This is a genomic window from Pseudomonas sp. E1MeOHC2, assembly GCF_058745025.1.
Genome location: NZ_CP196675.1, coordinates 2,805,259 through 2,920,601, shown reverse-complemented (window position 1 = coordinate 2,920,601; position 115,343 = coordinate 2,805,259). Strand labels below are relative to the sequence as shown.

Below are 115,343 nucleotides of genomic sequence, written 5' to 3'. Positions count from 1 at the left end.
AAAACTGGTGGAGGGAGAAGGATTCGAACCTTCGAAGCTCTCGCAACGGATTTACAGTCCGTCCCCTTTGACCGCTCGGGAATCCCTCCAGATGTGGCCGGCATTCTATTTGTCTGCCGCCCTAGTGTCAAGCTTTTTTTCAAATTTTTTCAATCAAATCTGAAACTTAGCAGCGTTGACACCGCCTCCAGCTCTACCACCTAAGTGGTGTTCCCTGTGAAGCGGGCGCCATTCTATCAAGCTATTCGCCAGTTGCAATACCCTGGCAGAAAATAATTTTATGTTTTAAGTCTTTGAAATCGCTGGAAAGAGTGGCGAGCACCTCTGGGTCCAGCAAACGCTCGCTTTCCGGGGAAATCTTGAGCCAGAGACCCTCTGCACCCGGCAACTGGCCCAACACCGGCAGAGCATCGATATCCAAGCTCAGCAAGCGCTGGCGGAGTGCGTCGAGTTGCTCTCTACCCGCCAGACCACCTACGACCAGGCATTCATCACGACGACGGGCCGGCGCAGACACGCCCGTTTCACGCAACAGGCGGATCTCTTGTTGATTACCTTTGTACAGCGACAGCGGGGCGACATCCTTGACCTTGAGCGGGGCTTCCTGTTGATGCCAGACGTAATAGAAGACGTTCAGCACCAGCAACAGCAGAAACAACCAACGCATAAAGCACCTCAGTCCAGTGGACAGGCCATTGCCAGGCCAACGAAAACCAGGTCAGGGACTACGCGAGCCTGCGGCGCAGCTTCACGCACCAACGGCGCATCCCCTCCGGTAAGGAACACAGTAAAGTCCTCCCCCCACAACGCACGCGCTTGTTCGAGCTGAGTACGGGCAAAACCCTGCAGCATCAACACACAACCACGCTCCACAGCCTCGACGGTCGAGCGCCCTGGTGCAAGGCTTGTCAATGCACGCGCCGCCGAAGCATCGTCATAGCGGATACGCCGCGTATGGGTGCGCAACTGGCTACGCATCAGCGGCATGCCCGGGCAGATGTAACCACCCAGGTGCTCACCATCAGCGGCAATGAAGTCAGCTTTGGCGGCGGTCCCAAGGTCAATGACCAGACACGCCCCCTTGGCCAGGTGGAATGCCCCCAGCGCTGCGAGCCAACGGTCCATCCCCAGGCGCTGATAGTCTTCATAACCATTACGCACCCCAGCCATTTGCAGGGCAGGCTCTGCGACTCGTGCCGCCACGGAGAACGCCTGACCGATAAGCGCGCAAAGTGCCGCAGTTTCTTCTTCACTACGCACACTGACGATACGACAGCCCGACAAACGCAGCGACGCCAACGCACTGACCTCAGCTACCAGCGCTTGGTCCGTATCGACAATACCACCGCCCACGATCGTAGCGTCGGCGGCATGAATCACCCGCCATTTTATGAAGCTGTTTCCGCAATCGAGCTCAAGAATCATCACGCAACCTCAGGCTGAGCTCACCACCACTGAAGCTCTTTTCCACACCCTCGACCTCAAGGCGCAAGCCGCCCTGCCCGTCCACACCTAGCACCACCCCATCAATTCGGGTGCTGCCGGCTACCAGCGATACATTACGCCCTTGCCAAAGGTGCGCCTGCTCCCACTCCTCCTGGAACGCAGCAAAACCATAGCGGCGGTGACGTGCCAATTCATGTTGCAGCTGCTGACTGAGCATTGCCACCAGCCGATTTCGATCAATTGCGGTACCGACTTCGCGCCGCATCGATGTCCACTCCTGGTCGACCTGATCATTGGTCTGCATGTTCACATTGATGCCTATACCCAGGACAACGTGGCAGACATCTGCTGGATCACCGACCAACTCAAGCAAGATGCCAGTGATCTTCTTCCCACGCACAAGCACATCATTGGGCCACTTCAGCCCCACATCCTTTACACCGAAGCCCTGCAGCGTACGCATTACCGCCAACCCCACCACCAGGCTCAACCCTTCGAGCTGGCGCATCCCACCTTCGACGCGCAGGACGAGACTGTAATAGAGGTTTTCCGCGAAGGGGCTTACCCATTGGCGACCGCGGCGGCCACGCCCAGCGCTCTGGCGCTCGGCCAGGACCAGAAAAGGAGCAGCCTGCCCCTCGCCCGCAAGCCGCAACCCTTCAGCGTTGGTCGAATCGATGGTTTCGTGGATGAAGACGGGCCACTGCTCACCCTCGGCAAACTCGGCGATCGCCTTCGTTTCGAGCAGAGCAAGAGGAGCGGCTAGCTGGTAGCCACGCCCACGAACCTTGTGAATGGTGAGGTTCAGCTCACTCTCCAGGTGCTGCAGCTGCTTCCAAACGGCGCTGCGACTCACCCCGAGGGCTGCCCCCAAGGCTTCTCCGGAATGGAATCGGCCATCCTTGAGGAGATTCAACAACTTCAGCATGCCAGTCTCGACTTGGAATAAGGCTGGCATGATAGCTATGGGTAGTGGGCTTGCATAGGAAAAGGGCCGCCCAGAAACACTACAAACAGGGAGTTTTTCAGCCAAAAAGACAAAACCCCTACCTGCTTGCGCAGATAGGGGTTTTGCGAAATGAATCTTGACGATGACCTACTCTCACATGGGGAAACCCCACACTACCATCGGCGATGCATCGTTTCACTACTGAGTTCGGGATGGGATCAGGTGGTTCCAATGCTCTATGGTCGTCAAGAAATTCTGTAGCCAGAATGTCCAGATGGACAGCCCAGCGAATTCGGATATGCGATATTTGTGGTTACGAACTTTCGGTTATTTCGTCTTCACCACCACAATTCGGCGTCTTACGCTCAAATTGCTTGGGTGTTATATGGTCAAGCCTCACGGGCAATTAGTATTGGTTAGCTCAACGCCTCACAGCGCTTACACACCCAACCTATCAACGTCGTAGTCTTCGACGGCCCTTTAGGGGATTCAAGATCCCAGTGAGATCTCATCTTGAGGCAAGTTTCCCGCTTAGATGCTTTCAGCGGTTATCTCTTCCGAACATAGCTACCCGGCAATGCCACTGGCGTGACAACCGGAACACCAGAGGTTCGTCCACTCCGGTCCTCTCGTACTAGGAGCAGCCCCTCTCAAATCTCAAACGTCCACGGCAGATAGGGACCGAACTGTCTCACGACGTTCTAAACCCAGCTCGCGTACCACTTTAAATGGCGAACAGCCATACCCTTGGGACCGGCTTCAGCCCCAGGATGTGATGAGCCGACATCGAGGTGCCAAACACCGCCGTCGATATGAACTCTTGGGCGGTATCAGCCTGTTATCCCCGGAGTACCTTTTATCCGTTGAGCGATGGCCCTTCCATACAGAACCACCGGATCACTAAGACCTACTTTCGTACCTGCTCGACGTGTTTGTCTCGCAGTCAAGCGCGCTTTTGCCTTTATACTCTACGACCGATTTCCGACCGGTCTGAGCGCACCTTCGTACTCCTCCGTTACTCTTTGGGAGGAGACCGCCCCAGTCAAACTACCCACCATACACTGTCCTCGATCCGGATAACGGACCTGAGTTAGAACCTCAAAGTTGCCAGGGTGGTATTTCAAGGATGGCTCCATGAGAACTGGCGTCCCCACTTCAAAGCCTCCCACCTATCCTACACAAGCAAATTCAAAGTCCAGTGCAAAGCTATAGTAAAGGTTCACGGGGTCTTTCCGTCTAGCCGCGGATACACTGCATCTTCACAGCGATTTCAATTTCACTGAGTCTCGGGTGGAGACAGCGCCGCCATCGTTACGCCATTCGTGCAGGTCGGAACTTACCCGACAAGGAATTTCGCTACCTTAGGACCGTTATAGTTACGGCCGCCGTTTACCGGGGCTTCGATCAAGAGCTTCGCTTGCGCTAACCCCATCAATTAACCTTCCGGCACCGGGCAGGCGTCACACCCTATACGTCCACTTTCGTGTTTGCAGAGTGCTGTGTTTTTAATAAACAGTCGCAGCGGCCTGGTATCTTCGACCGGCATGGGCTTACGGAGCAAGTCCTTAACCCTCGCCGGCGCACCTTCTCCCGAAGTTACGGTGCCATTTTGCCTAGTTCCTTCACCCGAGTTCTCTCAAGCGCCTTGGTATTCTCTACCTAACCACCTGTGTCGGTTTGGGGTACGGTTCCCAGTTATCTGAAGCTTAGGAGCTTTTCTTGGAAGCATGGCATCAACCACTTCGTCGCCTAAAGGCAACTCGTCATCAGCTCTCGGCCTTGAGATCCCGGATTTGCCTAAGATCTCAGCCTACCACCTTAAACTTGGACAACCAACGCCAAGCTGGCCTAGCCTTCTCCGTCCCTCCATCGCAATAACTGGAAGTACAGGAATATTAACCTGTTTTCCATCGACTACGCTTTTCAGCCTCGCCTTAGGGACCGACTAACCCTGCGTCGATTAACGTTGCGCAGGAAACCTTGGTCTTTCGGCGTGGGAGTTTTTCACTCCCATTGTCGTTACTCATGTCAGCATTCGCACTTCTGATACCTCCAGCAAGCTTCTCAACTCACCTTCACAGGCTTACAGAACGCTCCTCTACCGCATCATCATAAGATGATACCCGTAGCTTCGGTGCATGGTTTGAGCCCCGTTACATCTTCCGCGCAGGCCGACTCGACTAGTGAGCTATTACGCTTTCTTTAAAGGGTGGCTGCTTCTAAGCCAACCTCCTAGCTGTCTAAGCCTTCCCACATCGTTTCCCACTTAACCATGACTTTGGGACCTTAGCTGACGGTCTGGGTTGTTTCCCTTTTCACGACGGACGTTAGCACCCGCCGTGTGTCTCCCATGCTCGGCACTTGTAGGTATTCGGAGTTTGCATCGGTTTGGTAAGTCGGGATGACCCCCTAGCCGAAACAGTGCTCTACCCCCTACAGTGATACATGAGGCGCTACCTAAATAGCTTTCGAGGAGAACCAGCTATCTCCGAGCTTGATTAGCCTTTCACTCCGATCCACAGGTCATCCGCTAACTTTTCAACGGTAGTCGGTTCGGTCCTCCAGTCAGTGTTACCTAACCTTCAACCTGCCCATGGATAGATCGCCCGGTTTCGGGTCTATACCCAGCGACTAAACGCCCTATTAAGACTCGCTTTCGCTACGCCTCCCCTATTCGGTTAAGCTCGCCACTGAATATAAGTCGCTGACCCATTATACAAAAGGTACGCAGTCACCTAACAAGTAGGCTCCCACTGCTTGTACGCATACGGTTTCAGGATCTATTTCACTCCCCTCTCCGGGGTTCTTTTCGCCTTTCCCTCACGGTACTAGTTCACTATCGGTCAGTCAGTAGTATTTAGCCTTGGAGGATGGTCCCCCCATATTCAGACAAAGTTTCTCGTGCTCCGTCCTACTCGATTTCATTGATAAGAGATTTTCGTGTACGGGGCTATCACCCACTATGGCCGCACTTTCCAGAGCGTTCCACTAATCTCAAACCAACTTAAGGGCTGGTCCCCGTTCGCTCGCCACTACTAAGGGAATCTCGGTTGATTTCTTTTCCTCAGGGTACTTAGATGTTTCAGTTCCCCTGGTTCGCCTCTTGCACCTATGTATTCAGTACAAGATACTCAGCTTATGCTGAGTGGGTTCCCCCATTCAGAGATCTCTGGATCACAGTCTGTTTGCCGACTCCCCAAAGCTTATCGCAGGCTACCACGTCTTTCATCGCCTCTGACTGCCAAGGCATCCACCGTATGCGCTTCTTCACTTGACCATATAACCCCAAGCAATCTGGTTATACTGTGAAGACGACATTCGCCGAAAATTCGTTTTGCTCTTTCGAGCCCACAAATTTTACCTTAGCCTGATCCACTACCAGTGAAAGTAGTGTTCAGTCTATTTCTATCACATATCCGAATTTTTAAAGAACGATCTGACAAAAGTCAGAAATCAACATTCATCACCGAATGTTCATTTCTAAGTTCTGACAAGCTACTGCATACTGCGGAAGTGGTGGAGCCAAGCGGGATCGAACCGCTGACCTCCTGCGTGCAAGGCAGGCGCTCTCCCAGCTGAGCTATGGCCCCGTAGTCTAGGCTGCACCATGTAATGGTAGGTCTGGGCAGATTTGAACTGCCGACCTCACCCTTATCAGGGGTGCGCTCTAACCAACTGAGCTACAGACCTATAACAGGGTCGCGTTACAGCATCGTCTTTATACAAGTGAATCAAGCAATTCGTGTGGGAGCTCATCAGCAGGCTGATGTCGTCGATTAAGGAGGTGATCCAGCCGCAGGTTCCCCTACGGCTACCTTGTTACGACTTCACCCCAGTCATGAATCACACCGTGGTAACCGTCCTCCCGAAGGTTAGACTAGCTACTTCTGGTGCAACCCACTCCCATGGTGTGACGGGCGGTGTGTACAAGGCCCGGGAACGTATTCACCGCGACATTCTGATTCGCGATTACTAGCGATTCCGACTTCACGCAGTCGAGTTGCAGACTGCGATCCGGACTACGATCGGTTTTGTGAGATTAGCTCCACCTCGCGGCTTGGCAACCCTCTGTACCGACCATTGTAGCACGTGTGTAGCCCAGGCCGTAAGGGCCATGATGACTTGACGTCATCCCCACCTTCCTCCGGTTTGTCACCGGCAGTCTCCTTAGAGTGCCCACCATAACGTGCTGGTAACTAAGGACAAGGGTTGCGCTCGTTACGGGACTTAACCCAACATCTCACGACACGAGCTGACGACAGCCATGCAGCACCTGTGTCAGAGTTCCCGAAGGCACCAATCTATCTCTAGAAAGTTCTCTGCATGTCAAGGCCTGGTAAGGTTCTTCGCGTTGCTTCGAATTAAACCACATGCTCCACCGCTTGTGCGGGCCCCCGTCAATTCATTTGAGTTTTAACCTTGCGGCCGTACTCCCCAGGCGGTCAACTTAATGCGTTAGCTGCGCCACTAAAATCTCAAGGATTCCAACGGCTAGTTGACATCGTTTACGGCGTGGACTACCAGGGTATCTAATCCTGTTTGCTCCCCACGCTTTCGCACCTCAGTGTCAGTATCAGTCCAGGTGGTCGCCTTCGCCACTGGTGTTCCTTCCTATATCTACGCATTTCACCGCTACACAGGAAATTCCACCACCCTCTACCGTACTCTAGCTTGCCAGTTTTGGATGCAGTTCCCAGGTTGAGCCCGGGGCTTTCACATTCAACTTAACAAACCACCTACGCGCGCTTTACGCCCAGTAATTCCGATTAACGCTTGCACCCTCTGTATTACCGCGGCTGCTGGCACAGAGTTAGCCGGTGCTTATTCTGTCGGTAACGTCAAAACAGCAAGGTATTCGCTTACTGCCCTTCCTCCCAACTTAAAGTGCTTTACAATCCGAAGACCTTCTTCACACACGCGGCATGGCTGGATCAGGCTTTCGCCCATTGTCCAATATTCCCCACTGCTGCCTCCCGTAGGAGTCTGGACCGTGTCTCAGTTCCAGTGTGACTGATCATCCTCTCAGACCAGTTACGGATCGTCGCCTTGGTGAGCCATTACCCCACCAACTAGCTAATCCGACCTAGGCTCATCTGATAGCGCAAGGCCCGAAGGTCCCCTGCTTTCTCCCGTAGGACGTATGCGGTATTAGCGTTCCTTTCGAAACGTTGTCCCCCACTACCAGGCAGATTCCTAGGCATTACTCACCCGTCCGCCGCTGAATCGAAGAGCAAGCTCTTCTCATCCGCTCGACTTGCATGTGTTAGGCCTGCCGCCAGCGTTCAATCTGAGCCATGATCAAACTCTTCAGTTCAATACTGCTTGGGTTTTTAAGAAACCCTAAACTTGGCTCAGCAATCTCAAATGACTATGTGATTTCTCGCATGGTCACTTGTGATGCTGATAATCTTTGTGACTATCAGTCCATACTCACAAGCACCCACACGAATTGCTTGATTCAATTTGTTAAAGAGCGTTTGGTTAAGAGCTTTTCGTCTCAACCGAGGCGCGCATTCTACGCTTTCCTCAGAGCCTGTCAAGCGTTTATTTTGAAGTTTTTCGCGAGAATCTCGTTTAGCTTCAAACACTTAACTCGCTGCGATCTCTCGTAGCGGGAGGCGAATTCTACAGCGTTTAGAAGCGCTGTCAACCACCATTTCAACCGCTGACGATCTTTCGATCGAAGCACTTCCATCATCACCTGAATCGATTAACTCTTTGATACTCAAGGAGTTTCTCGTTCCAACTACGCTGGAAGTGGGGCGCATTATAAGGGGATTCGAAACCCCGTCAACCTTTAATTTCAAGAAACCTTAATATCGCTGAAAACAAAGCGGGGAGGCCTTCCGACCTCCCCGCTTCTATATATAGCTACACCAGCAAGCGATCACTCAGCCTTGAGGGTGACCCGGGCAAACGCCTTCTTGCCCGCCTGGCACACATGGGTCGAGCCAAGCGCAAACATGAAGTCACGATCAACCACAGCACCGTCAACCTTGACCGCGCCACCATTGAGCAGGTCGCGCGCCATCGCCGAGTTCTTCACCAGGCCCGCACGGTTCAGCACGGCCGCAATCGGCAAGTCTTCAGCTGCGCCAACTTCGATCTCAGGCAGGTCTTCCGGCAACTCGCCCTCTTTCATACGGTTACCCGCCGCACGGTGAGCGTTGGCAGCCGCCTCCTCACCATGGAAGCGCGCAACGATCTCTTCCGCCAGCTTGATCTTGATGTCACGCGGGTTCGCGCCATTGGCAACATCGGCACGGAACTGCTCGATCTCTTCCATCGAACGGAAGCTCAGCAGCTCGAAGTAACGCCACATCAGCGTGTCCGGGATCGACACCAGCTTGCTGTACATCACCCCCGGTGCTTCCTGGATACCCACATAGTTACCCAGCGACTTGGACATCTTCTTCACGCCGTCGAGCCCTTCGAGCAGCGGCATGGTTACGATGTTCTGTGCTTCCTGGCCATAAGCGCGCTGCAGCTCGCGCCCCATGAGCAGGTTGAACTTCTGGTCGGTACCGCCCAGCTCCACGTCGGCCTTCAGCGCAACGGAGTCATAACCCTGCACCAGCGGGTAAAGGAACTCGTGAATGGCGATCGGCTGATTGGTGGTGTAACGCTTGTCGAAGTCATCGCGCTCAAGCATGCGCGCCACGGTGTACTGCGACGCCAGGCGGATAAAATCGGCCGGAGTCAGCGTGTCCATCCAAGTGGAGTTGAACGCGACCTCGGTCTTGGCCGGATCCAGGATCTTGAACACCTGCTGCTTATAGGTCTCGGCGTTATCCAGGACCTGCTCGCGGGTCAGTGGCGGACGCGTGGCGCTCTTGCCGCTCGGGTCACCAATCATGCCGGTGAAGTCACCGATCAGGAAGATGACCTGGTGACCCAGCTCTTGGAACTGACGCAGCTTGTTAATAAGCACGGTGTGCCCCAGGTGCAGGTCAGGCGCGGTCGGATCGAAACCTGCCTTGATGCGCAGAGGCTGGCCGCGCTTGAGCTTCTCCACCAGTTCCGACTCGACCAATACTTCTTCCGCACCGCGCTTGATAAGCGCCAGCTGCTCTTCAACCGACTTCATAGACAGACCCGCAAGGCTCAGATTCAAGGGGAGCCAACCATACAAGATCGGCCATCAAATACAAGTTTCGCAACGGAATGTGACCTGACCGCAGGCTTGCGGCGTCTACGCGCCCTTGCGTGAAAATGGATTTGGTTATATTTTATACAGTTATTTCATCTTCATCATGTCATTCATCTTTTCCATATTCACTTTTCTTCAAAAAGTCACCTTACCTATGACCAACGAACCGCCTAAAGCGCCCCCGCTTTATCCGAAAAGCCATCTGTTGGCCGCCAGCGGCATCGCCGCCCTGCTCAGCCTGGCCCTGCTGGTGTTTCCCTCCAGCGAAGTCGAAGCCAAGAAGACCACCCTCAACCTCGAACTGGAAAGCCCGGTCGAGCAACTGAAAGAAGAGTCCAAGGCTGCACCCCTGGTGCAGGCCGACGCTGAGCAAAGCTCGCCTTTCGCTCAGATCGAAGAGGCCGATACGGCCACCCAAAAGGCTGAGCAGCAAGCGCCTGCGGTAGCACCAGTAGCCGAAGCCGCCAAACAGCCCGGCCACCGTGAAGTCACCGTAGCGCGTGGCGACACCCTTTCAACCCTGTTCGCAAAGGTCGGCCTGCCTGCCACTGCGGTGCATGAGGTGCTGGCCAGCAACAAGCAGGCCAAGCAGTTCAGCCAGCTCAAGCACGGCCAGGTGCTGCAGTTCGAGCTCGACAAGGATGGCCAGCTGACCAACCTGCACAGCAAGGTCAGCAACCTCGAAACCATTCGCCTGACCAAGAACGCCAAGGGCTACAGCTTCAACCGCGAAATCAGCAAACCCGTGGTCCGCACGGCCTACGCCCATGGTGTGATCAAGAGCTCGCTCTCGGCCTCCGCCCAACGCGCCGGCCTGTCCCACAGCATGACCATGGACATGGCACGCGTGCTGGGCTACGACATCGACTTCGCCCAGGACATCCGCCCGGGAGACGAATTCGACGTGGTGTACGAGCAGAAAGTCATGGATGGCAAGGTGGTCGGGACCGGCAACATCCTGTCCGCACGCTTCACCAACCGCGGCAAAACCTACACCGCCGTGCGCTACACCAACAAACAAGGCAATACCAACTACTACACTGCCGATGGCAACAGCCTGCGCAAAGCGTTCATCCGCACCCCAGTCGACTTCGCGCGCATCAGCTCGCGCTTCTCTGCGGGCCGCAAACACCCGATTCTGAACAAGATCCGCGCCCACAAAGGTGTCGACTATGCCGCACCACGTGGCACGCCGATCAAGGCTGCAGGTGATGGTCGCATTGAACTGGCCGGGCGTCGTGGCGGCTACGGCAATACCGTGGTCATCCAGCACGGCAACCGCTACAAGACGCTTTACGGTCACATGCAGGGCTTTGCCAAAGGCATCAAGACCGGCGGCTCGGTCAAGCAAGGCCAGATCATCGGCTACATCGGCACTACCGGCCTTTCTACCGGCCCGCACCTGCATTACGAGTTCCAGGTCAACGGCGTTCACGTAGACCCGCTGAGCCAGAAAGTGCCGATGGCCGACCCGATTGCCAAGGCCGAACGCCAACGTTTCATGCAGCAGAGCCAGCCACTGATTGCCCGTATGGATCAGGAAAAGGCCACCATGCTCGCTGCGAACAAGCGCTGAGATATGGCGCTTTATCTGGGGGTCATGTCCGGTACCAGCCTCGATGGCCTGGACATCGCCCTGATCGAACAGCGCGAGCAGCCGCAACTGCTCGCCACTCACTATATCCCCATGCCTGCCGACCTTCGCCAGGACCTGCTGAGCCTTTGCGCCAGCGGGCCTGACGAGATTGCGCGCGCTGCATTGGCCGAAAACCGCTGGGCCAGCCTGGCGGCCGAAGGCATTGGCCATTTGCTCGTAAGCCAAGGGCTACCGGCAAGCGCCATTCGCGCCATCGGCAGCCATGGCCAGACAATCCGCCACGAGCCTGCCCGCGGCTTCACCGTGCAGATCGGCAACCCGGCATTGCTTGCCGAACTCACTCAGATCAGCGTGATCGGCGACTTCCGCCGCCGCGATGTGGCCGCTGGCGGGCAAGGGGCGCCGTTGGTCCCGGCCTTTCACGAAACGTTGTTCGGCCACCTGGGCAAACGGCTCGCCGTGCTTAATGTGGGGGGGTTCAGCAACCTCAGCCTGATCGCAAGCGACACGCCGGTGCATGGTTTCGACTGTGGGCCCGGCAACGTGTTGCTGGACGCCTGGATCGAGCACACGCGCGGCCAGCATTACGATGCTGACGGTGCCTGGGCGGCGAGTGGCGTGGTGATCGAGGACCTGCTTGCGGCGATGCTGCGCGACCCGTTTTTTGCCGGCGCCGGCCCCAAAAGCACAGGCCGCGAAGTGTTCAACCTGGCGTGGCTGCACAGCCACCTGAGCAACCAGCCGCCCTATCGTGCCGAGGATGTGCAGGCAACCCTGCTGGAGCTAACCGCTCGCAGCATCATCGACTCACTGTGCAACGCTCAGCAAGGCACCGAGGCACTTCTGGTATGCGGTGGCGGGGCCCGCAATGGCACGCTGATGCGCCGGCTTGCCCAGCTGCTGCCAGGTGCCCAGGTGGACAGCACCGCAGCCCATGGCGTCGACCCGGACTGGGTAGAGGCCATGGCTTTCGCCTGGCTTGCCCATTGCTGCCTGGAAGGCATCCCCGCCAACCGCCCCAGTGTGACGGCTGCCCGCGGGTTGCGCGTGCTTGGCGCCATCTACCCCGCGTAACGCCCTGGCAGAATGCAAAACGCCGCGCAAATGCGCGGCGTTTTCGTACAGCCCGTGATCAGATCGAGAACGAAGAACCACACCCGCAGGTGGTGGCGGCGTTCGGGTTCTTGATGACGAAGCGCGAGCCTTCCAGACCTTCCTGATAGTCCACTTCGGCACCTGCCAGATACTGGAAGCTCATCGGGTCGACCACCAGCGATACGCCTTCACGCTCGACGATGGTGTCATCCTCGGCCACATCTTCATCGAAGGTGAAACCGTACTGGAAGCCCGAGCAGCCACCGCCGGTCACGAACACTCGCAACTTCAGACGCTCATTGCCTTCTTCGTTGACCAGGGTCTTCACCTTTTGGGCTGCCCCTTGGGTGAATTCCAGACCGGTAGGGGTGAAGGTTTCGACGCTCATGCTGATTCTCCCGGCGCAGTTGCCGCCATAAAACTCGATGACGCGCATTATCCGCTTCTCCGAGAAAATCGGTCAACAATTGTGCGGCTTTAGTCGCTCCCACAAAAAGGCCCGCGCATGGCGGGCCTTTGGCTTGCTTACCCCGTTATGGGAGCAGGCCCGCGTGGGACAGGCCCATACGCTCATCCAGGCCAAACAGGATGTTGAGGTTTTGCACCGCCTGGCCCGAGGCCCCTTTGACCAGGTTGTCGATTACCGAGAGCACCACCACCAGATCACCACCTTGCGGGCGATGAACGGCAATACGGCAGACGTTGGCACCGCGCACGCTGCGGGTTTCCGGGTGGCTGCCGGCCGGCATCACATCGACGAACGGCTCATCGGCATAACGCTTTTCGAACAGCGCCTGCAGGTCGACCGACGTATCTGCCACGGTTGCGTACAGGGTGGCGTGGATACCACGGATCATTGGCGTCAGATGCGGCACGAAGGTCAGGCCGATGTCCTTGCCCGCCGCCAGGCGCAAGCCCTGGCTGATTTCCGGCAAGTGACGATGGCCCTTGACTGCATAGGCCTTCATGCTCTCGCCCGCTTCGCAGAACAGCGAACCTACCGCAGCGCCACGCCCAGCACCGCTAACACCCGACTTGCAGTCGGCAATCAGGCGCGACGGGTCGGCCAGGCCGGCCTCCAGCAGTGGCAGCAAGCCCAGCTGGGTTGCTGTCGGGTAGCAGCCTGGTACTGCAATCAGGCGTGCCTGGCGGATTTTTTCGCGATTGACCTCAGGCAGACCATAGACGGCATCCTTGAGCAGCTCTGGCGCGCCATGAGGCTGGCCATACCACTTGCCCCACTCGGTGGCGTCCTGCAGCCGGAAGTCGGCCGACAGGTCGATCACCTTGGTCCCGGCCGCCAGCAGTTCGCCCGCCAGGGCGTGGGCAACGCCATGCGGCGTTGCGAAAAACACCACGTCGCACGCCGCCAGGGCCTTGCTGTCCGGCACACTGAACGCCAGGCCGTCGTAGTGGCCACGCAGGTTCGGGTACATGTCAGCTACCGCCACACCCGCCTCGGAGCGCGAAGTGATGACCGCCACTTCGGCCTGTGGATGCTGCGCCAGCAGACGCAACAGTTCGACGCCGGTGTAACCCGTGCCGCCGACGATACCGACCTTGATCATAACGCTTGCCCCTTATCAACGAGCCCACTGGAAAGCGCACGATAATAGGGGCGCAAGCCGCCTGTAACAACTCTTCGGGTGACCCTTCGGGCGCTTGACCACTACTATCTGACGACCGTGAAAACCTGAAGGAACTCCCTCCATGCTTTACCTATGGATCAAAGCGCTGCACATCGTCAGCGTGGTCTGCTGGTTCGCCGGCCTGTTCTACCTGCCCAGGCTGTTCGTCTACCACGCCCAGAGCCAGGACAGCATCAGCCAAGAACGCTTCGTGACCATGGAACGCAAGCTGTTCCGCGGCATCATGAACCCGGCCATGATCGCCACCTATGTATTCGGCGCCTGGATGCTCTACCTGACCCCGGGCTGGCTGAGCCAGGGCTGGCTGCACGCCAAACTCACCCTGGTGATTCTGCTGACCGGCTACCATCACATGTGCGGCGCGCAGCGCAAACGCTTCGCCAGCGGCGCCAATACCCGCAGCCATGTCTACTATCGCTGGTTCAACGAAGTCCCGGTGCTGTTCCTGCTGGGTATCGTAATTCTCGTGGTGGTCAAACCGTTCTGACGGTAACCCCCATTCAGGAGCCTTGCCATGTCATTGCCCGCCTCGCTCGAACAACGCCTGCGCCTGCCCGTGGTCGCAGCACCGATGTTCCTGATTTCCAACCCCAGGCTGGTGCTGGCCTGCTGCGCCAGTGGCGTAGTCGGCAGCTTCCCGGCACTGAACCAGCGCGACAGTGCGGGGTTCAAGGCCTGGCTTGAAGAAATCGAGGCGGGGTTGGCGCAACTGCAGTCACCGGCACCCTATGCGGTGAACCTGATCGTGCACCCGACCAACCCACGCTTGCAGGCTGATCTGGCGCTGTGCGTGGCGCATAAGGTGCCGATCGTCATCACCAGCCTGGGGGCGGTCAAGGAAGTGGTCGACACCGTGCACAGCTACGGCGGGCTGGTGTTCCACGATGTCACCACCCGGCGCCATGCCGAGAAGGCTGCCGAGGCGGGTGTCGACGGCCTGATTGCAGTCGCAGCGGGCGCCGGTGGCCATGCCGGCACCTGGAGCCCGTTCGCCCTGGTGGCCGAGATCCGGCAGTTCTTCGACAAGACCCTGCTGCTGGCGGGCTGCCTTAACCACGGCCATGAAATTCTCGCGGCACAACTGCTGGGCGCGGACCTGGCGTACATGGGCACCCGCTTCATCGCCACCACGCAAAGCCAGGCCCAGGATGCCTACAAGCAGATGCTGCTCGATGCTCATGCCGCCGATATCGTCCACACCCCGGCAGTCTCCGGCGTGCCGGCCAGCTTCCTGCGCCCGAGCCTGGAGCAGGCGGGCTACGACATCAACGCGCTCAACAATGGCCACGCACCGGGCAAACTCAAGCCGATCGACGACGAAGCCAAGGCCTGGAAAACCGTATGGTCGGCCGGCCAGGGAGTAGGCGGCATTCATGATCTGCCCGACGCCCGCGTACTGATCGAACGCCTGCAAAGCGAGTACCGAGAGGCCCTGGAACGCTGCCAGGGTATTCGCACCCAGGCCTTGTAGCAAAAGGCAACACCTTGCCCGGCCAAGCTGTACACTAGGCGCCCTCTTCAGCCCCCAGGAGCCTTTGCATGACCCGTTACGCCATGATCACTGGTGCTTCCAGCGGCCTGGGCCTGGCCCTGGCGGAAGCCCTGGCACGGCGCGGGCGCAACCTGATCCTGGTGGCACGCCAGCGCGAGACGCTGGAACCGGTGGCCATCGAGCTGACCCAACGCTTCGGTGTCGAGGTGTTGTTCCGCGCGTGCGACCTCAGCCAGCCGCTTCGCCTGTCGGGCTTCGTGCTTGAGCTGGAAGAAGGTGAGCGGCGTATAGACCTGCTGGTCAACTGCGCGGGCCTGCGCACCTATGGGCCGTTCCTGGCCCACGAATGGGCCGACGAACAGGACCTGCTGGAGGTCAACATCCTCGCCATGAGCCGTCTCTGCCATGCCATCGGCAACCTGATGGCCGTGCAGGGTGGCGGGCAGATCCTCAATGTCGCCGGCCTGGCCGCTGTCGCACCGGGCCCCTGGATGGCGGCCTACGCGGCCAGCAAGGCCTATGTGATGAGCTTTACCCAAGCACTGCGCGAGGAGCTCAAGCGTACCGGTATCAAGGTCTCGGTGTTATGCCCTGGCCCGGTGCGCTCATCACGCCGGCGCATTCCCCGGCTCGAAGGCAGCACACGTTGCCTCAGCCCTGAGGAAGTGGCCCTGTACACCGTGCGCGCCCTGGACAAAAACCGCATGCTGATCACCCCCGGTCGGCGCAACCGTTGGCTGGCATTCGCGCCACGCCTGCTACCCCGCTGGCTGGTGCGCAAGCTCGCCGGGGTGATCCATCGCCGCTACTGCCCGGTCGGAATGGAATAGCCACTGGGCGAGCGGCGCTCGGCTGAGTACACTCGGCCCGGACCCTCACCATGGAGCAAGTGCTGTGGACGATCTATTCCTCAAAATCATCAACCGGGAAATCCCGGCAGAGATCATCTACGAAGATGACCAGATTCTGGCCTTCAAGGATATTGCCCCAGCGGCGCCGGTACATTTTCTGGTTATCCCCAAGAAACACATCCGCACCCTCAACGACTTGACCGAGGAAGACAAGGCCCTGGCCGGCCACATCCTGTTCACTGCCCAGCGTCTGGCTGTCGAGCAAGGCTGCGAAGAAGGTTTCCGTGTAGTCATGAACTGCAATCCGAAAGGTGGCCAGACCGTCTACCACATCCATATGCACGTGCTTGGCCAGCGCCAGATGCACTGGCCACCGGGCTGATCCAGGGCAAGCGACCCTTGCGCTATTGCGGTAAACTGTCGGGCACACTCTTGCGGAGGTGCCCGATGGCTACCGAACGTCACTACTCGCCGCTCGACCGCTTGTTGCTGCAGGCCGATACCGCCATGCGCACCTTGCTGCCCTTCAGCGGCCAACCGTCCCGCCCATCCCCGGCCATCGTCCAGCCGGATGCCGACCTGGACGACACCCAGAGCCGCCACATTGCTGGCCTGATGCGTATCAACCATACCGGCGAAGTCTGCGCCCAGGCGCTGTACCAGGGCCAGGCACTGACTGCCAAGCTGCCCCAGGTACGCAAGGCCATGGAGCACGCCGCCGAGGAAGAAATCGACCACCTGGCCTGGTGTGAACAGCGTATCCGTCAGCTGAACAGCCACCCGAGCGTACTCAACCCGCTGTTCTACGGCATGTCGTTCGGCATCGGCGCACTCGCTGGCCTGGTCAGCGACAAGGTCAGCCTGGGCTTCGTTGCAGCCACCGAGCAGCAGGTGTGCAAGCACCTGGACGAACACCTGGAGCAGATCCCGCACGAGGACGAAAAGTCCCGCGCCATCCTTGAGCAAATGCGCATCGATGAAGAGCAGCACGCCGAGTCTGCCCTCGAAGCGGGCGGCTATCGCTTCCCTGCCCCGGTGCGTTTCGGCATGAGCCTGCTGGCCAAGGTCATGACCAAAAGCACTTACCGCATCTGAAGGCACGCCCATGACGGAACGTTTCAGCGCCAAGGACCTGGCGCGCGCCGTGCACGCCGGTATCCTCCAACCGGGCCAGGACCAGGCCCTGTTGCAGTTTCTACGCCAGCAACCGGCAACGCGTGGCAGCTTCCAACTGGCGCACGTCGCCTTCTATTTCGGCGCCTTGCTCATCATGGGCGCCATGGGCTGGCTGCTTACCGAAGCGTGGATGCAGATCGGCGACTCGGCGCTGCTGGCCATCGCCACCTTGTACATCACCCTGCTGACCCTCTTCGCCCTCACTCTGCAACGGCGCGCCCAGCCGATTGCCGCCGGTGTACTGGCTGCGGTCGCAGTCAGCATCGTGCCGCTGGCAGTGTTCGCCATCGAGCGCCTGGTTGGCTGGTGGCCATTGGATGACAGGCAAAGCGCCTATCACCAGTACTACATCTATGTGCAGGGCGGCTGGCTGTTGATGGAGGCGGCAACGGTTGTCGCTGGGCTGCTGATGCTAAGGCTGATCCCCTTCCCGTTCATCGTGATGCCAATTGCCGTGGCACTGTGGTTCATGTCGATGGACCTCAGCGAATGGTTCTACGGCTCGCCGTTCAGCTGGGAGCAACGACGCGAGGTGTCACTTTGGTTCGGTCTGGGCATGCTGCTGGTATTTCTGCTGGTGGACGGCCGTACCCGTGAGGACTATGCCCACTGGGGCTATCTGGCTGGGCTCGCTGCGTTCTGGGGTGGGCTGACGCTGGTGGACAGCGGCAGCGAGCTGGGCAAAGCCCTCTACTGCCTGATCAATATCGGCTTGATGGGCATGGCCGTGCTGTTGCGCAGGCCGGTGTTCATGGTGTTCGGGGCATTGGGTGTGGCGGCGTACCTGGGGTATCTGTCATACGAGGTGTTTGCCGAGTCGCTGCTGTTCCCGGTGGTACTGACCTTGATCGGGCTGGGTGTGATCTGGCTGGGTCTGGTCTACCAGAAGCGGCGGGAGCGGTTGAGCCAGGCGTTCAGAAACGTAGTACCGCAATGGTTGCGGGTAGCCCTTCCGGCATTGCGCAACTGAAGAACGCCGGGGCCGCTTTGCGGCCCCAACAATCCAGAACTTAACCCAGCTCTACAATCTCGTAACCGTGGGTAATCTCGACACCCGCACGCTCGAGCATGATCGAAGCCGAGCAGTACTTCTCCGCCGACAGCTCCACCGCGCGCTTGACCTGGGCTTCTTTCAAGCCACGGCCCTTGACCACGAAGTTCATGTGAATCTTGGTGAACACCTTGGGGTCTTCGCTGGCGCGCTCAGCCTCCAGAAATGCCTCGCAGCTTTCCACTGCCTGGCGCGACTTTCTCAAGATGCTCACCACATCGAAGCTGCTGCAGCCACCCAGGCCAAGCAACAGCATTTCCATCGGGCGCACGCCCAGGTTTCGGCCACCGGCCTCAGGCGGGCCGTCCATCACGACGACATGCCCGCTCCCCGACTCACCGAGGAACATCGCGTCACCGGCCCACTGGATACGTGCCTTCATCTACCCGGACTCCTAATTTTCGGAAAAGGGTGTCAGCTTAGACCTTGTGTGGCTGTGGGAAAAGCTCGAGACGTGTCGGTTTAGTACCGAAACATCCCGTTCTGTCTGATAAGCTGGCGCCAAATGACTGGCGCTCGCCGTCAGACACTTCCTATAAGAAACCTATGCGTCGTATCGAACAGGATTTCGTGATGGTTGCCTCCGCCCTACCCGCCAAGATCAAGAACATCGACAAATTGCTGGTGCACTGCCAGCGCCGCCGCTACACCGCCAAGAGCAATATCATCTGCGCCGGCGACAAGGCCGAAACACTGTCGTTCATCATCAAGGGTTCGGTGACCATCCTCATCGAGGACGACGAGGGTCACGAAATGATCATTGCCTACCTCAACAACGGTGATTTCTTTGGCGAGCTTGGGCTTTTCGAACCCGTAGAAGGCGAACAGCAGCGCAGCGCCTGGGTACGCGCCAAGACTGAATGTGAAGTGGCAGAGATCAGTTACGACAAGTTTCGCGAACTCTCACGGCAGGACCCAGACATTCTTTACGCCCTGGGCGGCCAGATGGCCCAGCGCCTGCGTAACACCACGCGCAAGGTGGGTGACCTGGCCTTCTTCGACGTTACTGGGCGGGTCGCGCGCTGCCTGCTTGAGCTGTGCAAACAACCTGATGCGATGACCCACCCCGACGGCATGCAGATCAAGATCACCCGTCAGGAGATTGGCCGTATCGTCGGTTGTTCGCGGGAGATGGTCGGCCGCGTCCTCAAAGACCTCGAAGAACGCAGCCTGGTGCAGGTCAAGGGCAAGACCATGGTGGTCTACGGCACCCGTTAGTCCTTGGGCAGATCTGCCAGCACTTTGGCATAAGCCTGCGAGAGGCGCTCGAACCAGGGCGCTTCGGGCGCCACTTCGTGCAGGGCGATATGCGCATCGGCGCGGCAACGCTGCTCCAGCTCGCAGCATTCGTTGAAGCGGTTGACCGCCGCGACCATCGACTCACGCTCGTTATCCAGCAGCAATGCGCCATGCACCAGCACCACTGGGCGCTTGCCACCCAGCCCCTGGCGCCAGCGCTGGGCCGTGCCGACCAGCTTGCGGCCATTGAGATTGACGTTGTAGCGGCCATCGCAGAACGCCCCATCGATCTCGCCCACCGAAGCCACCCCGCCCCACTCCCGTAGTACCTCGCACAACGGCAGGCACAAGCGTTCGTAGGCATTTTCGATACGCCCATGGTCACCTTCGCTGCGCGGTGCCACATAGACCAGTGCCACATTGACCGTGGCATGCGATTGCGGCACCGGCTCACCGCCGGTCTCGCGCAACAGCACCGGCCAGCCGGCGATCGCCAGCTCAGCACAGGCGGCTTCGAAGTTGTCCAGGCGGCTCATGCGGCGCGGCATGACCAGGGCATGGTCGGTCGGGCGCCAGAACAGTACACCGTAATCGTGCTCGCCGCGGCAAACGGCGGCCAGCAGGTCTTGTTCGGCGTGCAGGCCTTGTTCAACGGTCAGGGCCAGGGGCTGATCGGTCATTGATCCACCTTTGATGTTGTTATTGGTTCACCTGCTCCGGGAAGAACAACCGCTGCAGTTCCAGCCCAGGCTGTTCAGCGCGCATGAACGCCTCCCCCACCAGGAACGAGTAAACCTCGTTGATTGCCATCAGCTCCACATCGGCCCGGTTGAGAATACCGCTCTCGGTAATCGCCAGGCGATCGCGCGGAATGCGCGGCAGCAGGTCAAGGGTGGTTTCCAGGCTGACTTCGAAGGTGTGCAGATTGCGGTTGTTCACCCCCACCAACGGTGTATCCAGGGTTTTCAGCGCACGCTCCAGCTCATCGCCATCATGCACCTCGACTAGCACATCCAAGCCGACGTCCTTGGCCGTGGCGGCCAGCTCGGCCATCTTCACGTCATCCAGCGCCGAGACGATCAGCAGCACGCAGTCAGCACCCAGTGCCCGGGCCTCGACGATCTGGTAAGGGTCGATCATGAAGTCCTTGCGGATCACCGGCAGCGACACCGCGGCGCGGGCCTGCTGCAGGTACACATCAGCGCCCTGGAAATAATCCACATCGGTCAGCACCGACAGGCAGGTCGCCCCACCCTTCTCGTAGCTGACGGCGATGTCCGCCGGCACGAAGTGCTCACGGATCACACCCTTGCTCGGCGACGCCTTCTTGATCTCGGCAATGACCGCTGGCTGCTTGCGCTGGGCTTGCTCGATCAGCGCATTGGCAAAGCCACGTGGGGCATCGGCGACCTTGGCCAGGCGCTCCAGCTCGGCCAGGCTGACCTGGGCACTACGCGCGGCCACTTCCTCGACTTTGCGGGCGAGAATCTTTTCCAGCACGGTCGGTACGCTCATGCTTCGTTCTCCAGCTTGAATACGGCGGTGAAGGCGCCCAGCTCCTGCAGTTTTTCCCAGGCAAGGCCAGTGTGCAGCACGTCATGGGCAAGTTCCACGCCCTGTGCCAGGGTCATGGCATGATCGGCGGCATACAGCGCGGCGCCAGCATTGAGCACGATCATTTCGGCGGCCTTCTGGCCGTTCTCGGTCTTGCGTCGGCCCAGCGCATCACGAATCAGCTCGTACGAAGCCTGCGGGCCATCGACTGCCAGGCCGTGCAGGCTCTGGCTCTTCATGCCGAGGTCTTCAGGCTCTACCCAATACTCAGTGATCTCGCCCTTTTTCAGCTCGGCAACAAAGGTCGGTGCCGCCAGGCTGAACTCGTCCAGGCCATCCTTGGAGTGCACCACCAGCACATGCTTGCTGCCCAACCGCTGCAGCACTTCGGCCAACGGGCGGCACAACGCTTGGTTGAACACGCCGACCACCTGGTGCTTCACACCGGCCGGATTCGTAAGCGGGCCCAGCATGTTGAACAGGGTGCGCAGGCCCAGGTCGCGACGCGGGCCAGCGGCGTACTTCATTGCCTTGTGATGGCTCTGGGCAAACATGAAACCGATACCCAGGCTCTCGATGCAACGGGCAACCTGCACCGGGGTCAGGCTCAAGTAGATGCCGGCAGCTTCCAGCAGGTCGGCGCTGCCGCTCTTGCCCGAAACGGCCCGGTTACCATGCTTGGCCACCGGGCAACCGGCTGCGGCCAGGACAAACGCAGAAGCGGTGGAAACGTTGAAGATGTTGGCGCCATCGCCGCCAGTGCCGACGATATCGACCACGCCATCGAGGCTCTTCAGCTCGACCTTGTCGGCCAGTTCACGCATCACCGAGACCGCACCGACGATCTCGTCGATGCTCTCGCTTTTCATGCGCATGCCCATCAGGAAGGCACCGATCTGCGTCTCGGTGCATTGGCCGGTCATGATCTGACGCATGACGTCGCTCATTTCTTCGGTGGACAGGTCCAGATGACCGACGATGCGGCTCAGCGCGCTTTTGATATCCATGTTCGATCCTTAGCGGCGGCCGCCGGTCTGCTTGAGGAAGTTGGCGAACAGCTCGTGGCCCTGCTCGGTGAGGATGGACTCGGGGTGGAATTGCACCCCTTCGATGTTCAGAGTCTTGTGGCGCAGGCCCATGATCTCGTCGACCGTACCGTCTGCATGCGCAGTCCAGGCGGTGACTTCCAGGCAATCGGGCAGGGTTTCACGCTTGACCACCAGCGAGTGGTAGCGGGTAACGGTAAGCGGGTTGTTGAGGCCGGCGAAGACCCCCAGGTCGCGGTGCAGCACCGGGCTGGTCTTGCCATGCATGACCTGACGGGCCCGCACGACGTCGCCGCCAAACGCCTGGCCGATGGACTGGTGGCCCAGGCAGACGCCCAGGATCGGCAGCTTGCCGGCAAAATGCAGGATCGCCTCGATCGACACACCCGCCTCGCTCGGCGTGCAGGGCCCTGGGGAGACAACGATGCGCTCCGGATTGAGGGCTTCGATTTCAGCGATAGTCATTTCGTCATTGCGAATGACCTTGACCTCGGCACCTAGCTCGCCCAGGTACTGAACAACGTTGTAAGTGAATGAGTCGTAGTTGTCGATCATCAGTAACATCGGGCTAAACCTCTTGAATCTACTGACTTCAGAATACGAACCTTCCTACACCGCCCGCAGCGCGGCATTGCCACTAAGGGCATTCGAAAACGGATAAGAAGGCAAACAGAAACGGGCCGGGCTGGCCGGCAGGAGATAAAGTCAGGCGCGCCAACGCCAACGGGCGTGGGCCTTGATTACGCGCATCAAGAGTTTGCTGACGATCAACACAGGATAGGTCTCGCTCATACGTCCCGGCACAGTAGCCTACCGGGGCGATGGGCGCAATATGCCTGTAAACACGGGGAAACGAATGGACTTGGGAGACAAGCCCCGCGATTTGCTATGGTCGATCGGGTAGTCCTCATAAAAACAATGAAAAGGATGTTCTCTGATGCGAAAAGCTCCATTGTTGCGCTTTACCCTCGCCACATTGGCCCTGGCCTGCAGCCAGGCGTTCGCTGCACCTTCCCCCTATTCGAGCTTGATCGTATTTGGCGACAGCCTGAGTGATGCCGGCCAATTTCCCGACCTGACCGGCGGTACGGCAGGCCAGCGCTTCACCAACCGTGATGCCGACGGCAACTTCGCGCCGGTTTCGCCGATGATTCTTGGCGGTCGGCTGGGCATCGTGCAGGACGAACTCAACCCGTCCACATCGGTCGGCATTCGGCCTGATGGCAACAACTGGGCAGTGGGCGGCTACACGACGCAGCAGATTCTCGATTCGATCACCGAATCGTCGAAAGTGATCGTCCCTCCCAATGGACCTGTACCAGGCTTTGTCTTCCGTGAACGCCCCGGCTACCTGGCCAATGGTCTGCGCGCCGACCCCAACGCCCTCTACTACCTTACCGGTGGCGGTAACGACTTCCTCCAGGGCCTGGTGAACAGCCCCGCCGACGCCGCCGCTGCCGGAGGCCGCCTGGCCGCCAGCGCCCAGGCCCTGCAACAAGGCGGCGCGCGCTACATCATGGTCTGGTTGCTGCCCGACCTGGGCCAGACGCCCAACTTCAGCGGCACCCCGCAACAAAACCCGCTGTCACTGCTGTCCGGCGCCTTCAACCAGTCACTGCTCAATCAGCTCGGGCAGATCGACGCCGAGATCATCCCGCTGAACATTCCGGTATTGCTGGGCGAGGCCTTGGCCAGCCCGACCCAATTCGGCCTGGCCAGCGGCCAGAACCTGGTCGGCACCTGCTACAGCGGTCAAGGCTGTGTCGCAAACCCGGTATACGGTATCAACGGCACCACACCCGACCCCACCAAGCTGCTGTTCAACGACTCGGTGCACCCGACCATTGCCGGCCAGCAACTGATTGCCGACTACGCCTACTCGATCATCTCCGCGCCGTGGGAGCTGTCCCTGTTGCCGGAAATGGCCCACGCCAGCCTACGCGCTCACCAGGACGAGTTGCGCAACCAGTGGCAAACACCCTGGCAAGCGGTTGGGCAATGGCAGGCCTTCGTCGCCACCGGCGCCCAGGACCTGGACTTTGACGGCCAACGCAGTGCGGCCAGCGGCGATGGTCGTGGCTACAACCTTACCCTGGGTGGCAGCTACCGATTGAACGATGCCTGGCGCATGGGCCTGGCGGGTGGTGTGTACCGGCAGAAACTGGAGGCCGGTGAACAGGACTCGGACTACAAGCTCGACAGTTACCTGGCCACGGCTTTCGCCCAGTACCGCCAGGACCGCTGGTGGGCGGATGCCGCACTGACGGCAGGCCATCTGGACTACAGCGACCTCAAGCGCACCTTCGCCCTCGGCGTGAATGACCGCAGCGAAAAAGGCGATACCGACGGCGAGGCGTGGGCGGTAACAGGCCGGCTGGGTTACAACCTGGCCGCCGAGAGCAGCCCATGGCAACTGGCGCCGTTCATCAGTGCCGACTACGCCCGGGTAAAAGTCGATGGTTATGACGAGAAGAGCGGGCGCTCGACCGCGCTGGGCTTCGATGACCAGGAACGTACCTCGCGGCGGCTGGGTATCGGGCTTTTAGGCAGTGTGCAGGTGGCGACAGGGACGCGGCTGTTTGCCGAGGTTGCCCAGGAGCACGAATTCGAGGATGACCAACAGGATGTGACCTTGCACCTGACGACGTTGGCCGCGCACGATTTCACTCTGACCGGGTATACGCCGCACAGCGACCTGACCCGGGCCAGCCTGGGTTTGAGCCACGAGTTGATGGCGGGGGTACATGTGCGGGGGAACTACAACTGGCGCAAGAGTGATGAGTTGACGCAGCAGGGGGTGAGCTTGGCGGTCAGCGTGGACTTCTGAACTGTTATGGGGCCCTGTGGGAGCGGCGGTGCGGCGCTCCCACAATGACCACTGTTCGCTGCCCTATTTGGCAGTCGTCTGCTCAGCCAACGCCACCGCACGGAACATCGCGCGGCGCTTGTTGATGGTTTCTTCCCACTCCAGCGCCGGCACCGAGTCGGCCACGATACCGCCGCCTGCCTGTACATGCAGCTCGCCGTCCTTGATCACCGCAGTACGAATGGCAATCGCGGTATCCATGTTGCCGTTCCAGGCAAAGTAACCCACAGCACCACCGTAAACGCCACGTTTGACTGGCTCCAGCTCGTCGATGATTTCCATGGCGCGGATCTTCGGCGCACCCGACAGGGTCCCGGCCGGCAGAATCGCGCGCAAGGCGTCCATGGCGGTCAGGCCTTCGCGCAGGTGCCCAGTGACGTTGGACACGATGTGCATCACGTTGGAGTAACGCTCGATCACCATCTTCTCGGTCAGGCGCACGCTACCCGTCGAGGACACCCGGCCCACGTCGTTGCGGCCCAGGTCGATCAGCATCAAGTGCTCGGCGATCTCTTTCTCGTCAGACAGCAGGTCGTCTTCCAGCGCACGGTCCGCTTCTTCCGTCGCACCACGCGGACGGGTGCCGGCAATCGGGCGCACAGTGACCAGGTTGTCCTCGACGCGCACCAGCACTTCAGGCGAACTGCCAACCACGTGGAAGTCGCCAAAATTGAAGAAGTACATGTACGGCGTCGGGTTGAAACAGCGCAAAGCACGGTACAGGTCGATGGGCGCAGACTTGAAGTCGATCGACATGCGCTGGGACGGCACCACCTGCATGCAGTCACCCGCCAGGATGTACTCCTTGATGCGGCCAACCGCGTTTTCGTAATCCTCGCGGGTATAGCTGGAGCGGAATTCCGGCTCGGCAGCCAGCGGGCCGCTCAGGTCCAGGCCACGGCGCGGGGTGATCGGCTGGCGCAGTGTTTCCAGCAGCCCTGCCAGGCGGGCCTTGCCTTGTTCGAAGGCGTGCTCCTGGGCCGGGTCGACCAGTACGATGGCGTGCATCTTGCCCGCCAGGTTGTCGAACACCACCACGGCGTCCGACACCATCAGCAGGATATCTGGCACGCCCAGCGGATCCGGGTTCGGGCTCGCGCCCAGACGCTTCTCCACATACCGCACGCAGTCATAGCCGAAGTAGCCGACCAAGCCGCCATTGAAACGTGGCAGGCCAGGAATATCGGCGACCTTGTAACGGTCCTTGAACGACTCGACGAAGGCCAGCGGGTCTTCGACGTCGTGGCTTTCAACCTCGACGCCATCCTGCAAGATACTCACGTGGTAGCCATGCACGCGCATCACCGTACGCGATGGCAGGCCGATCATCGAGTAACGCCCCCACTTCTCGCCGCCCTGTACCGACTCGAGCAGATAGGAGTTGGGCTGGTCGGCCAGTTTCAGGTAGATCGACAGTGGCGTGTCGAAGTCGGCCAGGGTTTCACAGGCCAGGGGGATGCGGTTGTAGCCGGCAGCGGCCAGGCGCAGGAATTCTTCGCGGGTCATGAGTAGCCTCGTGGCAAGCAGCAGTAAGGTCAGGCAAACGGACGGGCCGGCAGGTGCCGGCAAGCAGAAGTCAGGCGCGCCAACGCCAACGGGCCAGGGCCTTGATGACTTTCATCCAGAATTTGCCAGTAACCGCCACGGTGGACTCTCTGTCTTGTGAGGCTTGAAGGTCCGCCAACGTTATCCCAGTGGCCGGGTCTGCGCAACCGGGCAGCAGCGCACGCAGGTCGTCGATCACCAGGTTCGGCGATTCGTCGTTGATCGGCCGGCCGTGGTTGTAGCCATACGTCAGGCCCACGCACTGCACACCGGCGGCCTTGGCTGCCAGCACATCGCTGCGCGAATCACCGACGAACAGCGACTGCTGCGGCGTGACGCCGGCCATTTGCATGACGAATAGCAGCGCCGCTGGGTCAGGTTTCTTTTGAGGCAGGGTGTCTCCGCCGATGATCCAGCGGAAATAGCGGCCGATCTTCATCTGGTCCAGCAGCGGGGCAACGAAGCGCTCTGGCTTGTTGGTGATCAGCGCCATCTCCACGCCTTGCTTGCGCAGCCAGCGCAGGGTGTCTTGCACGCCGGGGTAGACCACGGTCAGTTCATGGCTTTCGGCATAGGCCTCCATGAACAGCGTAAGCGCCTGCTCGGCAAGCGCATCGTCCACCGAGGCGTGCTCGATACCCCCAGCCAGCGCCCGACGCACCAGCACCTGGGCACCGTTGCCAACCCAGTGGCGCACGGCGTCCAGGCCTGCTGGCGGGCGCCCAAGTTCGAGCAGCATGCGGTCCACGGCGGCGGCCAGGTCTGGCACGGAGTCGATCAGGGTACCGTCCAGATCGAACATCACCAGCTTGGGCAGCGTCCCCGGGAACAGCTGCTCGAAGCCGCTCATGGGCGGGCCTGGGCCAGCTCGGCGCGCATTTTGGCGATGACTTCCTGGTAGTCCGGCGCATTGAAGATGGCCGAACCGGCGACGAAGGTGTCGGCACCTGCGGCGGCGATCTCGCGGATATTGTTGACGTTGACGCCACCGTCGATTTCCAGGCGGATATCACGGCCGCTGGCATCGATCAGCGCGCGCGCCTCACGCAGCTTGTCGAGGGTGCCGGGGATGAACTTCTGCCCGCCAAAGCCTGGGTTGACGCTCATCAGCAGGACCATGTCGACCTTGTCCATCACGTACTTGAGGGCATCCAGGCTGGTCGCCGGGTTGAACACCAGGCCGGCCTTGCAACCACCGTCGCGGATCAGCTGCAACGAACGGTCAACGTGCTGGCTGGCCTCGGGGTGGAAGGTGATGTAGGTGGCGCCGGCCTCGATGAAGTCGCCGATGATACGGTCAACCGGGCTGACCATCAGGTGCACATCGATCGGGGCGGTCACGCCGTACTTGCGCAAGGCCGTGCAGACCATCGGGCCGATGGTCAGGTTGGGTACGTAGTGGTTGTCCATCACATCGAAGTGAACGATGTCGGCACCAGCGGCCAGCACCTTGTCGACGTCCTCGCCCAGGCGGGCGAAATCGGCGGAGAGAATGGAGGGGGCAATAGCGTAGGGCTGCATGGCGCACCTGTAGGGCAGAATCACGGTGGCGCGCATTGTAACTCAGGCGAACGGATAGAGGCTGATTGGTATCAATAGGTGTCGACCGGTGCCCCTGTATTGCCTGTGCCGGCCTCTTCGCGGGGCAAGCCCGCTCCCACTGGATCAGCACAGCATTCGAAACCTGCGCTGTACTTGTGGGAGCGGGCTTGCCCCGCGAAGAGGCCGGCACTGGCAACCTCAATCAAGCCGGTTGCTGAGTTCTCAGCTTCTCGCTACGCCCACGCAACCACTCCAGGGTCAGCAGCAGCACCACCGAAAATGCGATCAGCAAGGTCGCTGCCGCCGCAATCGTCGGGCTCAGGTTCTCGCGGATACCGCTGAACATCTGCCGAGGCAGCGTCGCCTGCTCAGGCCCGGCGAGGAACAGCGTTACGACCACTTCATCGAACGAGGTGGCAAAGGCAAACAGCGCCCCCGATATCACCCCCGGCGCGATCAACGGCAGGGTCACCCGGCGGAACGCCAGCAGTGGCGAGGCGCCCAGGCTGGCGGCCGCACGCACCAGGTTGTAATTGAAGCCCTGCAAAGTCGCCGACACGGTGATGATGACGAACGGCACACCCAGCACCGCATGCACCAGAATCAGCGAGGTGAAACTGTTGCCCAACCCTAGCGGCGCAAAGAACAGGTAACTGGCAACGCCAATGATTACCACCGGCACGACCATCGGCGAAATGACCAGCGCCATCACCAGCGACTTGCCCGGGAAATCGCCACGGGTCAGGCCAATCGCCGCCAACGTACCGAAGACCATGGCCAATACCGTGGCCGCCGGGGCGACGATGATGCTGTTCTTCAGTGCCCGCATCCACTCGGCAGAGCCGAAGAAGTCCTGGTACCACTGCAGCGAAAAGCCCTGCAGCGGATACACCAGGAAACTGCCGCTGTTGAAGGACAACGGCACGATGACCAACACCGGCAAGATCAAGAACAGCAGGATCAAGCCGCAAAGAATGCGCAGGCTGTAGAACCAGACCCGCTCCACGGGTGACATGTAAGGGCTCAGCATGACAAGGCTCCTCAGCTCAGGCGCAGGCGGCTGGCGCCGACCAGCCAGCTATAGATCAAGTACAACAGCACGGTCGCCAGCAGCAACAGCCCACCCAGCGCGGTCGCCATGCCCCAGTTGATGCTGGTGTTGGTATAGAAGGCCACGAAGTAACTGACCATCTGGTCGTTCGGGCTGCCCAGCAGTGCCGGGGTGATGTAGTAGCCGATGGCCAGGATGAACACCAGCAAGCACCCGGCGCCTACACCGGCATAGGTCTGCGGGAAGTACACCCGCCAGAAGCTGGCGAACGGATGGCAACCCAACGAAATCGCCGCACGCATGTAGCTGGGCGAAATGCCCTTCATCACGCTGTACAGCGGCAGGATCATGAACGGCAGCAAAATATGGACCATGGAGATGTACACACCGGTGCGGTTGAACACCAGCTCCAGCGGTTCATCGATGATGCCCATGGCCATCAACGCACTGTTGATCAGGCCACCCGACTGCAGCAGCACGATCCACGCCGCCACCCGCACCAGAATCGAGGTCCAGAACGGCAGCAACACCAGAATCATCAACAGGTTGCTCTGCCGCGCCGGCAGATTGGCCAACAGGTACGCCAGCGGGTAGGCCAGCACCAGGCAGATGGCGGTAATCACCACACCCATCCACAGGGTGCGGGCGAAAATATCCAGGTAAATGGCCTGGTCGGGCGTGGCCTTGGCCAGCTCGCCGAGGTCATCGATACGGTGGTCGAGCGACGCCAGCAGGTAGAACGAGGTGACTGTGCTGGTATTGCGGCGGATCGCCTGCCAGTAGGCGGGGTCGCCCCAACGCTCATCGAGGGTCTGCAATGCTTCTTTATAAGAGGCCGGTTCAGCCTTGAACGGCAGCGCCCGGGCGGTCTTGGTCAACAGGCTGCGGTAGCCCGCCAGTTCCATGTTCAGGCGCTTGGAGAGGTCGCCCAAGGTCTGGTTCTTGCGCGACTCGGCCAGGTCCTGGCTCAGTGCCTTGTACACCGCTTCGCCCGGTAAGCTTTTGCCGTCCCACTGGGACACCGCTTCGACGGTGCGCGGCAAGCCGGCGACCACTTCCGGGTTGCCGACGCTCTTGTACAACAGCGCGGCGATCGGCACCAGAAACACCAGCAGAAGGAAGAGCGCCAGCGGCGCGATCAACGCCTGCGCCTTCCAGCGGTTGACCCGCTCGGCGTGCTTGAGGCGCTGCTTGAGACTTGGACCTGCGCCTTCGTTGAGGGGCACTGCAATGGCCATGGCGAACTCCGCAAAACAGGAAAACGGGAAGCGCCAGTGCAAACCCTGACGCTCCGACGAGGCGCTTTACTTCTTCGCCGCCCAGGCGTTGAAGCGTTGCTCCAGCTGCTCGCTGTTGTCGGCCCAGAAGGCCACGTCGATCTGCACCTGGTTGGCGATGTTCTCAGGCGTGGTCGGCATGTCCTTTTTCACCTCGTCCGTCAGCAGGCTGACGGCCTTGGTGTTGGCCGGGCCGTAGGCGATGTTTTCGGAGTAGGTTTTCTGCTGCTCGGGCTTGACGCTGTAGGCGATGAATTTCTTCGCCTCTTCGGCGTTCTTGGCGCCTTTTGGAATCGCCCAGGCATCGAAGTCGTAGATGCCGCCGTTCCACACCACCTTGAGGTTGCTCTCTTTCTGCACGGCGGCGATCCGGCCGTTGTAGGCCGAGCTCATGACCACGTCCCCCGAGGCCAGGAACTGCGGCGGCTGTGCGCCGGCTTCCCACCACTGAATGCTGGGCTTGAGTTCGTCGAGTTTCTTGAAGGCGCGGTCCTGACCTTCTTTGGTGGCCAGCACCTTGTAGACGTCCTTGGGCGCGACGCCATCGGCCATCAAGGCGAATTCCAGGGTGTACTTGGCGCCTTTGCGCAGGCCACGCTTGCCAGGGAACTGCTTGGTATCCCAGAAGTCGGCCCAACTGGTAGGCGCCGTCTTGAGTTTGTCGGCGTTGTAGGCCATTACTGTGGACCAGACGAAGAAGCCCACGCCGCAGGGCTGAATGGCGCCGGGTACGTAGTCGGCTTCATCCCCGAACAACGCCGGGTCGAGCTCTTCGAACATGCCCTCGTCGCAACCACGAGACAGCTCGGGCGACTCGACTTCCACCAGGTTCCAGGACACGCTCTTGGTATCGACCATGGCTTTGACCTTGGCCATTTCACCGTTGTACTCACCGGCGACGATCTTGCCGTTACCTGCCTTTTCCCAGGGTTCGTAGAACGCCTTGGTCTGGGCAGCCTTGTTGGCGCCGCCAAAAGAGATCACGGTCAGGTCGGCCGCCAGGGCCTGGCCAGCGGCGAACAGCCCCAGGGCCAGGGCGGTCAGTTTCAACTGCTTGCGCATTATTATTCTCTCCACAGTACAGGGTTGGTGAAGCAATCCATCAATGGGCTTCGGCAATCGGATCGAGCGCGCGGGCGTGCTCCACCTCCCAGCCCAGCGGTACCACATCGCCCACGGCCAGGGCCGGGTCGAGCTCGGCGATCGGCTGCTTCACGAAGAAGTCGGCCTTGCCACACACTTCCAGGCGCACCCGTACGTGGTCGCCCAGGTAAATGAACTCGGCCACACGGCCGGAGAAGCGGTTGACGCAGCTTTCACTGTGGCCGTTGAGGCGTACACGCTCCGGGCGGATCGACAAGGTCACCGGCTCACCGGCCTGGCCGACATTCACGGCCAGTGCTTCGACCCGCTCGCCCCGCGCCAGCTGCACCTGGCAACGATGGCCATCACTGGCCAACAGGGTGCCGTTGATGCGGTTGTTCTCGCCGATGAAGTTGGCGACGAAGGTGTTGCACGGTTTCTCATAAAGGGTGCGGGGGTCGGCGATCTGCTGGATTTCGCCCTGGTGGAACACAGCCACCCGGTCGGACATGGTCAGCGCCTCGCCCTGATCGTGGGTCACGTAGACCACGGTCACGCCCAGGCGCTGGTGGATGTGCTTGATCTCCATCTGCATGTGTTCACGCAGTTGCTTGTCGAGCGCGCCCAACGGTTCGTCCATCAGCACCAGCTGCGGCTCGAACACCAAGGCACGCGCCAGGGCCACCCGCTGCTGCTGGCCGCCAGACAGCTGGCCGGGGTAGCGTTTGGCGAAGGCATTGAGCTGAACCATGTTGAGCACACGCTTTACCCGCTCGCTGATGTCGGTCTTGCTCAAATTGCGCACGCTCAGCGGGAAAGCGAGGTTTTCGGCCACGGTCATGTGCGGGAACAGCGCGTAGTTCTGGAACACCATGCCGATGTCGCGCTTGTGCGGCGGCACGTTGTTGATCGAGCGCCCGGCTAGTTGGATTTCACCTGCGGTGGGGGTTTCGAAACCGGCCAGCATCATCAGGCTGGTGGTCTTGCCCGAGCCGGACGGGCCAAGCAAGGTGAGGAACTCGCCCTTGCGGATGTCCAGGTTGAGGTCTTTGACGATCAGCGACTCGCCGTCGTAGCTCTTCTGCACACCGCGGAAGCTGACCAGCGTTTCGCTGGTTGCAGCGTTCGAATTCGCCTCGCTCATGCCTGCACCTTCTTGTTGGATGACTGCGTAGGCAAAGACTAGACAAGACGCAAGCGCCCGAAAATCGGGGGTGCTGAGAGAATGCCATCATCCAGATGGAAGATTCGTTGTAGGGATCGCCCTACAACAATGGCGGAATTGGAATAGACCCCAGGCACACCACTTCACCTTGTGGGAGCGGGCTTGCCCCGCGAATGCGCCACCCTAGGCAATGAGGTTGAGCTTGCCGGCCCTTTCGCGGGACAAGCCCGCTCCCACAGTACTCGCTCATTGCCAGCCGTCAGGCCATGTCGCAACCAGAACACTCAGACCAGCTTGTGCTCCATGGCGTACTTCACCAGCTCCGCCAGCGAGTTGACCTTGAGCTTCTGCATCAGCCGCGCTTTGTGGGTACTGATGGTCTTGCTGGACAGCGCCAGTTGCTGGGCGATGTCGTTGACGTTGGCGCCCTGGGCCAGGCGCTCGAACACCGAGAACTCACGCTCCGAGAGCAAGGTATGCAACGGCCGCGATTCGGTCAGGCCGACCTCGAAGACCATGCGGTCGGCCAGGGCCGGGTCGATGTAGCGCCCTCCCCCCGCAACCCGGCGAATGGCGGTCAACAGCAAGGCGGGGTCACTGTCCTTGGTGGCATAACCGGCGGCGCCCGCCTTCAGCGCCCGCGCCGCCATCTGCGCTTCGTCGTGCATCGACAGCATCAGGATCGCAGGCGCGTCGCTCAGGGCGCGGATCCGCGGGATCGCCTCCAGGCCGTTGACGCCTGGCATCGAGATATCCAGCAACACCACCTCACAGGGACTATGCCGCAAGGCGTCCAGCAACTGCTCGCCATTACCGGCCTCACCCACCACTTGCATGTCCTTGGCCAGGCCAATCAATTGCTTGATGCCTTCACGGACAATGGTGTGGTCTTCCGCCACCAGCACTCGAATCACGATCGCTCTCCTACTCTAACGGAATGGCCACGCTCAGGCTGGTGCCCTCGCCCGGTTCACTGTCCAGCATCATGCTGCCACCGAGCATCAGCACCCGTTCGCGCACACCTACCAGGCCGAACGACGTGGGCCTGGTCTGGTCGCGGCAAAAACCGGTGCCGTCGTCGCTGACGGTCATTCGAAGTTGCCCCTCTTCACGCACCAGCTCGATCTCCACGCTGTGCGCCTGGGCGTGGCGCATGACGTTGGTCAGCGCCTCCTGAAGGATACGAAACAGCCCGGTAGCCTTGGCATCACTCAATGCTGGCAGATTATCCGGTACCTGCACCAGGCAGGGGATCTGTGTACGCGCCTCGAAACGCCGCGCCTGCCATTCGATGGCCGAGGCGATGCCAGCGTCGAGAATGGGCGGGCGCAGTGCCGTGGCCACGTCACGCACTAGCTGGAACAGCTGCGCGATCAGGCGTTTCATGCTCGACAAGCGCTCGTTCAGCCCTGGGTCCAACTCGGCAAAGGCCAGCTCGCACATCGACAGTTCGAGCTTGAGCACGGTCAGCATCTGCCCCAGTTCGTCGTGCACCTCACGGGCGATGCGCGCCTTTTCTTCTTCGCGCACGCTCTCCAGGTGCGCCGACAACTCGCGCAGTTGCTCCTGGGAACGCGCCAGCGCCAGCTCTGCACGCTTGCCTTGGGTGATGTCCCAGACAATACCGTCCCACACCACCCGGCCATCGACCAGGCGCCGGGTACTGGCTTTGATGTCGGCCCAACGCTGTTCACCCTGGCGCGTGAGGATACGCCCTTGCCACGACCAGTCCTGGTTGCTGGCCAGGGCCAGGTCCTGCACCCGGTGATAGTCGCTGCGGTCCTCGGGGTGAACCAGATTGCGCAGGCCCATGTGCGGGTGCTGGATCTCGGCGGGTGCGTAGCCAACCAACGCCTCGCTGCCCTCGCTGATGTAAGGGAACTCCAGGTCGCCCTCGGCAGGGTCACGCTCCAGCCGGAACACCAGCCCCGGCACGTTGCCGGCGATCCCTTTGAGCCGTGCTTCACTTTCGCGCAGCGCTGCCAGCGCGCGGTGGCGCTCGGTGACATCGGCGATGTACACCACCAGGTACTCGGCGTCACGAAAGCGCAGAAAACTCAACGACAGCTCCACCGGCAACAAGCTGTGGTCGGCTCGCTGACAATGGGTTTCGAATTGCCCTACGCCGCCTTCCCCCGCCCGCGCGCCCCGCCACAACTCCAGCCAACGGTCCATGTTCAGGTTCGGCTCGAAGTCGATCAGCGGGCGCTCCAGCAACTCGCCTTCGCCATAGCCAAGCATGCGCTCTGCGGCATGGTTGGCATAACGCACATGGCTGTCCCAGTTGACCCACAAAATACCCACGGTGCTCTGGTCGATGGCGAACTGGCTCAGCCGCAGCGCCTCTTCACGCACCTGGCGTTCGGCCAGGCTCTCACGCGTTGCCAGCAGGCTACGTTCCAGCTGGCGCTGTTGCCGGCGTTGCCAAATCAGCGTGGCCAGCGCGCACAGCAACAACATGCCGAACAGCAAGGCGAGGTTCTGCCAGAAGCCGGCCGATTCGCTCAAGCGCGGATACTTGGGCTGCAGCCAGCGCTGGTGAAGCTGCTCCAGCACCTTGGCCGGCATGGCTTGCAAACCGCGTTCGAGCACGTCGGCCAGCAGCGGCCAGTCACGCCGCGAGCCCACCCGCAGCAACTGCGGCAGGCCGATATCGCCAACCACCGCCAGCTCGCCGAACTCGCTTTCACGCGACAGGCGGCTGAGCTGGGCTTCATCGAGCACCGCGTAGCTGGCCTGGCCACCCACAATCAATTGCAGCCCCTCACGCTCGTTGGGCACCCCCTGCACGTTGAGGTTGCCGTAATTGCTGCGCAGGTAATCCGCCAACGGGCTGGGCATGCGTACCGCGACGCGCTGATCAGGTTCGAGTTTTTCCAGCTCCACCGCCATCGCGCCCGTGCGTGGGCCAACCACCAGCTGCGGCACGCGCATGTACGGGTCGCTGAACAGCCATAGCCGCAGGCTCGTCGGGGTCTGGGTAAGGCCGGGGGCAAAATCGATTTCGCCTGCCTGCAACGCGTGTTCGAGGCTGGCCTGGTCGGCAAAGTTGCGCCAGGTCAGGTCCAGCCCCAGCGCCTGGGCCAGCCAGTTCACCAGCTCGACATTAGCCCCGTAGAGTTGCTGCAGACGCCGGTCGAACTGCGCATAGGGTGCCTGCAACACCACGCCAACCCGCAGGCTGCGGTGCGCCTCCAGCCACTGCTGCTGGGCGGGGTCAAGGGCCACGGTCGGCGCTACCTCAGGCCTTGCCAACGCGATCAAGGGCAGCCACAAGCAGCCGATAACCAACAGGCGACGCATTCGCTTCATCTACACGCTCGTCTTGGCAAGGGCGGCCATGCAGCATGGCCGTCACGGGCAAATACTATTAGGCTGCCGGTATTATTCTGGCCTTGGGTTGACGCATGTCCACACTTTATCGCACGACGCTGGCAATGTGCTGCCTAGCCTCGATCCTTCCGTTCGGCGCCCTGGCCGCCGACGCCGAAACACCACCCACCACCGCCGAAGCGCCACCCGTCGAGGCTACCCGGCCTCCCCTGCTGGAGCGCAGCCAGGAAGACGCCCAGGCCCTGGAACGCCTGGTGCCCAAGGCCGAGCAGCAAACCCTGCAGGCGGGTGCCGAAAGCTTCCTGGCACTGTGGAAACCGGCCAACAGCGACGACCCGCAAGGCGCGGTGATCATTGTTCCCGGTGCAGGTGAAACGGCCGACTGGCCGAACGCGGTCGGCCCGTTGCGGCGCAAGTTCCCCGACGTGGGCTGGCACAGCCTGAGCGTCAGCCTGCCCGACCTGCTTGCCGACAGCCCGCAGGCGCGGGTCGAAGCCAAGCCCACTGAGGCGCCCGCCAAAGACAAGGGCGAAAGTGCACCGGCCAAGGACACACCAGCCGATGCCAACGCCAACGTCGCCCAGGCGACCGCCGCCGACGCCGATGCCGCCGAAAGCACCGACGCCGAGCAGGCCAGCGAACAGAACGACCCGGCCGACGCCGAACGCATCTTTGCCCGCCTCGACGCTGCGCTCGCTTACGCGCAACAACAGGATTCGCGCAGCATCGTGCTGATCGGCCATGGCAGCGGCGCATACTGGGCGGCGCGCTACCTGAGCGAGAAACAACCCGCGCAGGTGCAAAAGCTGGTGATGGTCGCCGCGCAGACGCCGGCACGGGTGGAGCACGACCTGGAAAGCCTGGCGCCGACCCTCAAGGTGCCAACCGCCGACCTCTATTACGCCACCCGCACGGGCGACCGCCGTGCTGCAGAACTGCGCCTGCAGGCCAGCAAGCGGCAGAAGGACAGCCAGTATCGGCAGTTGTCGCTGATTGCCATGCCCGGTAACAAGGCGGCCGAGCAGGAACAATTGTTCCGCCGCGTGCGAGGCTGGATGAACCCGCAGCATTGATCTGAGGTCGCCGGGGCCGCATCGCGCCCCGTTTTTTCTACAACCCCCGGCGCTTGCGAATCAGCGCATACGCCTGATGCAGCTCACGGGTCCGCTCAGTTGCTTCGCGCACCTGAGCCTCCGTAGCAGCGCTGCCCGCCAGTTTGTCCGGGTGATGCCGGCTGACCAGGCGGCGATAGGCCTGCTTGACCTTATCGCCCTCGGTATCGGCCTCGACGGCCAACAGCCGCAAGGCCGCCGCATACGTCATGGTGCCACCGTCCAGCCCTGTCTTACGCGGCTCGTACTCCAGCGACAAGGCTTGCACCTGGCGCCTGCTCAAACCCAGCTTTTGCCCCCAGTCCAACAGCAATTCGCGCTCTTTGGCGCCGACCTTGCCGTCGGCCCAGACCATACGCCAACACGCGCGCAAGGTGCCTTCCGCAGCGTGCGGCTGCTGGCGGATCCGGCGCAGATGGCCGGCCAGCCGGTCCTTGCCGGCCTTGCCGCGGTTGAACGCTGCAATTGCTCGTAGCCGGGCCGCATCGGCCAGGTCCAGGCGTACCATCTCCTGGCGTGCCTGCTGGATATGCTGCTCGGCAACCCGCCCATCGCACTTGGCCAGCCTGCCGAGCAGCACGAACAGCAACTCCTCGTCGCGCAAGGCCGGGCGCCCGCCCAGACGCTCGCGCATGTCCTCCCAGCCGCGCACCCGCAGGCGCCGGTCCATGGCCTGCCCCAGCAACGCACCGAGCAGGGCACCCGGGATGCTGGCGACGGCAAAACCGGCGCCGGCACCAATCACCGTGCTTGGCCACCACATGTCAGGCGCGCCCGCCAATCAGCCGCTCGGCTTGCGCCAGGCGTTCGAGCGTCCCGACATCGACCCAATGGCCACGGTAGTGCTCACCACTGACTTTGCCATCTGCCATGGCCTGGCGCAGCAACGGCGCAAGCTTGAAAGCACCCGGCTGGCAGCCGGCGAACAATGCCGGGTCAAGTACCGAGAGGCCACTGAAGGTCAAGGTACCCGGCGCCTCATCGCCATCCACGACTTGCCTGCCGGCAAGGCGGAAGTCGCCACGATCGTGATGCCCTGGGTTGTCGACCAGCACCAGATGCGCCAGCCCCGCAAGCGGCGCCTGCAAGCGAGCGAAATCGTAGTCGGTCCAGACATCCCCATTGATCAGCAGGAACGGCGCCTCGCCCAGCAGGGGCAACGCTTTGAAGATACCGCCGCCGGTCTCCAGCGGCTCGCCCTCGGGCGAGTAACGGATGCTCAGGCCGAAACGGCTGCCATCACCCAGGTGGTCCTCGATCTGCTGGCCAAGCCAGGCATGGTTGATCACCACCTCGGTAATACCGGCAGCCGCCAAGGCCCGCAGGTGATACTCGATCAGCGGCTGGCCTGCCACCGGCACCAAAGGCTTGGGCGTGTGCAGGGTCAAAGGGCGCATGCGCTCGCCCTTGCCTGCTGCCAGAATCATCGCCTTCATGCACGCGCTCCGGCCTTCAGCTCGGCAATCAGCTCGCCCAGCTCCGCCAACTCGGGGCGGCGCCCGATCACTTCATTTATATAGGCGAAGAAACGCGGAACGTCCGTCAGGTAGCGCGGTTTGCCGTCACGGTGGCAAATGCGGGCGAAGATGCCGATCACCTTGAGGTGGCGCTGCACCCCCATCAGGTCGCTGGCGCGCTGGAACGCCTCGAAGTCGGCCTGCACCGGAATACCCGCCGCCTGCGCCTTTTGCCAATAATCCCGCAGCCAGCCGTCCACCCGTGCCTGCGGCCAGCTGAGGAAGGCATCCTTGAACAGGCAGGTGATGTCGTAGGTGACCGGGCCGTAGACCGCGTCCTGGAAGTCCAGCACGCCTGGGTTTGGCGTGCTCTGCATCAAGTTGCGCGGCATGTAGTCGCGGTGCACCAGCACCTTGGGCTGGGCCAGGGCACTGTCGATCAGCAGCTGGCTCACACGTTGCCAGGCGGCCTTCTGGGCTTCGCTGAAGGTCAGGCCGAGCTCCCGCCCGACGTACCACTCCGGGAACAGTTCGACTTCACGACGCAGCAGCGCATCGTCGTAGCTTGGCAGTGGCGCGTCCATCGGCAGGCGCTGGAACGCCAGCAGTGCATCGATGGCATCACTGAACAGGCCATCGGCATTGTCGGCATCAATGATGTCCAGGTATGTCTGATGGCCCAGATCGCCCAGCAACAGGAAACCGCGCTCCAGGTCTTGGGCATGGATCACCGGCACATGCACGCCGGCACTGGCCAGCAGATGATCGATGGCGACGAATGGTCGGCAGTTCTCCTGGGGTGGCGGTGCATCCATGATCACGAAACTGCGGCCAGCGCCCTGCCAGCGGAAGTAGCGGCGGAAGCTCGCATCGCTGCTGGCGGCAGTCAGGCTGACTGCTGGCACTTCGCCCCAGGCGTTTTCCAGAAAAATATTGTTGAGCTGCTCATCGAGCCAGACAGTCAGTTGTTGCAAGCGTACATCGTGATCAGGCATTACAAGGGTCTCCGACGGCCCTAGCCGTCAAGCGGGTCATGCTTTATTATCCAGCATCTTTTTCAGACCATCGAGAGGCGTGCGGCCCCACACGCGGGCAGATGGCACGCAGGAAGCCCGGACTAATAAGATGGCATTGAAATCCCCCGCGTTTCGTAGAAAGTTTCCGTTGCTGGTAACCGGCGGTTTGCTGGCCCTGCAACCTCTGGCCACGTCGTACGTCGTGGCAGCCGAACAGTTCGACTGCCAAGTGTCCGCCTCCGGTGGTTGGGACTGCAAGCCCAAGGCTCCTGTCAATAACCTGCCGCCGCGTCCGGTGCACGAGGGTGCTGCCCTCAGTTCCGGTACCGAGGCCCAGGCGGCCGAGGCCGAAACCGCGGACAAGCCGATGCTGGTCACCGAGGCCAAGGGCCGTGGCCTGAAGTCGCGCAGCGAAGACTACAGCCATCTGGACTGGGTCCCCCGTGACAAGCTCACCGCCGCCCAACTGGCCGAAACCGGCCCGTACTGTGGTGGCGCGTACATCGAGCCGCCCCGCCCTGGCATGGCTGACACCACGCCCAAGGACGAATCGCCGACCTACATCAATGCCAAGGTTTCCAAATACCAGCAGGAGCAGCAGATCGCTACCCTCGCCGGTGACGTGGTGATGCGCCAGGGCAGCATGCAGGCCGAGGCCGACGAAGCCAACCTCTACCAGACCGAAAACCGTGGCGAGCTCAAAGGCAACGTCAAGATCCGTGACAACGGCTCGCTGGTGGTCGGTGACGAGGCGCAGATCCAGCTCGACACGGGCGAAGCCCAGGTCGACAACGCCGAATACGTGATGCACAAGTCGCACATTCGCGGCAACGCCCTGTACGCCAAGCGTGGCGAAAACGCCATCATCCGTCTCAAGGACGGTACGTACACCACCTGCGAACCGGGCAGCAACGCCTGGCAGCTGAAGGGCAACAACATCACCCTAAACCCGGCGACCGGTTTCGGTACGGCGACCAACGTTACCTTGCGGGTCAAGGATTTCCCGGTGTTCTACACACCGTACATCTACTTCCCGATCGACGACCGTCGCCAGTCCGGCTTCCTGCCGCCATCGTTCAGCACCAGCAGCGACACCGGCTTCATGCTGGTCACGCCGTACTACTTCAACCTGGCGCCCAACTATGACGCCACGTTGTACCCGCGCTACATGACCAAGCGCGGCCTGCTGATGGAAGGTGAGTTCCGTTACCTCACCCCGTCCAGCGAAGGCCAGCTCGGCGGCGCGTACCTGAACGACAAGAACGACGACCGTAAAGAGCAGACTGACTACAAAGAACAGCGCTGGATGGTCAACTGGCAGCACAAGGGTGGGCTGGACGAGCGCCTGATGGCCGAGGTGGACTACACCGACATCAGCGACCCGTTCTACTTCCAGGACCTGGAATCCGACCAGATCGGCGTTGAATCCCAGGACCTGCTCAACCAGCAGGGCGCCCTGACCTATCGCGGCGACAGCTACACCGCGCGGTTGAACGTGCATGCCTACGAAATGGCGACCATTTCGAAGATCACGCCGTATGACCGCCTGCCGCAGATTACCTTCAACGGCAAATTGCCGTTTGAGCCGGGTGGACTGAATCTCGGATACGAAACCGAGGCAGTACGTTTTGATCGCGATCTGAAAAACGATCTGGTGTTCAATAAAGATGGGCAACCAGACACAACCGCAGGTGTGGTGAGAGATCCAGTTACAGGTCAAGTGCTTGGCGGTCGCCGGCTCGACCAGAACGTTTCCGGTATCGCCCGAGCCAACGGCAATCGTTTTAATGTTGCTCCGTCGATCAGTCTGCCAATGGAAGCCAGCTACGGCTATCTGACACCCAAGTTGAAGTATGCGTATACCCACTACGATCTTGACTTGGATAGCCAGGGCAAAGCTCAGGCCATCGCACAGTCTGCAAACCCTGCGTACGGCAGCTACAAGAGCTCGCTGAACCGCGACGTCCCGATCTTCAGCGTAGACAGTGGCCTGTACTTCGACCGCAATACTTCGCTGTTCGGCACCAACTACAAGCAGACCCTTGAGCCACGCCTGTTCTACCTCAACGTCCCATACAAGGACCAGAAGGACATCCCGCTGTTCGATTCGGGCGAAACGCTGTTCAGCTACGACTCGCTGTTCCGCGACAACCGCTTCAGCGGTACCGATCGCATCGGTGACGAGAACAAGCTGTCCCTGGGTGTCACCACGCGCTGGATCGAAGACAATGGCTTCGAGCGCCAGAGCTTCAGTATCGGCCAGGCCTACTACTTCAAGGATCGCAAGGTCCAATTGCCGGGTATCGACTACCGTACTCGCCAAGACTCGCAGTCCAATGTTTCGCCGTACGCCCTGGTGTACAACTACGCCTTCAACCGCGACTGGCGCTTCAATTCGGACTTCAACTGGGACCCGGACAGCCGCAGCACCCGTTCGGGCAGCGCGATGTTCCACTACCAGCCTGAAGACAACCCGAACAAGGTAGTCAACCTCGGTTATCGCTACCGCAACGACACCATCTCCTACGATTCCCAGACCGGTACCTGGAAAACGGGCGGTGGTGACTACGGCGTTCCAGGTAGCCCGAACTACATCAAGGACTACTACAAGATCCAGCAGCATGACTTCTCGGTCATCTGGCCGATCGTTCCGCAGTGGAGCGTCATCGCTCGCTGGCAGCATGACTACAACCGCAACCGCACCCTGGAAGCCATGGGCGGTTTCGAGTATGACAACTGCTGCTGGAAGCTGCGCCTGATCAACCGTTACTGGATCGACTACGACGACTTCAGCCAAGCCCTTCCAGCGAACGAAAAAGGCGACCACGGTATCTTCCTGCAGATCGTGCTGAAAGGCCTCGGTGGTGTAGTGGGCAACAAGGTCGAATCTTTCCTCGACGAAGGCATTCAAGGTTACCGTACACGTGAAGACCAAGCTTATTGATCGTCTGCGCCCAGTGTTGCTGGGCGCCGCTTTGCTGAGTGGCGCGGTGCATGCCGCGGTACAACCCCTGGACCGCGTGGTGGCTATCGTCGATAACGACGTGGTCATGCAGAGCCAACTGGACCAGCGCGTCCACGAAGTTCAGCAAACCATCGCCAAGCGTGGCGCCGGCGTGCCACCGACCAGCGCCCTTGAACAGCAGGTGCTCGAGCGCCTGATCGTCGAGAACCTGCAACTGCAGATCGGCGATCGCTCCGGCATCCGCATCACCGATGAAGAGCTGAACCAGGCCATCGGCACCATTGCCCAGCGCAACGGTATGTCGCTGGAGCAGTTCCGCGCCGCCCTCGCCCACGATGGTCTGTCGTTCGACGACGCTCGCGAGCAGGTCAAGCGCGAGATGATCATCAGCCGGGTGCGCCAGCGCCGTGTGGCCGAGCGCATCCAGGTGTCCGAGCAGGAAGTGAAAAACTTCCTCGCCTCCGACCTGGGCAAGATGCAGCTCTCGGAAGAGTACCGCCTGGCCAACATCCTCATCCCGACCCCGGAAAGCGCCAACTCGGACGCTATCCAGGCAGCCGCGCGCCAAGTCGGTGATGTGTACCAGCAGCTCAAGCAAGGCGCGGACTTCGGTCAGATGGCCATCGCCCGCTCCGCCAGCGAGAACGCCCTGGAAGGCGGCGAGATGGGCTGGCGTAAAGCCGGCCAGTTGCCACCCGACTTCGCCAAGATGCTCAGCAGCATGAGCGTGGGCGACATCACCCAGCCAATCCGCATCCCCAACGGCTTCATCATCCTCAAGCTCGAGGAGAAGCGTGGTGGCAGCGAGAACGTGCTGCGTGACGAAGTCCATGTGCGTCACATTCTGATCAAACCGAGCGAAATCCGCAGCGACGCAGCCACCGAGCAGTTGGCCGAGCGCCTGTACGACCGGATCAAGAACGGCGAAGACTTCGGCGAGCTGGCGAAGAGCTTCTCGGAAGACCCGGGCTCGGCGCTTAACGGCGGTGACCTCAACTGGGTCGACCCGAACAGCCTGGTGCCGGAGTTCCGTGAGCAGATGGCCAACGCTGCCCAAGGTGAAGTCACCAAGCCATTCAAGACCCAGTACGGCTGGCACGTCCTTGAAGTGCTGGGCCGCCGCGCCACCGACAGCACTGAACAGGCGCGCGAGCAACAGGCACTGAACGTGCTGCGCAACCGCAAGTACGACGAAGAGCTGCAGACCTGGCTGCGCCAGATCCGCGACGAAGCCTACGTTGAAATCAAGCTGCCTGGCGCCGACCAGGCTGCACAGTGAAGCCTCTGCGCTTCGCCGTCACCCCCGGTGAGCCCGCAGGCATAGGTCCCGACCTGTGCCTGCTGCTCGCCGCAGACGTCCAGCCCCACCCCCTGATCGCCATCACCAGCCGTGACCTGCTCGCCGAGCGGGCCACGCAGCTGGGGCTGGCCGTCAACCTGCTGCCGGTAGCGCCGGATCACTGGCCCGACCAGCCAGCGCCTGCGGGTAGCCTGTATGTCTGGGATACACCCCTGGCCACCGCCGTCACGGCAGGGCAACTGGACAAGGCCAATGCTGCCTTCGTGCTGGAAACCCTGACCCGCGCAGGCAAAGGCTGCCTTGATGGGCATTTCGCCGGGATGATCACCGCCCCTGTGCACAAGGGTGTGATCAATGAAAGCGGCATTGCCTTTTCCGGGCATACCGAGTTCCTTGCCGAGCTGACCCACACCGCACAGGTGGTGATGATGCTGGCGACCCGTGGTCTGCGCGTGGCCCTGGTGACCACTCACCTGCCACTGCGCGAGATTGCCGACGCCATCACGGCCGAACGCGTCGAGCGTGTCACCCGCATCCTGCACGCCGACATGCGCGACAAGTTCGGCATTGCCCACCCTCGCATCCTGGTCTGCGGCCTCAACCCGCACGCCGGAGAAGGCGGCCATCTGGGCCGCGAAGAAATCGACATCATCGAACCGACACTGGCCCGCCTGCGCTCCGAAGGCATGGACCTGCGCGGACCGCTGCCGGCCGATACCCTGTTTACCCCCAAATATCTGGAGCACTGCGACGCAGTGCTGGCGATGTACCACGACCAGGGCCTGCCCGTACTCAAGTACAAAGGCTTCGGCGCCGCGGTCAATGTGACCCTGGGCCTGCCGATCATCCGCACGTCGGTCGACCACGGCACCGCCCTGGATCTGGCCGGCACCGGCAAGGTCGATACCGGCAGCCTGCGGGTTGCCCTGGAAACCGCCTATCAGATGGCCGAGAACCGACCATGAACGAGCAATACCAACACCGGGCGCGCAAGCGCTTCGGCCAGAACTTCCTGCACGACGCCGGCGTCATCGACCGCATCCTGCGCGCCATCAACGCCAAGGCAGGTGAACACCTGCTGGAAATCGGCCCAGGCCAGGGCGCCCTCACCGAGGGCCTGCTAGGCAGCGGTGCGCAACTGGACGTCGTGGAGCTGGACAAGGACCTGGTGCCGATCCTGCAGCACAAGTTCGCCGGCCGCGACAACTTCCGCCTGCACCAGGGCGATGCCCTGAAGTTCGACTTCAACCAGCTGGGTGTGCCACCGCGCAGCCTCAAGGTGGTCGGCAACCTGCCCTACAACATCTCCACCCCATTGATCTTCCACCTGCTCAGCCACGCCGGGCTGATCCGCGACATGCACTTCATGCTGCAGAAGGAAGTGGTCGAGCGCATGGCCGCAGGCCCAGGTGGTGGCGACTGGGGCCGTCTGTCGATCATGGTGCAGTACCACTGCCGGGTCGAACACCTGTTCAACGTTGGCCCAGGCGCGTTCAACCCGCCGCCGAAAGTGGACTCGGCCATCGTGCGCCTGGTGCCACACGAGGTGCTGCCGTTCCCGGCCAAGGACCACCTGTTGCTGGAGCGCGTCGTTCGCGAAGCCTTCAACCAGCGTCGCAAGACACTGCGCAACACCCTCAAAGGCCTGCTCGACAGCCAGGCGATTGAAGCGGCTGGCGTTGATGGCAGCCTGAGGCCTGAGCAGCTGGACCTGGCTGCATTCGTGCGCCTGGCTGACCAATTGGCCGATCAGCAGGCCTGATTAGCGCCTGTTACGGCCTCTTCGCGGGCAAGCCCGCTCCCACAGGATCTCCACTGATCTTGAATACTGTGGGGGTGGGCTTGCCCGCGAAGGGGCCAGCCCTGTCACCCCACCCCTCCTGCACATGCCTGCCCGCGACCACACCGCTGGCCCTCCCCCCCACCAATGGCCTAGACTGCATTATTGCGTCAGTTCCCCCAAGGCCTTTGCATGTCCGATCCCCGTTATCAGATCGACGTCAGCGTCGTGACCCGCTACCTCAAAGAACAATCCGACCCCGAAAACAGTCGTTTCGCTTTCGCCTACACCATCACCGTGCAAAACAACGGCTCAGTCATGGCCAAGTTGCTGTCCCGACACTGGCTGATCACCAACGGTGACGGCGAAGTCGAGGAAGTGCGCGGCGCCGGCGTGGTCGGCCAGCAACCCAGCATCGACCCGGGCCAAAGCCATACCTACAGCAGCGGCGCGGTCATCAGCACCCGTGTCGGCACCATGCAGGGCAGCTACCAGATGTTCGCCGAGGACGGCAAACGCTTCGATGCCGAAATCGCGCCCTTCCGCCTCGCGGTACCGGGGGCCCTGCACTGATGGCAACCTACGCCGTCGGTGACCTGCAAGGCTGCCTGCAACCGCTCAAATGCCTGCTCGAACGTGTTCGCTTCAACCCCGCCGTCGACCGCCTGTGGCTGGTCGGCGACCTGGTCAATCGCGGCCCCGAATCACTGCAAACCCTGCGTTTTCTCTACTCGATCCGACAGTCGCTGGTCTGTGTGCTGGGCAACCATGACCTGCACCTGCTGGCCGCCTGGCACAACGTCGAACGCCTGAAAAAGAGCGACACCCTGCGCGAGATCATCGAAGCGCCGGATGCCGACCTGTTGTTCGACTGGCTGCGCCAGCAAAAACTGCTGCATTACGACGAGCCCCGCGGCATCGCCATGGTGCATGCCGGCATACCGCCTCAATGGACCTTGGGCAGAGCCCTGGAGCTTGCAGCCGAAGTCGAGGAAGTATTGCGCGATGACGGCCGCCTCAAGCTCTACCTCGATGGCATGTACGGCAACGAGCCGAACAAATGGAGCAAGAACCTCACAGGCATCGAGCGCCTGCGGGTGATCACCAACTACCTCACGCGCATGCGCTTCTGCACCCCCGAGGGCAAGCTCGACCTCAAGAGCAAGGAAGGCCTGGGCACGGCCCCCAAAGGCTACAAACCCTGGTATGCGCACAAGGACCGGCGCTCGCGCCACGTGAAGATCATCTTCGGCCACTGGGCCGCCCTTGAAGGGCGCGTCGACGAGCCCGGCATCATTGCCCTGGACACCGGTTGCGTGTGGGGTGGCGCCATGACCCTCTACAACGTCGACAGCGGTGAATACCATCGCTGCGACTGTTCCGACGACGGCACCGTACGCCCACCGGAACAACCCACTAGAATCAACGATCAGCCCTGAAGGAAACCGTAGCCATGAGCGAATTCAAACGCATCCCTCCCGAGCAGGCCCTGGCCCTGCGCGAGCAAGGTGCGGTAGTGGTCGACATTCGCGACCCACAGGCCTTTGCCGCCGGCCACATCAGTGGCGCCACCCACCTGGATAACCATTCGGTCGCCGATTTCATCCGCAATGCCGACCTCGATGCACCGACCCTGGTGGTCTGCTACCACGGCAATTCCAGCCAGAGCGCCGCCGCCTACCTGGCCGGCCAAGGCTTTTCGCAGGTGTACAGCGTCGATGGCGGCTTTGAGCTGTGGCGCGCCACCTACCCGGACCAGACCGCGCAAGGCTCTGCCGAATAATTTTTTCATTTTTACTGCAGCCCGCGCCCCGTGCGGGCTTGCGGCTCACCTGACGAACGGTCGCGAGCAACTTCTCGGCCTCGCGCCCTTGACCTTGCGTATTACCAACTATCCTTAAGCCCAGGCCATCCAAAAAAGGGGAGAGCCGGTACACCGGCGTGCGGGTCATCGGTAGCGTTTCAAGGGTGTTCTGGGGGGTATACAGCAATCGGCGAACCCGGTTGCATGCCAGCATCAGCTGACTGATCCGGCGTCGTCTCCACGTATCGAGCGAGGTGACGTCATGAGTATTTTTAGCCACTTCCAACAACGTTTCGAGTCCACCCGCCAGGAAGAACTTTCGCTGCAGGATTACCTGGAACTGTGCAAACAGGATCGCAGCGCCTACGCTTCGGCGGCAGAACGGCTGTTGCTGGCCATCGGCGAACCGGAGCTTGTCGACACCTCTAACAATTCCAGACTTTCGCGGATCTTCTCCAACAAGGTGATTCGGCGCTATCCGGCCTTTGAAGACTTCCATGGCATGGAAGAATGCATCGACCAGATCGTCTCGTACTTCCGCCATGCGGCGCAGGGCCTGGAAGAGAAGAAACAGATCCTTTACCTCCTGGGCCCGGTAGGCGGCGGCAAATCATCGCTGGCCGAGAAGCTCAAACAACTGATGGAAAAGGTGCCCTTCTACGCCATCAAGGGCTCGCCTGTATTCGAATCGCCACTGGGCTTGTTCAACGCCACCGAAGATGGGGCCATTCTCGAGGAAGAGTTTGGGATCCCACGGCGCTACCTGAACACCATCATGTCGCCCTGGGCCACCAAGCGCCTGCAGGAGTTCGGCGGCGATATCTCCAAGTTCAAGGTGGTCAAACTCTATCCGTCGATCCTTAACCAGATCGCCATCGCCAAGACCGAACCTGGCGATGAGAACAACCAGGATATCTCTGCCCTCGTCGGCAAGGTGGATATCCGCAAGCTTGAGGAATACCCACAGAACGACGCCGACGCCTACAGCTATTCGGGTGCGCTGTGCCGGGCCAACCAGGGCCTGATGGAATTCGTCGAGATGTTCAAGGCGCCGATCAAGGTCTTGCACCCACTGCTTACGGCGACTCAGGAAGGCAACTACAACAGTACCGAGGGGCTGGGTGCAATTCCCTACACCGGTATTCTGCTGGCCCACTCCAACGAATCGGAGTGGCACACCTTCCGTAACAACAAGAACAACGAAGCGTTCATCGACCGGATCTACATCGTCAAGGTGCCTTACTGCCTGCGCGTCAGTGACGAAATCAAGATCTACGACAAACTGCTGGTCAACAGCTCCCTGGCCAAGGCCCATTGCGCGCCCGATACCCTCAAGATGCTGGCCCAGTTCACCGTGCTCTCACGCCTCAAGGAGCCTGAGAACTCCAACATCTACTCGAAGATGCGCGTCTACGACGGCGAGAATCTCAAGGACACCGATCCAAAGGCCAAGTCGATCCAGGAGTACCGTGACTCGGCAGGTGTCGACGAGGGGATGAACGGCCTGTCCACCCGCTTCGCCTTCAAGATTCTCTCCAAGGTGTTCAACTTCGACCCGCACGAGATTGCGGCCAACCCGGTTCACCTGCTGTATGTGCTCGAACAACAGATCGAGCAGGAACAGTTCCCGGCTGAAGTGCGCGAACGCTACCTGCGCTACCTGAAGGAATACCTGGCGCCGCGCTACATCGAGTTCATCGGCAAGGAAATCCAGACCGCTTACCTTGAGTCCTACAGCGAATACGGCCAGAACATCTTCGACCGCTACGTGCTGTACGCCGACTTCTGGATTCAGGACCAGGAATACCGCGACCCGGAAACCGGCGAGATCCTCAACCGCATCGCCCTCAACGAAGAACTGGAGAAAATCGAGAAGCCGGCCGGTATCAGCAACCCGAAAGACTTCCGCAACGAGATCGTCAACTTCGTATTGCGCGCACGCGCCAACAACAACGGCAAGAACCCGAGCTGGCTGAGCTATGAAAAACTGCGGGTGGTGATCGAGAAGAAAATGTTCTCCAACACCGAAGACCTGCTGCCGGTCATCAGCTTCAATGCCAAGGCCAGCAAGGAAGACCAGAAGAAACACAACGACTTCGTCACCCGGATGGTGGAGCGTGGCTACACCGACAAGCAGGTTCGTCTGCTGTCGGAATGGTACCTGCGGGTCAGGAAATCGCAATAAAGCGGCAAGCTACACACCGCACGCCCAAGGCTGCAGTGCCTGCCTTGGGCGGCGGCGGCTGCTATTACGTGCAGCTCGTAGCTTGAAGCGTGCAGCTGTTCCCAGCTACCGGAGGGACCATGAGCTACGTAATCGACCGACGCCTGAACGGCAAGAACAAGAGCACGGTCAACCGCCAGCGTTTTCTGCGGCGCTACCGTGAACACATCAAGAAGGCCGTCGAAGAGGCCGTGAGCCGCCGCTCCATCATGGACATGGAGCATGGCGAGCAGATCAGCATTCCGGGACGGGACATCGATGAACCGGTGTTGCACCACGGTCGTGGCGGCAAGCAGACCATCGTGCACCCCGGCAACAAGGAGTTCACCGCCGGCGAACACATCGCCAGGCCCCAGGGCGGTGGAGGCGGCAGCGGCCGTGGCAAGGCCGGCAATTCTGGCGAGGGCATGGACGAATTCGTCTTCCAGATCACCCAGGAAGAGTTTCTCGAGTTCATGTTCGAAGACCTTGAACTGCCCAACCTGGTCAAACGTCACCTGACCGGTACCGACACCTTCAAGACCGTACGCGCCGGTATCGCCAACGAAGGCAACCCATCGCGCATCAACATCGTTCGCACCCTGCGTTCGGCCCATGCCCGGCGTATTGCCCTGACCGGCAGCAGCCGCGCCTTGTTACGCGAAGCGCAGAAAGAACTCGACCGCCTGAAGGTCGAAGAGCCTGACAACTTCACCGATATCCAGGAAGTCGAGCAAGAGATCGAACGCCTCAAGGCACGCATCAACCGCCTGCCCTTCCTCGATACGTTCGACCTGAAGTACAACCTGCTGGTCAAGCAGCCCAACCCCAGCTCGAAGGCCGTAATGTTCTGCCTGATGGACGTTTCCGGCTCCATGACCCAGGCCACCAAGGACATCGCCAAGCGCTTTTTCATCCTGCTGTACCTGTTCCTCAAGCGCAATTACGACCGCATCGAAGTGGTCTTCATCCGCCACCACACCAGTGCGCGGGAAGTGGACGAGGAAGAGTTCTTCTATTCGCGGGAAACCGGCGGCACCATCGTGTCCAGCGCGCTCAAGCTGATGCAGGAAATCATGGCCGAACGCTACCCGGCCAGCGACTGGAACATCTATGCAGCCCAAGCCTCCGACGGCGACAACTGGAACGACGACTCGCCAATCTGCCGCGAGATCCTCTCCAAGCAGATCATGCCGCATGTGCAGTACTACACTTACGTTGAGATCACCCCCCGTGAGCATCAGGCGCTGTGGTACGAGTACGAGCGAATCGGCGAGGGCTTCCCCGACACGTTCGCCCAGCAGCAGTTGGTATCGGCCGGCGACATCTACCCGGTCTTCCGTGAACTCTTCCAGCGCAGGTTAGCCACATGACCGCCAGAGCTCAGAAACGCCAACCCATTTCCACCGGGTCCGAGTGGACGTTCGATTTGATCCAGACCTATGACCGGGAAATCAGCCGCCTGGCCGAGCGTTACGCCCTGGACACCTATCCCAACCAGATCGAGGTGATTACCGCCGAGCAGATGATGGATGCCTACGCCTCGGTAGGTATGCCGCTGGGTTATCACCACTGGTCTTATGGCAAGCAGTTCCTCAGTACCGAAAAGTCCTACAGCCGAGGCCAGATGGGCCTGGCCTACGAGATCGTGATCAACTCCGATCCCTGCATCGCCTACCTGATGGAAGAAAACACCATGTGCATGCAGGCACTGGTGATCGCCCATGCCTGCTATGGCCACAACAGCTTCTTCAAGGGCAACTACCTGTTCCGCACCTGGACCGATGCCAGCTCGATCATCGACTACCTGGTGTTTGCCAAGCAGTACATCGCGCAGTGTGAAGAGCGCCACGGCATCGATGCCGTCGAAGACCTGATCGACTCCTGCCACGCACTGATGAACTACGGTGTCGACCGGTACAAGCGCCCTTACCCGATTTCCGCCGAAGAGGAACGTCGCCGGCAGAAGGAGCGTGAAGAACACCTGCAGCGGCAGATCAACGACCTCTGGCGCACCATTCCCAAAGGCGCGGATAAAGGGGGTGATCGCGACGATGCGCGCTTCCCCGCCGAACCTCAGGAAAACATCCTCTATTTCATCGAAAAGCACGCCCCCCTGCTAGAGCCTTGGCAGCGTGAAGTGGTGCGCATCGTGCGCAAGATCGCCCAGTACTTCTACCCGCAACGCCAGACCCAGGTCATGAACGAAGGTTGGGCCACCTTCTGGCACTACACCCTCATGAACGACCTGTACGACGAAGGCCTGGTTACCGACGGTTTCATCATGGAGTTCCTGCAATCGCACACCAGCGTGGTGTTTCAGCCAGGTTTCGACAGCCCCTACTACAGTGGCATCAACCCCTATGCGCTCGGCTTTGCGATGTACACCGACATCCGCCGCATCTGCGAAAACCCGACTGAAGAAGATCGCCACTGGTTCCCCGACATTGCCGGCAGTGACTGGCTGTCTACCATCAAGTTCGCCATGAGCAGCTTCAAGGACGAGAGCTTTATCCTGCAGTACCTGTCACCCAAGGTAATCCGCGACCTCAAGCTGTTCAGCATTCTGGACGACGACCAACGCGATGACCTGCTGGTTCCCGCCATCCATGACGAAGCCGGTTATCGGGTCATTCGCGAGCAACTGGCGGCCCAGTACAACCTGGGCAACCGCGAGCCGAACGTGCAGATCTGGAGCATCGACCGCCGTGGCGACCGCTCACTGACCCTGCGCCACCAGCAGCACAACCGCAAACCCTTGGGCGACTCGACCGAGGAAGTGCTCAAGCACCTGCATCGCCTCTGGGGCTTCGACATCCACCTGGAGACCGTCCAGGGCGACCAAATCATGAAGACCCACCACATGCCACCCCGCGGTGAGCACGGCGACAGCGCCGACTATGGCCGCATGGACCTGGCCGTCATCCACCACCTCTAGCACCGAGCCCCCTCCATCACTGCCAACAGGTTATCCTGTGGGCAGTTATGGAGGCTGTACATGCACATCTACAAAGTCGGCGGCGCCGTGCGCGACCGCTTGCTCGGGCGCCCCGTCAGCGATATCGACTGGCTGGTGGTTGGCGCTACCGTCGAAGAAATGCACGCTAAGGGCTATCGGCCGGTGGGCGCTGATTTTCCGGTGTTCCTGCACCCGAAAACCGGCGAGGAATATGCCTTGGCCCGTACCGAGCGCAAAAGCGGGCGAGGGTATGGTGGCTTTACCTTTCATGCCAGCCCCGACGTCACCCTCGAAGAAGACCTGATACGCCGCGACCTGACCATCAATGCGATGGCAGAGGACGAAGACGGCACGCTGTACGACCCCTACCACGGCAAAGATGACCTCGACAGGCGTCTTCTACGCCATGTTTCACCTGCATTCGCCGAAGATCCCCTACGGGTACTCAGGGTTGCCCGCTTTGCCGCACGCTATGCGCCGCTAGGTTTCAAGGTCGCTGACGAGACCTTGGCGCTGATGCGTCAGATCAGTGCCTCCGGCGAGCTGCAAGCGCTCACCGCCGAGCGTAGCTGGAAAGAGATCGAGCGCGCGCTGATGGAGGCACAGCCCCAGGTGTTCTTCGAAGTTTTGCACGCGTGCGATGCCTTGCAGGAGCTGCTGCCTGAGCTCAAGGATAGCCCCCACGCCCTGGCAGGCCTGGAGCAGGCCGCCCTGCATGAGCAACCGCTGCACGTGCGCTGGGCCTGCCTGCTGCGAGAGCTGGAGCCACCAGTGATCAAGGCTGTCAGCCAGCGCTTCAAGGCGCCGCGAGACTGCCAGGAGCTGGCCGTGCTTGTGGGTGAGTGCCTGACACACTGCAACCAGGCCCTGGAATTGCCTCCCCAGGCATTGCTGGAGCTGCTGCAGAAGTTTGATGTGTACCGCCGTCCGCAGCGCTTTGAAGACTTCATCAACGCCTGCCAGATGGATGCGCGTGCGCGCCAGGGCAGTCTGGCTTATCCACAGGCTGATTACCTGAGGGGCGCGGCGACAGCGGCGAGGGCTGTGGATGTTAAGCCGCTGGTACAGGCTGGGCTGACCGGGCAGGCACTTGGGGAGGCGCTGAAAGGTGAGCGATTGAAGGCTCTAGTTGCCTACAAAGGCGTTGCAGAAGGCTGATTTATCGATTGCCTCGTCGGGCCCTTTCGCGGGCCAAGCCCGCTCCCACAGATACCCCACTGCTCATGGATCAGTGAACTACTGTGGTTCCAACAGATACCCCACTGCTCATGGATCAGTGAACTACTGTGGGAGCGGGCTTGCCCCGCGAAAGGGCCAGGCCAGGGAATACGAGAGTCCGGCTCAAGCCGGCGTCAGTTGCAACCCGCGCCACTCAAACGCGACAGGCGCCAACACCTGATCGATCCGCGCCTCCTGCCACACCTGCGCCATAGGCTTGCCCACCCCAGGATGCACCAGCTCGGGCGCCAGCAGCGACAACGGCCACAGCACAAACGCGTTTTTCAGAATCTCGGCCCTGGGCAGCACCAACCCATCGAATGCGCCATGCAGATCGTCATACAGCAGCACGTCGATATCCAACGGCAGCCCTTTGCGCTCGGGCGCGTAGCGGCCGTTGTCGGCTTCGATGAACTTGAGCCGACGGTCCAGCTCGATCAACGGCAAATCGGTCTTGCCCGTCACCACGAAGTTGATGAACGGACCACTCTTGATCCCCACCGCCTGGCTCTCGAAAGCCGGCGAACAGCGCATATCGGTGAGTATGCCCGCCAAGGCATCGAGCCCAGCGCACAGGTGCGCATGGCGGTCGATGTTGCTGCCAAGGCCCAGGTAAACCGTGTTCAGAGACATCCGCGCTCGATCTCCACGCCAACACCGCCACGGGCAGCGGGGACCGCGCCTGGCTTGGTCAATTTCAACCGTACCCACGGGATGTTGAATTCCTCCATCAGCACCGCGACCAGGCGCTCGGCGAAGGTTTCGACCAACTCGAAGCGCGCCTGCTCGGAAAATGCCTGGATACGCGCCGAAACGCTGGCGTAGTCCAGCGCCAGGCTCAGATCGTCGCCGGCCGCTGCCGGGCGGTTATCCCAGGCAAAACTCAGGTCCAGGCGCAAGCACTGGCGAATATCCCGCTCCCAGTCATAGGCACCGATGACGGTATCGACTTCCAGGCCTTCGATGAACACTCTGTCCAAGCACTTCTCTCCACAGCACGACAAGGGCGACTGGCGCCGTTAGAATCAAGGCGTCCTCGCCCGGAATAGTTAGCATGTTTTGGTTATTGGCGCTGCTCGCCTACCTGCTCGGCTCGCTGTCCTTCGCCATTGTCCTGAGCCGCCTGTCCGGTAGCCCGGACCCTCGTTCCAGCGGTTCGGGCAATGCCGGGGCCACCAACATGCTACGCCTGGCAGGCCGCAAGTTGGCGATCCTGACCCTGCTTGGCGACCTGTGCAAGGGCTTGTTGCCAGTATTGCTCGCCCGCCTTGCCGGGCTCGACTTGCACGAACAGGCCTGGGTGGGCGTATGCGCAGTGCTCGGCCACCTGTTCCCGCTGTACTTCCGCTTCCAGGGTGGCAAGGGCGTGGCGACCGCGGCCGGTATGCTCATGGCCCTGTACTTTCCGGCGGCACTGCTGGCCATCGCTGCCTGGCTGCTGACCTTCTACCTCACACGTACCAGCTCGCTGGCGGCGCTCATCGCCACGCCGCTGACCCTGCCCCTGCTCGCCTGGCGCGAGCCAGAGGCGTTGCTGCCGATCAGCGTGCTCACGGTGATGATCGTCTGGCGCCATCGCAACAACCTGCGCGACCTGTTCGCCGGGCGCGAACGCCACTTCTGACAGGTTTCAGACCGGCGGCAACTGCTCCATCGGCCAACGCGCCTGCACACTGATCGCCAAGTCCTGCTGCTGCCCGGCCAACAGGCGCTGGCAGCCGGCATAAGCGATCATTGCGCCGTTGTCGGTACAGAACTGCGGGCGCGCGTAGTAGACGTTGCCCTTCATGCTGCCCAGCATGTCCTCAAGGGACGCACGCAGGGCCTTGTTGGCGCTCACGCCACCGGCAATCACCAGCCGCTTGAGGCCAGTCTGCTTCAGTGCCCGCTTGCACTTGATGGTCAAAGTCTCCACCACGGCCTGCTGGAACGCCAGGGACACGTCGCAACGGGTTTGCTCACCGTCGTCGCCAGCATCGCGGCACTGCTGCCAGGTATTCAAAGCGAACGTCTTGAGGCCGCTGAAACTGAATTCCAGGCCAGGTCGATCGGTCATCGGCCGCGGGAAGACAAAGCGCCCCGGCACACCCTGTTCGGCCAGCCGGGCAATTTCAGGGCCGCCGGGGTAGTTCAGGCCGATCAGCTTGGCCGTCTTGTCGAATGCCTCACCGGCCGCATCGTCCAGGCTCTCGCCCAACAGCTCGTACTGGCCGATGCCATCGACACGTACCAGCTGGGTATGGCCGCCGGATACCAACAAAGCGACGAACGGAAACTCGGGTGGGTTTTCTTCCAGCATGGGCGCCAGAAGATGGCCTTCCATGTGGTGCACGCCAATCGCCGGGATATCCCAGGCAAACGCCAGGGCCTGGGCGCAGGAAGCGCCGACCAGCAGCGCGCCGACCAGCCCAGGACCCGCGGTGTAGGCGATGGCGTCGATCTCGGTGGCCACGCAGCCAGCCTCGTCCAACACCTGGCGAATCAGCGGCAGCATGCGTTTGACGTGATCGCGTGAGGCAAGCTCCGGTACCACACCGCCGAACACGCGGTGCAGGTCGATCTGGCTGAACAGCGCGTCGGCCAACAGACCGCGCTCACTGTCATATAATGCGACGCCAGTTTCGTCGCAGGATGTTTCCAATCCCAGTACTAGCATGGGTTCGTCCCTTGTGGGGGCTGAATTCGAAGCCGCGCATGATAGTCGCCGTGTCGGGTGCCGACCAGCGGTTTTCGATCAGAGGCTTTGCATTCCGGCCAGCTAAGGGTTAACATCCGCAACCCTTGAAAACCGACGTTCTCCAGCACACCTTTGTTTTGCCAGGAGCACGTCTACCCCGGTAATGAATTAAGGTAGCCCTGGATGCCAGCCGTCAAAGTTAAAGAGAACGAACCCTTCGACGTAGCTCTGCGTCGTTTCAAGCGCTCCTGCGAAAAAGCCGGTGTACTGGCTGAAGTTCGTAGCCGCGAGTTTTACGAGAAGCCGACCGCCGAGCGTAAGCGTAAAGCAGCTGCTGCTGTTAAGCGCCACGCCAAGAAAGTTCAGCGCGAACAGCGCCGCGCCGTTCGTCTGTACTAATACAGACGTTCTACGCAAAGCTTCTGCCCTGCCCGGCTCACCGCCGGGCCGATGGCAGCGGTTGCTACACAATTGCTTCAAACTTGGGCAGCTAGCTCAAGGCCCTTACGCACTCGCTCATGCGAACTGTATTGGGCAACCCGCCTGAAACGTCAGAGCTGGTCCTTGACCAGTCGTGCACGTCCTGTCTGACGAGCCTTCATTGGCTGGCGACGAGCACATCTTCCCTCGCACTTCCCCTTGCAGCATTCGCCCCAACCGGCGCGTGAGCGATTAGACTTGCCAGTTGCCAGATGACGAGACTGCCATGGCCGGGCTGATTCCCCAGAGTTTCATTGACGACCTTATCAACCGCCTCGACATTGTCGACGTGGTGAGTTCGCGCGTCCAGCTGAAAAAAACCGGCAAGAACTACTCCGCCTGCTGCCCGTTCCACAAGGAAAAAACCCCCTCCTTCACGGTCAGCCCCGACAAACAGTTCTATTACTGCTTCGGCTGCGGCGCCGGTGGCAACGCCCTCGGCTTTGTCATGGACCACGACAACCTGGACTTCCCCCAGGCGGTCGAGGAGCTGGCCCGCGCGGCAGGCATGGAAGTCCCACGCGAAGAGGGCCGTCGCGCACAAAAGCCGCGCCAGCCGACGGATTCGCCGCTGTACCCGCTACTGGATGCCGCCACCGAATTCTACCGCCAGGCCCTGCGCAACCACCCTACCCGCAAAGCGGCGGTGGATTACCTCAAGGGGCGCGGCCTGTCCGGCGAGATTGCCCGCGACTTCGGCCTGGGCTTCGCGCCACCCGGCTGGGACAACCTGCTCAAGCACCTGGGCGCCGACACCCTGCAGCAAAAGGTCATGATCGATGCCGGCCTGCTGATCGAGAACGCCGAGAGCGGCAAGCGCTATGACCGCTTCCGCGACCGCGTGATGTTCCCGATCCGCGACAGCCGTGGCCGCGTGATCGCCTTCGGTGGCCGGGTGCTGGGCGACGACAAGCCCAAGTACCTCAACTCCCCGGAAACCCCGGTTTTCCACAAGGGCCAAGAGCTCTACGGGCTTTACGAGGCACGCAAGCACAACCGCAACCTCGACGAAATCATCGTCGTCGAGGGCTACATGGACGTCATCGCACTCGCCCAGCAGGGCCTGCGCAACGCCGTGGCCACCCTCGGCACCGCCACCAGCGAAGAACACCTCAAACGCCTGTTCCGCGTGGTGCCCAGCGTGCTGTTCTGCTTCGACGGCGACCAGGCCGGGCGCAAGGCTGCCTGGCGCGCGCTGGAGTCGACCCTGTCGACCCTGCAGGATGGCCGCCGAGCACGCTTTCTGTTCCTGCCCGAAGGCGAAGACCCGGACAGCCTGGTACGCGCCGAAGGCACCGACGCCTTCATGGCACGCATCAACCAGCACGCCCAGCCACTGGCGGATTACTTTTTCGAGCAACTGAGCGCCGAGGCCGACCCGCGCTCGCTGGAAGGCAAGGCGCATTTGGCGACCCTGGCCGCACCGTTGATCGAAAAAATCCCTGGCGCCAACCTGCGCCAGCTCATGCGTAACCGCCTGAAGGAAATCACCGGCCTCGACCCGCAGCAAGTAGAGCAACTGGCCCAGCAACCTGCAGCCAGCAGCAGCGTACCGGACTACGATCCGGGCTATGACTACGATGCCATGGCCAGCTACACGCCAGACTACGGCGACATGCCGCAGCACGACTACGCGCCGGCGCAGCAAGAGCAGCAATGGAAGCCGAACAAGGCCGGTGGCAAGAAGCCGTGGAGCGACAAACCCTGGGATAAGAATCGAAAAGGTGGCAAGCCCTGGCAGCAACGCGACGAGGCACCACCGCGCACCCCGGCCCCCGTGGAGCCCCCGACCCTGGCGGCTTTGCGCACCCTGCTGCACCACCCGCTGCTGGCCGGCAAGGTGGAAGATGCCAGCCACTTCGCCGACGAAGAGCACCTGTACAGCCAGTTGCTGGTGGCCTTGATCGAAGCCGCTCAGAAGAATCCTGGGCTAAGCTCAATGCAGTTGATCGCACGCTGGCACGGCACCGAACAGGGCCGCTTGCTGCGCGCACTGGCCGAGAAGGAATGGCTGATCGTGGCCGACAACCTTGAACAACAGTTTTTCGACACTATAACTAGCTTGTCCGCCCGCCAACGCGAGCGCAGCCTGGAACATCTGCTCAGGAAAGCACGTCAAAGCGAGTTGAGCAGTGAGGAAAAATCGCAGCTTCTCGCCCTGCTTAGCAGGAATGTTCCCGCACAAACGCCGACCTCATCTGGCGCGTGAGGCCCATGCTCGGGTATAATCCTCGGCTTGTTTTTTGCCCGCCAAGACCTTCAGTGGATAGGGTGTTATGTCCGGAAAAGCGCAACAGCAGTCTCGTATCAAAGAGTTGATCACCCGCGGTCGTGAGCAGGGCTACCTGACTTACGCGGAGGTCAACGACCACCTGCCTGAGGATATTTCAGATCCTGAACAGGTGGAAGACATCATCCGCATGATCAACGACATGGGGATCAACGTATTCGAGAGTGCTCCGGATGCGGATGCCCTTCTGTTGGCGGAAGCCGACACCGACGAAGCCGCGGCCGAAGAAGCCGCAGCAGCGTTGGCGGCCGTTGAAACCGATATCGGCCGCACGACCGACCCAGTGCGCATGTACATGCGTGAAATGGGTACTGTCGAGCTGCTGACCCGCGAAGGCGAGATCGAAATCGCCAAGCGTATCGAGGAAGGCATCCGTGAAGTCATGGGCGCCATCGCTCACTTCCCGGGTACTGTCGACCACATTCTCAGCGAATACGACCGTGTCACCACCGAAGGTGGCCGTCTGTCCGATGTTCTCAGCGGTTATATCGACCCTGATGACAACATCGCTGCCCCGACCGAAGAAGTGCCTGTTCCAGGCGCCAAGGCCGCGGCTGCCAAGGAAGAATCGGACGACGAAGAAGAAAGCGAAGAGAGCGACGATGAGGAAGAGGCCGAAAGCGGTCCGGACCCAGTCGTTGCAGCTCAGCGTTTCGGTGCGGTATCCGACCAGCTTCAGGCGACCCTCAAGGTCGTGAAGAAGAACGGTCGTGCCCACAAGGAAAGCATCGCGGCCCTCCAGGCCCTGGCCGACCTGTTCATGCCGATCAAGCTGGTACCCAAGCAGTTCGAGGTACTGGTCGAGCGCGTGCGTGATGCACTGAGCCGCCTGCGTCAGCAAGAACGCGCCATCATGCAACTGTGCGTTCGTGACGCCCGCATGCCGCGTGCCGACTTCCTGCGCATGTTCCCAAGCAACGAAACCGACCAGACCTGGAGCGGTGACCTGGCCAAGCGTAACACCAAGTGGGCTGCCGCCCTGGGTGAGAAAGACGCTGCTATCGTCGCCTGCCAACAGAAGCTGATCGACCTTGAGACCGAGACTGGCCTGACCGTCGCCGAGATCAAGGAAATCAACCGTCGCATGTCGATCGGTGAAGCCAAGGCCCGCCGCGCCAAGAAAGAAATGGTCGAGGCGAACCTGCGTCTGGTGATCTCCATCGCCAAGAAGTACACCAACCGTGGCTTGCAGTTCCTCGATCTGATCCAGGAAGGCAACATCGGCTTGATGAAAGCGGTGGACAAGTTCGAGTACCGTCGCGGCTACAAGTTCTCGACTTATGCCACCTGGTGGATTCGCCAGGCGATCACCCGCTCGATCGCCGACCAGGCGCGCACCATCCGTATTCCGGTGCACATGATCGAGACGATCAACAAGCTCAACCGTATTTCCCGGCAGATGTTGCAGGAAATGGGTCGTGAACCGACCCCGGAAGAGCTGGGCGAGCGCATGGAAATGCCTGAGGACAAGATCCGCAAGGTACTGAAGATCGCCAAAGAGCCGATCTCCATGGAAACTCCGATCGGTGACGACGAAGATTCGCACCTGGGCGACTTCATCGAGGACTCGACCATGCAGTCCCCGATCGACGTGGCCACGGTCGAAAGCCTCAAGGAAGCCACCCGTGACGTGCTCTCGGGCCTGACCGCCCGCGAAGCCAAAGTGCTGCGCATGCGCTTCGGCATCGACATGAACACCGACCACACCCTCGAAGAGGTAGGCAAGCAGTTTGACGTGACCCGTGAACGGATCCGTCAGATCGAAGCGAAGGCGTTGCGCAAATTGCGCCACCCGACTCGCAGCGAGCATCTGCGCTCCTTCCTCGACGAGTGATGACAAACCCCGGCCCAGGCCGGGGTTTTTCTTTTGCGGCCACGGCTGCAACACAATGCCTGATTTCTACCCCACATCCCGCGCAATGCCCGTCTACACTCGACGTCAGACACTCTGATCGCGAGGCCGCTATGCCCCTGATGCCGGCCATCCTGTTGCTGCTCCTTATTCTGTGGAACACAACGGCCGGCGCCCTGACCCTGACAGACGAGGAGAAAGCCTGGCTGGCTGCTCATCCGCAGTTGAGCTTGGGCGTAGACGCCTCATGGCCACCGTTCGAGTTTCGCGACCAGGAGGGCCGGTACCAGGGATTGGCCGCCGACTACATCGCCATGATCCAGGAACGCCTGGGTGTGACGCTCAAACCGGTCGAGCCAAAGAGCTGGACCGAGGTATTGGCGCAGGCGCGCAATAGCCAGCTCGACCTGCTTCCCGGCATCATGTCGACCCCCGAACGCCAGGGCTATCTGGCCTTCACCCGCCCCTACCTCGACTTCCCCATTGTCATCCTGGCCCACAAAGGCGGTGCGCAACCACGCTCACTAAAGGACCTTTACGGCCTGAAGATCGCGGTGGTCGAGAACTACGCACCACACGAACTGCTGCGCACCCACCACCCGGACCTCAACCTGGCGGCCATGCCCAATGTCAGTTCGGCGCTGCAGGCGCTGGCCACCGACGAAGTCGACGCCGTGGTGGGCGACCTCGCTTCGAGCATCTGGAGCTTGCGTCAGCTCAAGCTCGACGGCCTCTACGTCAGCGGCGAAACACCCTACCGCTACCAATTGGCCATGGCCGCACCACGGGACAAGAAAATCCTGGTAGGCATTCTCGACAAAGTCATGGCCGACATGAGCAGCGCCGAAGTCAGCCATATTCAACAACGCTGGGTCGGCAACGTGGTGGACCAGCGTCTGTTCTGGTCCGACATGCTGGTCTATGGCCTGCCTGCGGTGCTGTTGCTGGTGGCGATTCTCGCCGTGGTCATCCGCATCAATCGCCGGCTCAGCTCGGAAATTTCCCGGCGCATCGCCCTCGAACAAGAGCTGCGCAGCAGCGAGTATCACTACCGCGGCCTGGTTGAAAGCCTGTCAGCAATCGCCTGGGAGGCGGACGCCAACGATTTTAACTACAGCTATGTCTCGCCCCATGCCGAAGACCTGCTCGGCTATCCTCTGCACGACTGGCTCAAGCCCGGCTTCTGGCGCAGCATCCTGCACCCCGAGGATGCGCTCTGGGCCCAGGCCTACTGCGACAGTGAAACCGCCGCCGGGCGTGATCACAGCCTTGATTACCGGGTAATCCGCGCCGATGGCCAACCCCTCTGGGTGCGCAACATCGTCAGCATGATCGAGCACGGCCACCGGTCGGTGATGCGCGGGCTGATGATCGACATCAGCGAAACCAAACGCACCGAAGATGCCCTGCGCCTGTCGGAACAGAAGTTTGCCTCGGTGTTCCAGCAATGCCCGGACATCCTGCTGATCGCCCGCCACAGCGACGGCTGCCTGCTGGAAGTCAACGAAGCCTTCGAAGAGCAGATCGGCCTGACGCCAGGCCAAGTAATCGGCCGCACCGCCACCGAGCTGAACTTGTGGGCCGTGGAAGGCACCGGGCCACGGCTGCTCGAACGCCTGCACCAAGGCGGCATCCGCAACCTGGAAATGAGCTTCCGGCGCAGCAATGGCCAGTTGTTCACAGGGCTGACCTCGGCAGAAACGTTCGAGCTCGATGGCACCCCGGCACTGGTGGTGGCCGTGCGTGACATCAGCCAGCTCAAGGAAACCCAGGAGCAACTGCAGACCTCGGAAGAGAAGTTCGCCAAGGCGTTCCATGCATCGCCGGACGGCCTGTTGCTGTCGCGCCAGAGTGACGGGCTGCTGATCGAAGTCAACGAGGGCTTCTGCCGCCTCACCGGTTACGACCTGAACCCGAGTATCGACCAGACCTCGCTGGACCTTGGCATCTGGGTTGACCTCAACGAACGCAAACGGCTGGTCGAGCAGCTCAAGCAGGATGGTTTCGTGCGCGACTTCAGTTGCCACATCCGCCGCAGCGATGGGCAAATCCGCCTCTGCGAACTGTCTGCCCGGCCCCTGCCGATAGGCGGTGTCGACTGCATGCTGACCATCGCCCGCGATATCACCGAGCGCCACCTGATGCAGGAAAAACTGCAACTGGCCGCCACGGTGTTCGAGAACACCGCCGAGGGCGTGCTGATCACCGATATCGACCAGCGCATCAGCGCGGTCAACCGCGCGTTCAGCGAAATCACGGGCTACGGCGAGATCGAAGCGCTCGGCCAAACCCCACGCCTGCTCGCCTCCGGCCAGCACGACAGTGCCTTCTATGCCGCCATGTGGCACCAGCTGACCGACGAAGGCCATTGGCAGGGCGAGATCTACAACAAACGCAAGAATGGTGAGCTCTACCCCAGTTGGCTGACCATCAGCGCGGTGCGCAACAGCGAGTACGAGATCACGCACTTCGTTGCCGTGTTCGCCGACATTTCCAGCCTCAAGCACGCCCAGGCCAAGCTTGACTACCAGGCACACCACGACCCACTCACCGGCCTGCCCAACCGTGCTCTGTTCGAGAACCGCCTGCAGGCCGTGCTCACCTGCGCCCAAGTCTCGAATCGCCAGGGCGCGGTGCTGTTCCTCGACCTCGACCGCTTCAAGCACATCAACGACAGCCTGGGGCACCCGGTCGGCGATCTGTTGCTCAAGGGCATCGCCCAGCGCCTTAAAGAGCAGGTGCGCGACGTCGACACCGTGGCCCGCCTGGGCGGTGACGAATTCATCATCCTCCTGCCCGGCCTGCACAGGCCCAGTGACGCCAACAGCATCGCCGGCAAACTGCTGGCGTGCTTCAGCGCGCCCTTCCAGGCCGGCGAGCACGAGTTTTTCACCAGTGCCAGCATCGGCATCAGCCTGTACCCGCAGGATGGCAGCGACGTCTCCACGCTGATCCGCAATGCCGACGCCGCCATGTATCGCTCCAAGGCCAAAGGCCGCAACCGCGTCGAAGCCTACACCCGCGACCTCACCGCTCAGGCCAGCGAACGCATCGCGCTTGAACATGAGTTGCGCCGCGCCGTCGAACGCAACGAGATGAGCCTGTGCTTCCAACCCAAACTCAGCCTCAAGACTCAAAGCCTGGTCGGCGCCGAAGCGCTTATCCGCTGGAGCCACCCGACCTTCGGCGAAGTGCCGCCAGAGCACTTCATCCACCTCGCGGAAGAAAACGGCACCATCCTTCAGTTGGGTGACTGGGTGCTGGAGCAGGCATGCCAGCAGATGCACATCTGGAAAACCCACTACGAGGTGTTTGGCCCACTGTCGATCAACCTGGCCGGCGCCCAGCTACGCCACCCCCACCTGGCACGGCGCATTGAGCAGTTGCTCAAGACCTATCAGCTCAAGGCGGGCGACCTGCAGTTGGAGATCACCGAAAACTTCATCATGAGCCAAGCCGAGGAAGCCCTGGCCGTGCTGCACCAACTGAAAAAACTGGGCGTGCAACTGGCCATCGACGACTTCGGCACCGGCTATTCGTCCCTCAGCTACCTCAAACGCCTGCCGCTGGACATCCTCAAGATCGACAAGTCATTCATCCGTGGCCTGCCCGAAGACCCCCACGACGCCGCCATCGCCCGCGCGATCATCGCCCTTGGCCGCAGCATGCAGCTGACGATCATTGCCGAAGGCGTGGAGAACCAGGCCCAGCAACGCTTCCTGGCCGCCGAGGGCTGCGAACAGATCCAGGGCTACATCGTCAGCCTGCCCCTGCCGCCGGAGGAGTTCGCAGCGGCGTTTCTTCGTATAGCACTATCCGATCTTTCGGATGGCACCCTTTCAAAACCCTCGTTATAATCCGGCCACTTACTGAGGGCCTATAGCTCAGTTGGTTAGAGCAGAGGACTCATAATCCTTTGGTCCACGGTTCGAGTCCGTGTGGGCCCACCAAATACGACAAAGCCGCGCATTAGCGCGGCTTTTTTGTGCCTGTTGCCCAGCGCAAAAATACAGCTCCCTAGCTCGCCCGAGGCTGCATCTCAACCTGCCGCGTGTTGTAAAACGTGGTCCCCGCCGGAATATCCCGCATCACCAGCGACATCGCACCAATCACCACGTCATCGCCAATGCTGATCCGGTCCGCCACGATGCAGCTGTTGGCGCCCACGCTGACGTTATCGCCAATGCGCAACGCATACGCCTCCAACCCAAGGGTCTTGATGCCGATCGAGCAATTCTGCCGGATGAAAAAGTTACGCCCGATGCTCACGTGACGGGTAATCACCACGCCAGGAAGGTGGGCAATGCGCAGCCCTGGGGCGATTTGAGCGCCGATGTCGATGTCCACGGCGTACTTCAGATTGAGCCGTTGCTGCATGCGCTTGGCGTGGCACTGGGCCAGGCCGCCTCGTGCGTCGAGGTACTGGGCCAGGCGAAAAGCAAAGAGAAAGCGCAGCTTGTTGTCCTTGCGGGCGCGGCGCAGCACGTTGAACAGCAGGCTGATGCGGCGTCCGGGCTTTTTCTTGTTGGAGACTTCCAGTCGCCAGCATTCGAGCAGGTTTGCGAGGTTCACGGCACGAGTCCAGTACGGTCGGTTTGTCATGATGCCGAAAGAAAGCCCGCGACGCAGCCTTGCCCTGGCTGCCATTGGCTGGCTAGGCTAGCGGGCCCACTGTAGAGACTTGCCATGTCGGATGCCCGCCCCATCACGCTGGATGAAATCGATCGCCAGCTGATCGCCCTGCTGCAAATCAATGCCCGCGAGAGCGTTGCCACCCTCGCCCGCCTGCTGGGTATCGCACGTACCACGGTCAACTCGCGGCTGGAGCGGCTGGAGAAGAACAAGGTGATCTCAGGCTACGGCGTACGCCTGGGCCAACACGTGATGGGCGGTGGCTTGCAGGCGTATGTCGGGATCAAGGTGCAGCCCCGTTCCGGTAAGGAGGTGGTGCGGCGTCTGAGTGCCATGGGGCAGGTGCAGCAACTGTGCGCGGTGAGTGGTGAGTTCGATTATGTGGCTTGGCTGCGCACCGACTCGCCGGAACAACTGGACCAGTTGCTTGATCAGATCGGCAGTGTCGACGGGGTCGAGAAGACCACCACGTCGATCATTCTGAGCAGCAAGGTGGACCGCGGGCAGCCGCTCTGACGCGAGGGGCACGAGGTGCCTGGCTTGCATTTTGTGGCCCGTCCCGCCGGTTTCGTCAAAAACAACCAATAGCTGATCATTTCGACTAAAAAACATACATTAAGACAACACTCTGCACCTTAATTACGAATACTTCACTCCCTAAAATGACCCCCAGCCATCTCCTATACTCAGGCTCCGCTCTCCGCGCAGCCCCTCTGGCAAGGTCACTTCATGAACAACAAGAACCGCCACCCCGCCGACGGCAAAAAGCCCATCACCATCTTCGGCCCGGACTTCCCCTTCGCCTTCGACGACTGGCTGGAACACCCCGCTGGCCTGGGTAGCATCCCCGCCGAGCGCCATGGCGAGGAAGTGGCGATCGTCGGTGCCGGTATCGCCGGCCTGGTGGCGGCTTACGAGCTGATGAAGCTGGGCCTCAAGCCCGTGGTCTACGAAGCGTCGAAGCTGGGCGGCCGGCTGCGCTCGCAAGCCTTCAACGGCACCGACGGGATCATCGCCGAGCTGGGTGGCATGCGCTTTCCGGTCTCTTCAACGGCCTTCTACCACTATGTGGATAAGTTGGGCCTGGAAACCAAGCCCTTTCCCAACCCGCTGACCCCTGCCTCCGGCAGCACGGTGATCGACCTGGAAGGCCAGACCTACTACGCCGAAAAGGCCGCCGACCTGCCCGACCTGTTCCACGAAGTGGCCGACGCCTGGGCCGACGCCCTGGAAAGCGGCGCGCAATTTGCCGATATCCAGCAGGCGATTCGCGACCGTGACGTGCCGCGCCTCAAGGCGCTGTGGAACGAACTGGTGCCGTTGTGGGACGACCGCACGTTCTACGATTTCGTCGCCACCTCGCGCTCGTTCGCCAAGTTGAGCTTCCAGCACCGGGAGGTGTTCGGCCAGGTCGGCTTCGGCACCGGCGGCTGGGACTCGGACTTCCCCAACTCGATGCTGGAAATCTTCCGCGTGGTAATGACCAACTGCGACGATCACCAGCACTTGGTCGTAGGCGGCGTCGAGCAGGTGCCACAAGGCATCTGGCGTCATGTACCGGAACGCTGCGCCCATTGGCCGCAAGGCACCAGCCTCAGCTCGCTGCACGGGGGCGCGCCGCGCACCGGGGTCAAGCGCATCGCCCGCGCCGCCGATGGCCGCATCGCGGTTACCGACAATTGGGGCGACACCCGCCAATACGCCGCCGTGCTTGCAACGTGCCAGACCTGGCTGCTGACCACGCAGATCGACTGCGAAGAGTCGCTGTTCTCGCAGAAGATGTGGATGGCCCTGGACCGTACCCGCTACATGCAATCGTCGAAAACCTTCGTCATGGTCGACCGCCCGTTCTGGAAGGACAAGGACCCGCAAACCGGCCGCGACCTGATGAGCATGACCCTCACCGATCGCCTGACCCGGGGAACCTACCTGTTCGACAACGGTGACGACAAACCAGGGGTGATCTGCCTGTCCTACGCGTGGATGAGCGATGCGTTGAAGATGCTCCCGCACCCCGTCGAAAAGCGCGTGCAACTGGCCCTCGACGCACTGAAGAAAATCTACCCGAAGACCGATATCGCCGGGCACATCATCGGCGACCCGATCACCATTTCCTGGGAGGCCGACCCGCACTTCCTCGGCGCCTTCAAGGGCGCGCTGCCGGGCCATTACCGCTACAACCAGCGCATGTACGCGCACTTCATGCAACAGGACATGCCCGCCGAACAGCGCGGCATGTTCATCGCCGGTGACGATGTGTCGTGGACGCCAGCCTGGGTGGAAGGCGCGGTGCAGACCTCGCTCAATGCCGTGTGGGGTATCATGAATCACTTCGGTGGCCAGACCCACCCGGAAAACCCAGGCCCAGGCGATGTGTTCGACGAAATCGGCCCGATCGCGCTGGCCGACTAAGAAAAGGAGGCGCCATGCGCATCGCTCTGTTCCAGGGCGCGCCCAACCCACTGGACGTGCCCGGCAATCTGCAACGGCTGCAGCACCAGGCCCAACTGGCGGCTGAGCGCGGCGCTCGACTGCTGGTGTGCCCGGAGATGTTCCTGACCGGCTACAACATTGGCCTGGCCCAGGTCGAGCGCCTGGCCGAGCCCAGCGATGGCCCTGCGGCCATGGACGTGGTGGAGATCGCCCAAGCCCATCGCATCGCCATCGCCTATGGCTACCCGGAGCGGGGCGATGACGGCGCGTTCTACAACAGCGTGCAACTGATCGACGCCCACGGTCGCAGCCTGTGCAACTACCGCAAGACGCACTTGTTCGGTGAGCTGGACCGCTCGATGTTCAGCGCAGGCCCCGATCATTTCCCGGTTGTGGAACTGGAGGGCTGGAAGGTCGGCATGCTGATCTGCTACGACATCGAGTTCCCGGAGAACGCCCGGCGCCTGGCGCTGGATGGCGCTGAACTGATCCTGGTACCGACGGCGAACATGACGCCTTACGATTTCATCTGCCAGGTGACGGTGCGAGCACGGGCGCAGGAGAACCAGTGCTACCTGGTGTACGCCAACTATTGCGGGGCCGAGGAAGACATCCAGTACTGTGGGCAAAGCAGCATCATCGGCCCGGACGGTAGCCTGCTGGCCATGGCCGGGCGGGATGAGTGCCAATTGCTGGCAGAGCTTGAGCGTGAGCAGGTGGTACAAGGTCGCAAGGCGTTTCCCTACCTCACCGATTTGCGCCAGGAGTTGCATGTGCGCAAGGGTTTGTAGGAGCGGCAAGGGTTATGGCAGTGCAAATGCGCTAGCATGAACGCCTACCCGGAGCTCCCATGCCTGACGCCACGCACCACGTAGCCCTCGCCAACGGCCTGCAGCTGACCCTGCGCCATGCCCCACGCCTCAAGCGTGCGGCGGCCGCGTTGCGGGTGCATGCAGGCAGCCATGATGCCCCGGCAAAATGGCCGGGGATGGCGCATTTTCTCGAACACCTGTTCTTCCTGGGCACAACGCGCTTCCCACTGGAAGACGGCCTGATGCGTTATGTGCAGTCCCTTGGCGGCCAGGTCAACGCCAGCACCCGTGAGCGCACCACCGACTTTTTCTTTGAAGTCCCCCCAGCGGCCTTGGCCGGAGGGCTGGAGCGCCTGTGCCAGATGCTGGCCGAACCCGACCTTGGCATCGAGCGCCAGCGCCGGGAGCGTGAGGTGATTCATGCCGAATTCATCGCATGGTCGCGTAACGCGCAGGCACAACAGCAATTCGCCTTGCTGCAATCGGCTGCGCCTCAGCATCCGCTGAGCGGCTTTCATGCGGGCAATCGGTTTACCCTTGCCCTGCAGGACCCGGCGTTCCAACAGGCACTCGGGCTGTTTCACCAACGCTTCTACCAAGGCGGGCAGATCACCCTGAGCCTGTGCGGCCCACAACCTTTGGAAGCGCTGGAGCGCCTGGGCCGACAGTTCGGCAGCCTGTTCCCGACTGGTGGCCGTGTCGCGCAGGCATTGCCGCCGCCACTGCTGGCCGTCGAACAGCCGCTCACGTTCGCCCACGAACGCCTACCAGAGGGGGCCGAGCAGGCACTGGGATTGCTGATCGATCTGCTCGATGACAGCCGCCCGGGCGGATGGCTGGGCGCACTTCGCCAACGCGGTTGGCTGCAGAGGTGCAAAGCCGAACCGCTGTATGCGTTCGCCGGGCAGATGCTCTGGCACATCGACCTGCAGCTCGGTACCGATGCATGTAAAGATGAGGCTATCGCATTGCTGCACGGCTGGTTTGGTTTTATCCGTCAGACCGACCTTGCGCAACTCAATGCCCAATTCGGGCAACTGCAGCGCAGCCGCGAGTGGGCCGCAAGCCCCCTGGAGCTGGCACGGCGGGACAGCTCAGGCCAGCCTTTCGCAGCACTCGACGAGCAAGGCCTGAACGCACTGAAAGCGCTGCTCGCCAGCCTTCCCGGCGGTGAACAGGGCCACTGGCAGATACCCGTCGCAGACCCTCTGCTGACAGCCGAATCAAGCCCCACGCAGGCGCCGCTCCCCGAAGCGCTGGCCCTCAGCGACTTGCTCCCCGCAGCACGCCAGTACGCCGCCCTCTCTCTACGCTGGCACCTGCCCTCGCGTCTGCGTCGTGGGTTTTTCCCGATCCTTTGCCGGGCGCTGCGCCCCTTGCAAGAACGTGCCGAACGCGCCGCATTGCACTTACAGTTCAGCGAAGCTGGCGAGTACTGGCAGCTACGTTGTGCTGGCCAACCGTCAGCGGTCATCCACGCCGTCGATGAAGCCCTGGCGATACTCAACGCGCCCTCACCCGACAGTTGGCAAGCCCAGCCGAGCCCAGAGCCCGCGCTGATCCCGATCAGAGCCCTGCTCAAACAACTGCCTGATGCCATTCTTGCCAGCAACCCCGAACCGCTACCGCCTTGCACACTTGACCAGCAACGGCTTGATCAGGTGTTGCAGAATGCCCGCTGGCAAGGCCTGGCACTGGGCTTTGAAAACACCGCCCCCCTTGGCAGCGTGCTGAGCAACTGCCCAGGGCAAGCCGCCGCCGCGACTGCGCTGCCCCTGTGGAAGGGCCGTCGATGGGTTGACGCAGGCGTCGCCGGCAGCGAAAACGCCCTGTTGCTGTTCTGCCCTGTTCCGGCCAACCAGCACGCCAGCGGCCGCCTGCTCGCCCACCTGTTGCAGGGGCCGGTGTATCAACGCCTGCGGGTAGAACTGCAACTGGGTTACGCCGTTTTCAGCGCCTTCCGTCAGATTGAAGGCTGTGGTGGCCTGCTGTTTGGCGTGCAATCGCCCCATGCCAGCCACGCCGATATTCTCGCTCACCTGCAGCCTTTGCTAAGCCAAGGCGTGGTACTGGACAGCACGGCCCAGCACGCCTTGGCCGAACAGTTCGTCGAGCCTGCCATGGCCAATGCCGAAGTGGCCGAATGGGCGTGGCAGACATACCTGGCGACACAACCCGACAGGCTGACTGACCTGCACAGGTCTATCCTGATGACTCGGCAAGCGGATCTGGACGCGCTGCTCGGCAGCCTTCTAGGCCCTGATGCCCCCTGGCTCTGCCTGGCCAATGCCGCAGCGCCAGACCCATCATGGCAGTGAGCAAAACGAGGATTGTTACGTGAACTGCAAGGGCACTTTTCGAATAATTAACCTTTCGGTACAAGTTTTTCTTGTAAGATAGCGCAATCTCAGTCAAGGGAACCTCCGCCGCACGGCGGTACCCAATCAAGTAACTGACCAACCCAACCCTGTTCGGAAGGAGTCATCCCATGTGGACCAAACCTGCATACACTGATCTGCGTATCGGCTTCGAAGTCACCATGTACTTCGCCAACCGCTAAGCCCTGCTTACGGTTCGACGCCTCGGCCCGCCGGGGCGTTTGTGTTTTTCGAATACGGTTTTCCGGTAGAGAGTGGCCATGTACATCCAGATTCTCGGTTCTGCCGCTGGCGGCGGCTTCCCCCAGTGGAACTGCAACTGCGTCAACTGCAAGGGCTACCGCGACGGCAGCTTGCGGGCCACGGCGCGCACACAGTCGTCCATCGCACTGTCTGACGACGGCGAGCACTGGATCCTGTGCAATGCCTCGCCCGACATCCGCGCCCAGCTCCAGGCCTTCGCGCCGATGCAGCCGGCCCGCGCCCTGCGCGATACCGGCATCAATGCCATCGTCCTGCTCGACAGCCAGATCGACCACACCACCGGCCTGCTCAGCCTGCGCGAAGGCTGCCCGCATCAGGTCTGGTGCACCGACATGGTCCACCAAGACCTGACCACCGGCTTTCCGCTGTTCACCATGCTCAGCCACTGGAACGGTGGCCTGCAATGGAACCGCATCGAACTGGAAGGCAGCTTCGTCATCGACGCCTGCCCCAACCTCAGGTTCACGCCCTTCCCGCTGCGCAGCGCCGCACCGCCCTATTCGCCGCACCGCTTCGACCCACACCCGGGCGACAACCTGGGCCTGCTGGTCGAGGACACCGCTACCGGCGGCAAACTGTTCTACGCCCCAGGCCTGGGCCAGGTCGACGACAAGCTGCTGACCATGATGCACGGCGCTGATTGCCTGCTGGTCGATGGCACCCTGTGGGAAGACGATGAAATGCAGCGCCGTGGTGTCGGCACCCGTACCGGTCGCGAAATGGGCCACCTGGCGCAGAACGGCCCAGGCGGCATGCTCGAAGTGCTCGATGGCTTCCCGCGCCAGCGCAAGGTACTTATCCACATCAACAACACCAACCCGATCCTCGATGAAGATTCGCCAGAGCGGGCCGAGGTCCAGCGTCGGGGCGTCGAAGTCGCCTTCGATGGCATGAGCATCGAGCTTTAAGGAGGCCTGATGAGCGACCCATTGCCGATGTCCCCTGCCGAATTCGAGCAGGCCCTGCGCGCCAAAGGCGCCTACTACCACATTCATCACCCGTATCACGTGGCGATGTACCAGGGCCGCGCCACCCGCGAGCAAATCCAGGGCTGGGTAGCCAACCGCTTCTACTACCAGGTCAACATCCCGATGAAGGATGCCGCGATCCTGGCCAACTGCCCGGACCGCGAAGTACGCCGCGAGTGGATCCAGCGCCTGCTCGACCATGATGGTGCACCTGGCGAAGACGGTGGCATCGAAGCCTGGCTGCGCCTTGGCCAGGCCGTGGGCCTGGACCCCGATCAACTGCGTTCCCAAGAGCTGGTGCTGCCCGGCGTGCGTTTTGCGGTCGATGCCTACGTCAACTTCGCCCGCCGCGCCAGCTGGCAAGAGGCGGCCAGCAGCTCGCTGACCGAGCTGTTCGCCCCGCAGATCCACCAGTCGCGGCTGGACAGCTGGCCACAGCACTACCCCTGGATCGACCCCACCGGCTACGAATACTTCCGCACTCGCCTGGGCCAGGCCCGGCGTGATGTCGAGCACGGGCTGGCGATCACCTTGCAGCACTACACCACCCGCGCGGGCCAGGAGCGTATGCTGGAGATCCTGCAGTTCAAGCTGGATATCCTCTGGAGCATGCTCGATGCCATGAGCATGGCCTACGAGCTGAACCGCCCACCTTATCATTCGGTCACCCAGGAACGGGTCTGGCACAAGGGGATCGCCCTATGAGTTTCGATCGCAAGCAGGTGCCGAACTGGCGCCCCGGCTACCGCTTCCAGTACGAGCCGGCCCAGAAAGGCCATGTGTTGCTGTACCCCGAAGGCATGATCAAGCTCAACGAAAGCGCCGCGCTGATCGGCGGCCTAATTGATGGCCAGCGCGACGTCGCGGCGATCATTGCCGAACTTGCGCGGCAGTTCCCCGATGTACCGGAAGTTGCCGACGACATTGAGCAGTTCATGGAGGTGGCCCGTGGCGAACACTGGATCGTCCTCACCTGAGTTGCCGGCCACGCCCGAGGTCGGCTTGCCGTTGTGGCTGCTGGCCGAGCTGACCTACCGTTGCCCGCTGCAATGCCCGTATTGCTCCAACCCGCTGGATTTTGCAGAGCAGGGCAAGGAGCTGAGCACCGCGCAGTGGTTCAAGGTGATGGCCGAAGCGCGCGAAATGGGCGCCGCACAAATCGGCTTTTCCGGTGGCGAACCGCTGGTGCGCCAGGACCTCGCCGAACTGATCGGCGAGGCCCGTCGGCTGGGCTACTACACCAACCTGATCACCTCCGGCATCGGCCTCACCGAAGCCCGCATCGCCGAGTTCAAAAAAGCTGGCCTGGACCACATCCAGATCAGCTTCCAGGCCAGTGACGAGCAGGTGAACAACCTGCTGGCCGGCTCGAAGAAGGCCTTCGCGCAGAAGCTGGAGATGGCCCGTGCCGTAAAGGCCCACGGCTACCCGATGGTGCTCAACTTCGTTACCCATCGGCACAACATCGACAAGACCGACCGCATCATCGAGCTGTGCATCGCGCTCGAAGCCGACTTCGTCGAGCTCGCCACCTGCCAGTTCTATGGCTGGGCGCACCTCAACCGCTTGGGCCTGCTGCCGACCCAGGCGCAGCTGGAGCGGGCCGAGCGCATCACCAACGAGTACCGCGACAAGCTCAAGGCCGAAGGCAACCCCTGCAAGCTGATCTTCGTCACCCCGGACTACTACGAAGAGCGCCCAAAGGCCTGCATGAATGGCTGGGGCAACCTGTTCCTGACCATCACCCCGGACGGCACCGCCCTGCCCTGCCACGGCGCCCGCCAGCTGCCGGTGCAGTTCCCCAACGTGCGTGACCACGACCTGCACCACATCTGGTACGACTCGTTCGGTTTCAACCGCTTCCGCGGTTACCAATGGATGCCTGAGCCTTGCCGCTCCTGCGACGAGAAAGAAAAGGACTTCGGCGGCTGCCGTTGCCAGGCGTTCATGCTCACTGGCGATGCCAGCAACGCCGACCCGGTGTGCGCAAAATCGGCTGACCACGGCATCATCCTCAAGGCCCGCGAGGAGGCAGAAACCGCCCAACTCGCCATTGAACAGATGACCTTCCGCAATGAACGAAACTCCCGTGTCATCGCCCGCGGCTGATTTCAGCGCGGCCCAGGCAGTCGCCGCAGGCACCGACTTCGCCGAGCTCAAGGTCGACCCGACCGGGTTGTTCTGGAACGAGTTTCGCCCAGCCGACGGTGCTTGCCGAATCTGGCACTGGCACCAGCACCAGGCCCAGTGCCTGACACCGGATGGCTTCAGCGTGCGCAGCCGGGTGTACGAATACGGGGGCGGCAGCTTCTGTATCGGCGGTGACGGGGTGGTCTTCGTCAACGAAAAGGATCAACAGGTTTACACCCAAGGGCTGGATGGCGAGATGCCGCGCCCGCTTACCCAGGCCGACGACTGCCGCTACGGCGATGTGCAATGGCATGACGGCCAGGTGCTGGCGGTCGAAGAATGTCATGGGCAAACCGTGGAGCATCGCCTCATCGCCCTGGGCGAAGGCGCCCGCCAGGTGCTGGCAGAAGGTGCCGACTTCTACGCATCACCCACCTTGAGCAACGACGGTCAGCGCCTGGCCTGGGTCGAATGGGACCGCCCGGCGCAGCCTTGGACACACACTCGCCTGATGCTTCGCGAGCGTGACAGCAGCGGCGCTTGGGGGGCTGCGCGTTGCCTGGCAGGCGTGGAAGAATCCTTGCAGCAACCGCGCTTCGACGAAGACGGCCAATTGTATTGCCTGTCGGATCGCAACGGCTTCTGGCAACCCTGGGGCGAAATCGACGGGCACTGGCAAGCCCTGCCCGCCGAAGCCGCCGACCACGCTGCAGCGCCCTGGCAACTTGGCACCTGCACGTGGCTGGCCCTGGGGCCGCAACGCTATGTGGCCAGCTGGTTCGTGGACGGTTTTGCCCAGTTGGGGCTGCGCACCGCCGACCAACCGGTAGAGCGCTTCGCCAGCGCCTACACGCGCTTTCGCAGCCTGGCCATGGATGCCGAGCAGCTCTATGCCATCGCCGCATCACCCATCAGCCCACCGGCAGTCATTGCCATCGACCGTAGCAATCATGAGGTACGGGTGCTGGCCGGTGGTGCCGAGGTGCTACCCGCCGAATCCATCAGCCAGCCGCACGCTATCCGCTACGCCAGCGGCAACGGCATCGCCCATGGTTTCTTCTACCCGGCCATGAACGTTGGCGCGTCCGCCCCCCTGGTGGTGTTTATCCATGGCGGGCCGACCTCGGCGTGCTACCCGGTACTCGACCCACGCATCCAGTACTGGACCCAACGAGGCTTCGCCGTCGCTGACCTCAACTACCGGGGTAGCACAGGCTATGGGCGCGACTATCGCCAGGCACTGCACCTACGTTGGGGCGAGAGCGATGTCGAGGATGCCTGCGCGGTTGTCGCGCACCTGGCGGATCAGGGGCTGATCGACCCGAGCAAAGCCTTTATTCGGGGCGGCAGCGCGGGGGGATACACCACGCTGTGTGCCCTGGCATTCCATGACGTGTTCCGGGCTGGGGCCAGCCTTTACGGCGTCAGTGACCCCATCGCCCTGGGCCGCGCCACGCACAAGTTCGAAGGGGATTACCTGGACTGGTTGATCGGCGACCCGCTACAGGACGCCGAACGCTATCGCGCCCGCACGCCACTGCTGCATGCAGCGCAGATCAAGGTGCCGGTGATTTTCTTCCAGGGTGAGCTGGATGCGGTGGTGGTGCCGGAACAGACACGCCTGATGCTCGATGCACTCAAGGCAAATGGCATCGATGCGCAAGGGCACTTCTATGCGGGGGAGCGGCACGGGTTCCGCAAGGCCCAGAACCTGGCGCATGCGTTGGAAGAAGAATGGAAGTTCTATTGCCGGGTGTTGGGGCAGTAAAGCCAAGGGGGCCGCGTTGCGGCCCCGATGTTGTCAGCGCTTGGCGATGATATACACCGCGTGCACGATCCCCGGAATGTACCCCAATAGCGTCAGCAGGATATTCAGCCAGAACGCCCCGGCGAACCCCACCTGCAGAAATACCCCAAGCGGCGGCAGCAAGATGGCGATGATGATGCGAATGAAGTCCATGCAAGTCTCTCCTGAAGGGGTTTCAACAGAGACTAGCCGCGCATCGTAGAGGTTCCACACGCCCCCAATGCCAGGCAAAAAAAACGCCCCTGACCAAATGAAACAGGCCAGGGGCGATGCGCAGGAACGCCAGACGGTTCGTTGAATTCGGTTACGCCGGCATTTCGCGGCGGGCCTGCTGCTGTGCATGCAGGCGGGCAAAGGCGCGGGCCAGGCGCAGGAGCATTTCGTCGATGTTGCCCTTGCTCACGGTCAGCGCCGGCGAGAAGCGCACCACATCGGCCTGCGGTGCGTTAAGCAGCAGGCCTTCGTGCAAGGCTGCCTTTACCAAGTCCTGGGCAACGCGCTCTTGCAATTGCAAGGCCCATAGCAACCCTTGGCCACGGACCTCGCCTTGGCCATAACGCCCAGCCAAGCGGCTAAGGCCTTCGCGCAGGTGGCGGCCGTTGTCCTGCACCTGCTCGAAGAAACCAGGCTCCAGCACGGTGTCCAGCACGGCCAGGCCTGCCGCGCTCATCAGCGCGTTGCCATGGTGGCTGCCTTCCAGCTCACCGGGCTCGGCGCAGCAAGCGCTGCCACGGGCCAGCAAGGCGGCCAGCGGCACACCACCACCCAGGCCCTTGCCCAGGGTGATGATGTCGGCACGCACACCGTAGGTCTGCTCGGCAAGCAATGCGCCACAACGGCCGATGCCGGTCTGCACTTCATCCAGAATCAGCAAGATGCCCAGCTCGCGGCACAGCTTCTCGACCCCTTTGAGGTACGCCTGCGTGGCCGGAATAACCCCCGCCTCGCCCTGGATCGGCTCAAGCATGATCGCCACGGTGCGTGAATCTACTTCGGCATGCAGCGCCGCCAGGTCATTGAACGGCACCTTGCTGAAGCCCGGTAGGCCGGGCTCGCAGCGATTGCACGGCAGCGGGTCGGAGGCCGACAGCGCGCCCAGGCTGCGGCCATGACAAGCCTGGCTGGCGGTGATGATGTGATAGGCGCCGTTGCGGTGCAGTTGGCCCCATTTGCGCGCCAGCTTGATTGCCCCTTCGCAGGCTTCGGCGCCGCTGTTGAGCAGGTAGGCCTGGTCGCTGCCGGTGCTTTGGCAGAGGCGCTCGACCAGGGCCAGCAGGGCACGGCTGTGGTAACCCGCACCCGGATTGATCAGCGCCTGGGCCTGGCTACCCAGCGCCTTGACCAGCACGCTGGGGCTGTGGCCCAGGCTGTTCACCGCGCCCCCCTGGGTGAAGTCAAGGAAGGCATGGCCCTCGCTGTCCCACAACCACGACCCCTGGCCGCGCACGAAAACCTGCGAAGCACGTTCGGTACTCGGCATCAGGCGCTCACGGGACAACTGCGGCGCATCCGCAACGATCACCGGCGCACGCTCGGCCTCGGCGACGGCGGCAGTAGCCGAGCGGCGCAGGTTGAACAGGTTCATCAGGGCTCCAACCAATCACGGTAAAGGGCGGCCAACGTGCGGTCTTGATGCCAGCACTTGATATTCAGCCTTGCCTATCAAAAGTGTTTTTCATTCCAGGTAACAATCGGCTGATTAACCGCTGTAACCCACTGGAATACGGCGATAGACTAGGCTTCGCGAAGGTTTTCGACCATTCCGTTTTTCCAGCATTTTCGATAAGTGTTACTTATGGATTTCCGCCAACTGCGTTATTTCGTCGCGGTGTACGAAGAAGGCCATGTGGGCCGCGCCGCCGAGCGTCTGTCACTGTCCCAACCGGCGCTTTCCCAGCAGATCCGCCAACTGGAACACAGCCTCGACCTGAGCCTGTTCGAACGTAGCAACAAGCGCCTGCTGCCGACCTTGGCCGCCCACACCCTGTACAACCATGCCCTGCCGCTACTCGATGGCCTGCAGCGGGCCCATGAGGCCATGCGCAACTTCAAGGGCCAGTCCCTGCGCACCTTGGCCATCGGCGTGCTGCAGACCGTGCGGCCCAGCCTGGTGCCGCAGTTGCTCGAACGCTTGCGCAGGGCGCAGCCGCATCTCGTCGTGCAGATCTACGAATTGTCGGGGCTGGAAATCGAACGGCGCCTGCTCAATGGCAGCCTGGACATCGGCATCAGCTACCTGCCGCCGCGCCAACCTGGCCTGCATGGCCTGCTGTTGTACGAAGATGAACTGCAGCTGGTCATCCCCGATACCCACCCCTTGAAGGATTTCAAGAAGGTATCGATCCGCCAGGCCGCCGAGCTGCCCATGCTGATGCTGGGCGAGGAGTTCCAGATTCGCCAGATCTGGCAGGCGCAACTGGCCAGCCAGGGCCGTCGGCCACAGGTTCAGGCAGAGATGAATAACATGGCGGGGATTCTCGACAGCCTGGCGCACACGGCGCTGGCCACCATTCTGCCGGGTCGGGCCAAGGATGCGGCCGAGGATGACCAGGGTCTGCTGTGGAAGCCGCTGAGCGAGCCGCGAGTACCGCTCAAGGTTGGCCTGGTGTTCCGCGATGCGCAGCGCCAGCAAGCGTCGGTCGAGCTGCTGCGTACGTTGCTGGAAGAAGAGACAGACGCGCGCCAACTGGGGGGCTCGCCGCTGGATGTGCTCGGCTGACAAAACACGCGCACAAAGAAAACCCCGCCGAAGCGGGGTTTCCCAGACTGTTTCCCTGTGACATCCGTATCGTCCCGCCATCCTGGCAGGTGGTCCTTCGTCGTCATCCTTGATCTGTCCTTTGCGCTTCCTGCGCAACGTCCATGTGGTAAAGATTACACGTGGATCCAATCTGAGAACAGTGGTGAAAAGTCACCACGTCGTGTAGGAGAAAGCTTACAAAGGCGACTCATTGCTAGTCATACAGGCAATGGGGGCGGTGCTGTCCCTGTGGGAGCGGCCTTGCGCCGCGAAAGGGCCGCAACGCGGCCCCGGCGTCCTCAGAACTGCTCAGCGTCCAGCAGGTACAACGACTCACTCCCCGCCTTCACCGACGCCACCAACGACTGCACCCGCGGCAGCAGGCGCGCGAAGTAGAACCGCGCCGTCCCCAGCTTGCCCGAATAGAATGCTTCATCACCCTCGCCGGCCTTGGCAGCCCGAGCCATCAACGCCCACATGTAGCCATAGGCAACGTAACCAAAGGCATGCAGGTACTCGACCGAGGCTGCGCCAATTTCATTGGGGTTGCCCTTGGCCTGCTCCAGTACCCACTCGGTCAGCCCGTCCAGTTGGTCGAGGTAAGCGCCCAGCGGCTTGGCGAACTCGTCCAGGTCACTGCCAGCACTGGCGATAAACCCACGGATTTCGTCCGAGAACAGCCTGTAGTACGCACCACCACTGGCAACCACCTTGCGCCCCACCAGGTCGAGGGCCTGGATGCCGTTGGTGCCTTCGTAGATCTGCGTGATGCGCACATCACGCACCAATTGCTCCTGCCCCCATTCGCGAATGTAGCCATGCCCACCGAACACCTGCTGACCATGCACGGTGCACTCCAGGCCAAGGTCGGTGAGGAAGGCCTTGGCCACCGGGGTCAACAGCGCCACCAGCTCTTCGCTGCGCTTGCGCGTGGTCGCGTCTTCGCTGTACTTGGCACTGTCGAGCTGCATCGCCACGTAGCTTGAGAAGGCGCGGCCACCTTCGATCAAGCCTTTCATGGTCAACAGCATGCGGCGCACGTCGGGGTGGACGATGATCGGGTCGGCGGCCTTGTCCTTGGCGTGCGGGCCGGTCGGGGCACGGCTCTGCAGGCGGTCGCGGGCGTATTCCACGGCGTTCTGGTAGGAACGTTCGGCCGAGGCCAGGCCCTGGATGCCTACACCCAGGCGCTCGTAGTTCATCATGGTGAACATGGCCGCCAGGCCCTTGTTGGGCTCACCGACGATGTACCCGACCGCTTCGTCGAAGTTCATCACACAGGTGGCCGAAGCCTGGATGCCCATCTTGTGTTCGATCGAGCCACAGGTGGCCGGGTTACGCGCGCCCAGGCTGCCGTCGTCATTGACCAGGAACTTAGGCACCAGGAACAACGAAATGCCTTTAGGCCCGGCTGGCGCGTCAGGCAGCTTGGCCAGCACCAGGTGGATGATGTTCTCGGTCAGGTCGTGTTCGCCACCGGTGATGAAGATCTTGGTGCCACTGACCTTGTAGCTGCCGTCGGCCTGGGGTTCTGCTTTGGTGCGGATGATGCCCAGGTCGGTACCGGCATGGGGCTCGGTCAGGCACATGGAGCCGGCCCACACACCGGCGTACATGTTGGGCAGGTACTTTGCCTTGAGCGCTTCACTGGCGTGGGCATTGATCGACAGGCAAGCGCCAGCGGTCAGCATCGGGTACAGGCCGAAGGCCAGGCTCGACGCGTTGACCATTTCTTCGACCTGGGCCGAGATGACCTTGGGCATACCCATGCCACCGAACAGCGGGTCACCGCCAACGCCCACCCAGCCGCCTTGGGCATAGGTGTTGTAGGCCTCGATAAAGCCGGCCGGCGTGCGCACCGCGCCGCTGTCCCAGTGGCAGCCTTCTTCGTCGGCAGCGCGGCTGAGCGGGGCGATGGTTCTGGCGGTCACCTTGCAGGCCTCTTCCAGCACGGCCAGGGCGGTCTCGGCATCGACCACTTCGGCCAGCGCGGGCAACTGCGCCCATTGCTCGGTCACGTTGAAGACTTCATTCAAAACGAAGCGCATGTCGCGCAGGGGCGCTTTATAGTCGGCCATGACAACCTCTCGCTAGTAGGGTCGGGGCGGTCTCGGAGAACCGCGACACTGGGTTGTTGGCAGTGTAACCGAACAACTTTTACGAGACATAGGGTCATCACTAGACCGCATAGTCATTTACAGTCACGCACTACAAGGCGCCCAAAAATGCAAAAACCCGCCTGCCGATGAAGGCAGGCGGGTTTTTGGGCAAGTGGTGGATCAGTAAGAAAGACCGAAGTGCTCTTCATCCATTGCCATCAGGTTCCCAGCACCCGACAGCATCGTCGCCACGTGGGTACGGGTACGCGGCAGGATGCGCTGGAAGTAGAAGCGCGCGGTCTGCAGCTTGGCGGTGTAGAACGCCTCTTCTGCGGTACCGGCAGCCAGCTTCTCGGCCGCCAGGCGGGCGATGTCAGCCCAGAAGTAGGCCAGGCAGGCGTAACCGGAATACATCAGGTAATCGACAGAAGCGGCACCCACTTCTTCGCGGTCTTTCATGGCAGCCATACCGACCTTCATGGTCAGCTCGCCCCATTCCTTGTTGATGGCCGCCAAAGGCTCGACGAACTCTTTGACCGCAGCGTTGCCTTCCTGCGCCTGGCAGAACTTGTGCACGATCTTGGTAAAGCCCTTCAGCGCTTCGCCTTGGGTCATCAGTACCTTGCGGCCGAGCAGGTCGAGGGCCTGGATGCCGGTAGTGCCTTCGTACAGCATGGAAATACGGCTGTCGCGCACGTTCTGCTCCATGCCCCACTCGGCGATGAAGCCATGGCCACCGTAGATCTGCACGCCATGGTTGGCGGCTTCGAAGCCGACTTCGGTCATGAAGGCTTTGGCGATCGGGGTCATGAAGGCCAGCAGGGCGTCGGCTTTTTTGCGCTCTTCCTCGTCCTGGCTGTACTTGACGATGTCCACCTGCTTGGCAGTGAAGTAGACCATGGCGCGGTTGCCTTCGGCGAAGGCCTTCATGGTCAGCAGCATGCGGCGCACGTCTGGGTGGACGATGATCGGGTCGGCAGCCTTTTCAGGCGCTTTAGGGCCAGTCAGCGAACGCATCTGCAGGCGCTCACGGGCGTACTTCAGGCCACCCTGGAAGGCCACTTCGGCGTGGGCCAGGCCCTGCAGCGCGGTGCCCAGGCGAGCGGTGTTCATGAAGGTGAACATGCAGTTCAGGCCTTTGTTGGCCGGGCCGATCAGGTAGCCGGTAGCACCGTCGAAGTTCATCACGCAGGTGGCGTTACCGTGGATGCCCATCTTGTGCTCGATCGAGCCGCAGGTCACCGCGTTGCGCTCACCGGCAGCGCCTTCGGCGTTGGGCAGGAACTTGGGCACGATGAACAGCGAGATGCCTTTGGTGCCGGCCGGTGCATCGGGCAGGCGGGCCAGGACGATATGGACGATGTTGTCGGCCATGTCGTGCTCGCCAGCAGAAATGAAGATCTTGGTGCCAGACACCTTGTACGAACCGTCAGCCTGCGGCTCAGCCTTGGTGCGCAGCATGCCCAGGTCGGTGCCGCAGTGCGGCTCGGTCAGGCACATGGTGCCGGTCCACTCACCGGAGACCAGCTTGGTCAGGTAGGTCTCTTGCTGCTCGGGCGTGCCGTGCTCGGAGATGGTGTTCATGGCGCCATGGGACAAGCCAGGGTACATGCCCCACGACCAGTTCGACTCACCGACCATCTCGCTCAGGGCCAGGCCCAGCGACTCTGGCAGGCCTTGGCCGCCGTGGGCCACATCATGGGCCAGGCTCGGCCAGCCACCCTCGACGAACTGCTCGTAAGCTGCCTTGAAACCGGTCGGCGTCTTCACACCCGACTCGCTCCAGGTGCAGCCTTCCTGATCGCCAACACGGTTCAGCGGGGCCAGTACCTGCTCACAGAATTTCGCGCCTTCTTCGAGGATCGCGTCGACCATGTCGGGCGTGGCGTCCTGGCAACCCGGCAGGCTCTGATAATGCGCTTCGTAGCCGAGCAGTTCGTCGCGAACGAAACGGATATCACGCAAGGGGGCTTTGTAGTCAGGCATTGCGATGAACCTCTGTGATGAGTTCGGGGGGTGATCGGTACTACCGAGAAGCGCTTGGCGGCCTTCGATCAAACAGTTGTTTGAAACTTACGTTTAGCACGGCCGGATGTCAAGGAGGGACGATAGTGCCATTTGCGCCACGAAAAATGGCGTTTACGCCACCCTGCTTTTCAAGTCGACAAAAACACCTGTGGGAGCGGGCTCGCCCGCGAATAGGCCTGCCCAAATAACAGAAGTGTCTGGGCAGACGCATTCGCGGGCAAGCCCGCTCCCATAAGGTTGGACGGGTGCGTTAGGCGAGAAGCCTGGAATCAGGCGTAGGTGTCGATGAACCGGCCGAGCATTTCGTCGGATGCCTTGACCACCTTCGCACCAAGCTCGACTTCATGTTTGCCCAGTGCCAATTGCACGGTACTGGTCGCCAGGTCCATCTGCTGGCTGCGATCGACAGCGCGCAGGCGTTCTGCCTGAAAGTCGCTCGACTGGCTGGTGGCGGTGCGCTCGGCGGTGTTGTTGGCGATCTGGCTGGCGGCTTGATCGACGCGGTTCTGGCCGGTGTGGATTGCGCTCAGGCCCGCGTAGTAGGCGGAGCTACCGGTGATTTCCATGTCAGGACTCCATTGACGCTGGATGACGAACAGGCCTAATTAAAGCAGCCGACGGCAGAAAAGGCCCGTAAAAATCGTTAATAGCATAGTGCCAGTCAATAGACAGCGCCGGTTAGTCCAGCAAATCCAGCTGCAAATGCTCAGCCACCATATCGGCACTCGCCAACTTCAACTTCGGTACCCGGCCCAGGCAAGGCGCCGGCAACCGCTCAGCGAGGCTGGCCAGGTTCTCTTCGAGGCGCGACGTGCGCGGCTCGATAATGTTCGCCACCCAGCCCGCCAGTTGCAGCCCATCGCGGGCAATCGCTTCGGCGCTGAGCAAGGCATGGTTGATACAGCCCAGGCGCACCCCCACCACCAGGATTACCGGCAGTTGCAGGGCAATGGCCAGGTCGGACAGGTTGGCCTGGCCCGACAGCGGCACACGCCAGCCACCGGCGCCTTCGATCAGCGTGAAGTCGGCGTTTTGCTGCAGTACGTTACGCATCGCCGCCAGCAGCTCGGGCACACCCAGCGTGACGCCCGCCTCGCGTGCGGCGACATGCGGCGCAATCGCAGGCTCGAAGGCGAACGGGTTGACCTGTTCGTACGGCAATTTGATGGTGCTTTCATCGATCAGCGCCTGCGCATCGCTGTTGCGCAGCCCCTTTGGCGTTACCGTGCAACCTGACGCCACCGGCTTGGCGCCCAATGTGCTCATGCCCTGCAATCGCGCCGCATGCAGCAGGCCGGCGGCAATGGTGGTCTTGCCGACGTCGGTATCGGTACCGGCAATGAAGTAGGCCTGGCTCATCTGACTCCCCTTACGCCTGTGGCTTGCGCAACACACCATAGACCACTTGGTAAGTGGCGGGCAGCCCCTGGGGCTGGCGAAATGCCTCATATGCCTGCAACAAACCCTGCATGCGGGCACGGCCGGTGAGCCCCGAGGGGCGGCCCGGGTTGATATTGTGCGCGCCCAGGGCCTTCAACTCGTGGGTCAGGCTGCGCACATCGGGGTAGTGCAGCACGTGCGCGCGCTGCTGCAGCGTCACCTGCTCCAAGCCACTGCCCGCGCACAGGCGTTGGTAATCGTCGAAACGGCGGAAGCGGTTGACATGCACCAGGCCATCCACGGCCTGCCAACTGGCACGCAGCTCATCGAGAGTGCCGACGCACAGGCTGCTGAAGGCCAGCACACCGCCCGGGCGCAACACCCGGCGCGCCTCGTCCAGGACACTGGCGAACTGCCCGCACCACTGCACCGCAAGGCTGGAGAACACCAGATCGACGCTGGCATCGCGCAGCGGCAAGCGTTCGGCATCGCCGACCACGTGGTACTGCGCGCCGCGCTGTTCAGTGCGGGCATGGCGCAGCATGCCTTCGGCGATGTCCACTGCCACGCCACTGGCCTGCGCGAAGCGCTCGGCCAACACCCGGCTGAAGTGCCCGGTGCCGCTGCCCAGGTCCAGCCAGCGCGACGGTGCCAGGCCCTCCGGTAGCTGGCCCAGCAGGCTCATGCCGACATCACGCTGCAAGGCCGCGACACTGTCGTAACTGGCCGCCGCGCGGGAAAACGAGGCCGCTACCTGGCGCTTGTCCGGCAGCGCGCCGGGCAGGGTCGGACGGGAAAGGTCAGTCATCGCCACTCTCATGCAGGAAACTCTTGATGCCCGCCGCCAGCTCCTGTGGGTACTCCAGCAGGAATGCGTGGGAACTCTCTTCGACCAGGCCGACTTCCACGTCCGGCAACAGTTCGCTCAGGGCCTTGGCGGCCTCCGCCGGTACCAGCGCATCACTGCCGGCGAACAGGTGCAATTGCGGCCCGGCGTAGTGTTGCAGCGCAGCGCGGGTGTCCAGTTGCGCCAGCACCTGCAATCCACTGGCAAGGTACAGCGGGTCGGTGTCTGGCACCCCGACGCCAAGCTGACGCAGCAATGTACGCGGCTGCAGCGCGCCGTCGCTGCACAGGGTGCGAAAGCGCTTGAGCGTCACCTGGGTGTGGCTGCGGCAACCGTCCAGAAACGTGCCAAAGGTGTCTTCGGCCATGCCGTGGGGCCAGTCCGGCCGCGCCACGAAGCTGGGGTTGCTGGCCAGGGTCAACAAGCCACAGCAGTGATCGCCGCGCTGGCTTGCCAACGCGCTGGCCAGCATCCCGCCGAGCGACCAACCGCCCAACCAGGTGTCGGTGGGCAGCTTGCGATCGAGGTGATCGACCCAGGCTTGAACATCAGCGTCGGCCAGCTCCGGCAGAGGCATCAGTTCGACCTGCAGGCGGGCATCCTGAGCGCGCAGGCTGGCCGCCAACGGCTCCAGCGCCGCAGTACCCAGCCCCCATCCGGGCAGAAGGATCAGTCTGTTACGCATCGGCGGCCTCCAGTTGTGGATAACACTCGGCCAATGCATTCAACAATAGCTGCACCTGCGCTTCACTGTGCGCGGCGCTCAGCGTCACCCGCAGACGGGCGCTGCCGGCGGGCACGGTGGGCGGGCGGATCGCCGTCACCAGCAAGCCACGCTCGCGCAGCATCTGCGACAGGCGCAGTGCCTGCGCGCTGTCACCGATCATGATCGGCTGGATCGGTGTCGGGCTGTCCATCAACTCAAGGCCGATCTGCTGCGCGCCCTGGCGAAACTGGCGGATCAACGCGGCCAGGTGCTCGCGGCGCCAGGTTTCGCGGCGCAACAGCTCCAGGCTCTTGAGCGTGGCACAGGCCAACGCCGGCGGCTGGCTGGTGGTGTAGATGTAAGGGCGTGCGAACTGCACCAGCGCCTCGATCAGTTCCTCGCTGCCGGCAACGAAGGCGCCTGCGGTGCCGCAGGCTTTACCCAGGGTGCCGATCAGCACCGGCACGTCATCGACGCCCAGGCCAAAGTGCTCGACGATGCCGCCACCTTGGGCGCCCAAGGTGCCCAGGCCATGGGCATCATCGACCATCAGCCAGGCGCCGCGGGCACGGGCGACCTTGGCCAGGGCCGGCAAATCGGCAAGGTCGCCATCCATGCTGAACACGCCGTCAGTCACCACCAGGGTATTGCCGACGGCCTTGTCCAGGCGGCTGCCCAGGCTGACCGGGTCGTTGTGCAGGTAGCGGTTGAAACGGGCGCCACTGAGCAGCCCGCCATCGAGCAGGGAGGCGTGGTTAAGGCGATCCTGCAACACCGTGTCGCCCTGCCCCACCAGCGCGGTGATGGCGCCCAGGTTGGCCATGTAGCCGGTGGAGAACAGCAATGCACGCGGGCGCCCGGTGAGTTCCGCCAACGCCTCCTCGACCTGATGGTGCGGCGTGCTGTGGCCGACCACCAGGTGCGATGCGCCACCGCCGACACCCCAGCGCTCGGCGCCAGCCTGCCAGGCCGCGATCACGTCGGGATGATTGGCAAGGCCAAGGTAATCATTGCTGCAGAACGCCAACAGCGGCCGGCCATCGACCACCACTTCCGGCCCCTGGGGGCTTTCCAGCAATGGCCGTTGCCGATACAGGTCTGCAGCGCGCCGTTCGGCCAGGCGCGCCGCCAGGTCAAAGGCCATCTCAGGCCGAGGCTGCGTTGTAGAACATCTCGCTGCTGCGCTGTTCGACCAGCGCCTGTTCGATGGCGGCCTGGTGCACTTCATCGGCATGCTCTTCGCGGGCCTCAGGCTTGATGCCGAGGCGGGCGAACAGCTGCATGTCCTTGTCGGCCTGCGGGTTGGCGGTGGTCAGCAGCTTCTCGCCGTAGAAGATCGAGTTGGCGCCTGCCATGAAGGCCAGGGCCTGCATCTGCTCGTTCATCTGCTCGCGGCCGGCGGACAGGCGCACATGCGACTTGGGCATCAGCAGGCGGGCCACTGCCAGCATGCGGATGAAGTCGAACGGGTCGACATCTTCTTCTTCGGCCAGGGGCGTGCCAGCCACCTTGACCAGCATGTTGATCGGTACCGACTCTGGGTGCTCGGGCAGGTTGGCCAGCTGGATCAGCAGGCCGGCGCGGTCGTCCAGCGACTCGCCCATGCCGAGGATGCCACCCGAGCAGATCTTCATCCCCGCATCGCGCACATAGGCCAGGGTCTGCAGACGCTCGCTGTAGGTACGGGTAGTGATGATGCTGGTGTAGAACTCCGGCGAGGTGTCGAGGTTGTGGTTGTAGTAATCGAGGCCGGCCTGGGCCAGGGCCAGGGTCTGGTCCTGATCGAGCTTGCCGAGGGTCATGCAGGTTTCCAGGCCCATGGCTTTGACGCCTTTGACCATTTCCAGCACGTAGGGCATGTCTTTGGCCGACGGGTGCTTCCACGCCGCGCCCATGCAGAAGCGGGTTGAACCAATGGCTTTGGCGCGGGCGGCTTCTTCCAGCACCTTCTGTACTTCCATCAGCTTCTGTTTTTCAAGCCCGGTGTTGTAGTGGCCGGACTGCGGACAATATTTGCAATCTTCCGGGCAGGCGCCGGTCTTGATCGACAGCAGGGTCGAAACCTGCACACGGTTTGGGTCGAAATGCGCGCGGTGCACAGTCTGCGCCTGGAACAGCAGGTCATTGAACGGTTGCTGGAACAGCGCCTTGACCTCGGCCAGGGACCAGTCGTGACGTGTTGTTGCAGTTGTGCTGGCGCTCATCGGCGTTTCCTTGTTTAGGCTGTAACTGGCGCCGGGACAGGATTGCCCGCCAGCGCATCACGGATAGCTCGCATAGTCATGGAAGGCCTATGAACTGTCAACCCAGCCTGAAAGCACTGGTTTACAAGTGTACAAATATCAACCAGCGCTGTTTGCTATGCGACGCGGCTGCCGAACAGGCGTATCCGTTGTGTATCGCCTGCGAGCAGGAGCTGCCCTGGCTGACAGACTATTGCCTGCGTTGCGCCCTGCCTTTGCCAATGGCCAACCTGACCTGCGCCCAGTGTTGTCGCCGGGTACCGGTGTTCCACCAAGTCATCGCGCTATGGCACTACGGGTTTCCGGTAGACACCCTGATCAGCCGTTTCAAGCACAACCGCCAGTGGCCTTTGGGGCGGTTGATGGCCGAATTGCTCGGCCATGGCCTGCAACACCGCTATGCAGAAGGCTTGCAAGCACCTGACCTGCTGTTGCCTGTTCCGTTGGCCAAGCGTCGACTGCGTGAGCGCGGCTTCAACCAGGCGGGCATGCTGACGCGCTGGCTGTCGTCGCAGTTGGGCATTGCGTGCGACGAGCGGGTGCTGCTGCGTACACGCGAGACCCCGGCGCAGCAGCATCTGGATGCCAAGGCCAGGCGGCGCAACCTGCGCCAGGCGTTCTGTGTCACCGGCCATGGCGCGTTGGAGGGCAGGCATGTAGCGGTGGTTGACGACGTGCTGACCACCGGTGCCACGGCGCAGGCGATTGCCGAGGTGCTATCCAGGGCCGGGGCACGCAGGGTGGATGTGTATTGCCTGGCGCGCACGCCCAAGCCTGGGCAGATGTAATCTGCGTGGGGCGCTATGGCTTGACGATGCGTTGCCATGAAGGCACCGTCCCTTGATCAACTGCTGACTACCCTGCCCATGCCCCTGCCCAGCCTCCTTACCCAACACATCGCCCGCCGCCCGCATCGCATCGCGCTGCTGCAGCACATTGCCGAGCAAGGCTCGATCACCCGCGCCGCCAAGGCCGCAGGCATCAGCTACAAAGCTGCCTGGGACGCCATCGACGAGCTCAACAACCTGGCCAGCCAGCCCTTGGTCGAGCGCAGCACCGGCGGGCGGGGCGGCGGCGGGGCGCGGCTTTCGGCCGAAGGCGAGCGCGTGCTGCGGCTGTATCAGCGCTTGCAGGCATTGCAGGCGCAGGTACTGGAGGCGGCCGAACACTCCAGCGACCTCGACCTGCTCGGGCGACTGATGCTGCGCACCAGTGCGCGCAATCAGCTGCAGGGCAAGGTCAGCGGCCTGCGCCGGGAAGGCCGGCATGATCGGGTAAGCCTGGCACTGGGCGGCGGCCTGGAAATCGAGGCGCTGATTACCCACGACAGCACCGCGCGATTGGAGCTGACATTGGGGACAATGGTCGTGGCGCTGCTCAAGGCAGGATGGGTGCAACTGCTGGGGGATGGCGATGAAGCCGACGCTGGCAGCAACGGCCTGAAGGCAACGGTCGAGCAGGTGCTGGCCGAAACCGACGGGCCCAGCGAGGTGCGGTTGGCGTTGGGTAACGGGCAAACGTTGTGCGCGTTTGCCGAGCAGGACTGGTTGGCACGCAATCGCGTTGATACCGCCAGCACGGTGCGGGTGCAGTTCCATCCTTCTTATGTGCTGCTGGGGGTGCCGGTGTAGGACCGGTTGGGCGGGTTGGAATGCGCTACCATGGCCCCACGCCGCCCATCCCCGGAGTCACCATGTCCCACCCCTTCGACACCCTCACCCCCGACCTGGTCCTGGACGCCGTGGAAAGCATTGGCTTTCTTAGCGACGCCCGTATCCTGGCCCTGAACAGCTACGAGAACCGCGTCTACCAAGTGGGCATCGAAGACTCACAGCCGTTGATCGCCAAGTTCTACCGCCCAGGCCGCTGGAGCGACGAGGCCATCCTCGAAGAACACCGCTTCACCGCCGAGCTTGCCGATTGTGAAGTGCCCGTGGTCGCACCTCTGCAGCACGATGGCCGAACGCTGTTCGAACACCAGGGTTTTCGCTTCACCCTGTTCCCCCGCCGCGGCGGCCATGCGCCGGAGCCCGGCAACCTCGACCAGCTGTATCGCCTCGGCCAGTTGCTCGGCCGCCTGCACGCCGTTGCAGCGACACGCCCGTTCGAGCATCGCGAAGCGCTGGCTGTGGACAACTTCGGCCACGCGTCACTGAAAACCCTGCTGGAGGGCAACTTCGTACCGCGAGAATTGCTACCCGCTTTCGAGTCTGTTGCCCGCGACGTACTGAAACGGGTCGAAGATATCTACGCCCGTACCCCACACAAGGCAATCCGCCTGCACGGCGACCTGCACCCGGGCAACCTGATGCATCGCGACGAGGTCTATCACGTCGTCGACCTCGACGACTGCCGCATGGGCCCGGCGGTGCAAGACCTGTGGATGATGCTTGCCGGCAGCCGCGAGGAACGCCTCGGCCAGTTGGCAGAGCTGATCGACGGTTACAACGAATTCCATGACTTCGACCCGCGCGAGCTGCCCCTGATCGAGCCTTTGCGAGCCCTGCGCCAGTTGCATCACAGCGCCTGGCTGGCACGCCGCTGGGACGACCCGGCCTTCCCGCGCAGCTTCCCGTGGTTTGGCCAACCTCGCTACTGGGGTGACCAGATTCTCGCACTGCGCGAGCAGATGGCTGCACTGGATGAGCCGCCGCTGAAGTTGTTCTAAGCCTTTCAGCCTGGAATAACAGAACTTTCTCACCGGCTCGACCTAGTATTTTTGCCAGTAGGCAAGGGCGAGGGCTGGGTGTAAAAAACTCCCAAGTCAGCGTGGGAGTTTTAGTCATGAAAACACAACTTACCCCGGCACCGAGCGCGCGCGGGTGTCGGCGTCTGTCGCCCTGAGTTTCCCTCTTTTTTGCATTCGCAAACAGTTAGCGCGTGCTCAAAACCCTTAAATAGTAGGCATGCGACACATTCGATCGCAAGCGTAGTGTAAATCTAAACATATGCCCGGAGATGAGACGCTCATGAGTAACTCGACAAAACAGTCGCTTGAAGACCTCCTGGAAGAGCTGGGTAAGGCACGAAAAAACTTTAACTACCCGGTGATCGTGGCGTTTGATAGAACCACCGCAAACCATGTATTGAAACAGGAGTTCATTGAACATTATACGGAGGGAGAATTCATCCCCCCTCTGACTAGCGAAATTGATCTCGAATCAGGCATCTCCTATCACAAGCTACTGGATTTTTGCCTGGATGAACCCAGGCTATCCTTTGAAAACGCAGACCTCAGCGATTCTAGAGCAAAACTGTTGATGCGAACGGTCAGGGGAAAGCAAATTCAGTTGAGCCAAGCATCCGGCAGCACACGCAGACGGGTGACGAAGTTGGCAGAGGCGACCCCTATCAATGGTCCAGCGCTTGTGTTTGATGTTGAATTAAAAGGAAGTAACGCGCAGATATCTGAGGAAGGCGAGGTCTACTTCAATATTGCCCTCAGCAAAAACTATACATTCCACGGTGGCGTGACGGAATTTGAAAAAGGTAAACTGGGCGAGCACTTCGGCATTTACTTCGCATCACTGAGACCTAGAAAAGTTCAATATACATTGGGTAAGCTTTCCAATTTAGAAAACTCAGCCATAAAGCCAGAAAAATTTGCAATTCGTACCCACGGAGGTCCCGGATCAACGCTTAGAAATGAAGAGAGCTTTGGTGACGGGGCAGTCGTATTATTTGTAGAAATAGAAGGATTCGATAGCGCCGACGCTGTGCCGCCTGATGAAAACGGCAAGCTACCTTATCTCATACCTGACGGCCATAGTTCAAGCGTGATGGTCAACTCTGTTTACGTGATGGAAAATCTAATTATTCCTCAACTTAAATCGAGCCCTTCATATCTTAATCTGCTTGACTGGGAAAGGACGGACGTCAGTGGCACAGTAAATCTCGAATATGCCGCCAACGGATCATTCCCTGTACCGTCAATCGATACAGGCAGACCATCAAATGATGTAGGCATTCAATTCTATTGTGATGCATTTACCTACACCGCCCCTCCAAAAGGAGATGCTACAAAAAAACTGAAAGCTGAGTTTCGCGATGGACGACTGCGAATTTCCTGGATTGGCGGTTATGATGTATATGCGCATGTTGCGTGGTGGGCAGTGGGTGACCCTGGCTATTCAAAAGGCCGGTATTATTGCAATTGGGATATCCGTCACGATTATGAGTTTTCCGTGAAGGCATCGGGAGACAAGCAACAAATAGAACTCAAAAGGACGGGAGGACACGAAACCATTGCCTGGCATGTAAGCGATGAATTAGAGGCAAGCCTGCGCCCAGAAAATCAGCACATCCGAGATTACATTGAAGCGCGAACAAACGAACTGTTTAAAGATTTCTTACTTGGCATGAACGAGTCTTTGGGGAGCATAAGTTCAGAAATTGATACCTTCATCCTGTCCTCCTTACTGTTCCGCAACTCGCAAATTAGTCTTGATTCCGCCCATTGGCCAAATGATGTGATCACGGTGGGCCAACTTGCTCCTGACCGTAGCAAGTTCACCATAACACCGAGCACCAACGGTGAGATCAGCGTGCTGGCCGGTTCGAGCACAACGTTCAAAACGGAACCTGCCACCCCAGGCGTTACCTGGAGCGTGAGTCACGTTCCTGATTACCCCGGTGACGACGACTCCAAAGGTTCCATTACCCCACAGTCCGGAGTTTACACCGCTCCCACGGGAGACAAGTTCAACGGGAGCCACATTAAAGTCATTGTCACCGCTAAAACCGCGGAGCACACTTCGCATGTCTTGGTGAGTACGCTCCGGACCACCGTCAACGCTTACCCCACGGTCATGACAGTTAACTTAAAAGCCTATGGCGATATCATAGGCGGTGAGATGAATGGCCAAGCAGTCAACTGGCAAGTCAAAGGGCTAGGCCGCATTGAAGATAACCCGACGCCCGACCCTCTGGCACAAGCCTCTAAACGGTACTATGCCCCCGCAGAAGTTCCAGAGTTTGAAGAAGGCATGCCCGCAGTTGATGAGGTCATGCGCCTTGATCAAGTCGTGATCAGCAACGGAGCTTCCAGCAAAACCGTCCACATACTCCTGCCTGTTGAAACCGAAGCGGCTTATTGGTTGAAGCCCATCACGGCCGGCGCCGGCGTAAAGCTTGAATTCTGGAGAAAGCCCAGGAACAAGCCAGAAGAGCAAGTGCCAGCCGACGATACTTCGTGGTATGTGCGCGTCGGTAACGGCACCATCGCAGGCGGTGTCTACACGCCCCATGCGTCTAAACCTGACGAGGACTGCATTGTCATCGTCGCGATAGACGAATCGCAAATGCTGGTTCAATACGCCAGTATGATTGTGCCCATTCCCTTTATCGACGCTGAACAGTTCGTGTCGCTTTACGAATCTGTAGAAGCCAGTGACAAGGCACGCAGGTTGCGCCTAAACCAGAAATGACCGGTTGAGCGTATTGACGGCCCGATTTTGCAGTGCCGTCCACACCGATAACCAGGGCCCAGCCCTGGTTATCGCATTTTCTGGCTACGCAGTTGGGCCGCCTTCCTTTACCTCAGCAGCATCGGCCGCACGAGAGCACACTCCGCAAGCGCGCAGGAAATACCCGAACAAGTCAGCACAACGCACCAACCTGTGCTGAAATAGCTCGGCGCTTCATTTAGCTACCTAAGCAAGGATTCTGCATGCACGCCGCAAACCCGCAACGCGGGTACATCCTGGGCCTCAGTGCCTACATCATCTGGGGCCTGTTCCCCCTGTACTTCAAAGCGATCCAGAGCGTGCCAGCGGTGGAGATCATCGTCCACCGGGTACTCTGGTCGGCCCTGTTCGGATCGCTCCTGCTACTGGTATGGAAGCACCCCGGCTGGTGGCGCGAACTGCGCGACAACCCGCGCAGGCTGGCTATCCTGGCATTGAGCGGGGCGCTGATCGCCGGTAACTGGCTGACGTACGTATGGTCGGTAAACAATGGCCGCATGCTCGAAGCCAGCCTGGGCTACTACATCAACCCGTTGATCAACGTTTTGCTGGGCATGCTCATCCTCGGCGAGCGCCTGCGCCGCCTGCAATGGCTGGCGGTGGCCATGGCAACGGTGGGGGTGGCCCAGCAGGTGTGGCAGGTGGGCAGCCTGCCGTGGGTCTCGCTGGTACTGGCGCTGAGCTTCGGCTTCTATGGGTTGATCCGCAAACAGGCACCGGTGGCGGCGCTGCCGGGTCTGGTGGTGGAAACCTGGATGTTGGTGCCACTGGCCCTTGGCTGGCTGTTACTGCACCCCGCCGCGATGAGCGCGCAGGGCGCGTTCTATACCAGCAGCGAAGCGCTGTGGTTGATGGCGGCAGGGCCGGTGACCCTGGTGCCGCTGGTGTGTTTCAACGCCGCCGCGCGCCATCTGCCGTACACCACGCTGGGCTTCTTGCAGTACCTGGCGCCGACCCTGGTGTTGCTGCAGGCGGTGTTGCTGTTTGACGAGCATTTGTCGTCGAGCACGCTGGTGGCGTTCATGTTCATTTGGGCGGGTTTGGCGATCTATAGCGTCGATGCCTGGCTGAATTTGCGCAAGCGGCGCTGATCAAATAATGATCAAATCTCTGCAGGGCACGCCTTTCGTGGCCTGCAGAGACATCTCCAGAGGTTATCCACACCCTCGTCCCCGTGCTTTGTGCACAAGCTGCTGATTATTGGATGTTTTTTGATCAAACCTGGGGAAGCCTTGATGCGCCTGGGCTGGAGAGGTACGCCCCCAGGTTATCCACAGGGCCGTCCCTGTGAAACAGGGGATAACCCCGGGGCCGCTGCGCGCCCCTTTCGCGACACAAGGCCGCTCCCACAAGGGATCACGGTTTTCCTGTGGGAGCGGCCTTGCGTCGCGAAAGGGCCGCACAGCGGCCCCAGCAATCTAGGATCACTCCTCCGCCCGCAACTCCAACTCCACCATCAAATCATCCGCCAAGCTCTCCAGCCGCTGCCGCAATTCTTCAAGCGACAACGTCAACGGCAGCGCCAGCAACGCATTGGCATGGAACAGCGGCTCGCTGCTCATCGGTGCAGGCCGCACTTCGGTAGTAAAACGCTCCAGGTTAACCCCAAGTTCGGCCAGCAGCCTGGTGATATCACGCACGATCCCTGGCCGGTCATTGCCCACCAGCTCCATGGCGATCGGCTTCCAGGTGCACGAAGGCTCGATGCCACTCTCGGCAATCAACACACGAATGTCATACCGCGCCAAGCCCTGCAGCGACGCGACCAGTTCCGCGTAGTTTTCCGCCGGCACAGCCACCCGCAAGATGCCGGCGAACTGCCCGGCCATGCGTGACATGCGGCTCTCCAGCCAGTTACCGCTGTGGTCGGCGATGCACTGGGCAATGCGCTCGACCTGGCCGGCCTTGTCAGGGGCAATCACAGTGAGTACAAGATGATCCACAAGCCCTTCCTCTGTGTCGAACCGCGCTGGGCGGCAATAAACCGGGGGATCGACTCAGTATAGGCAAGGCGCGGCAACCTGCCGCAGGGCAATCGACATAACGAATCGTGTACTGTTTCAAGATTTATCTGGAACAATCCACCTGTTTTTTGCGAACATACCCACTCCCAGCGTGACCATACGCGACCAACGGGTCGCACAACGACGCTTTTAGTCTGATTTTGCCCCGCCTACTGCTTCATGTAGTATCCCGTGGCGCGGACTACAAAACGTCGTTTGGATGTCTGCCAAGGCGCCTGTGAAAATACGCACACTGCCCGCCAGCCTGTCTGGCAGGCCGCACCCAGCCGCCCTTGGGTTCATTCACCCAGGGCACGCACTGGTGCCGTGTTTAGAGAAGCGCTACAGGCTTAATACGATGAGCGAAATAGCTGAGCAGAGTGAGGCAAGCAATGACTGGATACGTTCAAGTCGGTGGCCTTCAGGTCGCCAAGGTCCTGTACGACTTCGTGAACAACGAAGCCATCCCCGGGACCGGCATCGTCGCCGAGCAGTTCTGGGCAGGTGCAGAGAAGATCATCAATGACCTCGCTCCAAAGAACAAAGCCCTGCTCGCCAAGCGCGACGAGCTGCAAGCCAAGATCGACGCCTGGCACCAGGCACGCAAAGGCCAGGCCCATGACGCCGTAGCCTACAAAAGCTTCCTCCAGGAAATCGGCTATCTGCTGCCACAAGCCGACGATTTCCAGGCCACCACGCAGAACGTGGACGAAGAAATCGCCCGCATGGCCGGCCCGCAGTTGGTCGTGCCGGTGATGAACGCCCGCTTCGCCCTGAACGCTGCCAACGCCCGCTGGGGTTCGCTGTACGACGCGCTGTATGGCACCGATGTCATCAGCGATGAAGGCGGCGCCGAAAAAGGCCAGGGCTACAACAAAGCGCGTGGCGACAAGGTTATTGCCTTTGCCCGTGCCTTCCTCGACGAAGCCGCGCCACTGGCTGCCGGCTCGCATGTCGATTCCACCGCCTACAGCATCCAGGACGGCAAGCTGGTCGTCGCCCTCAAGGGCGGCAGCAACAGCGGCCTGCGTGACGACGCACAACTGATCGGCTTCGTCGGCGACGCCGCCGCGCCGACCGCCGTGCTGCTCAAGCACAACGGCCTGCACTTCGAAATCCAGGTCGATGCCAGCACCCCGGTGGGTAGCACCGATGCCGCCGGCGTCAAAGACATCCTGATGGAATCGGCACTGACCACCATCATGGACTGCGAAGACTCGGTCGCGGCCGTAGACGCCGATGACAAGGTCATCGTCTACCGCAATTGGCTGGGCCTGATGAAAGGCGACCTGGCCGAAAGCGTGAACAAAGGTGGCAAGACCTTCACCCGTACCATGAACCCAGACCGCGAGTACGCCGCGCCTAACGGCGGCAGCGTCACCTTGCACGGTCGTTCGCTGTTGTTCGTGCGCAACGTGGGCCACCTGATGACCAACCCGGCGGTCCTCGATGCCCAGGGCAACGAAATCCCGGAAGGTATCCAGGACGGGCTGTTCACCAACCTGATCGCCCTGCACAACCTCAACGGCAACACCAGCCGCAAAAACACCCGCACCGGCAGCGTCTACATCGTCAAGCCGAAGATGCACGGCCCTGAAGAAGTGGCCTTTGCCGCCGAAATTTTCAGCCAGGTCGAAGACCTGCTGGGCATGCCGCGCAACACCGTCAAGGTCGGCATCATGGACGAGGAACGCCGCACCACGGTCAACCTCAAGTCCTGCATCAAGGCAGCCGCCGAGCGCGTTGCGTTCATCAACACCGGCTTCCTCGACCGCACCGGCGACGAAATCCACACCTCCATGGAAGCCGGCGCTGTGGTGCGCAAAGGCGCCATGAAGAACGAGAAGTGGATCGGCGCTTACGAAAACAACAACGTCGACGTGGGCCTGGCCACTGGCCTGCAAGGCCGCGCGCAAATCGGCAAAGGCATGTGGGCCATGCCCGACCTGATGGCGGCCATGCTCGAGCAGAAGATCGCTCACCCGCTGGCCGGCGCCAACACCGCCTGGGTACCTTCGCCGACTGCCGCGACCCTGCATGCCCTGCACTACCACAAGGTCGATGTGCAGGCACGTCAACGCGAGCTGGCTACGCGCACCCCGGCTTCGGTCGACGACATCCTGGCCATTCCGCTGGCCGCCGACACCAACTGGTCGGACGAAGAGATCCGCAACGAGCTGGACAACAACGCCCAGGGCATCCTTGGCTACGTGGTGCGCTGGATCGATCAGGGCGTGGGTTGCTCGAAAGTGCCAGACATCAACAACGTCGGCCTGATGGAAGACCGCGCCACCCTGCGCATCTCGGCCCAGTTGCTGGCCAACTGGCTGCGCCATGGCGTCGTCAGCGAGGCGCAGGTGCTGGAAAGCCTGAAGCGCATGGCGGTGGTGGTTGATCAGCAGAACGCCAGCGACGCCCTGTACCGCCCGATGGCGCCGAACTTCGACGACAACGTCGCGTTCCAGGCGGCTGTGGAGCTGGTGATCGAAGGTGGCAAGCAGCCGAACGGTTATACCGAACCGGTACTGCACCGTCGTCGTCGCGAGTTCAAGGCGCGTAACGGGCTGTAAAACGCAAGGGGCCGCTGTGCGGCCCATTCGCGGGCAAGCCCGCTCCCACAGGTACCCCACTGCATTCGAGCTTAGTGGGGTACCTGTGGGAGCGGGCTTGCCCGCGAATGCTATGGCACAAGCAGCCGCCCTACTTGAGCCCTAACTCTTTCTTCACCAACCCCAGCAGTTTCTCCAAATCCACAGGTTTGAGCAAAAAATCCACCACCCCCAAGTGCATCACGTCAACGGCCTCTTTCACATCGGTGTCGCCCGACACCACTATGATCGACAACGCCGCCCACCTCGACTCTCGAATCTGCCGGATCAGCTCCATTCCATCCTTGGGTTCCATGCGCAGATCAGTAATCATCAGGGCAATTCTGGGCTCCCAGTGCAGTTTCCACAGCGCTTCCAGAGCACCGTCGGCCGTCATGCAATCGATGCCTCTGCTTTTCAGGTAGTAGCTCAGCGCCTTGCTGTTCACGGCATTGTCATCGACCACCAACACCACCGGTCGGGGCGCAATAGGCGCACTCACCACAGCCAGTGCCTCGCGTTCGGCGTCACTCAGGAGGTCGTCATGCTCACCCATGGTCATCTCGTCAAAAAGTCTTGCTCACGGTAAGGCCCCACCTTGCGATATTGATCACACGCCATTCATAGACTTACGTCCAATGGGCACCACAGCGCAGCCAGCCGACCATGGGGACCGAGAACAACAAGGCCGGTATCTATATATAGATATATATAGTTCGGCGTAGCGATACGGTCAGTTTCATGAGCAAAAAGGACGCCTACAGCCAGGCGGGCAGGACGGCAGTGCTGCAGAACATACAAGGTACGTTGCAGTTTCTGCAGCGCTTCCCACCGTTCAACCAGATGGAGCACGGCCACCTGGCGTATCTGGTCGAGCAGTGCCAGCTGCGTTTCTATGCCAGCGGCGAAAGCATCGTCAAACCCGCCGATGGCCCGGTCGAGCACTTCTACATCGTCAAACAGGGGCGAGTCGTCGGCGAGCGCCAGCACCTGGTCAAACCCGGTGTGGAAACCACCTTCGAGATCACCAGCGGCGAATGTTTCCCCCTGGCCGCCCTGCTGGGCGAGCGCGCCACGCGCACCGAGCACCTGGCCGGCGAGGACACCTTCTGCCTGCAGCTGAACAAGGCCGCGTTCATCCGCGTGTTCTCCCTGTCGGAAGCCTTCCGCGACTTCGCCCTGCGCGGGGTCAGCAGCTTGCTCGACCAGGTCAATCAGCAGGTGCGCCAACGCGCCGTGGAAACCCTCGGCACTCAGTATTCGCTCAATACCCCCCTGGGCGAACTGGCCATGCGTCACCCGGTGGTCTGCAGCCCCGACATGCCGCTGCGTGATGCTGTGCGGCTGATGCACGAGCAACAGGTCGGCAGCATTGTCGTGGTCGACCCCACGCGCTACCCGATCGGCATCTTCACCCTGCGCGACCTGCGCCAGGTGGTGGCGGCCGCCGATGCCGACCTGGGGGCGCCGATCGAGCGGCACATGACCGCCAAGCCGTTCTACCTCAGCCCGCAAGCCAGCGCCTTCGACGCCGCCATGGCCATGACCGAGCGGCACATCGCCCATGTTTGCCTGGTAGACAACCAGCGCCTGTGTGGGGTGGTGTCCGAACGGGACCTGTTCTCCCTGCAACGGGTCGATCTGGTGCACCTGGCGCGTACCATTCGTCATGCACCACGCCTGGAAACCCTGGTTTCCCTGCGGGGTGAAATCAGCCAACTGGTCGAGCGCATGCTTGCTCACGGCGCCTCGTCGACGCAGATCACCCAGATCATCACGTTGCTTAACGATCATACGGTCTGCCGGGTGATCGAGCTGGCCCTGGCCGAGCGTGGCGACCCAGGCGTGCCCTTCAGCTGGTTGTGCTTCGGTAGCGAAGGGCGGCGCGAGCAGACCCTGCACACCGACCAGGACAACGGCATTCTGTTCGAAGCCCGCGACAGCGCCGAAGCCGATGCGGTCCGGGCCCGCTTGCTGCCACTGGCGCAATACATCAACCAGTGCCTGGCTCAGTGCGGCTTTACCCTGTGCAAAGGCAATGTCATGGCCGGCAACCCCGAGTTGTGCCTGTCACGCGGCGAATGGGCGCGGCGCTTTGCCGGCTTCGTCCGCGAGGCCAGCCCTGAAAACCTGCTGGGTTCGAGCATCTATTTCGACCTGCGTGTGGTCTGGGGCGACGAGCAAGGGTGTGAGCAACTGCGCCAAAGCCTGCTGGATCAGGTTGCCGATAACCGTATTTTCCAGCGCATGATGGCCGACAACGCGCTACGCCAGCGCCCACCGGTTGGCCGCCTGCGCGAGTTCGTGCTGACCCGCCAAGGCAACGACAAGGCCGCCACCCTCGACCTCAAGGTGCAGGGCCTGACGCCCTTCGTCGATGGCGCGCGCTTGCTAGCCCTGGCCAATGGCATCGGTGCCTGCAACACCCTCGAACGCCTGCGTCAGCTGGTGACCAAGGGCGTCATCGAACCACTCGACGGTGCGGCGTATGAAGAGGCTTACCACTTCATCCAGCAAACCCGCATGCAGCAGCACCAGCGCCAGACCCGCGATAACCTGCCCTACTCCAACCGCGTCGACCCAGACAGCCTCAACCACCTGGACCGGCGCATCCTGCGTGAATCGCTGCGCCAGGCGCAGCGCCTGCAAAGCAGCCTGGCCCTGCGGTACCAGCTATGAGCCTGTTCGCCTGGCTACGCCCCAGCATGCCCGACCTGGACGAGGCCTCGCGCCAGCGCCTGGCGCAGTTGCCCAAGCCCGCGCCGCTTGGGGTGTGCACGTTGCGCGAGCAACGCTGGGTGGTGCTGGACCTGGAAACCAGCGGCCTTAACCCTAACCGTGACCAGGTATTGTCGATTGGCGCCGTGGCCATCGAAGACGGCGCCATCGACTTTGCCCAGCAGTTCGAACGCACCCTGTACCGCCCGACCCAGAAGACCAACGCCAGCGTGCTGATTCACGGGTTGGGGCCCAGTGCCCTGGCGGCCGGCTGCGACCCGGTCGAGGCGTTGATCGACCTGCTCGACTTCATTGGCGACAGCCCGGTGCTGGCGTTCCACGCCCCCTTCGATCAGCGCATGCTCGCGCGCGCCCTGAAAGAAAGCCTGGGCTATCGCCTGCAGTTGCCGTTTCTCGATGTTGCCGAACTGGCACCGATGCTCAACCCCGACACAGTGCTGCGCGAGGCGGGGCTGGATGACTGGGTGGCGCGTTTTGGCCTGCAAGTGGAAGAGCGCCACCATGCCAGTGCCGATGCCCAGGTCACCGCTGAGTTGGCCTTGATCCTGTTCAGCCAGGCCCGCCGCCAGCAGCTGGACAGCCCATTGCAGCTGGAGCAACGGTTGCGGGGTTGGCGGCGGCGCAAGCTGCACAATCACGGCCTGTGATTTTCATGATGGCCCCGCTTGCCCGCGAAGAGGCCGGCACAGGCAACACATCTCCCTGGTGGCAATCCGATAAGCGTCCATTGCGCCCCGCCCCCCGCCTCTGCAACAATCGCGAATAATTATCGTTAGTTAATGCATTCGTTCCGGGGGGACGCTGCTTGTCTTCTGCACAGAGCCCACACGCCGAGCTGGTCGGTGCACTGTACCGCGACCATCGCGGCTGGCTGCTCGCCTGGCTGCAACGCAGCATGGCCTGCCGTCAGCGTGCCGAAGACCTGAGCCAGGATACCTTCGTGCGCCTGCTCGGCCGCGATCGGCTGGACACCCCCCGCGAGCCCCGCGCCTTTCTGGCGGCCGTGGCCAAAGGGCTGATGTTCGACCATTTCCGCCGCACCGCGCTGGAACAAGCCTACCTGGCCGAACTCGCCCAACTGCCGGCAGCCGAACAACCCTCCCCGGAAACCCAGCACCTGATTCTCGAAGACCTAAAGGCCATCGACCGCTTGCTGAGCAAGTTGTCGAGCAAAGCCCGTGCAGCCTTTCTGTACAACCGCCTGGACGGCATGGGCCACGCCGAAATCGCCGAGCGGCTGGGTGTTTCGGTCTCTCGGGTACGCCAGTACATCGCCCAGGGCATGCGCCAGTGCTATGTGGCCTTGTACGGGGAGCCGACGTGAACAGCTCACCGGTATCGTCCCGCGTGCTGGAAGCAGCCATCGCCTGGAAACTGAGCATCGATGAAGGCAGCAGCACAGCCGACGAGCGCAGCGAATTCATGCGCTGGCACGCCGCCAGCGAAGAACATGCCCGCGCCTGGCGTCAATTGGGCAGCCTCGACCAGCGCGTGAGCGCCGCTGCCGGGCCCGCGCGCCAGGCGCTGCTGCAGTCGCGGGCCGGGATGCGGCGGCGGATCGGCAAGCTGGGCGGTGGCCTGGCCGGAATGTTCCTGCTGGGTTCCTTGTTGGCCTGGGTCGGCGCCCCTTCGCTGTCACCGGGATACTGGCTGGCCGATCAGCGCACCGCCACCGGCGAGTTGCGCACCCTGCGCCTGGAAGACGGCACCCTGCTGAGCCTGAACACCCATACCGCGGTGGATATCGACTATGAAGGCGAGCAACGGATAATCGTGCTGCACCAAGGCGAAATCTCGGTCGAAACCGGTCACCAAGACCCCCGCCCTTTGCTGATACGCACCGACGACGGCCGTCTGCGCCCGCTTGGCACGCGCTTCCTGGTACGCCGTGAGGCACACGGCACACGCCTGGAAGTACTGCAGGCCTCTGTCGCCGCCATGCCGCTGAACAGTGGCGACGAACAGGTACTGCACGAAGGCCAGCAAGTGCTCATGGATGCCAACGGCCTCGGCCAGGTTGGCCAGGTCGCGGCTGGCGTCGATGCCTGGACCCGCGGCATGCTGGTGGTGGACAACGTACGCCTGGCAGATTTGCTGGCCGCCCTCGGCCACTACCGCAGCGGCCATCTCGGGGTGGCCGACGACGTGGCCGACCTGCGTGTTACCGGCAGCTTCCCGCTGACCAACACCGACCTGGCCTTGGAATCGCTGGTGCCGGCACTGCCGGTGAAGATCGAGCGGCATACCCCATGGTGGGTGACCATCAAAGCTAGATAGATCTCTTTGGGCCTATCGCCGGCTCTCGATTCTTTTCACTTTTTTTCTGACAGCCCCTGTCACTTCTGAAATCTCGCTCGGCAAGGAAGCAGTAAGCACTTATCCGTCGAGGAGCCGCTGCATGTCCCGTACTGTCGATCGTATCCTGCGCCCCAGCCTGATGGCCCTCGCCATTGGCCTGGCGGCGCCGTTGGCCAGCCCTGCCCTGTTCGCCGCCGAGCAATCCGCCCCGCGCGCCTACGACTTGCCCAGCGCCCCCCTGGCCAGCACCCTCAACCAGATCGCCAGCCAGTCGGGCATCGCCCTGGCCATCGACCCGGCACTGGTCAGCGGTCGCACCTCGGCACCGGTCAACGGCCAGTACGATGGCATCGGCGCCTTGCAGGCCGCCCTGCGCGGCACCGGCTTGCAGTTGCAGCAGAGCAGCGTCGGCAGCTACAGCCTGATAGCTGCACAGGAAGGTGCACTGGCCCTGCCGGAAACAGCAATCAACGCCAATGCTTCGTACGAAAGCGCATGGGGCCCGGTTGAAGGCTATACCGCCACCCGCACTGCCGCAGGCACCAAGACCGATACAGCCATTGCTGAGCTGCCACGCTCGGTGACCGTTATCACCCGCCAGCAGATGGAAGACCGCCCCGTTCTCAACCTCAACGACGCACTGCGCTACACCGCTGGCGTACAGAGCAGCGGTTACGGCTCGGACTCGCGCAGCGACTGGCTGTTGGTGCGTGGCTTTGTTCCCACCCAGTTCCTCGATGGCCTGCCATTGCCCAAAGGCAACTACGCTTCGCCGAAGATCGAACCGTGGAACCTGGAGCGAATCGCCGTGCTGCGTGGTCCGGCGTCATCCGTCTACGGCCAGACCCCACCAGGCGGCCTGCTGGACATGACCAGCCGCCGCCCGGAGCTTGAAAGCAGCCACGAAGTCGAAGCGCAGGTAGGCAGCAACAACCATCGGCAGATCAACTTCGACAGCACCGGCAAGGTCGATGACGCGGGGCTGTTCCAGTACCGCGTGAGCGGCACCGTACGTGACAGTGGCACACCGATCGACCATATTCCGGACAAACGCTACAACATCGCCCCCAGCCTGACCTGGAACATTAACGACGACACTAAGCTGACGTTCATTTCCCAATACACCCGCGACGACACCGGTATCACCGGCCAGTTTCTGCCACTGCAGGGCACCAAGCTGGATAGCCCGGCAGGCAAGATCTCCCACCATAAAAATCTCGGGGACCCGGACTGGGAATCCTACGATCGCACCTACTACCACCTAGGCTACGCGTTCGAGACCCGCCTGAACGAAACCTGGCAGTTCCGCCAGAACCTGCGCTACGCGCGCAACGAACTGGACTTCAAGGGCATTACCGCCGGGGGCTCGATCTGGCCGGCGGGCCCGGACGAAGCGGTCAGCGCCGATGGCACCGTGCAGCGCACCGCCGGTATCGTCGAGGAAGACATCTCGCAGTTCGCCGTGGACAACAACTTCCAGGCCGACATCCAGACCGGCAAGGTCGCCCACACCGTGCTGTTGGGCCTCGATCACCAGCGCTCGGACAGCAATGCCCGCTGGCGCTGGGGCTCGGCCGGCGTGCCGTCAAGCAACATCCACAACCCGATCTACGGCCAGGATTTCTCGAACGTCCAGTACTTCGACATGTACGACTACGATCAGAAAACCCAGCAGACCGGCCTGTACATCCAGGACCAGATGGCCCTGGACAATTGGCGTCTGACCCTGGGGGGTCGCGAAGATTGGGTCCACACCGGCACCACCTTCCACAATCAGGGCGATGCGACCAACACCCAGCGTGATAAGCAATTCAGTGGCAACGCAGCGCTGAGCTATGTATTCGACAATGGCATTACCCCGTACTTCTCGTATGCCGAGTCGTTCCAGGCGGCGACTGGCGCTTCGGTGAACAGCACCGATGCGTTCAAACCCACTGAAGGCAAGCAGTACGAGTTGGGCATCAAGTACCAGCCGCCGGGTAGCAGAACCCTGCTCAGCGCGGCCGTGTTCGACCTGACCCAGGAAAATATGTCGGTGACCGAAGCCAGCGTAACCCGCCAGGTCGGTGAGGTCCGGGTCAAAGGCCTGGAGCTGGAAGCCACTTCGGATGTGACCCAGAATCTCAAATTGATTGGCTCCTACACCTACAACGACAGCGAGATCACCAAAGGCAACGATGGCGAGAAAGGCAAGCGGATGGCACAAGTACCGCGAAACCAGGCGACAGCATGGGCCGATTACACCTGGCATGAAGGCCCGCTCGATGGCTTCGGTGTGGGCGTCGGCGTGCGCTATGTGGGTGACACCTATGGCAACACCACCAATACCGATTGGGGTCATGTCGGTTCGTACACCGTCTACGATGCGTCGGTGCACTACGACCTGGGGCGTCTCAACGGCACCCTCAAGGGCGTGACCGTAGCGGTGGATGCCAAGAACCTGTTCAACAAAGACTACCTGTCGACCTGTGACGGTTACTACTGCTACTACGGCGACGAACGCAACGTGGTGGCCAGCGTCAATTACAAGTTCTGAGTGAAGCGGGTGCCGCCGTGCGGCCCCAATGCTTCTCAAACATAAAAACGATTCCGTGATGAAAAGCTCAACCATCCGCCGCTGGTCCGTGGTCCACACCTGGAGCAGCCTGGTCTGTACTCTGTTCCTGCTGTTGCTGGCCCTCACCGGCCTGCCGCTGATCTTCCACCACGAGCTGGAACACCTGCTCGGTGACGCTCCCGAACTGCGCGAGATGCCCGCAGGCACCCCGCACCTCGACCTGCAGCAGCTGGTGCTCAAGGCCGAACAACACCGCCCCGGCGAGGTGATGCAGTACTTTGGCTATGACGAGGACGAACGCAACGGCGTGGTGGCAATCACAGCCGCGACCGCCGGCACCGAACCCAATGCGTCGCACACCTTCATGCTCGATGCCCGCACCGGCGAAGCCGTCGCCATGCCGGCTGCAAACGGCGGCTTCATGATGGTCATGCTGCGCCTGCATGTGGACATGTTCGCCGGGCTGCCTGGCAAGCTGCTGCTGGCCTTCATGGGCGTGCTGTTTGTCGTGGCGATCATCTCCGGCACCGTGCTCTATGCGCCGTTCATGCGCCGCCTGAAGTTCGCCACCGTGCGCCACGACAAGTCCCGCCGCCTGCGCTGGCTCGACCTGCACAACCTGATCGGCGTGGTGACCCTGGCCTGGGCGCTGACTGTCGGTGTCACCGGGGTGATCAGTGCGCTGTCCGACCTGGTCATCGCCGCCTGGCGCAACGACAGCCTGGCCGCCATGGTCGCCCCCTACCGTGACGCCCCACCGCTCACCGAACGCGCCCCGGCCAGCCGCCTGCTGGCCATCGCCGAGCAGGCCGCGCCCGGCATGCGCCCGGACTTCATCGCCTTCCCCGGCACGCGCTTCTCCAGCGAGCACCACTACGCGGTGTTCATGAAAGGCGCCACGCACCTGACCTCGCACCTGCTCACCCCGGTGCTGATCGATGCCCAGACCCTGCAGGTGACCGCTGTCGGCGAGCGGCCGTGGTACATGGACGCCATGGGCCTGTCGCAGCCGCTGCACTTTGGTGACTACGGCGGGCGCCCCATGCAAATCCTTTGGGCGGTGCTCGACGTGTTGACCCTCATCGTGCTCGGCAGCGGCCTGTACCTGTGGTGGGGCAAGCAGCGCAAACCACGGGAGGCCAAGGCATGAGCCACACCTCGCGATCGACGCGGCGTATTTTTGCCTGGCCAGTACTGATCGCCGTACTGAGCGCACTCGGCCTGTTCGCGGCATTGCTTGGCGACGGTGGGTGGGACGGGTTGTCCTGGGTCGGGCTGGGCGTTCCGGCATGGCTGGTAATGCGCGGCTTATGGGGGCGCTGAGGTAGCCGGCTAACACTGGCAGCTGGCAGCAGCGGTGCAGCATGGTCCGCCCCTTAACCGGAGATGAACCATGACACCGCTGCTGCAACTGCAGTCACTGGACAGCCAACTTAAAGCGCTGCTGCCCCCCTTGCAGGGTGTGGAACATAGCCTCGACCGGAGCCTGGCAGGGCTCTTCCCCGGCCAGGCTGTTACCGCTCGCACCCTGTACTTTGGCCGCTTTCGCCTGTTGGACCTGGTCGGTTTTCACCTGTTTGACGGCGGTACCTTCAAACTCCCCCCCGCTGCCGAACCCCGGCACGATGCTTATCCGCAGCTCATCCTGCCGAGCGATTTCAGTGTTCGTATCGGCCGCTTTTGCGCCAGTGTTCGCCAAGCCTTGCATGCCGACCTGGCCGCCTACTGGCTGGAGCGCGACAGCAAGGGGTTGAGCCGCCTGGTGCGCCTGGCGTCCTTGCGCCGCGATCAGTTGTTCACCGAAATACGCTTACGCAGGCACGACGAGACGCTCTCTGCAGAGCATGCCCTACTGCTGACCACCTGCCTTGAATTCCCGCACCCCTCGCAGCGCCGTCACTTGCCCACAACCCATCGCCCCCAGGTGTATCGCCCACTGCTTAGCGGCACGGCACCCAATTGGCGTAGTTACTTGCCAGGTGTACTGATTTTGACCGAGCAAGGCCCGGAGGGGCATCCGCTTGAGCCGCAAGCGCCAGTCGGGCGAGTGGTCTTGTACAGCGTTGTACGTGGCGTCGAAGCGTTCGACAGCCTCGCAGCACTGCATGAGGAGCTTTGCGAGCGCCTTGAAGACCCACACCAGCACGAACCACTGACCCGCCTGTTGATCGACCCTGATGAACAACTGCGCGCTTGCCGAGCCGAACAGCTGCGCTATGACTGGTTCACCGAAGACATCGTGCAGACCCAGGCAATGGCCATTCGCGATGCTCACACCAAGCGCCTGTCCCTCACCTGGCTGGCGGCATGGAAGCGCGGCCTGCAACGCAATGTCGAACAGCTCGACACGGCGCTGGCCAGCATCTGGGACTTTCGCGCCGACATCGCAAGCCAGGGCCTGCTGGCAACCCGCTACGGCCTGTTGCTCGAAAAACATCTGCCGAACTGGTTGCGTTCAACCTCACTGCAAGGCGTCGCGCATATCATGCAGGCCATGCAAGAGCAGGTGGCTGCCATTGAAGCTGCGGCAGCGCCTGGCATTCTGACCCTTGAGCAATTCAACCAGCGGCATTCGTTACTGGCCTGGGTGCGCGCACGTTTGAGCGAATTCCTGCAGCGCGACCCAGGCATCGACACTGATCCCCAAGCCATCTACGTCAGCGTGACCCTGGCCCGCCAGATCGGCCCCTCCCTCAACCCGCTCGACACCAGCGCCTATATCCCCGTGGCCAGTCGCCCCCAAGTGGGCGGCACTGTCGAATTGGTCAAGCAGACCTACCGGCTGGACGAACTGGCGCTGCTCAACATCGCCTGGTTCGATGTCGATTACTGGGTAACCGCACGCGTGCACCTTGACGACAACCAACCGCTTCCCGCCCTCACCCCGCTGCGCGTCAAACAGATCATTCGCCGCCTGAATGCCGGCAATGGCTACCAGGCTTATCTGCGCACGCACCTGCTCGATTCACCACACGGCGAGTGGCGCAAACGGGCGCACACCCAACTCAACCGCACCCGCATGAACGCCGAAGCGGTCAAGGCACGCTATGCCGGGCATTTTCAAAAGGACACGTTCGAGCAAGGGTATGGCTGGGCCAGCACGGTGATCCACTCGCCCGACAGCCATGCGCGCCCGCATTACAACGAGCAACAGGTGATTGCACGTCAACTGCTGGTCCAGGGAGAGACCCTGCACGGTGTTTTTCTACTTGTTTCACCGGAAAACTCGAACCGCATTGTGGCCTACTGCCCCGACGCGCCAGACCGCCGCCCCTGGCGTGAATACACGAACGCAAGGGCGCTTATCCGCGCCGTGCGCACCGATGCGGATCTGCGCAGCTATGTGCTTCAGCGGTTACCGCTGAGCAATCCGAAAGACATCGAAAAACTCCTGCTCAAAGGCCGCCTGGGCTCGCACATCAAACTGCAGACCATTACAGGCAACCTGTATGAAGCGGCTTACCTGGCCGAGGTCAACTCCCTGATAGCGCAAACCGATGCAGTCACCCGCAGCAACGAGGAGTTACTCGGTGAGTATTCGGTCAATGCACTGAGGCTGTTGCTGGACATGGTGACACTGGTACTGCCGCAGACTGGCGCGATTGCTCTGGCGTTCGGACGCATGGGCATTTCGATCTGGGATGGCCTGGAAGCCTACGATCAGGACGACCACGGCCGCGCACTGCATCACGCCATCGCCGCGCTCGGGCATGCCACTGCGGGCCTCAACGACATGGCGGGTTCAGGGCTGATGCGGCGCGTCATGCGGGGGCTGCCCAAACCACCGCCCGTGCCCGTGCCCAAGCATTATGAGGCCAGGCCCGAAGTTGCCAAGCTGCGCTACCGGATCGATGCTTCACACGAAGAGGCCGTCTACGAACTGCAAACGGCAAATGCCGGCCTGTCCCAGTACTACGTGAAGGACAATCTGGGCCGTTATTTCAATGTCACCTTTGACGGTACGCGCTGGCGCGCCATTGATCCGAAGCTGCCCAATGCCTACCTGAAACTGCCCATCAAACGCCGCGTGGATGGCAGCTGGGTGGTTGACTCACCGACGCTCTGGTATGACGGGATGCCCGACATCAAGCAGCTGCTGGACGACTGCCGCCTGGATGCACGACTGCAAGGTGACGTTGTCGAAGGCGATGGCAACCTGTACGACGACAACACCCTGCTGTACCTGCAACTGGGCCTGCATCAACTCCCAGTGCGCCGTCACCTGCTCGCAGGCCACTACCACCTCATATTGCCTGAGGCCCTGCGCGGCGCGGTGCCCGCCTGGGCAGTGCTGCGCAAACAGAACGATGGCTGGCGCATCCGCGTGCGCCAGACCGGCCGCAGCAGCGACTGGCTGGCGCTGCCGGCAGATTACTCGGACAGCCTCGGCAGCAGTCGGTCCAGCCGTTGATGCAGGGCACTGTCACGCGGCCAGTTGCGCAGCAACCGCGCACGGTCTCGGGCGTAGGCCGGGGCGAAGCTGAGCTGGGTGGCATGCTGGCACATCGCATCCAGGTCGATCAGTGACCATTGGCCGTTGTGCCAGAACAGGTTGTGGCCCTTGAAGTCGCCATGGCTGATACGCTCGCGGATCAGTTGCTGCATCACATGCACCAACGCATCGACCTGCTCCTCGGGCGCATCGCCGTTTTCCACATAGGGCGCAAAGCATGCGGTCAGGTCCGGGCCATCGACGTATTCGGTGACCAGATACGCACGGCTGCGCAGGCCCATGACGCGCTGCTCCAGCACTGCCAAGGGTTTGGGCGTGGCGATGTCGAGGAACTCCAGGCGGTGGCCTTCGATCCACGAGTGCCAGGCACGGCTCGGGCGCCAGAAGCGTTTGAACCAATGGGCGGTGTTTTTGATGTTGTAGCGCTTGAGCACCAGCGGGCGGCCATCGACGTCGATGCGGGCCACGCTGGCGGCGCCACCGGTCTTGTACAGGTGGCCTTTGTCGATCAGCTCGTCAGCGTGCTCCAGCACCGGCAGCATGGCCTGGACCTCACCGCGACGAATCGCCCGCAGGCCCGAGAGGCTGCGCTCGACGCTGAACAGCGTGCACTCACGGCCGGCCTTTTCCAGGTAGTCCTTCTGGCGCCAGCTGCGCACCTTGTCCACCTGCTTCTGCAGCGCTTCCAGTGGCAACGCGTGCTCGCCATTGGCCAGCAAATAATGCACCAGCAGCTCTTCGATGAACGGTTCCAGACGCTTGGGCAACTGGGCGAAGAACACCCCGAGGTTTTCCAGCACACGCGGGCGCGACAACTGCTGGCCCGGTGTCTCGGCCTTGATGCCGGCGCCATCGATCAGGTACAGCTTGCCGTTATGGCGCAGCAGGTTGTCCAGGTGCAGGTCTTCCTGCCACAGGCCCTTGGCGTGCATCTGCGCCACTGCGGTGAGCGCCTCGCCCAGCACCAGATGCTGCTCGTCAGCCAGTACCGGCAGGTGTTCCACTTCGGCCCAGGCATCGGCCAGGCTTTCGGCGCCATCGAGAAACGCGAACAACAACCAGCCACCCTCGCCTTCCTTCAGGCCATCGGCCAGCAGCTTCGGCGTGGTCAGGCCCTGCTCGGCCAACAGCTTGACGCCTTGCAGCTCACGCTGAAAATGCCGTGCAGCGTTGCCACCCACCAGCAGCTTGGCCAGCACCGGCGTCCCCCGCCAGACACCGGCACCAACATAGCGCTGGCCGGGCAATACGCGCAGCAGGCTGAGCACTTGCAGATCGGCGCTACCCGCGGCATCGGCCAGGGTGACGCTCAAGGGTAATGACGGGTGGCGCCCGGCATCTTTCAATTCAGACAAACGCATCAGCGGGCCTCTTTTTCACGACGGCGTTGCGTCAGGCGTTGCAGCCAGGTGTCGACCAGTGCGCTGTCCGCCGGCTGCGCCAAATAGGCCGCCAGCAGGTGACGCACATCCGCCTCGCTCCAGGCACCGGCACGCCGCAACAACGGCTCCAGGTCCTTGAGGCGGTCACGCATGCCAAACAGCAACGGCCGGGTCTTTTCCAGGTCGATCAGTTGCGCGTCCCAACCCTCGCGGCGTTGGCGCAAGAAAATATGCTTGGGGTAAAAGCAGCCATGTACCTGGCCGGCGCTGTGCAGCGTGCGCGCCAGTTGGCCGCAGGCATCAAGGATGCCTTGGCGTTCGCCATCGCCCAGCTGCGGCCACTGGGCCAGCAGGCTGTCCAGGTCGGCCCACGCGTCCAGGGCGCGGGTCATCAGGATCGCCCGGTGCTGGCCGGCCTGCTTGCGTTCGCCATAGAACACCGCCTGCAAGGCCGGAATATGCAGCTTCTGGTAACGGCTGATATTGCGGAACTCGCGGGCAAAGGTGGGCTCGCCAAAGGGCCTGTGCAAGGTACGGGTGAGGTAGTCGCTCTGGCGCTTGAGGTAATAGCCTTTGCCTTCGAGCTCCAGGCGGAACACGCTGCTCCAGCCACCACGCCCGGTGTTGGGCTCGTCCACGGCATCGAGCTGAAGTGCCCACAGCGCCTCGAAGTCGTTCAAGCCATGGCGTTTGAGCAGCGCGAGGTCCGCGCCGGCCAGGTAATCGGTCATTCCCTTCCCTCGAAAAAGCTCAGCACCTGGCGAATCCGCTTCTTGTCGCGGGCATTGAGCCTGTCGCGACCGCGGTATTGCAGGTAAAAACGCAGGCGCTGGGTCGCCGACAGGTGGTATTTGGCGACCTTGTCCAGGCACGCCAAGTCCTTGATCATCCGGTGCCGCCACATGAAGCCGCGCCAGAAGTCGCCGGTTGGGCAATCGATGAAGAATAGCGTGCCCTGGTCATCGACCAGCAGGTTGCGCCACTTCAGGTCGTTGTGGGCAAAACGGTGCTCGTGCATGACCCGGGTGTGACGCGCCAGTTGGCGGCTGACATGGTCGACCCATGCCCGGTCAGCCAGGCGAGGGTCTTTGCGTTCGGCCAAGGCCGAGAGGTCTTCGGTGCGCGGCAGCTCACGGGTGATCATCGCCCCGCGGCCGAACGCCAGGCCATTGCGCTCCAGGCCCCAGGCGACCACTTCAGCAGTGGGGATGCCCCACTTGTCGAACTGCTTGAGGTTTTGCCATTCGGCCTTGATGCGCGGGCGGCCGAGGTAACGGCGCATGTGTTTGCCGGCGCCGGTGTAACGCTTGACGTAGTAATTGACACCCTCACGCTCGATACGCACGACCTCGCTGAGCGGGTCGCGGGTCAGGCGTTCGCCCTCAAGGGCAAAGACTGCGTCAAGGCTGCCGAAATCCGCCGCCAGGTGTTCATAGCCCGGCGCCAGTGTCCAACCCGCCATCAGAGTGCATCCCCATAGCGTTGTTTGCGGTCATACAGTTTCTGCGCCTTGCGTTCGAGCCAAGCCAGCAGCGCGGCTTCGTCGGCAAGCACCTGACGCAACGGGCGCTGGAAGTAGCCACGCAAGAAGCGCAGTTTGTCACGCCGGGTCAGGCCAATGTCCAGCGCCGAGAAGTACAGCGCGGCCAGGTCCTTGTCACGCCAGCGGCGGCTGATTTTTGCCCGGGTCTGGGCGCGGTGCAGGTCAATGACCGACAGCCTGAAGTCATCGGGCGTCACCGGCCGGTCGGTGTGCAGCAGGAAGTGGCAGATGTAGCAGTCGCGGTGGTTGACCCCGGCGCGGTGCATGCCGCCGGTCATCTTCGCCACTTCGGCGATCAGCGCGCGCTTGAGGCGTGGCGCGGGCGGCTGCTTGACCCAGTTGATGCTGAAATCTTCCAGGCTGACGGTCGGCGCCAGCTCTTGGGTGACGATGAACGAATGCTGGGTGGCCGGGTTGCTGCCGCGCTCACCATAGGCGACTGCGGTCATGGTCGGCACGCCGACTTCGTGCAGGCGCTGGATGGCCTGCCATTCCTGGCCGGCACCCAGCACCGGCAGCTTGGCGCTGAACAGGTTCTTGAAGATCTCGCCCCAGCCGATGCCGCGGTGGATCTTGACGAAAAAGCCCTCGCCCTCGACTTCGGTGCGCAACGTGCGGCGCCCTTCCAGCTCGCGGTACACCTCGCCTTGCAGCGCCTCCACGGCCTCGAAGGCATCGCGCCCGGCCCACAGGCGCTTGAAGGGTTCGGCCAATATCAGCTTCATGCGGTCTCCTGCCCCAGGATCACGTCGGCAGCATGCTGCGGCATGCTGTAAAGGTCGGCCGTATCGGCAAAGGCCAGGCCATTGCGCGACCAGTCGGCACGGGCCTGCGGGTCTTCGAGCATGCGTTGCAGGTAGCCGTTGAGCTGTTCCTGCTCGAACGGCTCGTCCAGCACCAGGCCACTGTCGGCTTCGGCGATGTAGTGGGCATAGCCACACACCTTGGAAACCAGCACCGGCAAGCCTGCCACCAGGGCTTCGAGCAGCACGGTACCGGTGTTCTCGTTGTAAGCCGGGTGGATCAGCAGATCGGCGCCCAGCAGGAAGCGCGGGATATCGCTACGCCCCTTGAGGAACTGCACCTGGTCGCCCAGACCAAGGGTGGCGCTTTGCAGCTGGAACACCTTGGGGTCGTCCTGGCCGATGACCATCAACCGGGTACGCTTGCGCAGGGCCGATGGCAGCGCGGCCAGCGCCTTGAGGCTACGGTCGACACCCTTGGTCTTGAAGCCCGAACCGATCTGCACCAGCAGCAGGTCATCGTCGCCCAAGTTGAATTCCTTGCGGAACTCGGCGCGGATCTCGGCAGCATTGGCCGGGGCCCGGCGGTCCTGGGAGATGCCCGGCGGCAGCAGGTGGAAGCGTTCTGCCGGGGTGCCGTAGTGTTTGACGAACAGCGGTTGCTGCACCTCCGAGATCATTAGCACCTCGGTTTTCGAGTCCTTGGCGAACACCGCCCGCTCGTACTCGGCAAAGTGCCGGTAGCGGCCCCAGCGTTTGTAGAGGCCACCACGCAGGGTCTGGGCCTTGTCCTCGAAGCAGCCGTCGGCGGCGTAGTACACGTCCAGCCCCGGCA

Annotated in this window: 96 protein-coding genes, 4 tRNA genes and 3 rRNA genes (1 of these 103 running past the window's edge); 53 read left to right on the top strand and 50 right to left on the bottom strand. The window is 61.7% G+C overall.

The genetic code is table 11. The features are described 5' to 3' along the window. Window positions 1-5 precede the first annotated feature (5 nt). From ACSSU5_RS13000 to tyrS, 10 genes are all read right to left on the bottom strand, one after another. Window positions 6-89: transfer RNA gene (locus ACSSU5_RS13000), tRNA-Tyr, on the bottom strand. A gap of 152 nt (window positions 90-241) precedes the next feature. Continuing rightward, window positions 242-667: a hypothetical protein gene (locus tag ACSSU5_RS12995; RefSeq protein WP_264310526.1), complete on the bottom strand. Its 426-nt coding sequence runs from the start codon at window positions 665-667 to the stop codon at window positions 242-244. A gap of 8 nt (window positions 668-675) precedes the next feature. Next, window positions 676-1,425, bottom strand: coding sequence for a pantothenate kinase (locus tag ACSSU5_RS12990; protein ID WP_492561289.1), 750 nt, complete (start codon window positions 1,423-1,425; stop codon window positions 676-678). Then, a complete protein-coding gene (birA, locus tag ACSSU5_RS12985; protein WP_264310528.1) occupies window positions 1,415-2,374 on the bottom strand; it encodes a bifunctional biotin--[acetyl-CoA-carboxylase] ligase/biotin operon repressor BirA in 960 nt (319 codons plus the stop codon). The genes ACSSU5_RS12990 and birA overlap by 11 nt, the downstream gene beginning before the upstream one ends. 155 nt (window positions 2,375-2,529) lie before the next feature. Beyond that, window positions 2,530-2,645: ribosomal RNA gene (rrf, locus tag ACSSU5_RS12980) — 5S ribosomal RNA — on the bottom strand. A 135-nt stretch (window positions 2,646-2,780) separates the two neighbouring features. After that, window positions 2,781-5,672 (bottom strand): 23S ribosomal RNA (locus ACSSU5_RS12975). A 237-nt stretch (window positions 5,673-5,909) separates the two neighbouring features. Next, window positions 5,910-5,985, bottom strand: a tRNA-Ala gene (locus ACSSU5_RS12970). A gap of 23 nt (window positions 5,986-6,008) precedes the next feature. Beyond that, window positions 6,009-6,085, bottom strand: a tRNA-Ile gene (locus tag ACSSU5_RS12965). An 87-nt stretch (window positions 6,086-6,172) separates the two neighbouring features. Further along, window positions 6,173-7,709 (bottom strand): 16S ribosomal RNA (locus tag ACSSU5_RS12960). The 16S, 23S and 5S rRNA genes sit together here with 2 tRNA genes alongside, the layout of an rRNA operon. Window positions 7,710-8,282: 573 nt before the next feature. Next, a complete protein-coding gene (gene tyrS / locus ACSSU5_RS12955; protein WP_264310529.1) occupies window positions 8,283-9,482 on the bottom strand; it encodes a tyrosine--tRNA ligase in 1,200 nt (399 codons plus the stop codon). Between the two features lie 217 nt (window positions 9,483-9,699). Here tyrS and ACSSU5_RS12950 point away from each other — a divergent pair, with 217 nt between their 5' ends. Continuing rightward, entirely contained in the window at window positions 9,700-11,121 is a 1,422-nt protein-coding gene (locus tag ACSSU5_RS12950) for a peptidoglycan DD-metalloendopeptidase family protein (protein ID WP_264310530.1), read from the top strand. 3 nt (window positions 11,122-11,124) lie between these two features. Continuing rightward, the gene (locus ACSSU5_RS12945) at window positions 11,125-12,216 is read left to right on the top strand and encodes an anhydro-N-acetylmuramic acid kinase (protein WP_492561288.1); all 1,092 of its coding nucleotides are present in this window, start codon (window positions 11,125-11,127) and stop codon (window positions 12,214-12,216) included. 58 nt (window positions 12,217-12,274) lie between these two features. On the opposite strand, the gene erpA is transcribed toward ACSSU5_RS12945, so the two are convergent. Then, entirely contained in the window at window positions 12,275-12,625 is a 351-nt protein-coding gene (erpA, locus tag ACSSU5_RS12940) for an iron-sulfur cluster insertion protein ErpA (protein ID WP_099455778.1), read from the bottom strand. A gap of 145 nt (window positions 12,626-12,770) precedes the next feature. After that, window positions 12,771-13,805 carry an N-acetyl-gamma-glutamyl-phosphate reductase gene (argC, locus tag ACSSU5_RS12935; RefSeq protein WP_264310532.1) on the bottom strand — a complete coding sequence of 345 codons (1,035 nt, stop codon included), beginning with the start codon at window positions 13,803-13,805 and terminating at the stop codon, window positions 12,771-12,773. Between the two features lie 142 nt (window positions 13,806-13,947). Between argC and hemJ the strand changes: the two genes are divergently transcribed. The 6 genes from hemJ (at window position 13,948) to ACSSU5_RS12905 (ending at window position 18,375) form a co-directional block, all read left to right on the top strand. Beyond that, window positions 13,948-14,373 carry a protoporphyrinogen oxidase HemJ gene (gene hemJ / locus ACSSU5_RS12930; protein WP_264310533.1) on the top strand — a complete coding sequence of 142 codons (426 nt, stop codon included), beginning with the start codon at window positions 13,948-13,950 and terminating at the stop codon, window positions 14,371-14,373. Window positions 14,374-14,400: 27 nt separating this feature from the next. Then, a complete protein-coding gene (locus tag ACSSU5_RS12925; protein WP_264310534.1) occupies window positions 14,401-15,357 on the top strand; it encodes an NAD(P)H-dependent flavin oxidoreductase in 957 nt (318 codons plus the stop codon). Window positions 15,358-15,425: 68 nt separating this feature from the next. After that, window positions 15,426-16,208, top strand: coding sequence for an SDR family NAD(P)-dependent oxidoreductase (locus ACSSU5_RS12920; RefSeq protein ID WP_264310535.1), 783 nt, complete (start codon window positions 15,426-15,428; stop codon window positions 16,206-16,208). Between the two features lie 64 nt (window positions 16,209-16,272). After that, on the top strand, window positions 16,273-16,611 hold the full coding sequence (locus tag ACSSU5_RS12915) for a histidine triad nucleotide-binding protein (RefSeq protein ID WP_492561287.1): 339 nt from the start codon (window positions 16,273-16,275) through the stop codon (window positions 16,609-16,611). Between the two features lie 65 nt (window positions 16,612-16,676). Further along, the gene (gene coq7 / locus ACSSU5_RS12910) at window positions 16,677-17,324 is read left to right on the top strand and encodes a 2-polyprenyl-3-methyl-6-methoxy-1,4-benzoquinone monooxygenase (protein WP_492561286.1); all 648 of its coding nucleotides are present in this window, start codon (window positions 16,677-16,679) and stop codon (window positions 17,322-17,324) included. 10 nt (window positions 17,325-17,334) lie between these two features. Beyond that, window positions 17,335-18,375: a DUF2157 domain-containing protein gene (locus ACSSU5_RS12905; protein ID WP_492561285.1), complete on the top strand. Its 1,041-nt coding sequence runs from the start codon at window positions 17,335-17,337 to the stop codon at window positions 18,373-18,375. Window positions 18,376-18,415: 40 nt separating this feature from the next. Here the strand turns inward: ACSSU5_RS12905 and ACSSU5_RS12900 are convergent, their stop codons facing one another. Further along, window positions 18,416-18,838, bottom strand: a complete 423-nt coding sequence (locus ACSSU5_RS12900) for an OsmC family protein (RefSeq protein WP_264310539.1) — start codon at window positions 18,836-18,838, stop codon at window positions 18,416-18,418. Window positions 18,839-19,029: 191 nt separating this feature from the next. On the opposite strand from ACSSU5_RS12900, the gene crp reads away from it, so the two are divergent. Continuing rightward, window positions 19,030-19,674 carry a cAMP-activated global transcriptional regulator CRP gene (gene crp / locus ACSSU5_RS12895; protein WP_264310540.1) on the top strand — a complete coding sequence of 215 codons (645 nt, stop codon included), beginning with the start codon at window positions 19,030-19,032 and terminating at the stop codon, window positions 19,672-19,674. Here the strand turns inward: crp and ACSSU5_RS12890 are convergent. From ACSSU5_RS12890 to ACSSU5_RS12875, 4 genes are read right to left on the bottom strand one after another with little or no spacing between them, the layout of a single operon-like run. Further along, entirely contained in the window at window positions 19,671-20,375 is a 705-nt protein-coding gene (locus ACSSU5_RS12890) for a lipoate--protein ligase family protein (protein WP_264310541.1), read from the bottom strand. The genes crp and ACSSU5_RS12890 overlap by 4 nt on opposite strands. Before the next feature lie 19 nt (window positions 20,376-20,394). Next, complete coding sequence (trpC, locus tag ACSSU5_RS12885) at window positions 20,395-21,210, bottom strand: indole-3-glycerol phosphate synthase TrpC (RefSeq protein ID WP_492561284.1); 816 nt, start codon at window positions 21,208-21,210, stop codon at window positions 20,395-20,397. Then, window positions 21,207-22,256 (bottom strand): anthranilate phosphoribosyltransferase, encoded by a 1,050-nt coding sequence (trpD, locus tag ACSSU5_RS12880; RefSeq protein ID WP_264310543.1) that lies wholly within the window; start codon window positions 22,254-22,256, stop codon window positions 21,207-21,209. The genes trpC and trpD overlap by 4 nt, the downstream gene beginning before the upstream one ends. A gap of 9 nt (window positions 22,257-22,265) precedes the next feature. Then, complete coding sequence (locus ACSSU5_RS12875; protein WP_027594404.1) at window positions 22,266-22,859, bottom strand: aminodeoxychorismate/anthranilate synthase component II; 594 nt, start codon at window positions 22,857-22,859, stop codon at window positions 22,266-22,268. Between the two features lie 373 nt (window positions 22,860-23,232). On the opposite strand from ACSSU5_RS12875, the gene estP reads away from it, so the two are divergent. Continuing rightward, complete coding sequence (gene estP, locus ACSSU5_RS12870; RefSeq protein ID WP_492561283.1) at window positions 23,233-25,122, top strand: esterase EstP; 1,890 nt, start codon at window positions 23,233-23,235, stop codon at window positions 25,120-25,122. Between the two features lie 63 nt (window positions 25,123-25,185). Here estP and trpE read toward each other — a convergent pair whose 3' ends face one another. From trpE to ACSSU5_RS12825, 9 genes are all read right to left on the bottom strand, one after another. After that, the gene (trpE, locus tag ACSSU5_RS12865; RefSeq protein WP_264310545.1) at window positions 25,186-26,667 is read right to left on the bottom strand and encodes an anthranilate synthase component I; all 1,482 of its coding nucleotides are present in this window, start codon (window positions 26,665-26,667) and stop codon (window positions 25,186-25,188) included. A gap of 70 nt (window positions 26,668-26,737) precedes the next feature. Further along, entirely contained in the window at window positions 26,738-27,556 is an 819-nt protein-coding gene (locus ACSSU5_RS12860) for a phosphoglycolate phosphatase (RefSeq protein WP_264310546.1), read from the bottom strand. Next, window positions 27,553-28,227 carry a ribulose-phosphate 3-epimerase gene (gene rpe, locus ACSSU5_RS12855; protein ID WP_264310547.1) on the bottom strand — a complete coding sequence of 225 codons (675 nt, stop codon included), beginning with the start codon at window positions 28,225-28,227 and terminating at the stop codon, window positions 27,553-27,555. Before rpe ends, ACSSU5_RS12860 begins: the two co-directional genes overlap by 4 nt. Before the next feature lie 223 nt (window positions 28,228-28,450). Next, a complete protein-coding gene (locus ACSSU5_RS12850; protein ID WP_264310548.1) occupies window positions 28,451-29,278 on the bottom strand; it encodes an ABC transporter permease in 828 nt (275 codons plus the stop codon). Between the two features lie 11 nt (window positions 29,279-29,289). After that, entirely contained in the window at window positions 29,290-30,537 is a 1,248-nt protein-coding gene (locus ACSSU5_RS12845; protein ID WP_264310549.1) for an ABC transporter permease, read from the bottom strand. A gap of 66 nt (window positions 30,538-30,603) precedes the next feature. Beyond that, on the bottom strand, window positions 30,604-31,638 hold the full coding sequence (locus tag ACSSU5_RS12840; protein WP_264310550.1) for an ABC transporter substrate-binding protein: 1,035 nt from the start codon (window positions 31,636-31,638) through the stop codon (window positions 30,604-30,606). A 40-nt stretch (window positions 31,639-31,678) separates the two neighbouring features. After that, window positions 31,679-32,803, bottom strand: a complete 1,125-nt coding sequence (locus tag ACSSU5_RS12835; RefSeq protein ID WP_264310551.1) for an ABC transporter ATP-binding protein — start codon at window positions 32,801-32,803, stop codon at window positions 31,679-31,681. A 305-nt stretch (window positions 32,804-33,108) separates the two neighbouring features. Then, complete coding sequence (locus ACSSU5_RS12830; RefSeq protein ID WP_264313985.1) at window positions 33,109-33,741, bottom strand: response regulator; 633 nt, start codon at window positions 33,739-33,741, stop codon at window positions 33,109-33,111. A gap of 7 nt (window positions 33,742-33,748) precedes the next feature. Then, window positions 33,749-36,136: a PAS domain-containing sensor histidine kinase gene (locus tag ACSSU5_RS12825; RefSeq protein WP_492561282.1), complete on the bottom strand. Its 2,388-nt coding sequence runs from the start codon at window positions 36,134-36,136 to the stop codon at window positions 33,749-33,751. Between the two features lie 95 nt (window positions 36,137-36,231). Here ACSSU5_RS12825 and ACSSU5_RS12820 point away from each other — a divergent pair, with 95 nt between their 5' ends. Continuing rightward, the gene (locus tag ACSSU5_RS12820; RefSeq protein ID WP_492561281.1) at window positions 36,232-37,230 is read left to right on the top strand and encodes an alpha/beta hydrolase family protein; all 999 of its coding nucleotides are present in this window, start codon (window positions 36,232-36,234) and stop codon (window positions 37,228-37,230) included. Window positions 37,231-37,267: 37 nt separating this feature from the next. Here the strand turns inward: ACSSU5_RS12820 and ACSSU5_RS12815 are convergent, their stop codons facing one another. Genes ACSSU5_RS12815 through ACSSU5_RS12805 form a run of 3 tightly spaced genes read right to left on the bottom strand, consistent with a single transcriptional unit; the run spans window position 37,268 to window position 39,721 of the window. Further along, window positions 37,268-38,032, bottom strand: coding sequence for a TerB family tellurite resistance protein (locus ACSSU5_RS12815; RefSeq protein ID WP_264310554.1), 765 nt, complete (start codon window positions 38,030-38,032; stop codon window positions 37,268-37,270). Window position 38,033: 1 nt separating this feature from the next. Then, the gene (gene murU, locus ACSSU5_RS12810; RefSeq protein ID WP_264310555.1) at window positions 38,034-38,705 is read right to left on the bottom strand and encodes an N-acetylmuramate alpha-1-phosphate uridylyltransferase MurU; all 672 of its coding nucleotides are present in this window, start codon (window positions 38,703-38,705) and stop codon (window positions 38,034-38,036) included. Continuing rightward, the gene (locus tag ACSSU5_RS12805; protein WP_492561280.1) at window positions 38,702-39,721 is read right to left on the bottom strand and encodes an aminoglycoside phosphotransferase family protein; all 1,020 of its coding nucleotides are present in this window, start codon (window positions 39,719-39,721) and stop codon (window positions 38,702-38,704) included. Before ACSSU5_RS12805 ends, murU begins: the two co-directional genes overlap by 4 nt. 130 nt (window positions 39,722-39,851) lie before the next feature. Here ACSSU5_RS12805 and ACSSU5_RS12800 point away from each other — a divergent pair, with 130 nt between their 5' ends. From ACSSU5_RS12800 to ACSSU5_RS12750, 11 genes are all read left to right on the top strand, one after another. Then, a complete protein-coding gene (locus ACSSU5_RS12800; protein ID WP_492561279.1) occupies window positions 39,852-42,686 on the top strand; it encodes an LPS-assembly protein LptD in 2,835 nt (944 codons plus the stop codon). Further along, window positions 42,667-43,986 carry a peptidylprolyl isomerase SurA gene (surA, locus tag ACSSU5_RS12795; RefSeq protein ID WP_264310558.1) on the top strand — a complete coding sequence of 440 codons (1,320 nt, stop codon included), beginning with the start codon at window positions 42,667-42,669 and terminating at the stop codon, window positions 43,984-43,986. The genes ACSSU5_RS12800 and surA overlap by 20 nt, the downstream gene beginning before the upstream one ends. After that, on the top strand, window positions 43,983-44,972 hold the full coding sequence (gene pdxA, locus ACSSU5_RS12790) for a 4-hydroxythreonine-4-phosphate dehydrogenase PdxA (protein WP_264310559.1): 990 nt from the start codon (window positions 43,983-43,985) through the stop codon (window positions 44,970-44,972). Before surA ends, pdxA begins: the two co-directional genes overlap by 4 nt. Continuing rightward, window positions 44,969-45,769 (top strand): 16S rRNA (adenine(1518)-N(6)/adenine(1519)-N(6))-dimethyltransferase RsmA, encoded by an 801-nt coding sequence (gene rsmA / locus ACSSU5_RS12785; RefSeq protein WP_264310560.1) that lies wholly within the window; start codon window positions 44,969-44,971, stop codon window positions 45,767-45,769. The genes pdxA and rsmA overlap by 4 nt, the downstream gene beginning before the upstream one ends. Window positions 45,770-45,979: 210 nt before the next feature. After that, entirely contained in the window at window positions 45,980-46,360 is a 381-nt protein-coding gene (gene apaG, locus ACSSU5_RS12780) for a Co2+/Mg2+ efflux protein ApaG (protein WP_264310561.1), read from the top strand. After that, a complete protein-coding gene (locus ACSSU5_RS12775) occupies window positions 46,360-47,226 on the top strand; it encodes a symmetrical bis(5'-nucleosyl)-tetraphosphatase (protein ID WP_264310562.1) in 867 nt (288 codons plus the stop codon). The genes apaG and ACSSU5_RS12775 overlap by 1 nt, the downstream gene beginning before the upstream one ends. A gap of 14 nt (window positions 47,227-47,240) precedes the next feature. Then, entirely contained in the window at window positions 47,241-47,570 is a 330-nt protein-coding gene (gene glpE / locus ACSSU5_RS12770; protein ID WP_264310563.1) for a thiosulfate sulfurtransferase GlpE, read from the top strand. Window positions 47,571-47,853: 283 nt separating this feature from the next. Further along, window positions 47,854-49,776, top strand: a complete 1,923-nt coding sequence (locus ACSSU5_RS12765; RefSeq protein ID WP_264310564.1) for a PrkA family serine protein kinase — start codon at window positions 47,854-47,856, stop codon at window positions 49,774-49,776. 119 nt (window positions 49,777-49,895) lie between these two features. Next, entirely contained in the window at window positions 49,896-51,167 is a 1,272-nt protein-coding gene (locus ACSSU5_RS12760; RefSeq protein WP_264310565.1) for a YeaH/YhbH family protein, read from the top strand. Beyond that, window positions 51,164-52,732 (top strand): SpoVR family protein, encoded by a 1,569-nt coding sequence (locus ACSSU5_RS12755; protein WP_492561278.1) that lies wholly within the window; start codon window positions 51,164-51,166, stop codon window positions 52,730-52,732. Before ACSSU5_RS12760 ends, ACSSU5_RS12755 begins: the two co-directional genes overlap by 4 nt. Before the next feature lie 60 nt (window positions 52,733-52,792). Then, window positions 52,793-53,911: a multifunctional CCA addition/repair protein gene (locus tag ACSSU5_RS12750; protein ID WP_492561277.1), complete on the top strand. Its 1,119-nt coding sequence runs from the start codon at window positions 52,793-52,795 to the stop codon at window positions 53,909-53,911. A gap of 183 nt (window positions 53,912-54,094) precedes the next feature. Here the strand turns inward: ACSSU5_RS12750 and folK are convergent, their stop codons facing one another. Both folK and folB read right to left on the bottom strand, forming a co-directional pair. Then, complete coding sequence (gene folK, locus ACSSU5_RS12745; protein WP_264310568.1) at window positions 54,095-54,604, bottom strand: 2-amino-4-hydroxy-6-hydroxymethyldihydropteridine diphosphokinase; 510 nt, start codon at window positions 54,602-54,604, stop codon at window positions 54,095-54,097. Continuing rightward, a complete protein-coding gene (gene folB, locus ACSSU5_RS12740; protein WP_264310569.1) occupies window positions 54,595-54,951 on the bottom strand; it encodes a dihydroneopterin aldolase in 357 nt (118 codons plus the stop codon). The genes folK and folB overlap by 10 nt, the downstream gene beginning before the upstream one ends. Before the next feature lie 74 nt (window positions 54,952-55,025). On the opposite strand from folB, the gene plsY reads away from it, so the two are divergent. After that, on the top strand, window positions 55,026-55,595 hold the full coding sequence (gene plsY / locus ACSSU5_RS12735) for a glycerol-3-phosphate 1-O-acyltransferase PlsY (RefSeq protein WP_264310570.1): 570 nt from the start codon (window positions 55,026-55,028) through the stop codon (window positions 55,593-55,595). A 6-nt stretch (window positions 55,596-55,601) separates the two neighbouring features. Here plsY and tsaD read toward each other — a convergent pair whose 3' ends face one another. Beyond that, a complete protein-coding gene (gene tsaD / locus ACSSU5_RS12730) occupies window positions 55,602-56,627 on the bottom strand; it encodes a tRNA (adenosine(37)-N6)-threonylcarbamoyltransferase complex transferase subunit TsaD (RefSeq protein ID WP_264310571.1) in 1,026 nt (341 codons plus the stop codon). 204 nt (window positions 56,628-56,831) lie between these two features. Between tsaD and rpsU the strand changes: the two genes are divergently transcribed. The 5 genes from rpsU to ACSSU5_RS12705 all read left to right on the top strand — a co-directional run bounded on the left by rpsU (window position 56,832) and on the right by ACSSU5_RS12705 (window position 65,220). Further along, window positions 56,832-57,047: a 30S ribosomal protein S21 gene (gene rpsU / locus ACSSU5_RS12725; RefSeq protein ID WP_003255575.1), complete on the top strand. Its 216-nt coding sequence runs from the start codon at window positions 56,832-56,834 to the stop codon at window positions 57,045-57,047. Window positions 57,048-57,354: 307 nt separating this feature from the next. After that, entirely contained in the window at window positions 57,355-59,337 is a 1,983-nt protein-coding gene (dnaG, locus tag ACSSU5_RS12720; protein WP_264310572.1) for a DNA primase, read from the top strand. Between the two features lie 67 nt (window positions 59,338-59,404). After that, a complete protein-coding gene (gene rpoD, locus ACSSU5_RS12715) occupies window positions 59,405-61,252 on the top strand; it encodes an RNA polymerase sigma factor RpoD (protein ID WP_264310573.1) in 1,848 nt (615 codons plus the stop codon). 131 nt (window positions 61,253-61,383) lie between these two features. Further along, a complete protein-coding gene (locus tag ACSSU5_RS12710) occupies window positions 61,384-65,127 on the top strand; it encodes an EAL domain-containing protein (RefSeq protein WP_492561276.1) in 3,744 nt (1,247 codons plus the stop codon). A gap of 16 nt (window positions 65,128-65,143) precedes the next feature. Further along, window positions 65,144-65,220: transfer RNA gene (locus ACSSU5_RS12705), tRNA-Ile, on the top strand. A 67-nt stretch (window positions 65,221-65,287) separates the two neighbouring features. Here ACSSU5_RS12705 and ACSSU5_RS12700 read toward each other — a convergent pair. After that, window positions 65,288-65,842 (bottom strand): serine acetyltransferase, encoded by a 555-nt coding sequence (locus ACSSU5_RS12700; protein WP_492561275.1) that lies wholly within the window; start codon window positions 65,840-65,842, stop codon window positions 65,288-65,290. A gap of 114 nt (window positions 65,843-65,956) precedes the next feature. Between ACSSU5_RS12700 and ACSSU5_RS12695 the strand changes: the two genes are divergently transcribed. The 10 genes from ACSSU5_RS12695 (at window position 65,957) to ACSSU5_RS12650 (ending at window position 76,655) form a co-directional block, all read left to right on the top strand. Further along, window positions 65,957-66,418, top strand: a complete 462-nt coding sequence (locus ACSSU5_RS12695) for an Lrp/AsnC family transcriptional regulator (protein WP_264310585.1) — start codon at window positions 65,957-65,959, stop codon at window positions 66,416-66,418. Window positions 66,419-66,631: 213 nt separating this feature from the next. Then, on the top strand, window positions 66,632-68,314 hold the full coding sequence (locus ACSSU5_RS12690) for a flavin monoamine oxidase family protein (protein WP_264310586.1): 1,683 nt from the start codon (window positions 66,632-66,634) through the stop codon (window positions 68,312-68,314). A 14-nt stretch (window positions 68,315-68,328) separates the two neighbouring features. Next, window positions 68,329-69,126, top strand: coding sequence for a carbon-nitrogen hydrolase family protein (locus ACSSU5_RS12685; RefSeq protein ID WP_492561274.1), 798 nt, complete (start codon window positions 68,329-68,331; stop codon window positions 69,124-69,126). A 59-nt stretch (window positions 69,127-69,185) separates the two neighbouring features. After that, window positions 69,186-71,465 carry a pyrroloquinoline quinone biosynthesis protein PqqF gene (gene pqqF / locus ACSSU5_RS12680; RefSeq protein WP_492561273.1) on the top strand — a complete coding sequence of 760 codons (2,280 nt, stop codon included), beginning with the start codon at window positions 69,186-69,188 and terminating at the stop codon, window positions 71,463-71,465. A gap of 170 nt (window positions 71,466-71,635) precedes the next feature. Further along, entirely contained in the window at window positions 71,636-71,707 is a 72-nt protein-coding gene (pqqA, locus tag ACSSU5_RS12675; protein WP_003243383.1) for a pyrroloquinoline quinone precursor peptide PqqA, read from the top strand. 78 nt (window positions 71,708-71,785) lie between these two features. Further along, window positions 71,786-72,697, top strand: a complete 912-nt coding sequence (gene pqqB, locus ACSSU5_RS12670) for a pyrroloquinoline quinone biosynthesis protein PqqB (protein WP_264310589.1) — start codon at window positions 71,786-71,788, stop codon at window positions 72,695-72,697. 9 nt (window positions 72,698-72,706) lie between these two features. Next, on the top strand, window positions 72,707-73,462 hold the full coding sequence (gene pqqC, locus ACSSU5_RS12665; protein WP_492561272.1) for a pyrroloquinoline-quinone synthase PqqC: 756 nt from the start codon (window positions 72,707-72,709) through the stop codon (window positions 73,460-73,462). Next, the gene (gene pqqD, locus ACSSU5_RS12660) at window positions 73,459-73,734 is read left to right on the top strand and encodes a pyrroloquinoline quinone biosynthesis peptide chaperone PqqD (RefSeq protein ID WP_264310591.1); all 276 of its coding nucleotides are present in this window, start codon (window positions 73,459-73,461) and stop codon (window positions 73,732-73,734) included. Before pqqC ends, pqqD begins: the two co-directional genes overlap by 4 nt. Then, a complete protein-coding gene (gene pqqE, locus ACSSU5_RS12655) occupies window positions 73,706-74,866 on the top strand; it encodes a pyrroloquinoline quinone biosynthesis protein PqqE (protein WP_264310592.1) in 1,161 nt (386 codons plus the stop codon). The genes pqqD and pqqE overlap by 29 nt, the downstream gene beginning before the upstream one ends. Then, entirely contained in the window at window positions 74,832-76,655 is a 1,824-nt protein-coding gene (locus tag ACSSU5_RS12650; RefSeq protein WP_492561271.1) for a S9 family peptidase, read from the top strand. The genes pqqE and ACSSU5_RS12650 overlap by 35 nt, the downstream gene beginning before the upstream one ends. A gap of 33 nt (window positions 76,656-76,688) precedes the next feature. Here ACSSU5_RS12650 and ACSSU5_RS12645 read toward each other — a convergent pair whose 3' ends face one another. Beyond that, complete coding sequence (locus ACSSU5_RS12645; RefSeq protein ID WP_033727371.1) at window positions 76,689-76,847, bottom strand: YqaE/Pmp3 family membrane protein; 159 nt, start codon at window positions 76,845-76,847, stop codon at window positions 76,689-76,691. Window positions 76,848-76,998: 151 nt separating this feature from the next. Next, entirely contained in the window at window positions 76,999-78,279 is a 1,281-nt protein-coding gene (locus tag ACSSU5_RS12640; protein WP_264310594.1) for an aspartate aminotransferase family protein, read from the bottom strand. A gap of 210 nt (window positions 78,280-78,489) precedes the next feature. On the opposite strand from ACSSU5_RS12640, the gene ACSSU5_RS12635 reads away from it, so the two are divergent. Beyond that, complete coding sequence (locus tag ACSSU5_RS12635; RefSeq protein ID WP_264310595.1) at window positions 78,490-79,413, top strand: LysR family transcriptional regulator; 924 nt, start codon at window positions 78,490-78,492, stop codon at window positions 79,411-79,413. Between the two features lie 320 nt (window positions 79,414-79,733). On the opposite strand, the gene ACSSU5_RS12630 is transcribed toward ACSSU5_RS12635, so the two are convergent. The 8 genes from ACSSU5_RS12630 to bioB all read right to left on the bottom strand — a co-directional run bounded on the left by ACSSU5_RS12630 (window position 79,734) and on the right by bioB (window position 88,698). Next, window positions 79,734-81,512 carry an acyl-CoA dehydrogenase C-terminal domain-containing protein gene (locus tag ACSSU5_RS12630; RefSeq protein WP_492561270.1) on the bottom strand — a complete coding sequence of 593 codons (1,779 nt, stop codon included), beginning with the start codon at window positions 81,510-81,512 and terminating at the stop codon, window positions 79,734-79,736. Window positions 81,513-81,713: 201 nt separating this feature from the next. Then, entirely contained in the window at window positions 81,714-83,519 is a 1,806-nt protein-coding gene (locus ACSSU5_RS12625; RefSeq protein WP_264310597.1) for a phenylacyl-CoA dehydrogenase, read from the bottom strand. A gap of 311 nt (window positions 83,520-83,830) precedes the next feature. Continuing rightward, window positions 83,831-84,127: a pyrroloquinoline quinone biosynthesis protein PqqE gene (locus tag ACSSU5_RS12620; protein WP_264310598.1), complete on the bottom strand. Its 297-nt coding sequence runs from the start codon at window positions 84,125-84,127 to the stop codon at window positions 83,831-83,833. Window positions 84,128-84,239: 112 nt separating this feature from the next. Continuing rightward, the gene (gene bioD / locus ACSSU5_RS12615; RefSeq protein WP_492561269.1) at window positions 84,240-84,920 is read right to left on the bottom strand and encodes a dethiobiotin synthase; all 681 of its coding nucleotides are present in this window, start codon (window positions 84,918-84,920) and stop codon (window positions 84,240-84,242) included. A gap of 10 nt (window positions 84,921-84,930) precedes the next feature. Beyond that, a complete protein-coding gene (gene bioC / locus ACSSU5_RS12610) occupies window positions 84,931-85,749 on the bottom strand; it encodes a malonyl-ACP O-methyltransferase BioC (RefSeq protein ID WP_492561268.1) in 819 nt (272 codons plus the stop codon). Next, window positions 85,742-86,473 (bottom strand): alpha/beta fold hydrolase, encoded by a 732-nt coding sequence (locus ACSSU5_RS12605; protein WP_264310601.1) that lies wholly within the window; start codon window positions 86,471-86,473, stop codon window positions 85,742-85,744. Before ACSSU5_RS12605 ends, bioC begins: the two co-directional genes overlap by 8 nt. Beyond that, entirely contained in the window at window positions 86,466-87,638 is a 1,173-nt protein-coding gene (gene bioF / locus ACSSU5_RS12600; RefSeq protein WP_264310602.1) for an 8-amino-7-oxononanoate synthase, read from the bottom strand. The genes ACSSU5_RS12605 and bioF overlap by 8 nt, the downstream gene beginning before the upstream one ends. A 1-nt stretch (window position 87,639) precedes the next feature. Further along, entirely contained in the window at window positions 87,640-88,698 is a 1,059-nt protein-coding gene (gene bioB, locus ACSSU5_RS12595; RefSeq protein ID WP_492561267.1) for a biotin synthase BioB, read from the bottom strand. A gap of 89 nt (window positions 88,699-88,787) precedes the next feature. Here bioB and ACSSU5_RS12590 point away from each other — a divergent pair, with 89 nt between their 5' ends. From ACSSU5_RS12590 to rarD, 5 genes are all read left to right on the top strand, one after another. Beyond that, on the top strand, window positions 88,788-89,525 hold the full coding sequence (locus ACSSU5_RS12590) for a double zinc ribbon domain-containing protein (protein ID WP_492561266.1): 738 nt from the start codon (window positions 88,788-88,790) through the stop codon (window positions 89,523-89,525). 78 nt (window positions 89,526-89,603) lie between these two features. Then, the gene (locus tag ACSSU5_RS12585) at window positions 89,604-90,368 is read left to right on the top strand and encodes a TOBE domain-containing protein (RefSeq protein WP_264313987.1); all 765 of its coding nucleotides are present in this window, start codon (window positions 89,604-89,606) and stop codon (window positions 90,366-90,368) included. Window positions 90,369-90,430: 62 nt separating this feature from the next. After that, window positions 90,431-91,405 (top strand): serine/threonine protein kinase, encoded by a 975-nt coding sequence (locus ACSSU5_RS12580; protein WP_264310605.1) that lies wholly within the window; start codon window positions 90,431-90,433, stop codon window positions 91,403-91,405. Window positions 91,406-91,706: 301 nt separating this feature from the next. Beyond that, window positions 91,707-94,163 (top strand): hypothetical protein, encoded by a 2,457-nt coding sequence (locus ACSSU5_RS12575; RefSeq protein ID WP_492561265.1) that lies wholly within the window; start codon window positions 91,707-91,709, stop codon window positions 94,161-94,163. Between the two features lie 242 nt (window positions 94,164-94,405). Next, a complete protein-coding gene (rarD, locus tag ACSSU5_RS12570; protein ID WP_264310607.1) occupies window positions 94,406-95,293 on the top strand; it encodes an EamA family transporter RarD in 888 nt (295 codons plus the stop codon). A 333-nt stretch (window positions 95,294-95,626) separates the two neighbouring features. Here the strand turns inward: rarD and ACSSU5_RS12565 are convergent, their stop codons facing one another. After that, on the bottom strand, window positions 95,627-96,145 hold the full coding sequence (locus ACSSU5_RS12565) for a glycine cleavage system transcriptional repressor (protein ID WP_264310608.1): 519 nt from the start codon (window positions 96,143-96,145) through the stop codon (window positions 95,627-95,629). A 452-nt stretch (window positions 96,146-96,597) separates the two neighbouring features. On the opposite strand from ACSSU5_RS12565, the gene ACSSU5_RS12560 reads away from it, so the two are divergent. After that, a complete protein-coding gene (locus ACSSU5_RS12560) occupies window positions 96,598-98,775 on the top strand; it encodes a malate synthase G (protein ID WP_492561264.1) in 2,178 nt (725 codons plus the stop codon). A gap of 130 nt (window positions 98,776-98,905) precedes the next feature. Here the strand turns inward: ACSSU5_RS12560 and ACSSU5_RS12555 are convergent, their stop codons facing one another. After that, window positions 98,906-99,355, bottom strand: coding sequence for a response regulator (locus ACSSU5_RS12555; RefSeq protein WP_264310610.1), 450 nt, complete (start codon window positions 99,353-99,355; stop codon window positions 98,906-98,908). Between the two features lie 179 nt (window positions 99,356-99,534). On the opposite strand from ACSSU5_RS12555, the gene ACSSU5_RS12550 reads away from it, so the two are divergent. From ACSSU5_RS12550 to ACSSU5_RS12515, 8 genes are all read left to right on the top strand, one after another. Next, window positions 99,535-101,472, top strand: coding sequence for a putative nucleotidyltransferase substrate binding domain-containing protein (locus ACSSU5_RS12550; protein WP_492561263.1), 1,938 nt, complete (start codon window positions 99,535-99,537; stop codon window positions 101,470-101,472). Then, entirely contained in the window at window positions 101,469-102,179 is a 711-nt protein-coding gene (locus ACSSU5_RS12545) for a 3'-5' exonuclease (RefSeq protein ID WP_264310612.1), read from the top strand. The genes ACSSU5_RS12550 and ACSSU5_RS12545 overlap by 4 nt, the downstream gene beginning before the upstream one ends. A gap of 158 nt (window positions 102,180-102,337) precedes the next feature. After that, window positions 102,338-102,856, top strand: coding sequence for an RNA polymerase sigma factor (locus tag ACSSU5_RS12540; RefSeq protein WP_492561262.1), 519 nt, complete (start codon window positions 102,338-102,340; stop codon window positions 102,854-102,856). Continuing rightward, window positions 102,853-103,809 carry a FecR domain-containing protein gene (locus ACSSU5_RS12535; RefSeq protein WP_492561261.1) on the top strand — a complete coding sequence of 319 codons (957 nt, stop codon included), beginning with the start codon at window positions 102,853-102,855 and terminating at the stop codon, window positions 103,807-103,809. The genes ACSSU5_RS12540 and ACSSU5_RS12535 overlap by 4 nt, the downstream gene beginning before the upstream one ends. Window positions 103,810-103,930: 121 nt before the next feature. Then, entirely contained in the window at window positions 103,931-106,366 is a 2,436-nt protein-coding gene (locus tag ACSSU5_RS12530) for a TonB-dependent siderophore receptor (protein ID WP_492561260.1), read from the top strand. Window positions 106,367-106,424: 58 nt separating this feature from the next. Continuing rightward, the gene (locus ACSSU5_RS12525) at window positions 106,425-107,537 is read left to right on the top strand and encodes a PepSY-associated TM helix domain-containing protein (RefSeq protein ID WP_492561259.1); all 1,113 of its coding nucleotides are present in this window, start codon (window positions 106,425-106,427) and stop codon (window positions 107,535-107,537) included. After that, a complete protein-coding gene (locus ACSSU5_RS12520; RefSeq protein WP_492561258.1) occupies window positions 107,534-107,710 on the top strand; it encodes a hypothetical protein in 177 nt (58 codons plus the stop codon). The genes ACSSU5_RS12525 and ACSSU5_RS12520 overlap by 4 nt, the downstream gene beginning before the upstream one ends. Window positions 107,711-107,780: 70 nt before the next feature. Then, on the top strand, window positions 107,781-110,798 hold the full coding sequence (locus ACSSU5_RS12515) for a dermonecrotic toxin domain-containing protein (protein ID WP_492561257.1): 3,018 nt from the start codon (window positions 107,781-107,783) through the stop codon (window positions 110,796-110,798). On the opposite strand, the gene ACSSU5_RS12510 is transcribed toward ACSSU5_RS12515, so the two are convergent. The 5 genes in view from ACSSU5_RS12510 to ACSSU5_RS12490 are tightly spaced (each overlapping or abutting the next) and all read right to left on the bottom strand, a layout consistent with a single transcriptional unit that may run on beyond the window. Beyond that, on the bottom strand, window positions 110,759-112,201 hold the full coding sequence (locus ACSSU5_RS12510) for a lipopolysaccharide kinase InaA family protein (protein ID WP_264310619.1): 1,443 nt from the start codon (window positions 112,199-112,201) through the stop codon (window positions 110,759-110,761). The two genes, ACSSU5_RS12515 and ACSSU5_RS12510, sit on opposite strands and share 40 nt — an antisense overlap. Beyond that, window positions 112,201-112,953: a lipopolysaccharide kinase InaA family protein gene (locus tag ACSSU5_RS12505; protein WP_264310620.1), complete on the bottom strand. Its 753-nt coding sequence runs from the start codon at window positions 112,951-112,953 to the stop codon at window positions 112,201-112,203. The genes ACSSU5_RS12510 and ACSSU5_RS12505 overlap by 1 nt, the downstream gene beginning before the upstream one ends. Next, the gene (locus ACSSU5_RS12500; protein WP_492561256.1) at window positions 112,950-113,684 is read right to left on the bottom strand and encodes a lipopolysaccharide kinase InaA family protein; all 735 of its coding nucleotides are present in this window, start codon (window positions 113,682-113,684) and stop codon (window positions 112,950-112,952) included. Before ACSSU5_RS12500 ends, ACSSU5_RS12505 begins: the two co-directional genes overlap by 4 nt. After that, window positions 113,684-114,490: a lipopolysaccharide core heptose(I) kinase RfaP gene (gene rfaP / locus ACSSU5_RS12495; protein WP_492561255.1), complete on the bottom strand. Its 807-nt coding sequence runs from the start codon at window positions 114,488-114,490 to the stop codon at window positions 113,684-113,686. Before rfaP ends, ACSSU5_RS12500 begins: the two co-directional genes overlap by 1 nt. After that, on the bottom strand, window positions 114,487-115,343 hold the 3' portion of the coding sequence (locus ACSSU5_RS12490) for a glycosyltransferase family 4 protein (RefSeq protein WP_275748682.1). The gene runs 268 nt beyond the window's last position; the window shows 857 of its 1,125 coding nt (coding positions 269-1,125); its start codon lies beyond the right edge, outside the window; the stop codon is at window positions 114,487-114,489. The genes rfaP and ACSSU5_RS12490 overlap by 4 nt, the downstream gene beginning before the upstream one ends.

Coding starts and splice junctions, on each gene's coding strand:
- ACSSU5_RS12995 (WP_264310526.1), bottom strand. CDS start 667: ATGCGTTGGTTGTTTCTGCTGTTGCTGGTGCTGAACGTCTTCTATTAC.
- ACSSU5_RS12990 (WP_492561289.1), bottom strand. CDS start 1,425: ATGATTCTTGAGCTCGATTGCGGAAACAGCTTCATAAAATGGCGGGTG.
- birA (WP_264310528.1), bottom strand. CDS start 2,374: ATGCTGAAGTTGTTGAATCTCCTCAAGGATGGCCGATTCCATTCCGGA.
- tyrS (WP_264310529.1), bottom strand. CDS start 9,482: ATGAAGTCGGTTGAAGAGCAGCTGGCGCTTATCAAGCGCGGTGCGGAA.
- ACSSU5_RS12950 (WP_264310530.1), top strand. CDS start 9,700: ATGACCAACGAACCGCCTAAAGCGCCCCCGCTTTATCCGAAAAGCCAT.
- ACSSU5_RS12945 (WP_492561288.1), top strand. CDS start 11,125: ATGGCGCTTTATCTGGGGGTCATGTCCGGTACCAGCCTCGATGGCCTG.
- erpA (WP_099455778.1), bottom strand. CDS start 12,625: ATGAGCGTCGAAACCTTCACCCCTACCGGTCTGGAATTCACCCAAGGG.
- argC (WP_264310532.1), bottom strand. CDS start 13,805: ATGATCAAGGTCGGTATCGTCGGCGGCACGGGTTACACCGGCGTCGAA.
- hemJ (WP_264310533.1), top strand. CDS start 13,948: ATGCTTTACCTATGGATCAAAGCGCTGCACATCGTCAGCGTGGTCTGC.
- ACSSU5_RS12925 (WP_264310534.1), top strand. CDS start 14,401: ATGTCATTGCCCGCCTCGCTCGAACAACGCCTGCGCCTGCCCGTGGTC.
- ACSSU5_RS12920 (WP_264310535.1), top strand. CDS start 15,426: ATGACCCGTTACGCCATGATCACTGGTGCTTCCAGCGGCCTGGGCCTG.
- coq7 (WP_492561286.1), top strand. CDS start 16,677: ATGGCTACCGAACGTCACTACTCGCCGCTCGACCGCTTGTTGCTGCAG.
- ACSSU5_RS12905 (WP_492561285.1), top strand. CDS start 17,335: ATGACGGAACGTTTCAGCGCCAAGGACCTGGCGCGCGCCGTGCACGCC.
- ACSSU5_RS12900 (WP_264310539.1), bottom strand. CDS start 18,838: ATGAAGGCACGTATCCAGTGGGCCGGTGACGCGATGTTCCTCGGTGAG.
- crp (WP_264310540.1), top strand. CDS start 19,030: ATGGTTGCCTCCGCCCTACCCGCCAAGATCAAGAACATCGACAAATTG.
- ACSSU5_RS12890 (WP_264310541.1), bottom strand. CDS start 20,375: ATGACCGATCAGCCCCTGGCCCTGACCGTTGAACAAGGCCTGCACGCC.
- trpC (WP_492561284.1), bottom strand. CDS start 21,210: ATGAGCGTACCGACCGTGCTGGAAAAGATTCTCGCCCGCAAAGTCGAG.
- trpD (WP_264310543.1), bottom strand. CDS start 22,256: ATGGATATCAAAAGCGCGCTGAGCCGCATCGTCGGTCATCTGGACCTG.
- ACSSU5_RS12875 (WP_027594404.1), bottom strand. CDS start 22,859: ATGTTACTGATGATCGACAACTACGACTCATTCACTTACAACGTTGTT.
- estP (WP_492561283.1), top strand. CDS start 23,233: ATGCGAAAAGCTCCATTGTTGCGCTTTACCCTCGCCACATTGGCCCTG.
- trpE (WP_264310545.1), bottom strand. CDS start 26,667: ATGACCCGCGAAGAATTCCTGCGCCTGGCCGCTGCCGGCTACAACCGC.
- ACSSU5_RS12860 (WP_264310546.1), bottom strand. CDS start 27,556: ATGAGCGGCTTCGAGCAGCTGTTCCCGGGGACGCTGCCCAAGCTGGTG.
- rpe (WP_264310547.1), bottom strand. CDS start 28,227: ATGCAGCCCTACGCTATTGCCCCCTCCATTCTCTCCGCCGATTTCGCC.
- ACSSU5_RS12850 (WP_264310548.1), bottom strand. CDS start 29,278: ATGCTGAGCCCTTACATGTCACCCGTGGAGCGGGTCTGGTTCTACAGC.
- ACSSU5_RS12845 (WP_264310549.1), bottom strand. CDS start 30,537: ATGGCCATTGCAGTGCCCCTCAACGAAGGCGCAGGTCCAAGTCTCAAG.
- ACSSU5_RS12840 (WP_264310550.1), bottom strand. CDS start 31,638: ATGCGCAAGCAGTTGAAACTGACCGCCCTGGCCCTGGGGCTGTTCGCC.
- ACSSU5_RS12835 (WP_264310551.1), bottom strand. CDS start 32,803: ATGAGCGAGGCGAATTCGAACGCTGCAACCAGCGAAACGCTGGTCAGC.
- ACSSU5_RS12825 (WP_492561282.1), bottom strand. CDS start 36,136: ATGAAGCGAATGCGTCGCCTGTTGGTTATCGGCTGCTTGTGGCTGCCC.
- ACSSU5_RS12820 (WP_492561281.1), top strand. CDS start 36,232: ATGTCCACACTTTATCGCACGACGCTGGCAATGTGCTGCCTAGCCTCG.
- ACSSU5_RS12815 (WP_264310554.1), bottom strand. CDS start 38,032: ATGTGGTGGCCAAGCACGGTGATTGGTGCCGGCGCCGGTTTTGCCGTC.
- murU (WP_264310555.1), bottom strand. CDS start 38,705: ATGAAGGCGATGATTCTGGCAGCAGGCAAGGGCGAGCGCATGCGCCCT.
- ACSSU5_RS12805 (WP_492561280.1), bottom strand. CDS start 39,721: ATGCCTGATCACGATGTACGCTTGCAACAACTGACTGTCTGGCTCGAT.
- ACSSU5_RS12800 (WP_492561279.1), top strand. CDS start 39,852: ATGGCATTGAAATCCCCCGCGTTTCGTAGAAAGTTTCCGTTGCTGGTA.
- rsmA (WP_264310560.1), top strand. CDS start 44,969: ATGAACGAGCAATACCAACACCGGGCGCGCAAGCGCTTCGGCCAGAAC.
- apaG (WP_264310561.1), top strand. CDS start 45,980: ATGTCCGATCCCCGTTATCAGATCGACGTCAGCGTCGTGACCCGCTAC.
- ACSSU5_RS12775 (WP_264310562.1), top strand. CDS start 46,360: ATGGCAACCTACGCCGTCGGTGACCTGCAAGGCTGCCTGCAACCGCTC.
- glpE (WP_264310563.1), top strand. CDS start 47,241: ATGAGCGAATTCAAACGCATCCCTCCCGAGCAGGCCCTGGCCCTGCGC.
- ACSSU5_RS12765 (WP_264310564.1), top strand. CDS start 47,854: ATGAGTATTTTTAGCCACTTCCAACAACGTTTCGAGTCCACCCGCCAG.
- ACSSU5_RS12760 (WP_264310565.1), top strand. CDS start 49,896: ATGAGCTACGTAATCGACCGACGCCTGAACGGCAAGAACAAGAGCACG.
- ACSSU5_RS12755 (WP_492561278.1), top strand. CDS start 51,164: ATGACCGCCAGAGCTCAGAAACGCCAACCCATTTCCACCGGGTCCGAG.
- ACSSU5_RS12750 (WP_492561277.1), top strand. CDS start 52,793: ATGCACATCTACAAAGTCGGCGGCGCCGTGCGCGACCGCTTGCTCGGG.
- folK (WP_264310568.1), bottom strand. CDS start 54,604: ATGTCTCTGAACACGGTTTACCTGGGCCTTGGCAGCAACATCGACCGC.
- plsY (WP_264310570.1), top strand. CDS start 55,026: ATGTTTTGGTTATTGGCGCTGCTCGCCTACCTGCTCGGCTCGCTGTCC.
- tsaD (WP_264310571.1), bottom strand. CDS start 56,627: ATGCTAGTACTGGGATTGGAAACATCCTGCGACGAAACTGGCGTCGCA.
- rpsU (WP_003255575.1), top strand. CDS start 56,832: ATGCCAGCCGTCAAAGTTAAAGAGAACGAACCCTTCGACGTAGCTCTG.
- dnaG (WP_264310572.1), top strand. CDS start 57,355: ATGGCCGGGCTGATTCCCCAGAGTTTCATTGACGACCTTATCAACCGC.
- rpoD (WP_264310573.1), top strand. CDS start 59,405: ATGTCCGGAAAAGCGCAACAGCAGTCTCGTATCAAAGAGTTGATCACC.
- ACSSU5_RS12710 (WP_492561276.1), top strand. CDS start 61,384: ATGCCCCTGATGCCGGCCATCCTGTTGCTGCTCCTTATTCTGTGGAAC.
- ACSSU5_RS12695 (WP_264310585.1), top strand. CDS start 65,957: ATGTCGGATGCCCGCCCCATCACGCTGGATGAAATCGATCGCCAGCTG.
- ACSSU5_RS12690 (WP_264310586.1), top strand. CDS start 66,632: ATGAACAACAAGAACCGCCACCCCGCCGACGGCAAAAAGCCCATCACC.
- ACSSU5_RS12685 (WP_492561274.1), top strand. CDS start 68,329: ATGCGCATCGCTCTGTTCCAGGGCGCGCCCAACCCACTGGACGTGCCC.
- pqqF (WP_492561273.1), top strand. CDS start 69,186: ATGCCTGACGCCACGCACCACGTAGCCCTCGCCAACGGCCTGCAGCTG.
- pqqB (WP_264310589.1), top strand. CDS start 71,786: ATGTACATCCAGATTCTCGGTTCTGCCGCTGGCGGCGGCTTCCCCCAG.
- pqqC (WP_492561272.1), top strand. CDS start 72,707: ATGAGCGACCCATTGCCGATGTCCCCTGCCGAATTCGAGCAGGCCCTG.
- pqqD (WP_264310591.1), top strand. CDS start 73,459: ATGAGTTTCGATCGCAAGCAGGTGCCGAACTGGCGCCCCGGCTACCGC.
- ACSSU5_RS12650 (WP_492561271.1), top strand. CDS start 74,832: ATGAACGAAACTCCCGTGTCATCGCCCGCGGCTGATTTCAGCGCGGCC.
- ACSSU5_RS12645 (WP_033727371.1), bottom strand. CDS start 76,847: ATGGACTTCATTCGCATCATCATCGCCATCTTGCTGCCGCCGCTTGGG.
- ACSSU5_RS12640 (WP_264310594.1), bottom strand. CDS start 78,279: ATGAACCTGTTCAACCTGCGCCGCTCGGCTACTGCCGCCGTCGCCGAG.
- ACSSU5_RS12635 (WP_264310595.1), top strand. CDS start 78,490: ATGGATTTCCGCCAACTGCGTTATTTCGTCGCGGTGTACGAAGAAGGC.
- ACSSU5_RS12630 (WP_492561270.1), bottom strand. CDS start 81,512: ATGGCCGACTATAAAGCGCCCCTGCGCGACATGCGCTTCGTTTTGAAT.
- ACSSU5_RS12625 (WP_264310597.1), bottom strand. CDS start 83,519: ATGCCTGACTACAAAGCCCCCTTGCGTGATATCCGTTTCGTTCGCGAC.
- ACSSU5_RS12620 (WP_264310598.1), bottom strand. CDS start 84,127: ATGGAAATCACCGGTAGCTCCGCCTACTACGCGGGCCTGAGCGCAATC.
- bioD (WP_492561269.1), bottom strand. CDS start 84,920: ATGAGCCAGGCCTACTTCATTGCCGGTACCGATACCGACGTCGGCAAG.
- bioC (WP_492561268.1), bottom strand. CDS start 85,749: ATGACTGACCTTTCCCGTCCGACCCTGCCCGGCGCGCTGCCGGACAAG.
- ACSSU5_RS12605 (WP_264310601.1), bottom strand. CDS start 86,473: ATGCGTAACAGACTGATCCTTCTGCCCGGATGGGGGCTGGGTACTGCG.
- bioF (WP_264310602.1), bottom strand. CDS start 87,638: ATGGCCTTTGACCTGGCGGCGCGCCTGGCCGAACGGCGCGCTGCAGAC.
- bioB (WP_492561267.1), bottom strand. CDS start 88,698: ATGAGCGCCAGCACAACTGCAACAACACGTCACGACTGGTCCCTGGCC.
- ACSSU5_RS12590 (WP_492561266.1), top strand. CDS start 88,788: ATGAACTGTCAACCCAGCCTGAAAGCACTGGTTTACAAGTGTACAAAT.
- ACSSU5_RS12585 (WP_264313987.1), top strand. CDS start 89,604: ATGCCCCTGCCCAGCCTCCTTACCCAACACATCGCCCGCCGCCCGCAT.
- ACSSU5_RS12580 (WP_264310605.1), top strand. CDS start 90,431: ATGTCCCACCCCTTCGACACCCTCACCCCCGACCTGGTCCTGGACGCC.
- ACSSU5_RS12575 (WP_492561265.1), top strand. CDS start 91,707: ATGAGTAACTCGACAAAACAGTCGCTTGAAGACCTCCTGGAAGAGCTG.
- rarD (WP_264310607.1), top strand. CDS start 94,406: ATGCACGCCGCAAACCCGCAACGCGGGTACATCCTGGGCCTCAGTGCC.
- ACSSU5_RS12560 (WP_492561264.1), top strand. CDS start 96,598: ATGACTGGATACGTTCAAGTCGGTGGCCTTCAGGTCGCCAAGGTCCTG.
- ACSSU5_RS12555 (WP_264310610.1), bottom strand. CDS start 99,355: ATGACCATGGGTGAGCATGACGACCTCCTGAGTGACGCCGAACGCGAG.
- ACSSU5_RS12550 (WP_492561263.1), top strand. CDS start 99,535: ATGAGCAAAAAGGACGCCTACAGCCAGGCGGGCAGGACGGCAGTGCTG.
- ACSSU5_RS12545 (WP_264310612.1), top strand. CDS start 101,469: ATGAGCCTGTTCGCCTGGCTACGCCCCAGCATGCCCGACCTGGACGAG.
- ACSSU5_RS12530 (WP_492561260.1), top strand. CDS start 103,931: ATGTCCCGTACTGTCGATCGTATCCTGCGCCCCAGCCTGATGGCCCTC.
- ACSSU5_RS12525 (WP_492561259.1), top strand. CDS start 106,425: ATGAAAAGCTCAACCATCCGCCGCTGGTCCGTGGTCCACACCTGGAGC.
- ACSSU5_RS12520 (WP_492561258.1), top strand. CDS start 107,534: ATGAGCCACACCTCGCGATCGACGCGGCGTATTTTTGCCTGGCCAGTA.
- ACSSU5_RS12515 (WP_492561257.1), top strand. CDS start 107,781: ATGACACCGCTGCTGCAACTGCAGTCACTGGACAGCCAACTTAAAGCG.
- ACSSU5_RS12510 (WP_264310619.1), bottom strand. CDS start 112,201: ATGCGTTTGTCTGAATTGAAAGATGCCGGGCGCCACCCGTCATTACCC.
- ACSSU5_RS12505 (WP_264310620.1), bottom strand. CDS start 112,953: ATGACCGATTACCTGGCCGGCGCGGACCTCGCGCTGCTCAAACGCCAT.
- ACSSU5_RS12500 (WP_492561256.1), bottom strand. CDS start 113,684: ATGGCGGGTTGGACACTGGCGCCGGGCTATGAACACCTGGCGGCGGAT.
- rfaP (WP_492561255.1), bottom strand. CDS start 114,490: ATGAAGCTGATATTGGCCGAACCCTTCAAGCGCCTGTGGGCCGGGCGC.